The 115,343-nt window shown below is 40.5% G+C and carries 102 protein-coding genes (2 of these 102 cut by a window edge); 50 read left to right on the plus strand and 52 right to left on the minus strand.

Annotated elements, in window-relative coordinates; translation table 11 throughout:
* The 4 genes from B9N78_RS14455 to B9N78_RS14470 form a co-directional block, all read left to right on the plus strand.
* Positions 1 to 1,273, plus strand: the 3' portion of a protein-coding gene (locus tag B9N78_RS14455; RefSeq protein ID WP_085103544.1) for an STT3 domain-containing protein. Its footprint begins 839 nt before the window's first position; 1,273 of the gene's 2,112 nt are visible here — the last part of the coding sequence; its start codon lies beyond the left edge, outside the window; the stop codon is at positions 1,271 to 1,273.
* Positions 1,274 to 1,411: 138 nt separating this feature from the next.
* Positions 1,412 to 1,687 (plus strand): hypothetical protein, encoded by a 276-nt coding sequence (locus B9N78_RS14460; protein WP_085103546.1) that lies wholly within the window; start codon positions 1,412 to 1,414, stop codon positions 1,685 to 1,687.
* Between the two features lie 107 nt (positions 1,688 to 1,794).
* Positions 1,795 to 3,519, plus strand: coding sequence for an autotransporter outer membrane beta-barrel domain-containing protein (locus B9N78_RS14465; RefSeq protein WP_085103548.1), 1,725 nt, complete (start codon positions 1,795 to 1,797; stop codon positions 3,517 to 3,519).
* A 192-nt stretch (positions 3,520 to 3,711) separates the two neighbouring features.
* Complete coding sequence (locus tag B9N78_RS14470) at positions 3,712 to 4,401, plus strand: hypothetical protein (protein WP_085103550.1); 690 nt, start codon at positions 3,712 to 3,714, stop codon at positions 4,399 to 4,401.
* A 116-nt stretch (positions 4,402 to 4,517) separates the two neighbouring features.
* Here B9N78_RS14470 and B9N78_RS14475 read toward each other — a convergent pair whose 3' ends face one another.
* From B9N78_RS14475 to B9N78_RS14565, 19 genes are all read right to left on the minus strand, one after another.
* Complete coding sequence (locus tag B9N78_RS14475) at positions 4,518 to 5,516, minus strand: Gfo/Idh/MocA family protein (protein ID WP_085103552.1); 999 nt, start codon at positions 5,514 to 5,516, stop codon at positions 4,518 to 4,520.
* A gap of 24 nt (positions 5,517 to 5,540) precedes the next feature.
* Complete coding sequence (locus B9N78_RS14480; protein WP_085103554.1) at positions 5,541 to 6,137, minus strand: acyltransferase; 597 nt, start codon at positions 6,135 to 6,137, stop codon at positions 5,541 to 5,543.
* Between the two features lie 22 nt (positions 6,138 to 6,159).
* Positions 6,160 to 7,317 carry a glycosyltransferase gene (locus B9N78_RS14485; protein ID WP_085103555.1) on the minus strand — a complete coding sequence of 386 codons (1,158 nt, stop codon included), beginning with the start codon at positions 7,315 to 7,317 and terminating at the stop codon, positions 6,160 to 6,162.
* Between the two features lie 135 nt (positions 7,318 to 7,452).
* A complete protein-coding gene (locus B9N78_RS14490) occupies positions 7,453 to 8,493 on the minus strand; it encodes a lipid II:glycine glycyltransferase FemX (protein WP_170921441.1) in 1,041 nt (346 codons plus the stop codon).
* 183 nt (positions 8,494 to 8,676) lie between these two features.
* Entirely contained in the window at positions 8,677 to 9,090 is a 414-nt protein-coding gene (locus B9N78_RS14495) for a class I SAM-dependent methyltransferase (protein ID WP_085103559.1), read from the minus strand.
* A 153-nt stretch (positions 9,091 to 9,243) separates the two neighbouring features.
* The gene (locus B9N78_RS14500) at positions 9,244 to 10,107 is read right to left on the minus strand and encodes a polysaccharide deacetylase family protein (RefSeq protein WP_085103561.1); all 864 of its coding nucleotides are present in this window, start codon (positions 10,105 to 10,107) and stop codon (positions 9,244 to 9,246) included.
* Complete coding sequence (locus B9N78_RS14505; RefSeq protein ID WP_085103563.1) at positions 10,104 to 11,489, minus strand: capsular polysaccharide export protein, LipB/KpsS family; 1,386 nt, start codon at positions 11,487 to 11,489, stop codon at positions 10,104 to 10,106. Before B9N78_RS14505 ends, B9N78_RS14500 begins: the two co-directional genes overlap by 4 nt.
* Positions 11,482 to 12,573, minus strand: a complete 1,092-nt coding sequence (locus tag B9N78_RS14510; protein ID WP_085103565.1) for a nucleotidyltransferase family protein — start codon at positions 12,571 to 12,573, stop codon at positions 11,482 to 11,484. Before B9N78_RS14510 ends, B9N78_RS14505 begins: the two co-directional genes overlap by 8 nt.
* Before the next feature lie 26 nt (positions 12,574 to 12,599).
* Complete coding sequence (locus tag B9N78_RS14515) at positions 12,600 to 13,652, minus strand: N-acetylneuraminate synthase family protein (RefSeq protein ID WP_085103567.1); 1,053 nt, start codon at positions 13,650 to 13,652, stop codon at positions 12,600 to 12,602.
* A complete protein-coding gene (locus B9N78_RS14520; RefSeq protein WP_085103569.1) occupies positions 13,640 to 14,536 on the minus strand; it encodes a glycosyltransferase family protein in 897 nt (298 codons plus the stop codon). Before B9N78_RS14520 ends, B9N78_RS14515 begins: the two co-directional genes overlap by 13 nt.
* A complete protein-coding gene (pseF, locus tag B9N78_RS14525) occupies positions 14,533 to 15,246 on the minus strand; it encodes a pseudaminic acid cytidylyltransferase (protein WP_085103571.1) in 714 nt (237 codons plus the stop codon). Before pseF ends, B9N78_RS14520 begins: the two co-directional genes overlap by 4 nt.
* 4 nt (positions 15,247 to 15,250) lie before the next feature.
* Positions 15,251 to 16,417, minus strand: coding sequence for a LegC family aminotransferase (locus B9N78_RS14530; RefSeq protein ID WP_085103573.1), 1,167 nt, complete (start codon positions 16,415 to 16,417; stop codon positions 15,251 to 15,253).
* 10 nt (positions 16,418 to 16,427) lie between these two features.
* Positions 16,428 to 17,426 carry an NAD-dependent 4,6-dehydratase LegB gene (locus B9N78_RS14535; RefSeq protein WP_085103576.1) on the minus strand — a complete coding sequence of 333 codons (999 nt, stop codon included), beginning with the start codon at positions 17,424 to 17,426 and terminating at the stop codon, positions 16,428 to 16,430.
* Between the two features lie 91 nt (positions 17,427 to 17,517).
* The gene (locus B9N78_RS14540) at positions 17,518 to 19,218 is read right to left on the minus strand and encodes an ABC transporter ATP-binding protein/permease (RefSeq protein WP_085103578.1); all 1,701 of its coding nucleotides are present in this window, start codon (positions 19,216 to 19,218) and stop codon (positions 17,518 to 17,520) included.
* Positions 19,219 to 19,221: 3 nt separating this feature from the next.
* Positions 19,222 to 20,181, minus strand: a complete 960-nt coding sequence (locus tag B9N78_RS14545; protein ID WP_085103580.1) for an NAD-dependent epimerase/dehydratase family protein — start codon at positions 20,179 to 20,181, stop codon at positions 19,222 to 19,224.
* On the minus strand, positions 20,174 to 21,352 hold the full coding sequence (locus tag B9N78_RS14550; RefSeq protein ID WP_085103582.1) for a glycosyltransferase: 1,179 nt from the start codon (positions 21,350 to 21,352) through the stop codon (positions 20,174 to 20,176). The genes B9N78_RS14545 and B9N78_RS14550 overlap by 8 nt, the downstream gene beginning before the upstream one ends.
* Entirely contained in the window at positions 21,349 to 22,623 is a 1,275-nt protein-coding gene (locus B9N78_RS14555) for a glycosyltransferase (RefSeq protein ID WP_085103584.1), read from the minus strand. Before B9N78_RS14555 ends, B9N78_RS14550 begins: the two co-directional genes overlap by 4 nt.
* Positions 22,624 to 22,704: 81 nt before the next feature.
* Complete coding sequence (locus B9N78_RS14560; RefSeq protein WP_085103586.1) at positions 22,705 to 23,862, minus strand: DegT/DnrJ/EryC1/StrS family aminotransferase; 1,158 nt, start codon at positions 23,860 to 23,862, stop codon at positions 22,705 to 22,707.
* A gap of 41 nt (positions 23,863 to 23,903) precedes the next feature.
* Positions 23,904 to 24,431: a winged helix-turn-helix domain-containing protein gene (locus tag B9N78_RS14565; RefSeq protein ID WP_085103588.1), complete on the minus strand. Its 528-nt coding sequence runs from the start codon at positions 24,429 to 24,431 to the stop codon at positions 23,904 to 23,906.
* Between the two features lie 829 nt (positions 24,432 to 25,260).
* Between B9N78_RS14565 and B9N78_RS14570 the strand changes: the two genes are divergently transcribed.
* The 3 genes from B9N78_RS14570 to B9N78_RS14585 all read left to right on the plus strand — a co-directional run bounded on the left by B9N78_RS14570 (position 25,261) and on the right by B9N78_RS14585 (position 27,808).
* Entirely contained in the window at positions 25,261 to 26,208 is a 948-nt protein-coding gene (locus tag B9N78_RS14570) for a glycosyltransferase family 2 protein (protein ID WP_085103590.1), read from the plus strand.
* 497 nt (positions 26,209 to 26,705) lie between these two features.
* Positions 26,706 to 27,422, plus strand: coding sequence for a methyltransferase domain-containing protein (locus B9N78_RS14580; RefSeq protein WP_085103594.1), 717 nt, complete (start codon positions 26,706 to 26,708; stop codon positions 27,420 to 27,422).
* Positions 27,419 to 27,808, plus strand: coding sequence for a GtrA family protein (locus B9N78_RS14585; protein ID WP_170921442.1), 390 nt, complete (start codon positions 27,419 to 27,421; stop codon positions 27,806 to 27,808). The genes B9N78_RS14580 and B9N78_RS14585 overlap by 4 nt, the downstream gene beginning before the upstream one ends.
* Positions 27,809 to 27,835: 27 nt before the next feature.
* Here B9N78_RS14585 and B9N78_RS14590 read toward each other — a convergent pair whose 3' ends face one another.
* The 14 genes from B9N78_RS14590 to B9N78_RS14660 all read right to left on the minus strand — a co-directional run bounded on the left by B9N78_RS14590 (position 27,836) and on the right by B9N78_RS14660 (position 46,327).
* Complete coding sequence (locus B9N78_RS14590; RefSeq protein WP_170921443.1) at positions 27,836 to 29,641, minus strand: glucosyltransferase domain-containing protein; 1,806 nt, start codon at positions 29,639 to 29,641, stop codon at positions 27,836 to 27,838.
* 665 nt (positions 29,642 to 30,306) lie between these two features.
* Positions 30,307 to 32,208, minus strand: a complete 1,902-nt coding sequence (locus B9N78_RS14600; protein ID WP_085103602.1) for an ankyrin repeat domain-containing protein — start codon at positions 32,206 to 32,208, stop codon at positions 30,307 to 30,309.
* 1 nt (position 32,209) lies between these two features.
* Positions 32,210 to 33,595 carry an MBOAT family O-acyltransferase gene (locus B9N78_RS14605; protein ID WP_085103604.1) on the minus strand — a complete coding sequence of 462 codons (1,386 nt, stop codon included), beginning with the start codon at positions 33,593 to 33,595 and terminating at the stop codon, positions 32,210 to 32,212.
* Between the two features lie 7 nt (positions 33,596 to 33,602).
* Positions 33,603 to 35,474, minus strand: coding sequence for a polysaccharide biosynthesis protein (locus B9N78_RS14610; RefSeq protein WP_085103606.1), 1,872 nt, complete (start codon positions 35,472 to 35,474; stop codon positions 33,603 to 33,605).
* A 3-nt stretch (positions 35,475 to 35,477) separates the two neighbouring features.
* Entirely contained in the window at positions 35,478 to 36,617 is a 1,140-nt protein-coding gene (locus B9N78_RS14615) for a DegT/DnrJ/EryC1/StrS family aminotransferase (protein WP_281248190.1), read from the minus strand.
* Positions 36,618 to 36,740: 123 nt separating this feature from the next.
* Positions 36,741 to 37,373: an acetyltransferase gene (locus tag B9N78_RS14620; RefSeq protein WP_085103607.1), complete on the minus strand. Its 633-nt coding sequence runs from the start codon at positions 37,371 to 37,373 to the stop codon at positions 36,741 to 36,743.
* A gap of 23 nt (positions 37,374 to 37,396) precedes the next feature.
* Positions 37,397 to 37,996 carry a sugar transferase gene (locus tag B9N78_RS14625; RefSeq protein ID WP_085103609.1) on the minus strand — a complete coding sequence of 200 codons (600 nt, stop codon included), beginning with the start codon at positions 37,994 to 37,996 and terminating at the stop codon, positions 37,397 to 37,399.
* 3 nt (positions 37,997 to 37,999) lie between these two features.
* A complete protein-coding gene (locus tag B9N78_RS14630) occupies positions 38,000 to 39,109 on the minus strand; it encodes a glycosyltransferase family 4 protein (RefSeq protein WP_085104102.1) in 1,110 nt (369 codons plus the stop codon).
* Positions 39,106 to 41,067, minus strand: a complete 1,962-nt coding sequence (gene asnB, locus B9N78_RS14635) for an asparagine synthase (glutamine-hydrolyzing) (protein WP_085103611.1) — start codon at positions 41,065 to 41,067, stop codon at positions 39,106 to 39,108. Before asnB ends, B9N78_RS14630 begins: the two co-directional genes overlap by 4 nt.
* A 6-nt stretch (positions 41,068 to 41,073) precedes the next feature.
* Positions 41,074 to 42,075, minus strand: coding sequence for a KpsF/GutQ family sugar-phosphate isomerase (locus B9N78_RS14640; protein ID WP_085103612.1), 1,002 nt, complete (start codon positions 42,073 to 42,075; stop codon positions 41,074 to 41,076).
* A 12-nt stretch (positions 42,076 to 42,087) separates the two neighbouring features.
* The gene (locus B9N78_RS14645) at positions 42,088 to 43,299 is read right to left on the minus strand and encodes a type II secretion system F family protein (RefSeq protein ID WP_085103614.1); all 1,212 of its coding nucleotides are present in this window, start codon (positions 43,297 to 43,299) and stop codon (positions 42,088 to 42,090) included.
* A gap of 13 nt (positions 43,300 to 43,312) precedes the next feature.
* A complete protein-coding gene (locus B9N78_RS14650) occupies positions 43,313 to 44,089 on the minus strand; it encodes a PDZ domain-containing protein (RefSeq protein ID WP_085103616.1) in 777 nt (258 codons plus the stop codon).
* 58 nt (positions 44,090 to 44,147) lie between these two features.
* Positions 44,148 to 45,053 carry a response regulator gene (locus B9N78_RS14655; RefSeq protein ID WP_085103618.1) on the minus strand — a complete coding sequence of 302 codons (906 nt, stop codon included), beginning with the start codon at positions 45,051 to 45,053 and terminating at the stop codon, positions 44,148 to 44,150.
* Positions 45,050 to 46,327, minus strand: a complete 1,278-nt coding sequence (locus B9N78_RS14660) for an ATP-binding protein (protein ID WP_137982556.1) — start codon at positions 46,325 to 46,327, stop codon at positions 45,050 to 45,052. Before B9N78_RS14660 ends, B9N78_RS14655 begins: the two co-directional genes overlap by 4 nt.
* A gap of 173 nt (positions 46,328 to 46,500) precedes the next feature.
* Here B9N78_RS14660 and B9N78_RS14665 point away from each other — a divergent pair, with 173 nt between their 5' ends.
* The 10 genes from B9N78_RS14665 to mnmM all read left to right on the plus strand — a co-directional run bounded on the left by B9N78_RS14665 (position 46,501) and on the right by mnmM (position 53,816).
* Positions 46,501 to 47,877: a WD40 repeat domain-containing protein gene (locus tag B9N78_RS14665; protein ID WP_085103620.1), complete on the plus strand. Its 1,377-nt coding sequence runs from the start codon at positions 46,501 to 46,503 to the stop codon at positions 47,875 to 47,877.
* Positions 47,878 to 47,912: 35 nt separating this feature from the next.
* The gene (gene gspG / locus B9N78_RS14670; protein ID WP_085103622.1) at positions 47,913 to 48,374 is read left to right on the plus strand and encodes a type II secretion system major pseudopilin GspG; all 462 of its coding nucleotides are present in this window, start codon (positions 47,913 to 47,915) and stop codon (positions 48,372 to 48,374) included.
* A gap of 20 nt (positions 48,375 to 48,394) precedes the next feature.
* Positions 48,395 to 48,823 carry a pilus assembly FimT family protein gene (locus tag B9N78_RS14675; RefSeq protein WP_085103624.1) on the plus strand — a complete coding sequence of 143 codons (429 nt, stop codon included), beginning with the start codon at positions 48,395 to 48,397 and terminating at the stop codon, positions 48,821 to 48,823.
* A gap of 1 nt (position 48,824) precedes the next feature.
* Complete coding sequence (locus B9N78_RS14680) at positions 48,825 to 49,190, plus strand: type IV pilus modification PilV family protein (protein WP_085103626.1); 366 nt, start codon at positions 48,825 to 48,827, stop codon at positions 49,188 to 49,190.
* Positions 49,187 to 49,771, plus strand: coding sequence for a prepilin-type N-terminal cleavage/methylation domain-containing protein (locus B9N78_RS14685; RefSeq protein ID WP_085103628.1), 585 nt, complete (start codon positions 49,187 to 49,189; stop codon positions 49,769 to 49,771). The genes B9N78_RS14680 and B9N78_RS14685 overlap by 4 nt, the downstream gene beginning before the upstream one ends.
* Positions 49,758 to 50,708 carry a type II secretion system minor pseudopilin gene (locus B9N78_RS14690; RefSeq protein WP_085103630.1) on the plus strand — a complete coding sequence of 317 codons (951 nt, stop codon included), beginning with the start codon at positions 49,758 to 49,760 and terminating at the stop codon, positions 50,706 to 50,708. The genes B9N78_RS14685 and B9N78_RS14690 overlap by 14 nt, the downstream gene beginning before the upstream one ends.
* Before the next feature lie 77 nt (positions 50,709 to 50,785).
* Positions 50,786 to 51,901 (plus strand): hypothetical protein, encoded by a 1,116-nt coding sequence (locus B9N78_RS14695; protein WP_085103632.1) that lies wholly within the window; start codon positions 50,786 to 50,788, stop codon positions 51,899 to 51,901.
* 60 nt (positions 51,902 to 51,961) lie between these two features.
* Complete coding sequence (locus tag B9N78_RS14700; protein ID WP_085103635.1) at positions 51,962 to 52,459, plus strand: type II secretion system protein M; 498 nt, start codon at positions 51,962 to 51,964, stop codon at positions 52,457 to 52,459.
* A gap of 9 nt (positions 52,460 to 52,468) precedes the next feature.
* Complete coding sequence (locus B9N78_RS14705) at positions 52,469 to 53,203, plus strand: hypothetical protein (protein WP_085103637.1); 735 nt, start codon at positions 52,469 to 52,471, stop codon at positions 53,201 to 53,203.
* A gap of 37 nt (positions 53,204 to 53,240) precedes the next feature.
* Positions 53,241 to 53,816, plus strand: a complete 576-nt coding sequence (mnmM, locus tag B9N78_RS14710) for a tRNA 5-(aminomethyl)-2-thiouridylate-methyltransferase MnmM (RefSeq protein ID WP_085103639.1) — start codon at positions 53,241 to 53,243, stop codon at positions 53,814 to 53,816.
* Between the two features lie 94 nt (positions 53,817 to 53,910).
* On the opposite strand, the gene B9N78_RS14715 is transcribed toward mnmM, so the two are convergent.
* The 6 genes from B9N78_RS14715 to B9N78_RS14740 form a co-directional block, all read right to left on the minus strand.
* Positions 53,911 to 55,008: a DegT/DnrJ/EryC1/StrS family aminotransferase gene (locus B9N78_RS14715; RefSeq protein ID WP_137982557.1), complete on the minus strand. Its 1,098-nt coding sequence runs from the start codon at positions 55,006 to 55,008 to the stop codon at positions 53,911 to 53,913.
* Complete coding sequence (locus B9N78_RS14720; protein ID WP_085103643.1) at positions 54,986 to 55,417, minus strand: sugar 3,4-ketoisomerase; 432 nt, start codon at positions 55,415 to 55,417, stop codon at positions 54,986 to 54,988. Before B9N78_RS14720 ends, B9N78_RS14715 begins: the two co-directional genes overlap by 23 nt.
* A complete protein-coding gene (locus B9N78_RS14725; protein WP_085103645.1) occupies positions 55,414 to 56,169 on the minus strand; it encodes a glycosyltransferase family 2 protein in 756 nt (251 codons plus the stop codon). The genes B9N78_RS14720 and B9N78_RS14725 overlap by 4 nt, the downstream gene beginning before the upstream one ends.
* Before the next feature lie 124 nt (positions 56,170 to 56,293).
* On the minus strand, positions 56,294 to 57,274 hold the full coding sequence (fliM, locus tag B9N78_RS14730; protein ID WP_085103647.1) for a flagellar motor switch protein FliM: 981 nt from the start codon (positions 57,272 to 57,274) through the stop codon (positions 56,294 to 56,296).
* A 202-nt stretch (positions 57,275 to 57,476) separates the two neighbouring features.
* Positions 57,477 to 58,322 carry a M15 family metallopeptidase gene (locus B9N78_RS14735; protein WP_085103649.1) on the minus strand — a complete coding sequence of 282 codons (846 nt, stop codon included), beginning with the start codon at positions 58,320 to 58,322 and terminating at the stop codon, positions 57,477 to 57,479.
* 367 nt (positions 58,323 to 58,689) lie between these two features.
* On the minus strand, positions 58,690 to 59,076 hold the full coding sequence (locus B9N78_RS14740) for a Ros/MucR family transcriptional regulator (RefSeq protein ID WP_085103651.1): 387 nt from the start codon (positions 59,074 to 59,076) through the stop codon (positions 58,690 to 58,692).
* A 631-nt stretch (positions 59,077 to 59,707) separates the two neighbouring features.
* Here B9N78_RS14740 and B9N78_RS14745 point away from each other — a divergent pair.
* The 4 genes from B9N78_RS14745 to B9N78_RS14760 all read left to right on the plus strand — a co-directional run bounded on the left by B9N78_RS14745 (position 59,708) and on the right by B9N78_RS14760 (position 63,021).
* The gene (locus B9N78_RS14745; protein WP_085103652.1) at positions 59,708 to 61,138 is read left to right on the plus strand and encodes a mannose-1-phosphate guanylyltransferase/mannose-6-phosphate isomerase; all 1,431 of its coding nucleotides are present in this window, start codon (positions 59,708 to 59,710) and stop codon (positions 61,136 to 61,138) included.
* The gene (locus B9N78_RS14750) at positions 61,135 to 61,431 is read left to right on the plus strand and encodes a hypothetical protein (protein WP_085103654.1); all 297 of its coding nucleotides are present in this window, start codon (positions 61,135 to 61,137) and stop codon (positions 61,429 to 61,431) included. Before B9N78_RS14745 ends, B9N78_RS14750 begins: the two co-directional genes overlap by 4 nt.
* 93 nt (positions 61,432 to 61,524) lie before the next feature.
* Positions 61,525 to 62,778, plus strand: coding sequence for a response regulator (locus B9N78_RS14755; protein ID WP_085103656.1), 1,254 nt, complete (start codon positions 61,525 to 61,527; stop codon positions 62,776 to 62,778).
* A 9-nt stretch (positions 62,779 to 62,787) separates the two neighbouring features.
* A complete protein-coding gene (locus B9N78_RS14760; protein WP_085103658.1) occupies positions 62,788 to 63,021 on the plus strand; it encodes a hypothetical protein in 234 nt (77 codons plus the stop codon).
* On the opposite strand, the gene B9N78_RS14765 is transcribed toward B9N78_RS14760, so the two are convergent.
* Positions 63,018 to 63,488, minus strand: coding sequence for an HAD family hydrolase (locus tag B9N78_RS14765; RefSeq protein WP_085103660.1), 471 nt, complete (start codon positions 63,486 to 63,488; stop codon positions 63,018 to 63,020). The two genes, B9N78_RS14760 and B9N78_RS14765, sit on opposite strands and share 4 nt — an antisense overlap.
* A 42-nt stretch (positions 63,489 to 63,530) precedes the next feature.
* Positions 63,531 to 65,306, minus strand: coding sequence for an N-acetylmuramoyl-L-alanine amidase (locus B9N78_RS14770; protein ID WP_245805567.1), 1,776 nt, complete (start codon positions 65,304 to 65,306; stop codon positions 63,531 to 63,533).
* Between the two features lie 282 nt (positions 65,307 to 65,588).
* On the opposite strand from B9N78_RS14770, the gene glpX reads away from it, so the two are divergent.
* Positions 65,589 to 66,572 (plus strand): class II fructose-bisphosphatase, encoded by a 984-nt coding sequence (gene glpX, locus B9N78_RS14775; RefSeq protein WP_085103661.1) that lies wholly within the window; start codon positions 65,589 to 65,591, stop codon positions 66,570 to 66,572.
* 78 nt (positions 66,573 to 66,650) lie between these two features.
* Here glpX and B9N78_RS14780 read toward each other — a convergent pair whose 3' ends face one another.
* Complete coding sequence (locus B9N78_RS14780; protein ID WP_085103663.1) at positions 66,651 to 66,890, minus strand: hypothetical protein; 240 nt, start codon at positions 66,888 to 66,890, stop codon at positions 66,651 to 66,653.
* Between the two features lie 179 nt (positions 66,891 to 67,069).
* Between B9N78_RS14780 and B9N78_RS14785 the strand changes: the two genes are divergently transcribed.
* From B9N78_RS14785 to B9N78_RS14800, 4 genes are all read left to right on the plus strand, one after another.
* The gene (locus B9N78_RS14785; RefSeq protein WP_085103665.1) at positions 67,070 to 67,468 is read left to right on the plus strand and encodes a YidH family protein; all 399 of its coding nucleotides are present in this window, start codon (positions 67,070 to 67,072) and stop codon (positions 67,466 to 67,468) included.
* Between the two features lie 31 nt (positions 67,469 to 67,499).
* Entirely contained in the window at positions 67,500 to 68,555 is a 1,056-nt protein-coding gene (gene waaF, locus B9N78_RS14790) for a lipopolysaccharide heptosyltransferase II (RefSeq protein ID WP_085103667.1), read from the plus strand.
* Positions 68,552 to 70,408 (plus strand): C25 family cysteine peptidase, encoded by a 1,857-nt coding sequence (locus tag B9N78_RS14795; protein ID WP_245805568.1) that lies wholly within the window; start codon positions 68,552 to 68,554, stop codon positions 70,406 to 70,408. Before waaF ends, B9N78_RS14795 begins: the two co-directional genes overlap by 4 nt.
* 103 nt (positions 70,409 to 70,511) lie before the next feature.
* Positions 70,512 to 71,006 (plus strand): hypothetical protein, encoded by a 495-nt coding sequence (locus B9N78_RS14800; protein ID WP_085103669.1) that lies wholly within the window; start codon positions 70,512 to 70,514, stop codon positions 71,004 to 71,006.
* 111 nt (positions 71,007 to 71,117) lie between these two features.
* On the opposite strand, the gene B9N78_RS14805 is transcribed toward B9N78_RS14800, so the two are convergent.
* From B9N78_RS14805 to rimO, 6 genes are all read right to left on the minus strand, one after another.
* Positions 71,118 to 73,367 carry a methyl-accepting chemotaxis protein gene (locus tag B9N78_RS14805; protein WP_245805569.1) on the minus strand — a complete coding sequence of 750 codons (2,250 nt, stop codon included), beginning with the start codon at positions 73,365 to 73,367 and terminating at the stop codon, positions 71,118 to 71,120.
* Between the two features lie 667 nt (positions 73,368 to 74,034).
* Positions 74,035 to 75,408 (minus strand): alanine/glycine:cation symporter family protein, encoded by a 1,374-nt coding sequence (locus B9N78_RS14810; RefSeq protein WP_085103673.1) that lies wholly within the window; start codon positions 75,406 to 75,408, stop codon positions 74,035 to 74,037.
* Positions 75,409 to 75,491: 83 nt separating this feature from the next.
* Positions 75,492 to 76,607: an alanine dehydrogenase gene (gene ald / locus B9N78_RS14815; RefSeq protein WP_085103675.1), complete on the minus strand. Its 1,116-nt coding sequence runs from the start codon at positions 76,605 to 76,607 to the stop codon at positions 75,492 to 75,494.
* Between the two features lie 318 nt (positions 76,608 to 76,925).
* Entirely contained in the window at positions 76,926 to 78,605 is a 1,680-nt protein-coding gene (locus tag B9N78_RS14820) for a sigma 54-interacting transcriptional regulator (RefSeq protein ID WP_085103677.1), read from the minus strand.
* 135 nt (positions 78,606 to 78,740) lie between these two features.
* Positions 78,741 to 79,055 carry a pyrimidine/purine nucleoside phosphorylase gene (ppnP, locus tag B9N78_RS14825; RefSeq protein WP_085103679.1) on the minus strand — a complete coding sequence of 105 codons (315 nt, stop codon included), beginning with the start codon at positions 79,053 to 79,055 and terminating at the stop codon, positions 78,741 to 78,743.
* 32 nt (positions 79,056 to 79,087) lie between these two features.
* On the minus strand, positions 79,088 to 80,404 hold the full coding sequence (rimO, locus tag B9N78_RS14830; protein ID WP_085103681.1) for a 30S ribosomal protein S12 methylthiotransferase RimO: 1,317 nt from the start codon (positions 80,402 to 80,404) through the stop codon (positions 79,088 to 79,090).
* Between the two features lie 198 nt (positions 80,405 to 80,602).
* Here rimO and B9N78_RS14835 point away from each other — a divergent pair, with 198 nt between their 5' ends.
* The 8 genes from B9N78_RS14835 to B9N78_RS14870 all read left to right on the plus strand — a co-directional run bounded on the left by B9N78_RS14835 (position 80,603) and on the right by B9N78_RS14870 (position 92,483).
* Positions 80,603 to 82,057 (plus strand): two-component system sensor histidine kinase NtrB, encoded by a 1,455-nt coding sequence (locus tag B9N78_RS14835; RefSeq protein ID WP_085103683.1) that lies wholly within the window; start codon positions 80,603 to 80,605, stop codon positions 82,055 to 82,057.
* A 101-nt stretch (positions 82,058 to 82,158) separates the two neighbouring features.
* Positions 82,159 to 82,767, plus strand: a complete 609-nt coding sequence (locus B9N78_RS14840) for an XTP/dITP diphosphatase (protein WP_085103685.1) — start codon at positions 82,159 to 82,161, stop codon at positions 82,765 to 82,767.
* A gap of 47 nt (positions 82,768 to 82,814) precedes the next feature.
* Positions 82,815 to 84,638, plus strand: coding sequence for a glutamine--fructose-6-phosphate transaminase (isomerizing) (glmS, locus tag B9N78_RS14845; protein WP_085103687.1), 1,824 nt, complete (start codon positions 82,815 to 82,817; stop codon positions 84,636 to 84,638).
* Positions 84,639 to 84,779: 141 nt separating this feature from the next.
* Positions 84,780 to 85,598, plus strand: coding sequence for a TnsA endonuclease C-terminal domain-containing protein (locus B9N78_RS14850; protein ID WP_085103689.1), 819 nt, complete (start codon positions 84,780 to 84,782; stop codon positions 85,596 to 85,598).
* The gene (locus tag B9N78_RS14855; RefSeq protein WP_085103691.1) at positions 85,591 to 87,681 is read left to right on the plus strand and encodes a Mu transposase C-terminal domain-containing protein; all 2,091 of its coding nucleotides are present in this window, start codon (positions 85,591 to 85,593) and stop codon (positions 87,679 to 87,681) included. The genes B9N78_RS14850 and B9N78_RS14855 overlap by 8 nt, the downstream gene beginning before the upstream one ends.
* Positions 87,682 to 89,352 (plus strand): AAA family ATPase, encoded by a 1,671-nt coding sequence (locus tag B9N78_RS14860; protein WP_085103693.1) that lies wholly within the window; start codon positions 87,682 to 87,684, stop codon positions 89,350 to 89,352. It begins immediately after the preceding gene.
* Positions 89,331 to 90,863: a TnsD family Tn7-like transposition protein gene (locus B9N78_RS14865; RefSeq protein ID WP_137982558.1), complete on the plus strand. Its 1,533-nt coding sequence runs from the start codon at positions 89,331 to 89,333 to the stop codon at positions 90,861 to 90,863. The genes B9N78_RS14860 and B9N78_RS14865 overlap by 22 nt, the downstream gene beginning before the upstream one ends.
* A 3-nt stretch (positions 90,864 to 90,866) precedes the next feature.
* On the plus strand, positions 90,867 to 92,483 hold the full coding sequence (locus B9N78_RS14870) for a Tn7-like element transposition protein TnsE (protein WP_085103696.1): 1,617 nt from the start codon (positions 90,867 to 90,869) through the stop codon (positions 92,481 to 92,483).
* 264 nt (positions 92,484 to 92,747) lie between these two features.
* On the opposite strand, the gene B9N78_RS14875 is transcribed toward B9N78_RS14870, so the two are convergent.
* The gene (locus B9N78_RS14875) at positions 92,748 to 93,434 is read right to left on the minus strand and encodes a metallophosphoesterase family protein (protein WP_085103698.1); all 687 of its coding nucleotides are present in this window, start codon (positions 93,432 to 93,434) and stop codon (positions 92,748 to 92,750) included.
* Positions 93,435 to 94,814: 1,380 nt separating this feature from the next.
* On the opposite strand from B9N78_RS14875, the gene B9N78_RS14880 reads away from it, so the two are divergent.
* The 8 genes from B9N78_RS14880 to B9N78_RS14915 all read left to right on the plus strand — a co-directional run bounded on the left by B9N78_RS14880 (position 94,815) and on the right by B9N78_RS14915 (position 102,817).
* The gene (locus tag B9N78_RS14880) at positions 94,815 to 95,906 is read left to right on the plus strand and encodes a polysialyltransferase family glycosyltransferase (protein ID WP_137982559.1); all 1,092 of its coding nucleotides are present in this window, start codon (positions 94,815 to 94,817) and stop codon (positions 95,904 to 95,906) included.
* A 1-nt stretch (position 95,907) separates the two neighbouring features.
* Positions 95,908 to 97,389 carry a glycosyltransferase family 4 protein gene (locus tag B9N78_RS14885; protein ID WP_085103702.1) on the plus strand — a complete coding sequence of 494 codons (1,482 nt, stop codon included), beginning with the start codon at positions 95,908 to 95,910 and terminating at the stop codon, positions 97,387 to 97,389.
* A 20-nt stretch (positions 97,390 to 97,409) separates the two neighbouring features.
* Positions 97,410 to 98,174 carry a methyltransferase domain-containing protein gene (locus tag B9N78_RS14890; RefSeq protein WP_085103704.1) on the plus strand — a complete coding sequence of 255 codons (765 nt, stop codon included), beginning with the start codon at positions 97,410 to 97,412 and terminating at the stop codon, positions 98,172 to 98,174.
* 6 nt (positions 98,175 to 98,180) lie between these two features.
* Positions 98,181 to 98,840 carry a class I SAM-dependent methyltransferase gene (locus tag B9N78_RS14895; RefSeq protein WP_137982560.1) on the plus strand — a complete coding sequence of 220 codons (660 nt, stop codon included), beginning with the start codon at positions 98,181 to 98,183 and terminating at the stop codon, positions 98,838 to 98,840.
* Positions 98,841 to 98,842: 2 nt separating this feature from the next.
* Positions 98,843 to 99,607, plus strand: coding sequence for an ABC transporter permease (locus tag B9N78_RS14900; RefSeq protein ID WP_085103708.1), 765 nt, complete (start codon positions 98,843 to 98,845; stop codon positions 99,605 to 99,607).
* The gene (locus B9N78_RS14905; protein ID WP_085103710.1) at positions 99,604 to 100,305 is read left to right on the plus strand and encodes an ABC transporter ATP-binding protein; all 702 of its coding nucleotides are present in this window, start codon (positions 99,604 to 99,606) and stop codon (positions 100,303 to 100,305) included. The genes B9N78_RS14900 and B9N78_RS14905 overlap by 4 nt, the downstream gene beginning before the upstream one ends.
* 18 nt (positions 100,306 to 100,323) lie before the next feature.
* Positions 100,324 to 101,496 carry a capsular polysaccharide export protein, LipB/KpsS family gene (locus B9N78_RS14910; RefSeq protein ID WP_137982561.1) on the plus strand — a complete coding sequence of 391 codons (1,173 nt, stop codon included), beginning with the start codon at positions 100,324 to 100,326 and terminating at the stop codon, positions 101,494 to 101,496.
* 292 nt (positions 101,497 to 101,788) lie between these two features.
* Positions 101,789 to 102,817 (plus strand): glycosyltransferase family 8 protein, encoded by a 1,029-nt coding sequence (locus tag B9N78_RS14915; protein WP_085103714.1) that lies wholly within the window; start codon positions 101,789 to 101,791, stop codon positions 102,815 to 102,817.
* 3 nt (positions 102,818 to 102,820) lie between these two features.
* Here the strand turns inward: B9N78_RS14915 and B9N78_RS14920 are convergent, their stop codons facing one another.
* Positions 102,821 to 103,906 (minus strand): glycosyltransferase, encoded by a 1,086-nt coding sequence (locus B9N78_RS14920; protein ID WP_085103716.1) that lies wholly within the window; start codon positions 103,904 to 103,906, stop codon positions 102,821 to 102,823.
* Positions 103,907 to 104,328: 422 nt separating this feature from the next.
* Positions 104,329 to 105,450 carry a glycosyltransferase gene (locus B9N78_RS14925; protein ID WP_085103718.1) on the minus strand — a complete coding sequence of 374 codons (1,122 nt, stop codon included), beginning with the start codon at positions 105,448 to 105,450 and terminating at the stop codon, positions 104,329 to 104,331.
* Between the two features lie 250 nt (positions 105,451 to 105,700).
* Here B9N78_RS14925 and B9N78_RS14930 point away from each other — a divergent pair, with 250 nt between their 5' ends.
* The 8 genes from B9N78_RS14930 to larB all read left to right on the plus strand — a co-directional run bounded on the left by B9N78_RS14930 (position 105,701) and on the right by larB (position 113,509).
* Complete coding sequence (locus B9N78_RS14930) at positions 105,701 to 106,726, plus strand: autotransporter outer membrane beta-barrel domain-containing protein (RefSeq protein WP_085103720.1); 1,026 nt, start codon at positions 105,701 to 105,703, stop codon at positions 106,724 to 106,726.
* Between the two features lie 89 nt (positions 106,727 to 106,815).
* Positions 106,816 to 107,541 carry a glycosyltransferase family 2 protein gene (locus tag B9N78_RS14935; RefSeq protein WP_085103722.1) on the plus strand — a complete coding sequence of 242 codons (726 nt, stop codon included), beginning with the start codon at positions 106,816 to 106,818 and terminating at the stop codon, positions 107,539 to 107,541.
* Complete coding sequence (locus B9N78_RS14940) at positions 107,522 to 107,914, plus strand: DUF2304 domain-containing protein (RefSeq protein WP_085103724.1); 393 nt, start codon at positions 107,522 to 107,524, stop codon at positions 107,912 to 107,914. The genes B9N78_RS14935 and B9N78_RS14940 overlap by 20 nt, the downstream gene beginning before the upstream one ends.
* A 52-nt stretch (positions 107,915 to 107,966) precedes the next feature.
* On the plus strand, positions 107,967 to 108,773 hold the full coding sequence (locus B9N78_RS14945; protein WP_085103725.1) for an alpha/beta hydrolase: 807 nt from the start codon (positions 107,967 to 107,969) through the stop codon (positions 108,771 to 108,773).
* A gap of 6 nt (positions 108,774 to 108,779) precedes the next feature.
* On the plus strand, positions 108,780 to 110,729 hold the full coding sequence (locus tag B9N78_RS14950; protein ID WP_085103727.1) for a hypothetical protein: 1,950 nt from the start codon (positions 108,780 to 108,782) through the stop codon (positions 110,727 to 110,729).
* Positions 110,730 to 111,083: 354 nt separating this feature from the next.
* The gene (locus B9N78_RS18205; protein ID WP_170921446.1) at positions 111,084 to 111,242 is read left to right on the plus strand and encodes a hypothetical protein; all 159 of its coding nucleotides are present in this window, start codon (positions 111,084 to 111,086) and stop codon (positions 111,240 to 111,242) included.
* Positions 111,243 to 111,466: 224 nt separating this feature from the next.
* Positions 111,467 to 112,615 (plus strand): aldo/keto reductase, encoded by a 1,149-nt coding sequence (locus tag B9N78_RS14960; RefSeq protein ID WP_085104110.1) that lies wholly within the window; start codon positions 111,467 to 111,469, stop codon positions 112,613 to 112,615.
* Positions 112,616 to 112,765: 150 nt separating this feature from the next.
* The gene (gene larB, locus B9N78_RS14965) at positions 112,766 to 113,509 is read left to right on the plus strand and encodes a nickel pincer cofactor biosynthesis protein LarB (RefSeq protein WP_085103731.1); all 744 of its coding nucleotides are present in this window, start codon (positions 112,766 to 112,768) and stop codon (positions 113,507 to 113,509) included.
* A 45-nt stretch (positions 113,510 to 113,554) separates the two neighbouring features.
* Here the strand turns inward: larB and B9N78_RS14970 are convergent, their stop codons facing one another.
* Positions 113,555 to 115,343: the final stretch of an efflux RND transporter permease subunit gene (locus B9N78_RS14970; protein WP_085103733.1), read on the minus strand. The gene runs 2,111 nt beyond the window's last position; 1,789 of the gene's 3,900 nt are visible here — the last part of the coding sequence; its start codon lies off the right edge, out of view; the stop codon is at positions 113,555 to 113,557.

Consider the following 115,343-nt stretch of genomic DNA (forward strand, 5'->3'; position numbering starts at 1 on the left):
TTTGTATTTGTTAATTCTACTGGCCATTTTTGTCTTAAGTGGATTGGGGCAAGATCTTATTGCTGTGATTTCCGACAAAATTAGTGCTTATATTAAGCCAGTCGCAGATATTTCATCAGATATTTCTGGCCCACAATACCCGGGGATAGCTCAAAGTGTCATTGAAGCTCAAAATATAAGTTTTGATGCGTTGTTTGCAAATTTGACGGGAAGTACTCTTTTAGGATGGTTAGGATTTTTATCATTCGTTTTTGTAGTATTAGTTAGGCCAAATAGTATCTTTTTGGCTCCTTTTGCCGCAATAACTTTTGCAGCCGTTTATATGGGCGGGCGTTTTGCTATGTTCGGCGGCATTGCTTTGGGGCTTGGGCTAAGTTTTGCATTAGCTTGTTTTATTGAGCGTTATGCTAATTTTACAACAAATAAATTAGTATTAGGTGTTGTTCAGTCTTTAGTCATGGTGGGCCTTCTTTTTTCAAATATAATGCCAATGTACGAAGGTGCTCCTGCAACTCCTATAATGGGGCAAAGTCACGCAAAAGCTTTGATTGAAGCTGGCAAGAAAATGCCCAATAATAGTACTGTTTGGACGTGGTGGGATTGGGGATATGCCACTATGTATTATTCTGGGGTTAATTCCTTTGCTAATGGGGGAAATCATGCAGGGCGGACACTTTATCCATTAGCTTTTGTTTATACAACACCTAGTTGCGCACAAGCGAATCAAATGATTAAATTTTCAGCTGTTAACAAAAATAATCCTGCAAATGTTTGGGATAAAATGTCAGGTAAAGATGTGGAAAAGATGATCAGTTCTTTTGCTGACGTTAATTACAATTTTAAGCCTAAGGGAAAACAGTATATAGTTGTAACTTGGGAAAATTTACGTTTAGCTTATTGGATATTGTATTATGGTTCATGGGATACTTCCATAGGCGGAGGGGCGCACCCTGTTCAAAGTTTGATAACGACACCATTTACGCTTCAAGGTGAAACTGGTGTTATTGATATTGAAAATGAAGGCAAGGTAGATCTTTCAGGCTATATTATTCTAGATAAATCCGGTACTAAAAGTAAATTTTTCCCCGCAAATAATGGTCCAACGCTTGTCTATAATAGCGTCGTAAGGCAAGGCTTTATGGTTGATAAGATGGAAACTAGAAGTATGTTATTAAAGCTTCTTATCGGCAATCCACAAGACAAGAGTATTTCTTCGTTTTTTAAAGTCGTGTATGAAGATTTTCCAAGTGTAAGAGTTTTAGAAGTTTTATAAAAAAGATTGGTGTTTTATAAAAAAAATCTTGTACTTCGCTTTTTTCAGTGGTAGTTATTATCTCGTTAATGAAGAGGGAGTCTCGGATTGGCTGGGATATCATATCTTTATTTAAATTTTAACTAGGAGAGTTTTTTAATGAAAAAACTTATTGCTCTTATTACAGTACTGCTTATGCTGGTGGCTTCCAGTGTATTCGCAGCTACTCAGAACCCTAATTCCCTTTCAGAGTATGTGCCTTCTGCGCTTTCAGGTACTACTGCCGCTGGTACAGCGACCGGTAAAATTGCATATGACGATGCTTATATGTATTTTACAGGATTTTCTACTAATGCAACTACTACAGTTCAAAATGCTGCTACAAATAACAAAAAAGGCGCTAACGCAACTTTTGCTTATTACAATAGTCAATAACAGGTATTCTTGTTAACGGTACTGGCCTTGGTCGCGGAGTCAATGCTACGATTTCATCTTTCAACGGAACAATTAACCCTGGTACAGAAGGTGACGTTTGGACAAAGTTGCAGCTTACAAACGCTACTAAAGCTAATGCAGTGCTTGTGACTGCTCCTTGGACCTTTGATGCGTCTCTTCGTTCTGTTCCAGGTTTGATCTCTCTTGGAAGTAACAACGCAACTAACTCCACTTACTACTTTGTATCAGCAAATGATGCAAATATTCTGGTTGGTATTACCAACGGTACAGTAAACGGTACTGCTCCAGTAACTACCCAGAGAGGACAGAGCGGTAATGGTACATCCATAGCTGTAATGTACACTCCTGGCGATTTTGATGCAGCATCTGCTACTAAGACTACTCCTGACATTTATAATACCACATGGGATTATTATGCATATGGCGTAGACTCTGCAACTTCAAAACCAGCAATTGCAATTGCTCAGGTTAAGTTTGGTGCTTCTACTGCAACAACTGCTCAGGTTAAATACTACGACGAAATTGATTCTACTACTGGAACTCAGCCTGCAGCAACATGGACAGATTTTACTGTTACAAATACCGGTAACTATTTGAACCTGAGAAACGGTAACGTTTTCTTACTTCAGAATGCTACTGTAAATAATGACAATAACCTGATCACTGGTACTATTTTTGACTATGTTGATGGTGATAAATTATTTGTTGTTATGATTAAATCAGGAACAACTCTTGCTACTACAGATTTAACTAATCGTGGTTTCAAATTTGTTTACACTGGTTCTCTTGGATCTACTGGTAATGTAGGTAGTGCAACTGCTGGTTTGATGAACTTCTCCATTGATAATAATCTTGATATTGATGGTAACATGGCTCGTTTCAATGGAACAACCTTCACTAAAGTAGGTACTTCATCTGCTAACTTTGAAGACTTGTCTTTGTCTGGTTACAGAGTAGCACTTGCTAATACTAACCAGTTCGGCATTACTCAGTCTAACATGACTATGTATGACATAGACAATAACGTTTCTGGTAGCTTCATTGGTAAGCAGGCTGCTGACAAATCATTGTCTGTAGGTATTTATATGCCTGTCGTTTCATCCGTAGATCAGGGTGCATCACTTGCATTCCTTATTCCGAACCCAGCTGTAGCAGGTGATATTCTTAGAGCTAACTTAAGCTTTCAGGCTAATGCTTCTTTAGATCAAAATATTACTGCTAGAGTTGTTGACTTATCAGCTACTAACAATACCTCTTACACTAAGACTGAACTCAGTGCTAGATGGAGCGGTGTTCCAGCTGAGTTTACTCCTTTAACTGATGTTAAGGGTGTAAGAGCTAAACTTCCTACCATTGTTGCAAAGAATTCTTTGTACACATTCCAGTTCCCAGTCAAAGGTATTTGCGACAGAATTAGCAATTTGAGACTGTTAGAAGTTCCTACAACTGCATCTTCTTCTGCAAGAGCATTCTCCTATGCTGGATCTGCTCCAACTCCTTCTGTTGAAGGTTCATGGTGGATTTCTGAAGAAAGAGGGGATAGCTATAAAGGTCTAGATTCTGTTTTGTCTCCTGCAACTGCTCAAACTTACTATGTTAACTATGTTGTAAGAGATAACGGTGTCTTTGACTCTAATGCTACTGGTGATCGTTATATCAGTGATCCAGTTGTTTTCGGTAGTGTACCTACTTCCAGCTCTTCTAGCTCATCAGGTTGTGTATTCAACCCTGCTGCTAGCTTCGGTCTGGAATGGTTGTTACTGATGCTCGCTCCTATGGTTGCTATCGCTCGTAGCCGCTTCAAGAAATAATTTGAAGCAGTTATAGCTAGCAGTTCCATTGGATCTATAGCTTATATTGAGGAGCTAACCTTACGGTTAGCTCCTCTTTTATTATCTTCACACTGAGTTTTAGTTGTTGATAAATAGTGCTTAAATTTATTAAGAAAGTAATTTTAGCAAAATATTCAAATTATCTTTTTTGAGTTTTAAGGGATGTACATAATGAAAGAATTGATAAAGAAGATACCAGTTATCAACTCCGTGGCTCGTTTTGTTTATTATTTTTTTACAGTTAAACTTAAAAGTTTTTCAGGATCTCAGTCATATTGGGAAAAAAGATATAGCTGTGGCGGAACTTCCGGGGCAGGATCATATGACAAACTTGCTAGGTTTAAAGCAGAATTTTTAAATGATTTTGTTAGGGAAAATAATATAGAAACTGTAATTGAATATGGTTGTGGAGATGGTAATCAGCTTAAATTAGGCCAATATCCTCTATATACTGGTTTTGATGTTAGCCAAAAAGCTATCTCTTTATGTCAATTTTTTTTTCCGAATGATGAAACGAAAGTATTCAAATTGGTGAGCGAATACTCTGGAGAGAAGGCTGAACTAACTATGTCTTTAGATGTCATCTATCATCTAATAGAAGATAGTGTTTATGCTGATTATATGAACAGACTTTTTGAATCTTCATCAAAATATGTTACGATTTATTCATCTAACAGAAATGAGCAAGATCAGTACCAAGCTCCTCACGTAAAGCATCGTATGTTTTCGAAATGGGTAGAGCAGAATAAACCTGAATGGAAGCTGAAACTACATATACCTAATAAATATCCATTAGATAGCAAGAATGAAACAGGATCTTGTGCAGATTTTTATGTATATGAGAAGTCGTCTATTTGTTGAAATATGTACTAAGTATATTTAAATAAAGAAATAATCTTTATAAAAGCTTATGCTGATTTTGTTTAAATTAAAACAAATCAGCATAAGCTTTTATATTAATTATCAATAATATATTATTATCTCTTACATTTTGAAGAGCTACAGCCACAATCAACAATTTGAAGAGCTAAGCTTAAAGATTCTAAACCATCTTCGCCTGTCACAAGTGGTGTACCATTGTCGTTGCAGCACTTTAGAAATGCTTCAATCTCAACACGTAATGGTTCTTTTTTCTCAACTCTGAAGCTAGTAAAATCGCCTTCTGCAACACCAAATTTTGTAGTAAACCATTCACTCTTAGTTTCATTTTGCTCAGCGGCATAGTTGGAATGGAGAGATATATTTTGGTTCAGGTAGTCAACAGTGAACATTCCATTTTCACCAGTAATTGCAATTTCACGAATTTTAGTTGGGGTGACCCAGTTAACATCTAAGATTCCTAATATTCCGTTTTGAAAGCGTAACAGGCCGAATACAATATCTTCGTTCTGAGTGTTCATAACTTTCGAAACTTCAGCCGTCATAGTAGAAACCTCAGATCCAGAAATATAACGCATCATATCCAATTCATGGGTAGCTAGATCGCTTGCAACACCAACATCTGTTATTCTACCAGGATAGGATGATTGCCTACGAGAATGAATAGTAAATATTTTTCCAAGCTGATTGTCTGCTAGTCTTTGTTTAAGTTGCTGAATTGCTGGATTAAATCTCTCTATATGGCCTACTTGTAGAACTTTTCCTACTTGTTTAGCTTTTGCTATCATTTCTTTTGCTTCAGCAACAGTTTTAGCAATAGGTTTTTCAACTAAAACGTGGATTCCTGCTTCAAGGCAATCCATTGTTGCTTGCTTATGTAGGGCGGTAGGAAGCGCTATAGTCACTGCATCAGGTTTTTCTTTTTCAATAAGTTCGCGGTAATCTGAATATGCACGCCCACCATAAAGAGAGCAGAGTCGCTTTGTTTGTTCACTATTAGCATCTGCGATACCAACGAGAACGCAATCTTTTATGTCAGAGTATAAGCGAACATGATTTTGTCCCATTGACCCAGTTCCAATTACTGCAACTTTCATAATATAATTTCCTAGTTTACTTTGTTAAATTAGTTCTGGACAAGCCGGTAAGCTTATCTTTGTTTTGCAAGCAGAGCACGTAACTTCTTCTACTTCGCCAATTTTTAAACGTTTATCAAGTTTATGACCACAAGGACATACAAAACCTTTTACTCGGGCAGGATTACCATATACTAGAGCATAATCTGGTACATCACGCGTAACTACGCTTCCAGCACCAACTATGGCCCATTTCCCTATAGTTGTATTACATACGATGATTGAACCAGCGCCGATCCCTGCGCCAGTTTTAACCCTCGTTTTGAAGCATTTCCAGTCATTACAATCTTGAAGGGTTCCGTCTAAATTAATAGCTCTTGGAAACATATCATTAGTAAAGCACACTGAAGGTCCTACCATTACACCATCTTCAATGGTAACACCTCTAAATATATTGACATAATTCTGTATCTTAACACGATTGCCAACTACAGATTCTATGTCAAGAAAAGAACCTTTTCCAACAATACATTCAGATCCAATTTTTGCTTGAGATCTAATGTGAACGTTCTGCCAGATGTAAGTGTTTTCACCAATAGAACTATCCTGATCAATAACTGCTGTTGGGTGAATAAATCCCATTTTATATATCCTTACAAAAATATTATTTGTTATAAGCGTTCTTGTTCCAGCCGTAATCTTTGAATTTCTGTCCTGTTATAAGCGAAATGTAAAATAAAATTTTATCACAAACAATATTACAATTGTGCTGTCTATTTACCCACGTATATGAATCTTCGGCTTTAACTGAGATCATATCAAGGTCAGCACATGCTAATATTTGATTATAAATTTCATCTTCAGACCAACAGTTCATAACTGGAGGTGTATCGCCTCCATATATTAGGCGTGAACAGTTTTTTTCAATGTAGGTGATAACCGGCCGCCCAGAAGCCATTGCTTCCGCAGCGATGCCTCCAAGACCTCCTACATCAAATTGGTCTACAACTACATGGCAATTAAGAAATTCTTGAAAAAGTTCATCTCTACTTAAATCTTTTTTCCAAATAAAAGATTCCTTGACTCCTGATTGGTCTATTATGGAATGAGCTTCAGAACTATCAGAACCTCTATCTAAAATTACGCACTGTGCGTTCATTCCATTCTTAATAGCTCTAATAAAGGCTCTAATAAATCTGTCATTACCTTTGGAAGAATATCTAACCTTATGTGAGTCAGAGACTTGCCAATCTAAGTGAGATGGATGAAAGAAAATAATTTTTATTTTACTATCAGGAAATGGTAATTTTTTATCCGGAAGTCTGAATGCAGGGAATGGCATAAAGTAAACTTTGGGAATTTTATAATGTAAAATATTTTTTAGAGCATGTGGGTATTCGACCATACAGTTCATGGACGACATTCTTAAATGAAGTCTAAATAAAAAAGATTTTAGATTTTTTTCACCCATAAATTCTGTTATGTCTGAACCTGTAGCAAAATTAATTATTGGTGGAAATATTGGAAGGAATCGTAACGGGTAAATTTTTTTCATAGGCCCGAGTACAGCCCCCGTGAAGCTTAATAATATTTTGCATGAACAAGCTTGCAAATAAAAATCTAATGAACTTCTGTAATTATGTATGTCATATTTTGCTGTTGAGTTGTTATGATAATTATCAATAGTTTTACCTTTTGAGGAGCTATTGGCTTTACTGAAAACTAAAACTTTAACACCTAGCTCAGCCAGAGAGTTCGCGATATTTAGGTCTACAGTACAAAGGTTTCCAATAATACCAACATCATATTTTTTAAAAAACATTGAATTAAACCCCGCAATTTTTGAGATAAAAACCAGTTATGCATTTTAGTTACAAATGATACAAAAATATAATTACTAATATTGTGACTACGATCAGTAGTAGAATGCGATTACAATATTTCCATTAAACGTTTCTCATGACATAAGAGCTATAAGACGCTTTGTATGCTTAGCTAAAAAATCTTTCGCTGGAATAAAATTTTTGGTAGCAATATTGTATGTAATATATTGGCCTCCCCATTTCTTTTTAAAAGATTGAATACCATGCTCTTTTGGAGTCTCTGGATAAGGATTTACTCCTGCTAAATCTAAGCTCTTCGCGCCTAATTTTTTAGCTTCAGTTATAATATGCCAATGTAGTAGGTCTTGAGCAGGGTATTTTCTTTCTAAGGCTTCAGGGGAAATTGCTGAACCAATTTCAGTTGCAGTTCCGTTAAATACGAGCAGGCCAATACATCCAAGAATTTGTTCATCTTTATACGCTAAGTAGTAGTGATAGCCATTGGACGTGTTTTCAGTCCATTGGGATCTACTGGCGGGATCACCGTATAAACCTGCAAGGGTTTTAATTTTATTGAGTTCTGGGCAGTAAACAGTTTCAAATTCGCTATAAGATTCTACTTTTTTTATACTAATTCCCGACCGTAAAGCTTTATTGAGTTTATTCCTAACTTTAGGAGAAAACTTGGCTCGTATAGAGTCATAATCTATTGTCAAATCTATGAGATATGTAGCCCAAGGCTTAACTTTAAAACCAAACTGCTCAAGACTTGTTTTATTAATTTCAGTGCATTCTTGTTGGAAATTGGGAATTAGTAAAAAATGTGTAGATAAATTTTTTTGAGCAAGATCAGATAAAGATTTGAGTGTGTATTTAATATTAAGATCTGATGCATTTTGAATAAAAATAGGACCATGTAAGCATTCAAAATAAGGAAGAAAAAATTTCTTAGTATTAGTGAATCGGTCATAATAAAACCGTTTCATAAGTAAACTTTGCGAAATTAATGATCCATTGCTGTATATACGCACATATAGAGGCTCAGATTTTTCAATCTCTGTTAAGATATTAGCCCACTGGGAAGACTGAATAAATGGTGCGGTACTACAATGAGCAGTATTCCAAGAATCCCAATCTATTGGGGGTGTGGATGTAACTTTAAATAAATTTTTCATGTACCTACTTATTAATCTGCTTAAAAAATGTTTATTGATAAATCTAGACGGTTTTATAAAGTTAGTAAGCTTTTCGTAAGACTGAAGATTCTCCATTGAGAATGGATATTTTTAACAGCTCTCGGTGTTATATTCACAGCACTTTCTTTATGAAATTTTTAGGAGAGTTGTTGTTAATTGTTTTTATAGAAATACCTCTAAACCATGTGCTGTTAAGGAGCCCTCTATGTTCACGCGAACTTTTTGCATGTCTTGCAAACTGGCTAGTTTTTTGAGAATTTTTTGCTTGTACGTATCTATTACAAAAGTTCCATCGTCTTTAAGATTGCGGTAAGCTTCTGAAAATACCTTGTATTGGTCTTCCATAAAGTAGCCTGCTGCAATCATAAAAATAAAATCAAAAGAACTATTTTTAAATAGGCTGTTATGCGCATCATAAATAATGTCAAGACCTTCAAGTTTGGAAATATTACTAGTTACTTTAAATGATGTATTTTTTAATAGATAGCCATTTGGCTCGCCTGCAATTTCTAAGACTGTATCATGGTTGTTTACCAAGCTTACTAGGTAATCGTTAAGTTGCTTGTATATAATCATTTTCAACCTTAAATCATTATTAGAGTGAGATATTCTTTGAGAAGTAAGTAGTCCTTATCATTATATAGATAAAAGCTTTAAATACAAACACACATCTAGTTCGTTAAGAAAAACTGAACGTAATGTCAACGGTAATAGCTCAAATATATTATATTATGAGAATAAATCTCGGTATAAAACTGTTTTAATTAAAGATAGTTTTGAAAGCATCCTGTCAATTTTATTGTTTTTAATTATATCATACGGATCAAAATAATGTGTTAAAAATAACTTGTTCTTAGAGATCACATTAATTGTTTCTACAAATTCTTTTACGAATAAATCATCATCACCCAGAAAAGGATTGTTTTTACGAAGCATGTTCCACGAATCAAATATTGCTAAAGGGAAGTGGAGGCTGCATCCTGTAGGAATCTCAATAATTCCATGTGAGTGGACCGATGGAGCCCCGAATCCTTTGTATCCGCACGCAGCGGTAGAGCTGCTGTATTTATAACCAAGCTCTGCCAGTATGGGATAGACGCTTTCTGTGTGAAGATTGCCGTAGTGCGGAGTTCTGAAACCGATACTCTCAACTCCAAGAATTCTGTGATAGACTTCATGAGCCTTTTCAATTTCTTCCTTTTGTTCAGCATGCGAAAGTTTATTGAAATACCTGTTCGGTGCCCAATGAGGGTTATCTGGATGGGTATATGAATGGTTAATTATCTCATGTCCCTCATTCACAGCACGTTTATGAATGTCTGGGTATTTTTCAACAAATTTACCGATTACAGCCAGTCCTGCTTTGATGTTGTGCTCCTTTAGCAGGTCAAGAAGTACAGGGAAGGCTTCAATATCTTTTTCAAAATCAAAATCAAATGTTAATGCGTATGCAGCGCTATCTAATGGATTTATTTGTTGAAGCATAAACTTCAAGAAGAAATCATCGGGCGAGAATCTGTGGATAATCTCTCTAGTTAAGCGCGCAACATATTTGTTAGAAACAGGTTTGACTAAGAATTGAGGGTATTTCATATGTCGACCCTGCTGAAGTATATTTCCTTGTTCTCGAGAACATGGTTAGCAAGATTTTGTCCTGAATTTCTTTTTTCAGTAGCATATTTTGTAGAGTGATCCACAAAAAAATCAAATGAAGCTCGATAGCTTGAAGCAAGTACCTGTAATTTTTCAATTTCGCTAAGTCGTGTTGGAGCATCAAGAAGAGATAATAGATCTCGCGGTGAATTTATATTTTGGATATATTTGGGGTGGCTGTACCATGCATCGCCTAGTGTATAAGCTGGTGTATTATAAAGAAGGGCTTCTAACCCTATTGATCCATTAATTGTGATTACCGCATGAGCTTTTTGGATAAGTTCTTTACCTGGGTAAGAAATTGGGGCCATCATTACATTCTCTAACCTCAGAAGTTTTTCATAATATTTTTTGCCCTGCCATCCATAGCTAAAAGGGTGCGCCTTAATTATTATATTTATATCAGAAGGGCCGTGGATAGCGAGCTCTTCAACAATTTTCCACTGATCTACATATTGAGAAGCGGCTGAGGTTGTGGTCGCTTCTGGTTGATGGTGCAGAAAAAAAAGAATGTATTTCCCCGCCGCTTCTAGCGAGAAATTCGCCGTCTGCTTTTTGAGATATAAACGATTACAAAGTCGCTTAAAGCCATAAGGAAGATTTTTTAATCTAATAGGAATTTTTTTTATTTCATTTAACGTTATTAATTTTTGCGAATAATTTTTAAGGTATGAAAGAGTGGGTTTGGTTTCATTAAATTGCGAAATTATTTCATTAATTATCCTTGTTTCTTCAGGTGTAGGAGTAATACCATTTTCCAAGTATTTTGTGAAAAGGGCACTTTTTCTTGCGATCCCATAGCTAAGTAAAGCCCTGTTATTGAAAATGCCTGGCTTAATAAGTGTATGATAAAACCCAAAGTTTTTGTTTTTTGAAAAGGCTTCAACCATTTGAAGCAAAATTAGGTCAATTGTATCATGGAAGGCAAATTGAATGTCGTAATTATCTGTCATATCTTTCATAAAATCGTAGGCTTGCATGTAATCCAAGCCTAGCTGATCTTTTGATAGCCAGTATGAAGAATGATCGATGTTTGCCTCTTGTGCTAACCTGCCGTAATAAAGATAATTAGAATACGATTCAAAAAGGTTAAGGCCCATTTCTTTTTCGACAGAGCGAACTTTTCCCCAAAAGTTAGGATCGTTGGAGTTTCTAGTTGTAGGAAGATGTACTCGTGTATGTTTGTTAGAGTAGGTTATCTCTTTTTTATACTCTAAAACTAGAACTTCGTATTCGTTTTGGAATATATCAATCATCCCTTGTATGTAGTGACGAAAAGTGTCGCCTCTTCCGATTAAAAGGATAGCTTTTTTTTTATTCATGTTGTTTTTTCTTATCTTTAAAGGTGGTTACATCTGTTTGAGCTTGGTTGTAATCAGCCATCTGTCCGATATCAAGCCAGTATTCCATGACGGGGAAGCTGGTGACAGTTCTTCCTTGTTCAAGCAAAATATCAATGAGGTCTGTCATATTGGTGAATTCATTATTAGGGATCATTTGTTGTACTTCTGGTTCCAACAAATAAATTCCTGCATTTACGAGAAAGGTTTTAGTTGGCTTTTCTTGAAGCTTGCAGACTTTTGGGCCTATGCACTCAACAACTCCGTAAGGAATTTGGAATTCATATTGTCGAACGCCAACAGTCAGTTTGGATTTTTGTTCTTTATGAAAGGCCAGCATGGCTCCGAAATCAACTTGAGTTAAAATATCTCCATTAATTACGAGAATAGGGCTTTCCGGTTTATCTATCAGAGATAAGGCGCCAGCTGTTCCAAGTGGTTTCTCTTCAGAAACGTAATTAATATCAACACCGAAGTTCGAGCCGTTTCCAAAATAATCAATTATTTTTTCAGGCATAAAATGGGTGGTGATTTCGATGTGCTTGATTCCCGCATTTTTAAGCTGGTCGATAATTCTCTCTAAAAGCGGACGGTCACCAACTTTGAGCATTGGTTTGGGCATTGATTCCGTCAGCGGGCGAAGTCTTGTACCAAAACCTCCGGCCATAACAACGGCCTTAAATTCTGGATTTTCTCCGCTGCAACCGGTAATGTCGCGGCGTAAAATGAGGCCTTTTAGTATTCCTTTTTGATCAACTACAGGAAGATGGTGTACTGTAAACTTTTTGCCATGATCCATTAACTTGAGGGCTTCATCAACGCTAGTTGTTGCTGTAGCTGTTAGCGGATCTGTACACGTGATTTCAATGCAGTGTCTTTCAAGAGACAAATTATCAAGAAAAGCTCTGCGGATATCGCCATCGGTGATGACTCCAATAAGGTTGCTATTTCCAGAACAAACCAAAAGAATTCCAAGGCTTGCCTCGTTTAATTTCTTGAGGCAGTCTTTTATGGGTGTTTCCGGGGAAACAGTAAGGCTATTCAGGTCATATTTATTTATTATCATTGCAGAATTTCGTTATTTTTTCGGAGTTATGCAAAATCATCCCATTTCACTTCAGCTCCATCTGTCAGATCCTGTGCTGCTTTTCTGCCGATAGCATACTTAAGCTCTTCAGGTCCGACGCCTGTTCCGGGGCGTAGGAAATCAAAATCTTCAGCTTTGAGAATTTCACCTTTTTTAATAGCTCTAGTTGTAACCATACTACGTCGGAATTTAGTTCTTTTTTCCATTTCCGCTTCACTTACAGTGCGAGTTGTAGAACCGAGAGCTTTCCAGACGTTCATACCGTCTTTGCATATAACAGTCATTTCTGCTGGATTTGCAGAAATCCAGTGATCCCATCCATCCATATCTTTATCTGTTGTGAAATGCTTTTCAATTATACATGCTCCGAGTGCAACAGCGGCCAACGGAATAGCAGAGCCTATAGTGTGGTCACTGAATCCGACAGGCACATCAAATGCCTGCTCAAGTGTTTTCATGTTATTCAGATGTATGTCTTTATATTCAGGAGGGTAAATGGAAATGCAGTGAAATAACGCGATTGGACCTGAACCTGCTTCCCGCAATGTGTTAACTGCAGTTTCGATTTCTCCCATGCTTGCCATTCCTGTAGAGAGCATCACCTGACACCCTTTACTACCGACGTACTTCAGTAAAGGTATATGGTTTACGTCCATTGATGCAAGCTTAATGCATGGTACATTCATTTCCAGAAGCATATCAACTTCTTCAGGTGAAAAAGCAGATGACATAAACTCCACGCCTTTAGTTTTGCAGTAGGCTAGGATTTCAAGGTGCTGTTCGTGGGTAAACTGGTATTTATCAACCATTTCTTTGAGCGATCCGAAATGGCGGTTTGTATCAGTGTATGTTGTATTGCGTTCATATTCTGCTTTTGAAATTAGAGTCTTACTGCTCCATGACTGGAATTTGACTGCATCTGCTCCGCATTCAATTGCAGAATTGATCATCTTTTTGCACAGACCCATGTCTCCGTTATGGTTGGCCCCTATTTCCGCAATAAAGTAAGGAGGCTCGCCAGGTCCGACAAGACGTCCGTTGAAATTTAATTTTTCCATATTTCCTCCAATTCGGGGTGTGCTATCCACGACCACCAAATGTGTTTTTCGCTAAGTTTATTTAGATTTCTGACATACCTGTCAAGATTATCAGGAGAGGACATTGAGTCCACAAAAATATTTAAGTTATCACTTGCCGTTTTGAATGATTCTGCTTTTTCTGAAAAGCTCTGCAATACATGCGTTTGTAAAAGAGAGTAATGCAGTTTTAACAGATTAGCAGCTTTGAGTACTTGCACTTTAGTAAAAGGAGGGAGAACTCTGGCTGTATTTTTAGGATGCTGCCTATACTGCATCAGCTGTTTAGAGGTTGTTTTAATTTTTGCTCCTAAAAGCCATGCTTTGGTTACCATAAACCAGTCCAGCATTACGCACTCCGGAGGAAACGGCATTAGTTTTTTTAGAAGCTCGCAGCGATAGGCTGTGTTGGATAATCCAAAGATATTCGCACGTGGCAGTAATGATATTAAATCTTCATTCTCAGAAACAGGGAATATTCTATTCAGATCAGAACCGTCTGCGTCAATTATATGAAGGGCGCAGGCGCAGAGATCACATTCTTTGAGAAGATTTTTTGATTCGCTAACTCTCTGCGGTAGCAAGATGTCATCACTATCAGTGAATACAACCTGCTCATATTCTTCAACTATAATTTTAAAGGCTTTAGCTCTGACTAGAGCAGGAGTTGCTCCTGCATCCGCCGTTATGAATTTTGCATCAAAAACTTTCCCGGCACTTTTAAAAACCTGCTCAGGCGTGAAGGAATCCAATCCGATAATTATGTCAAAGTTTTTGTCTGTTTGAGATTCAACAGAGTCAAACCACGGTTTTATATATGGCTCTTCACCGGGATAAATGGTGGTGTAAAGTGCTGTTGAACTCAACGAGCTTCTCCGTCCAATTTACGAGCCATCAAGAATTCAGCCATGTCCCAGTCATCATGGTCATCAATATCTACAGCTTTCTTCCAGCTAAGTTCAAACCCTCTTCTGTCTTGAGTGTGAAAAGTTTTTTCTTCACGCAGGACTTCACAGGTTGCCCACCATATTGCTCCGGTAGGGCAAAAAAGCGATGGAAGATCCTGACTTCTTTCTTTGAGCTTTTCAGCAAACAAGGGAGTTAAAGGCTTGCCTGCTTCCATTTCCATTGCCCACCACGGATTCAGCCAACCATATCTGGTTACACTGATTTGAGTCCGTGCATTCGCTGCTGTAAAGTGCTTGAAACTGGCAATAATATCGGAGGCATCCCGCATGGGGCAATTTGCCATAAGCTGACAAATATATTCATATTCGTTGCTCTCAGGATCTAATCTATTGAGAGCATCCAACGTTGCCGCGGATACGGGTGTTATATCATCTGCAATATTTTGATCCCGCATAAAAGGAACTTCTGCACCCAAAGATTTTGAGATGTCTGATATTTCCGGGCAGTCTGTTGATACGACTACCCGGTCAAAAAGGCCGCTCTCAAGAGCTGCTTCGATCGTATATCCGATCATAGGTTTGCCAAGCATTTTCAAAATATTTTTCTTAGGAAGACGCTTAGATCCTCCTCGTGCAGGAATGACAGCTATGGCCTTTTTTGAATTCATATCTCTAAACTCCGAGTATTCCAGCACCGCTCGGAATATTGATGACCCTTTTTTCAAGGGATTCAGCAACACTCATATCTGTGCGCGGGCAGTTTTCGTACATGGTTAATCTGTGCATGGCAGCCCATAAAGGACGGGTCATGTAAGATGCCCCGTTTGTAGCTTCAAGGACAGAGTCTCGTTCTTCTTCCATTCCTTTTTCAAGGATGATGGTGTTGAACCAGTAGTTGCTTTTGCAGCCTTCAGGTTCAGTCAGAAAATGGACTCCTTTAACTGTAGAAAAAGCGGTAGCATATGCTTCAGCCAACTTTCGCTTGCTTGCAAGAATGTCATCCAGCTTTTCCATTTGAGCGCAACCAAGTGCAGCATTAATGTTCGGCATGCGGTAGTTGTATCCCACCATGTCATGGAAATATTCCCACTTATGTGGAATCTTGGCCGTAGTCGTCATATGTTTGCAGAGATCAGCAAGTTTATCATCATCGGTAAGGACAGCTCCGCCGCCGCCTGTGGTGATAGTCTTATTGCCGTTAAAGCTTAATGAGGAGATTTTGCCGAATCTTCCACAATGTTTCCCCTTGTAAAAAGAGCCGATAGCTTCAGCAGCATCTTCTACCATCGGGATGGAAAACTTCTCGCAAAGAGCAAGTAGCCCGTCTAAATCAAGTGGAATACCGAAGACATGCATGGGCACTAAGGCCGCAATTCTGCGTCCGGTTTGCTTGTTGAAGCATTCTCCGCTACGGACTTCCGCTATTTCGGAAAGATGTCTGTCCAGTTTGGACGCATCGATTCCAAGAGTTGTTTCCTCAGAGTCTACAATATGCGGAACCGCTCCGATATAGGCTACAGCGTTGGCTGTGGCTATAAAGGTCAGGCCTGGGATGATAACTTCATCATCGTTTTTTACACCGGCAAGCATGAGAGCCATGTGTAAGGCCGCAGTTCCGTTGGTAACAGCTACTGCCCGTTTTGAGCCTGTGTATTCGGCCAGCATTTTTTCGAATTGATCAACAAATTTACCGACAGAAGAGACAAAAGTAGAGTCGATACATTCTTTGGTGTAAGCCAGTTCATTGCCGGAAAAAACAGGTGCATGTAAAGGTACAAGGCCGTCTTTAAAGGTTAAAACTGAGCTTAATGCTTGAACTACTTCTTTTGAGATGCTCATGATAATAACCTTACAGGTTGTATATATGGGATTTATACATTGCTAAATTTTGTGAAGAACTTAACCAGTCTATGGTATTTCTTAGTCCTTTTTCAAAACCATCCAAGTTCCCGAATTGAGGAACCCAGCCAGTTAACCGCTCAGCTTTACTTCTGTCTGCGAGTAATCTGTCCACTTCACTTTTTTTAGGTCTGAGACGCTGCTCATCGGATTCTATTTCAATATCTAGATTCATACATTTGGCGATAAGTTTAGCCGTATCCCCAATTGAAATTTCGAACCCACTTCCAACATTAATAACTTCACCAACAGATGAGTCCGATTTCAATATTTTAATGAATCCGTTAACAGTGTCAGATACATAGTTGAAATCCCTAGTGGGAGTTAGTGCTCCAAGTTTTATTTTGGTTTTACCATTCAGTAATTGAGTAATAATAGTTGGGATTACCGCTCTAGCTGATTGTCTTGGGCCGTAAGTATTGAATGGTCTAATTACAGCAACTGGGGTTTCGAAAGATCTATAAAAAGAAAGAGCTATCTGGTCAGCTCCAATTTTGCTGGCTGAGTATGGGGATTGCCCTTGTAAAGGGTGTTCTTCTGTAATGGGGACAAAAAGAGCACTTCCGTAGACTTCACTTGTGGATGTATGAACTACTTTGTCTATGCCGAGATCTTTGGCCGCTTGAACTATATTCAATGTCCCTGTGATATTTGTATCAACATATGTAGCAGGGGAATGGTACGAAAAAGGGATTGCAATAAGTGCTGCAAGGTGAAGAACTGCATCGCACCCTGTCATTGCTGTTTTTACTCCATTATAATCGCGAATATCACCTGGGAAAATTTCAATTTCCTTTAAGATTTTTTTATCTGTACGATCCAGCCAACCCCAGGAGTTAAAAGAGTTGTAGAAAGTAAATGCCTTAACATCATATCCTGCAAGGACTAATGCTTCTGTTAAGTGGGAACCTATGAAGCCATCTGCGCCTGTTACTAAAATTTTTTTCATGTAAAAACTCCGTAATAAATTGAGTGTCTTAGGAATATTTTAAGTGAAGAGAGCGTAGTTCCCACGTTCACATGTAACTATCTATAATATATTAGTTCTTGCCATTTACAAGAACAGGTTGTTTGTTCTCAATTCTATAAACTTTGTCACAACGTTCAATTGTGCTTAATCTATGCGCTATAATCAGTAATGTTCTATCTCCGCTAAGATCATAAATTTTATCCATAATGCGGCCTTCTGTTTCATTGTCCAAAGCGGAAGTCGCTTCGTCCAGAACTAAAAGCTTAGGATTGCCATACAGTGCTCGTGCAATGGCAATACGTTGTTTCTGCCCGCCAGAAAGCAGTATTCCACCATCTCCGACAATCGTCTCAAGACCTTCTTTTGTATTTAGAAAATCTAGAATATCCGCTTGAGCTAAAGCTTCTTTGACTTTGTCAGTATTCATGGGACGTCCGAAGGCTACGTTTTCAGCGACAGTTGCATCAAAAAGGTAAATATTTTGCGGGATATATCCTATGTATGAACGCCATGATTTTAAATTTTCTGAGCTTAAGCGTATATCATCAATTAAAATATTTCCGGAATATTCAGAATACATTCCGATGATGACATCAGCTAAAGTCGATTTACCAGAACCGCTGTCTCCGATAAGCGCAACCTTATCACCGGGGGTGATAGTGATGTTTACTTTTTCAAGGACAGAAGTTGCATCATCGTAGCCGAAACTGACATTCTCAAGTTTTACAGATTTGTTGAAAGTTAGAGGAAGTTCTCCTAACGGATGTGTTTGAATTGTAAAGTCTTCATGAACAATATCAAGGGTCTTTTTATAGTACATGATGTTGTTGTAGCTTGAAACTATACGATTTACAGAAGGAAGAAGTCTGTAAAGTGCAAGCGCGTACATTGTTACAATCGGCAAAACGGTTGTTACATTATTTGAGGTATAGACAACATAAACAACAATACTTATCAGTGTGGAAAAACCGATAGTCTCAAGTGAGTACTTTGGGACATTAGAGAGTGCTGCAGTTACAATATTAGCCCAGACAAAACCTTTGCTGGACTTCAAAAAATTATTAAGGGTCATTTGTTCGCTGGACATGAGTTTGATGATTTTCATATTCCCGAAAGATTCTCCCGCAATCCTGAAATATTTTTCTTGAAAATCAACTCTCTTACGTCCTTGTCTGGTGATTGTTTTAGTTATAGTTTTGATTAAAATTAAAACCATAACCCCTAAAAAGGCAGTAAGAGCAATGGTTATTTTGATATCAACAGCAAGAAGTATCCCGTATAGAAAGATAAGAACAAAAAATTCTGAGCAGAGTAATAGTATTGCCATGAACATATTGCCCATATTCTGTGTTTCAGAAACTAAGGCTTTTGAGAGATTTGCAGAGTTCATTCCGACAAAACGTTGATAACTCATAAACAGGTAGTTACTGAATAGCCTTTTAGCTATTGCATGAGCTCTACCTTGTGAAAATCTATTCATTAAATACATTGAGAGAATGTTAACAAAGCTTTTGAATATGAAAAAAGCAATGAACGATAGCCCAAATGTAACCACAAAATCCTTAGCCGACTGAAATCCTAGGAATGTATAGATATAATGATAGTATTTATTGGTCGCGATCAAGGTTGGGTCACTGGCTACGGCAATAAAAGGCATGACCGCAGAAATACCGATAGTTTCAATACATGAAACAAAAACAGTAAACAGCATCAGCAAAATAAAACTTTTGCGATCTTTGGGTGAAAGAATTTTTAACAGTTTTTTGATCATTTTCTAATCTTCAAATTCATAGTCATTCATATACCAATCAACAGTAGTTTTAAGGCCAATTTCCAATGGAACTTCAGGGATATACTTAAGTACCTTGGTAGACTTTGAAATATCTGAAAGGCGGTCTTTTACAGCGTCCCAGTTGCGTCTTTCTATGAAAACGATTTCTGAGGAAGAGTTTGTATATTCAATGATCAACTTAGCGAGATCTATGATTTTAGTAGGCTTTCCGGTCCCGCCGTTGAAAATATCTCCGTCTGTAACTTCAGATGTTGCTGCTAAAGTAAGAAGCTGAGCGGTGTTTCCGACAAAGGTGAAGTCTCTGGTTTCAGCTCCGTCACCGGTGATGTTAAGAGGTTCACCTTTCATTGCGCGGATAATAAAATTAGGGATGACGTTACGGTATGCACCATGCGGCTCATATGGTCCGTATGTATTGAAAACTCTGATAGATACGCTGGGAATAGCGTACATTGAAGCGTAATATTTAACATACAGCTCAGCCGTATATTTGTTGATGGCATAAGGAGTTTCATGCGGGTAAATGTAATCTTCCTCGCGCATAATCGCGGCGTTGCCGTATACGCATGATGAAGAAGTATATACGAACTTTTTCAGTCCTTTGTTATCTTTGCAGATTTCAAGGAGATTCATAGTCCCGATGATATTGGCCTGAACATCTTTGAATGGATGATCCACCGAGTTTTGATTAGCAAAATGTGCTGCCAGATGAAAAACGTAATCCGGTTTGAACTCGTGCATAATTGAGCGATAGGATTCAATTTCACCAATGTCGCAATTATGAAAAATAATGCGCTTATCATTTGGAAGATAATTCTTATATCCTGAGGAAAGGTTATCGAGAACAAGAACCTGTCCCACTCCGCCGTCAAGCAGTCGTTCGATCAAATTCAGGCCGATTGCTCCGGCTCCGCCGGTTACAAGAATTTTGGCATTATTCATCTATTAAAGCCTCTCGAATGTTTTCGTAGTTATTATTCATGTTGTAGAAATCTTTGCTACCCTTTTTGAGGGTTGAGCTGTCTGTGCTTTCAAAACGCTTCAGCAGGGCGACTATTGCCTGAACATCAGAACTGTCTGCAACGAGCAAATCGTTTTGAATTTTTCTGATTATATCAGTTGTTGTGGATGAAAGCGGCGTAAGCGCCGCAACAGGCTTTCCTGCTCCGATATAGTCCGCAAGTTTCGATGGGAAAAATGGTGAATTATGCAGTGGTGCATCGATTACCAGCAGAATATCTGCATCAGAAAGCACCTGAATTGATTTCAAATAAGGAATCGGGTCAAAAATTTTGATCATATCTGGACATTTTTCTTGTGCCATTTTGCGTTCGTCATCTTTCATGCGCCCGTAGAAATGGAATTCCAGATTTTCAGGCTTAACCTGATCAATTGCTTCTATAAGCGGAATGACTGAGCGTAGCCCGTAAATATTGCCGGTATGAGCAACTATTTTCTTATCACCGTCAGATTCTTTCGGTCTGTAAAGCTCTGGATCAAATACATGGGGCAAAACTCTGATTTTTGTATTGTCAGCCTTAAGCCCGTTAACAAACAAATCCCGCGTTTTTTCAGAAGTGACGGTGATAATATCACATTTTGAAATAATTCCAGACTCAAGACCTTTATTAATATTCTTCTGGAATCCTGTTCTGTAAGAGATGTAAGGATTGAGTGTCCATGGATCGGAAAAATGAGCTGTCCAGTGGATAGCTGGAATAGCTTTTTTAACTTCGAACCCGGCCAGATGGTTAACCAGAGGAGTTGAGTGGGTGTAAATATTCTTAATCTTAAATTCTGAAATAAGATTAAGCGCAGCTTTTACTGTAGGGAATTTCCACCAGAGTTTACGGTCGGTAATTTCAAGTCCGCCGCAAATGTAGTGCAATGCCTTTTCAAAAGGGAGTTTTTTAACCCTGTGAATGCTCAGATTTTCATGGTCACGGATGAGTGCTGGATCAAGAAATTCAAAGTCTGGCTTATCACAGGATGTCAGTACATGAACCTTGTGACCTTCTTGCGCTAAGGCTATAGCTCTGCGTTGAACCTGAATTGACTCAGGAGACAGAATGGGAGGAAAGTCATATGCTATGAAAAGTATGGGCTTTTTCATGAATTTATTAACGTCCTGTGGATTTCTGCAAAAACTGATTCCGCATGACTTGGTTCCCAGTGAGAATCTGCATATTGCGCGGCCATCTCACCAAATTTTCCCCGATTATTTTCATCTGAGAAGAAGTCAATCCCTTTGCTGTATCCTTCAGGTGAATCGTCAACCAGCATTGCCCATCCGTCTTTATATTCTGGAACAGCTTTTCCTTTTCGTTTGTTGACCAGAACAGGTAGTCCACAGAGTGAAGCCTCAAGTACAGTTTTCGGGAGCTCACTGTACTGTGAATGCCCAGCGAAAAGGTCATATGTATGCAGTGTGCGGCAAAGCTCATCATTTGTAAGAGCTGGAATAAACCTAACTTTATCAGAAAGTCCGAGAGCTGAAGATAATGCTTTCATTTCTTCTGCTTTTACTCCATCGCCGATAACGGTCAACTCGGCATTTTTCCCATGCATCCCTTTAAGGAGATTTTCTGGATTTTTGGCGGGAATAAGTCTGCCGATATATAAAATTTGCAGAGGTCCGGTTGATTCATAACTTTGCTTGCGTGAAAGAGCCGCATTGTTAATTACATTGTACGCTGTAATAGGGGCGGTAACTCCGCGTTTACGTGCGTAATCAACAATGGAGCCGTAGACACAACTTACTCTGTCCGCAGATTTTAGAGTGTAGCTTTCAAGGGCTTTTGAAAGTTGATAGAAAACTTGGGTTTTAAATCCGACTTCTTTTCTCGCTCTCGTTGCATCCGGTTGCGTGTGCAGTGATACAAATAGAGGAATATTTAGTTCTTCGTGAATTCTGGCCCCGAGATAGCCGTTAAGAAAGTTGCCGTAACAGCGGATAAGCTGAGGATTAATATCCCGTGCTAGAGCAATCCCTTGCTTAGACCAGTGTTTGAGTAGGCAGGGTCTCCAAAGCGTTTTCGCCAGAAGTGACATTCCGGAAGGAATATTATGCAATGTTAATTTTGCATCTCCGACAGTTCTTTGCAGTGGGCTAATTTCAGGTTTGTCGTCATTGGTCATCAGAATATGCACATGCTTGAAGATGCCGCCTGGATTATAGTAGCGGTCAATTAATTCGCCCTTTTTAATGAGATGTGAGAGGCGATCAGTTATTATGACAAGCAGTGTTTCTTGCATAAGAGATTGGTGGATTATATTCCAATATTCTTTTTGGTTTTTCCACTCATAATGTATTCCTGTTTTGAGAAACTCAATACCGCCTGCTTCAAGAGCCGCGGCTTCATGGGAGAAAATTTGTAGTATCAAACCAGATAAATAAAATTAATAAACCACAAATGAGACTCCCAATATGGTAAAACCCATAATGGGAGTCTTTTTTCAGTATATTTAAGCGTTTCTAATAATGTCAGCGATGAATTCCTGCTGTTCTCTTTCGAGATATGGATGCATTGGAATAGCAAAGATGCGGCTTGCAGCATCTTCACTGATAGGACAATCACCTGCTTGGTAACCGAGGTCTTTAAACGCTGTCTGCAAGTGGAGCGGGATTGGGTAATATACAGGAGAAGCAATACCCTTATCTTTCAGTGCTGTCTGAATTCTTTCGCGGTGTGCGCCGTCTTTTGCAAGAGAACAGTACTGTGCCCATACAGAGCGATCGCCTTCAGGCGTGCTCGGCGGAGTGAGTCCGTCTATATCTGTTAAAAGTTCTGCATAAGTGGCTGCAACTTTATCGCGTAGTTCCACTTCTTCAGGGAAAATATCAAACTTCGCCTGTAGTATAGCGGCTTGAAGACTATCCAGTCTGCCGTTAATGCCGAGGCGGACGTTATCATATCTGTCCGGTCCCTGACCGTGTACACGGTGAGAGCGTAGACGCTCGATCAGCTCATCATCATCAGTGAAGCACATGCCACCATCTCCGTAACAACCGAGAGGTTTGGCCGGGAAGAAGGATGTGCAGGTAATGTCACCGAATGAACAGGATTTTCTGCCTTTATTCTCTCCGCCGAAGCTTTGAGCAGCATCTTCAACTAAGAACAGGCCATGTTTATCCGCAATGGATTTGATTGCGTCGTAGTCGGCAGGCAATCCGAAGAGACCTACGGTGATAATACCTTTAGCAGTTAGTCTATCAACTTTAGGAAGAGGGTAACCGTTGTCACTGCCTTTGAGTGCTTCGATTGTTTTTTCGAGTTTTTCAGGGTCAATGTTAAAAGTTACGGGATCAATATCCACATATACAGGAGTTGCGCCCATAAGTGCGATTGCTTCAGCTGTTGCAAAAAAAGTGAAAGGAGTGGTGAAAACAGCATCCCCAGGTTTAACATCAAGTGCCATCAGCGCAAGCACCAAAGCATCTGTGCCGGAGGCGCAACCTAGAGCGTGTTTTGTTCCGCAGTATTCAGCAAGCCTTTTTTCAAGAGCAGGTATTTCAGGGCCCATGACATAGGCTCCGTGAGCCAAAACTGCGTCCATATTGTTGCGGACCTGTTCTTCAATGCGTGTGAACTGATTTTTAAGATCAATAAAAGGGATATTCATGAGATTATTTCTCCGTTTTTAAATCGATTCTTTAATAAATATTAGACGATCTTCCAATTTGGTCGTTTCAAATAAATATTACTTGTTTTTGAGAATTCTTCTGTTCCGAGGATCATAAATCTGATTTTGCGCTGAATAGCTTCTTCCGCTTTGGCGCAAAGGTCTACGATCCTGTCTGAATCAATGTCGTCTCCGATTATGAGGACATCAATCAGGCCGGAATCAATTCCTTTGGCGTAGTCGTCAAGGACATACACAGAATCAACATCCCCGATAGTGGAGAGAATATATTCGAGGATTTGGTCGATTCCGATATATTTACGGACGATTGAACTGATTTCTGGAAAGAAGGGGTGAGAGGAGTTGGCGTTGTAGAATATGTAACGCCCTTCTTTTTTCTTGTTCAGGTATCCGGCGTCACTTAAGCCGTCCAGTTCTTCCTTCATTGCGTTGGGAGAAACATCAAACTCTGCTGCCAGTTCTCTTAAATAGGAGGATACTCCAGGATTAAGGAAAAGCTTAAGCAGAAGTTTGATTCTGGTTTTTGATGTAAATAGTTCCTTTAACATGATGCTAGTTTGTTAGGTTATTCTGAACGAACTGTCAACTGAGGCAATGGCTTAAAATTAATGCGACAATTTAATTGTGTTCTTCATCATTAATATTGGGATCCTCGAATTAAGTCACAAACAATTTTTCTGACAGTATATTTCAAATTCAGTAATGACATACAGCCATTGCTGGAATGACGTCTTCTGCGATTGTAGTAGGCCTCAATAATTTGGAAAAAGGATTCGGCAACTGCAGTTACTCCTCCAAGTCATACTTTTTGATGCAGCCATATTTTTTCATAGATCTCGTGTACGGCGAACTTTGCTGAATCGGTCTTCAGCTTGCAACTTTGCCGTAATAATAGGGCTGCCCCACAATCTCGTAATAATTCACGGCGCCATCAATAAAAGAGCTTACGAGAAATAACGAGGCTCTCAGCAACTCCGGAATGTATGCGATCCGGCTCTTCACTCCAAAAAACTGCATTACGTTTGAATTCTATGTCAGAAGTTCAACGAATACATAACTCAAGATTTTTCTTCAACTCTCTAAATAATATAATTGTGTCAACCCAAAAGAAATTGCTCATGCTTTTCTTGGATTCTTTAATTGAACTTTTGCAATCGTATTAACAACACTATTAAGTTTTGATTTTGAAATGTCGACAACTTCGAACATTGTAGCAGGATCAAACAGCCCTATAGAGAACGAAGGTGTGATCACGTTCCTGACGACCAAATAAGCTTAAGCATCAACGGACACACTTGCTTAAGTAAATCTTACTTGTTAAGTAATCTGTGAGTGTTATCATATAAATTTTTTTAGAAATATTATGAGGGTTTTAGTTTGAAAAAAAAACCGATTTTAGCCATTATTATTCCTTGTTATAACGAAGAGGAAACACTCTTTTTTACTTCTGAAAAACTTTTGGAAATATTGCAAAAGTTAATTATACAACAACAAATATCCTCACAAAGTTTCCTTTTTTTTATAGATGATGGCAGCAAAGACAAAACTTGGGAAATTATAAGCTCTCAAAGCCAAAAAAATCCACTAGTAAAAGGGCTAAAGCTCTCAGCTAATGCAGGTCACCAAAATGCTCTCCTCGCGGGCATGTTTTCTACTTATGCCGAGGTTGATTGCATTATCTCTATTGACGCGGACCTGCAGGATGACATTGATATTATCCCAGAAATGATCAATGAATTCCAAAAAGGGAATGAGATCGTGTATGGCGTGCGATCGGACAGGAAAAGCGACTCACTGTTTAAACGCAAAACGGCAGAATGGTTTTATTCATTTGTTCAAAAATTAGGTTTAGAAATTAAACCTAATCATGCTGATTTTCGGCTTATGAGCACAAAAGCTGTTAAGGCATTAAATGAATTTGAAGAATCTAATATATTTTTGCGAGGAATTTGCCCAAAGCTTGGTTTTCAAACCTCAGATGTTTTTTATCTCCGTCAAAAAAGGGTTTATGGAGAGACGAAATATCCTTTGGCTAAAATGTTGAGTTTTGCTTGGAACGGAATATCATCATTTAGTATAGCTCCCTTGAGACTTTCAGGTCTTATGGGAGGGCTGTCACTTATGGTTACGTTAGTGCTTTCCATTTCAACATTTTGGGAATATTTGGCAGGCAGGACCGTTCCAGGTTGGGCCTCTATCATGATTGCAATCTTGTTTTTAGGATCTGTTCAACTTTTAAGCATAGCCATTCTTGGTGAATATATTGGGAAGATTTTTACAGAAGTAAAAAAACGGCCTCGATATATTATTGAAAAAAAAATATAGGTGTAGGATGCATATTTATAGAGAAAAATTTTTTGATTATATCGAATCCGGTTCGCTAGCTTCTGCAGAAGCAATTGTTCCAATTTTAGTAAAAACATTAAAGCCGAAGTCTATTCTTGATGTAGGATGTGGGCGGGGTGCCTGGTGTTCAAAGTTGGTCAAGACTATAGTGAATAAAACATTTGACCGCGGCTTATGTTAATACGAAAAGTCGATTATTCTCACGAAAAATTTAAATTTAAGACCTAGCAAAACCATTTTATTAAAATCATAAATTTGATCTTATAATTCCACTTGAAGCTACAGAATATATTAAGTTGTTATAACCAAAATATTTAAAAAAACATCTGACAGACGTAATCAAAAACTATTGCTGCAAGTGTAAACCTCACTGATGCAAATCCTTTCTGTTGGAAATTTTGATTGTTAGTGACTTGAGGTTGCTGTAATAAATTATTCTGTTTTAAGCATGTTTATAAGATATGGAGAAATATAAAGTGAGCTCTTTTTCCTCAAAGCAATTTAATATGTCATACCCAAATAACATTGACTGTCATTACTGGACTGTAGCCCGCAATAAGATCTTATGTAATGAACTTAAAAAAATAAACTTTTCAGGGTTAGCACTTGATGTTGGGTGTGGCAGAGGGGTCGATGTTCAAAAGTTTCGCGCTGCTGGATTCGATTTTTATGGAGCTGAAGTAGGAAATCCAGAGCCTTATTTTCCAAACTATGAAGAAATTCTTTATTATGGACAAGATTCTTTTGACTTAAACGAAGACTTTAGAAAAGAAGTAGAAGTCCTTTCTTTTCTGGATGTATTAGAACACATCAAAGATCCAAAAACATTTCTACAAAAACATTTTGAATATTTTCCTAATGCAAAATGGATAATTGCAACGGTTCCTGCACGGCAAGAGTTATTTTCTAACTATGATACTTGTTTTGGGCACTACAAAAGATATAACCTTGCATGTTGTGCCTCACTTTTTTCAAAAAATAAAATATTAAGCATCCAATATTTTTTCCATTTACTTTATTTCCCAGCTTTATTTTTTAAAATATTTGGAATAAAAAGAAATACTACGATTTCTCCTCCTTCTAAACACATACAAAAAATACATAATTTTATTTCAAAATATTTTATATATGAAGCAAAATTCTTTCCTAAAAAATTTGTAGGTTCTTCAATTTTATGTGTTGTAAAGATTTGATTAAAACAATAGGTGTTACTTTTTTAAAGTTTTCTTTTGTTGGTGTGCTTAATGCAATTGTCGGAGCAATTGTTTACTACACTGTTTTATTTTCTCTGAAAACATCTCCTACTACAGCGTATGTACTCTGCTATATTACAGGAATTTTTTTTAGCTACTTTGCTAACAAAGCTAAAACATTCAAAGACAACACACCTTTCTGCGTTAAACAGCTAACATCATTTATAATTATAAATATTTTTGCTTGTTTATTATCGCTTGCAATGCTTTCACTTGCAATAAATTGTTTTCATGTATCCTCAGAAATTGCCTATTTTTTTGCCATACCAGCTTCACTTGTGGTAAACTTCATAGGAAACTTTTTCTGGACATTTAAGAAAAGCTAACCATTTGTTTTTCTTAAATGTCTACGACTAGTTAACAATAAACCAGTACGGGGTCGACTCAATAACCTCATTGGTTCCTTTTTCTACATATACTCCAATAACATAACAAGTATTCCCAGCAGTATCAAATTGAATGTCCAACTTAGGATTAGAGGTGGAGAGATTCTTGCCTTTTTGAGCTGTCACATCAACTACAGTCCAAAAATAGTCTAAATTTTTACTCTCAGAAAAAGGAGTATACTCGAAATGATATTTTCTATCACCAACAAGTGTCGGTTTAATAGTAAGATGTGGCTCGTTTAGCTTTATAACAACGAGATCTCCATCAATAGCAATTGCCCCTTTTTGAGGGTATATAGGCATGTGTAAAGCCATTTTACAAGCTCTTAGGAAGTCTTTATCATCCTCAATATGCTTTACATCATATCCTAAAAAAGACATTATTGTTGAAAATTTATGACTTTGATTTGGTCTGCTGAGTCCCACAAAATTACCGGAATAACCAGAGCTAATTTCATTATAAGGCTGAGATTGTTCTGATTTTAAAATATCATTAGGTAAATTACCTACAATTGCTATTTTCGAATCCGCAGAGAAACCTTTCATTTCTTCAACACGCGAAAAAATGCGATTTACAGTCAAAAGAGTTGCTCTAGTTATTAGTGAAGCTTTATAGTATTGAGCATTATTTCTATTTGAAAACATCATGATCATTAGTAAAGCCAAAACAAAAACAACATTTTTAGTCCAATTTGAAAATTCTGCAACAATTGAGACTGAAAGTGCAATTATGATCATTATTCCATATGTCTGCAAAATATTTATTTCTGCAAAAGGAGCAACAAAAGTCACCGCAAAACCCATAATAAGTATAATAAATAAAATAAATCCACTCAATGCAATGTTAACTATTTTAGTTTGTAAGGATTTTTGAGAAATTGATCTGCAAAGAATCACTATTATTGTTAATATCGAAAGAATTGAAAGCAATGTATAAAAAAAACTTGGCATGTTAAAAAAGTGATTATTCAAAAAACTGGTATATGCCGTGTAAATTTTTTGTAGTGCGGAAAATGATACATCAATACTTCCAATTCTGTCTGCTCCTTGATTCTTCCCTAATTCAGCATGATGATAAAGTGTAGATAGTTTAACCGCACCAATGTAAAAAACTCCAGAAACGACAGCATAAAGGAAAAAGAGACCCGTTTTTTTAAGCAATAAAAGCAGATTATTTTTTTGTGCCATATCATGTTCCAACACAAAAAGAAGCAAGACAGAGGTGCAAAGAGTAGCTGTTACGGATAAATACGCTTGGTATGTTCCAAGAGAAAGAGTAAGAAAAACAGAACCAATAAAAAAGTTACCCCAGCCATCTTTGTTTACAAAATAAACAGATAGTATAGAAAAATAAATAGCTACAGCGTAAACAAGAGTCACCATTGTGTATGTCATCCCGACGGAAAAAGCCGGGTAGGAAATAATTAATCCAGCTATAACTGATTTTGTTGTTGTTGATTTGGCAGACAACAGCTTAGCAACTAAAACCCCAGATGCTGCAACGAGTAATATAAAAATAAATGTTTGAAAAAATTGAAATGGCTGACATTCAATGCTGCCATAAACAATATCTGAAAAAAACCTTCCAGAAGTAAAATAACCGACAAATTGCCCTAAGTTGTCATCTTCATTAATAAAGAAGCCTAGCAGAGCTGCTCCATGAGCACATAATCCGATAAAAATAGAAAATAAAAATGCAATTTTATCACTTCGACTTATTTTTTCATACTGGGTTGCAATATAGCTGTTTATATCGAATTTAGATATTTCCATTGACCTCATCTCCTGAACTACTGTTTTCGAAAACTAATTTAAACATCTATATAAACACAATAATTAGCGGGAATTTCTATCTTAACGCCGCTACGGGCTAGGTTCGTTCTACGGCCGGACGAAATACTCATTTCATCATGATAATTTAGCGTCCTATTAAAGCAAAACATATTTATAATCAAGTCTGTTCATAATCAACAATTATCGCATCTGTCTTTGAAAATCAGATATTAGCGTGAAACATATACACCATTGAAATCAGCAACAAACCAAGTCTGCGGAAAGATTTAATTTGAGCGTCCGCTACGACTTGCTGAACCAACTTCTTTTTGCGAATATTAATGAGGCTCAGGATTATGTTACGGATTGTCTTTTTTGACTTATAATATAAACGCCCTCCTATGAGTATAGGAGGCATTATACCTATGTAAAACTGAGAATGGCTGCATAGCTCTACTTGAAAGAACTATTAAAAATGGGATGATTACCGAAGACTGTCTAACGGCTGGGATAATGCGAATGCCGATTCTTTTTCCACACTTTAAAAACTCAAATGGGGCTATCACAGAATCTTTTCAGATAAACATGAAGCAGAAATTGCTATTTTTTAATATATTGAGGCCTATTACAATCGAAAAAGATGTCATTTCAGCAATAGATTAAAATTAATGCAGCAATTTAATGGCGTCATGCTGTCCCAATAATGGAATTAAATAATTTAGTTCTTTGATGATTTCATTAAATACTCTAGTCTCATTAGCTTTGCCTGAAGGTGATAAATTAGTTAAGTTGGTAAAAGTTTTAGTTATAATAGATTCAATCCGTTGACCTGTCTTAATATTTTTGAAGATATACGCTTCAGTTGGAGTCAGCGGATACTTGTCTGCGCCTAAGCATAAAATCGGTTTACTGTTTTTAATTTTAAGATAATTTTCATCATTTTTAAGCTTAATAACTATGCCTGTTTTGCTATCATCTGATTTATAGTATTTTCGGTGAATGGCTAAACACTTTTTGTATAATTCAATATTGTTTGGATCATTTTGTAATTTTTTAAGTAATACCGCATGTTGTGCTAAAGGGCTTTGAGGATAGTTAGAAATAAGATAGTTAAAAACGTCTTTATTTTTACATTTTAATGCAAGGGTAAATGCGGATTCGTTGAAGTATTTAATTGTTGTCGTCGCTGTATCAATATAATTGGGTAAAGCTCCGCTACCAAGAAGATATTTAATTATTTTAATATCAGGAGAAAATATTATTGAAAGTAGTAAAGGGGTCATCCCGTCTTGTTCTTCATGATTTACGTCAGCACCTAGAAGTATAGCATTTTTAACCATGCCAGAGTTCCCGGACATGATGGCTTTAAACAATGATGAGTTTAGATATTGGTTAAAGTCCCTTCCGTTTTCTAGAAGGGTTTTTAGTTGTTCATTTTGAACAAGGAGAAATGCATCGTCTATGATACTTTGCTTGCTGGATTTAAGTGATACAGCATTGTCATAAATATTAAGTAATAAATCTTTTCGTCCAGATGTCAGTAATGTTTGTAAAAAAATTGAATAACTTGTATTAGATTTATTTTTGTATAGTCTTTTTTTTAGGGAGTTATAAGTAATTTTTTTGTAGTCCACGTTGGCTGGCAATTCCCAAAAGAAGTCAGGAATTGCTGGGGAGGTGGATGAATGCAAAATCTTAATAAAATCAACAAGGCCTTTTTTATTAAGGTGGGACGGATCAGAAAATAAATCAGCATTACCTGTTAAATCCGTATTTAACTGGAAACAGTATAAACTTCCGGATGCCGTAGTTACTTTGGTAAAGATGGAATTGATTTTATTTTGTTGTTCTTGAACGAAAGATTGGAACCATGGTGTAGTAAAATATAATGTTTTAATTTTGTTTTTTTTACAGAATATGGAAATACTTCTTAGAGATTTAAGGTAATACCGTGTGACAAAATTGCTTGAAAAGAAAAGATCCTTTTCATTGTAAGGTTTATCTACTTTATGAAGAGTTCCGTAGCTATCGATATTGTTAGGAAAATTCTCATTTCCGTATTGTTTACTGTTTGCAACTAAGCAATTCCATGCATCTTCTATCTTTTTAGGTCCTATATTTCTAAGTGTTTCCAAAAATAGTCTGTTTTTGTTGGCCATCTCAGGGGCTGTAGCCGTGTAATGGAAGCCGTTAATATCAACTAAAAAATATATATTAGTAATATTGGCGAGCTGTTTTTTACTCAGCATCTTTAGAAGAGCAAGAATATCACCAGGATTGTTGTATATGGATGTACTGAAATTTAAGATTGGTTCGCCCATAATTTCAGATGATAGAAGCATTGTTCTACTGCTTCCAAATACAAGTGCATATTTCCCATCATTAAGTTTTGAAGCAACTTGCAAAGCTGTGGTCTTTTCAGCTTTAAGTTTTAGCTTGTTGTAATTGCCTTCAATCAGCCTGAATTCACCATAAGGATCAATAATAAGATTAACAGTGACGATTAGGCTTATTATGAGCGCAGCAAGCATTGAGATGGTGTATATGGTCCATTTGCGTTTAGTCATATTAAAAATCAAAGTAGAGGAAAGTTTGATGCGAATAGAGCTTTATAAAAGCAACTAAAAAGAAAACTATTGCCAGTGTAGATTCTTTAAAAGAAAATTTCATTGAATGAGCTGTTTCTACAGAGTTTTTGAAAAGAACAGTAAAAGCTACAAGTCCTATGCATATCCCCAGCTGTATAAAGTCATCAGTAAGGGTGAGTGCTGTTGAAAGTCCTATGTTGATCATTCCCAGCATTCCTTTGTAAATTTTAACAGCATCATATGTTGTTGTGGCTCTAAACAGTACCCAACACGCGTTTACGTATAGAAAAGTTAGTAGCCACCCTGCGTAGGCAGGGAGCTTGCCTCCAAGGTTCTGCCATATTCTATGAACTACCATGGCAATACCGTGTAGTCCGCCCCATAAAACAAAGTTCCAGCCTGCGCCGTGCCATAGCCCGATTAAAAGGAACGATGAGAAAAGATTTGTCAGTGTTATATAGCTTCCTTTGCGACTTCCCCCCAAGGGTATATAAATATAGTCGCGTACAAATCGGCCTAAAGTTATATGCCATCTTCTCCAGAATTCCTGAATATTAGGTGATTTGTATGGGGAGTTGAAATTGTTGGGAAGGGTTATGTTAAAGAGCAGTCCCAATCCTAATGCCATATCAGTATAACCACTAAAATCGAAGTAAAGCTGGCAGGTGTAAGCAAGACTTGTTGCCCAAGAATCCCAAAAAGGGAGAGCTAAAGCTTTATCAAATCCGGTTTGGACATACGGCGCGAGTGAGTCCGCAATAACGACTTTTTTGAATAGTCCCATGCTAAAGAGAAAGAAACCTTGTCCAATATTCTGATAATTTAATTTACCCGCTTCAGGAGAATTAAAAAGAGGTGTGATTTCGTGCTGATAGCTTATTGGTCCGGCAACGAGCTGCGGAAAGAAAGAAACAAAGAGGGTGTAGTCTAATAGATTACTTCTTATAGCTTTGCCGCGATATGTATCAACCAAAAAGGATATTTGCTGAAAAGTATAAAAACTTACACCTAGCGGGATAATAACTTTTTCACTTATTGAGGGGACTCCAATCAGCCCGGAAATATTATCGAAAAAAAAGTTTTTGTATTTGAAGTAGCCAAGTACAGAAATGTTTCCGCATACGGCTAATGCCAATAAGGCCTTACGGCGCCAGCGGTACATGGCTTCAGCCATCATAAAGTTCCAAATGATAGTTCCGCTGAGTAAAAAAAGGTATTCAGTTTTCCACCACGCATAAAAAACAAATGATGCAAGGACTAAAAATAGTTTACCTGCAAAGTGCAGTTTAAATCCTCGCAACAGAAAGTAGAATGCAAATACAATCGGTAGAAAAAACAGGATAAAGATATGTGAGTTAAATAACATTTAATTCTTAACCCTCTTCATCAAATTCAGCAACAGTCTCATGCAGTACCGCGCGGACTTTATCTCCGTCAAATTCATGAGCCGCTTCTGCCAATTTTTGAAGTAAGGCGCTTAGTTCTGCGGTGTAAGCTTCAATATCGTTTTCAGTAGCTTTCAGGACCATGATTTTTTCATGCTCCGTGCGGACAATATCTTCACCTTCGGTAATTAATTCTTCGTAAAGTTTTTCTCCTTCGCGAAGCCCGGTGAAGACAATCTCAATATCTTTGCCCGGTTCTTTACCGGAAAGTTTTATTAGGTCGCGGGCCATGTCTGCGATTTTAACAGGCATTCCCATTTCAAGAATAAAAATTTCTCCGCCTTCGGCCATTACCCCGGCCTGTAATATAAGCTGAGCTGCTTCCGATATGGACATGAAGTAACGGGTTACGTCCGGATGTGTAACAGTGACAGGACCGCCATGCTCAATCTGTCTGCGGAAAAGAGGTACAACCGAACCGGACGAACCTACAACATTGCCGAACCTGACAGCCATGAAGGTGGTTTCAGAATGATGGAAAAGACGCATGAGCAGTTCAGTTACTCTTTTGGATGCGCCCATAATATTTGTAGGTCTGACCGCTTTATCCGTTGAGACAATAACGAACCTGTCAACGCCATGTTTGTCTGCCATGGTCATAACATTCTTGGTTCCGCAGATGTTGTTAGTAACTGCCTGCCAGGGATTACGTTCGACCATGGGAACGTGTTTATATGCCGCCGCGTGAAAAACCGTATGCGGTTTATGTTCCTCGAAAGTACGATCAAGCAATTTTAAGTTTTGAACAGAGCCGAGAACTGTCACATATTCATGAAATTTAAGTTCGTGGTGCAGTTCCATCTGTATTGCATAAAGATTGGGCTCACTTGCATCAATCAGAATCAGTTTAGCCGGATTAAAGCGTATTACCTGTCTGACAAGCTCAGATCCTATAGAGCCTCCGCAACCTGTTACTAAAACAGTTTTGCCGGAAATATACTTGCTGATACGGGTTGTATCCAGCTGAATCTGTGACCTGCCCAGAAGATCCTGATAGCTGACATCACGTAGCGATTTGATGCCGACTTTTCCATTAATAATCTCATCCATCCCGGGAAGTATTTTGTACGGAAGTTTTGTAGCCTTACATGCATCAATTATTTCACGCATTTGAGGCCCGGAAGCTTCGGCAACAGCAATGAGAATATTACTGACGCATCTTCTTTCGATAACCTCAGAAAGAATCTCCAGCCCTCCAAGTACGGGTATTCCATGGATAGTTCTGCCGCGCTTGCTGCGATCGCTATCGATAAAACCTATTGGAGTGAATTTCAGCTGACCGCTGCTCATTATTTCGCGGGCAACTTTTTCGCCGGCCCTTCCGGCTCCGATAATTAGGGCATTACGTCCGTCACTAGGGCATGAATCCTCAGTGAATTGTAATGAATTGCCCTCATGGTAGGAATAAAAAGCTCTGATGAGAACTCTTACTCCTCCGATCATGAATATGGTAAGCATCCAGTCTATTATGAATACTCCGCGTGAAAATCCACCGAATCCGAATTTGTAAAGGACCAGAGTCACCAGGATAATAGATTGCAGGAAAGTTGCTTCAATAATGCGCCAGAGATCGCGAAGGCCAGTGTAACGCCACATTCCTTTATATAATCCAAGGCCCATAAAAACAGAAAATTTAATTATTATGTCGTATTTTAGAATCGCTAAAAATTGGAACTGCGAATATTGCGGAAGCGTAAAATCAAAGCGAAAAAGATACGCACCATAAAAAGAAATGCCGAAAATAAAAAGGTCCAAAAGGACCATAAGATAAAAATTGATATTACGCAGGTTATTGATCATTCGTTATTTTCCGCATTTTTTTATGCATTCAATTGTCCTGTCCAGATCAGATTTGCTCATGGCTGTACCGCAAGGCAAACATAAACCTTTTGCGAACAGGTCTTCGCTGACTTTTCCTCCGAATGATCTGCAGTCAGCAAATACAGGTTGCATATGCATCGGTTTCCATACAGGGCGTGATTCAATATTCTCTTTTTCAAGAGCTATGCGAATCTGGTCAGGATTAGCTCCGAATTTATTGTCATCTACTAAAATGACAGTCAGCCAGCGATTGCATTTGCCATATTCTGCTTCGGGCATAAATGAAATTCCTGTCAGGTTGTCCAGCGCATTTTTATAGTAATCGAAAATTTCGCGTTTACGGGTAACTCTGTCTGCAAGCACTTCAAGCTGACCGCGTCCAATCGCCGCGACAACGTTACTCATACGGTAATTGTACCCGATTTCATTGTGTTCATAGTAAGGCAGAGGCTCTTTTGCCTGTTGGGACAGCCAGCGGGCGCGATCAATGTATTCTTTATTGTCAGAGCCGAGTAAACCTCCACCGGAAGTGGTGATAATCTTATTGCCGTTAAATGAGTACGCCGCCATGAGTGCACGTTTTCCTGCATGCTCGCCTTTGTACATGGCGCCGACAGATTCTGCCGCGTCGACGATCAGCGGAATATCGTGCGGCTTTAAAATTTCCAGAATACGGTCATAGTCAGAGCATTGCCCGTAAAGGTCAGTCGGGACTACCGCTTTAGGTTTTTTGCCGATAGAAATATAATAATCAACGGCTTGCGCTAAAAGGTCAGGGTCCATGTTCCATGATTTGTAATCTGAATCAATAAAGCATGGCTCAGCTCCGAGAAATTTCACAGGAGTAACGCTTCCGATAAATGTCAGTGATGAAGCTATAACCACGTCCCCTTTTCCAACTCCGAGAATCCTTAGTGCAAGGTGCAGGGCCGCGGTCCCGCTGGAAAGAGCTGCGCAGTGCGCAAGCCCGGATATTTTAGAAAAATCTTGTTCAAATCCGTTAACTTGAGGCCCGAGCGGGGCAATGAAGTTGCTGTCAAAAGCCTGCTGGACGAAATCTTTTTCAGTTCCGCCCATATGTGGGGGGGAGAGGTATATACGGTCTTTATTACTTGCGGACACTTTACGCGCTTCCTTTGAGTATATTATTCTTAGATAACAAGGGGTCTGATATTACAATTTTGAGCTTTAGTACAGTATATGATTTAATGAATGAAAGTGTTTGTAATGATTATATAAATATATTTATTTAGCCTTAAATTTCAATCTCTTGGCAGGGATTCCCGCGGCTGTAATATCCTCGGCGATATTGCCGGTGGCTGTAGATCCGGCTCCGAGCATAGCCCTGTTTCCAATAGTTACCCGTGGTAGAACTGTTGCACCTATTCCGACCATAGATTCTTCACCGACAATCACTTCTCCGCCCAGAGTTGCGCCGGGTGCGATGTGTGCGTGAGGGCCGATAACATTGTGATGCTCAATGGTGCTGTTGGTGTTTATGATTGTGTTATCTTTTATTTCAGCCCCGGTATTGATCACAGCTCCGGCAAGAATCATACATCCGGTTCCGATTTTTACGCTTGGAGAAATAATTGCTGAAGGATGTATAACTGTAAACAAGGTTTCGCCTGCCGCAGTAAGTTCTTCAAAAATACGTTTACGAAGTTGGTTGTTACCAAGTGCGATAACGACTCCATCATGCTCAATTTTTGAAAGATGCTCATTGCCGCCTGGAACTGGTATTCCAAGTACACTTTTTCCGATCACTGCTGGGTTTTCGTCCAAAAAAGCAACAGGTTCTGCTCCTTTCATCAGCATCAAGGCATCTGCTACAACTTGACCGTGTCCGCCTGCGCCCATAATAATAATTTTTTTCATATATAATTCCTGCGAAGTGATAGCTAATCTTTATTTCCCATAAATTCTTCAGCTGTGGCGTGTCCGGCTTGGCTGATCCCTTCTCTTTTGAATACGCGCCCAACCGTCATGAAAAGTATTTTTATGTCCAGTAAAACAGTGTGATTGTCTACGTACCAGACATCAAGCTTAAATTTATCGTCCCATGAAATTGCGTTGCGTCCGTTAACCTGCGCCCATCCTGTAATACCGGGAAGAACTTCGTGCCTTCTGGCCTGTTCGGGAGTGTAACGCTTTAGGTATTGCATCAGCAAAGGTCTTGGCCCCACAAGTGACATATCACCGAGGATAACATTAACAAGTTCCGGTAACTCATCAAGTGATGATGAACGGAGAAAACGGCCGAATTTTGTAAGCCGCACCGAGTCCGGCAGCAGGTTGCCGTCTTTGTCCTTTGCATCGGACATAGTTTTGAATTTTAGTATATTAAAAGGTTTGCCATGCAGTCCTGGTCTTCTTTGCAAGAAAAATATTCCGCCGCCCATTTTGCGGTAAATAGCAACAGCAAGGATTACCAGAACGGGTAAAAATATTATAAAGGCCGGAATCGCCACGGCAAGGTCAAATGCCCTTTTAAGTGTCATAATTTAGAGTCCCATCGCTTTCATTATGGTCGAATTGACCTTGTTAACATCATATTTTTCTGTTGCAAGGTCACAGCTTTTACCGCCCATGGTGCGGACAAGTTCTGGCGTAATAATAAATTTTTCCATAGCAGCTTCAAGAGCCGGAACATTTTTTACAGGAACCAGAAAGCCGTTATCGCCGTCAACGACGGTTTCGCGACATCCCGGGGTCTCTGTGGTGACAATCGGTCTGCCTGTAGACATGGCTTCAAGCACCGAGCGGGGAGTTCCTTCTCTGTAAGAAGGGAGCACATATACTGAGCAATTTCCCAGCTCATCCCTAACGTCATCTACAGGGCCGATGCATTCAACTCCGCCGGATTTCCATTTTTCAATTGTCTGTTTACTTATTGAATCAGGGCCGGGGTCATGTGGCCCGACAAGCCGAAACTGCGCCTGAGGGTATTTTTTCTTCAGGTGCATTGAAGCATGAGCAAATTCACGCACGCCTTTTTCTTTCAGCAGTCTTGATATGCACAGAAAAACAGGCGCGTCATGTTTTACCGGCAGGGTGCAGAAATGATCAAGATCCACTCCTGAACCGTTTGTAATAAAAGTCGGTTTGTTTTTACCGATTATTCCAAGCTCAATAAAAAGATTCCGGTCATCGGGATTTTGAAACATGACACCGTTATTCATGGCGAGCCCGCAGCGGTACATATTTTTGACCAGCTTGAAGAGCGACGCGCGCTTACCTTCGGTATCTCCGAAGGCGTACCCGAGTCCGGTTATCATAGAAAAAATAGAAGGAATCCCGGCTAGCTTGGCCGCCAGTGAACCGTAAATGACAGGCTTAATAGTATACGAAAGCACAACGTCAGGTTTAACGGTACGTAGAATTTTAAATAAAGAGTATACGGTGAAAGCATCCCTTACGGGATTCATTCCGGTGCGTCTTATGGGGGCTGGAATAAATTTAACTCCCATTGCAGCGAGTTTTTCCGGAACATCAGGGCTGTCTATGGGCGCGATTCCATAAACTTCATGGCCAGCACTTTTCATGGCGCGAAGCATGGATCCTCTAAAATTTATAAGCGAAGGCCCGTATCCTCCGATAACAGCTACTTTCATGAAACATCCCATTCATCCATCCATGACTGGAATACTAAAATATTCCATATCCTGTAATGGTTGTCTTTTTCGCCGCTCAGATGTTCCTGCCATGCTTTTCGCACAGTCCGGCCATTAAAGTAACCATCATCAGCCAACCGTTCAGGTGACAGAAGATTCTCGGCCCACCCGCGTAAAGGCCCGCGCAGCCAGTTGTCGATGGGAATACCGAATCCCATTTTGGGGCGTTCAATCAGGTTCTTAGGTACATATTTGTATAAAATTTTGCGCAGCGCGTATTTGCTCTGACCGTTCTGCATCCTGAGATGCATGGGTAACCGCTGAGAAAATTCAACTATTTCGTGATCAAGGAATGGAGCTCTTGTTTCAAGGCTTACAGCCATTGCAGCTCGGTCAACTTTGGTCAGGATATCATCCGGCAGATAGGTTGCCGCATCCATGAACTGCATCCACGCAGTAAGGTTTTTTGTGCTTGGCTGCATGGAACGGTTTTGGAACGGGCTTACTATTTCACGACCGCTCATTACTGTTGTTTCAGGGTTTAACCAGTTTGAGGTAAGCGCTGTGTAATAATCTGAGGCTGATTCCGCGTCCATGACATTGGCAAGTTTATGCAGCTTTTGGCCGGGCAGTCTCATACGCAGTTTTTCCGGTATGATAGGCTCGAGCATGGCGAACAGCTCGTTCAAACTTTCCGGTGAAACTTGTAAGATTGCTTCAGCCATGATTGAACGCAAGGAGACTGGAATATGTTCTAGTTTTTTCCATAAAGAACAACCACGAAAATGGCGATTGTATCCAGCAAAAAGCTCGTCTCCACCGTCACCTGAAAGGGCAACGGTAACATGCTCACGAGTCATGCGCGAAACCAGAAGGGTCGGAATCTGCGAAGCATCCGAAAATGGCTGATCCCATATCCGCGCAATGGTCGGGATAATATCAAGCGCATCTTTTGGTGAAACATATAGCTCGGTATGTTCGGTTCCAATGTGCTGCGCTACCAATTTTGCTTCTTTTGCTTCATTATATGCTTTGTCGTCAAAACCGATGGTGAATGTTTTGACGGGTGAAAGAGCGCATTGCTGCATCAGTGATACTATGAGTGAAGAGTCAATTCCGCCTGATAGAAACGCACCCAGCGGCACATCCGCAATCATTTCACGTTCAATTACATTCAGGAGTAAGTCTTCTAAAGTGTCGATTATGTCTGTATCAGGTGCTGTGAATATTTTATTTTCAGCTTCCCGTGCGCAATCGAGCAGCGACCAGTATTCTTTGGGTTTGGAAATAGTTCCGTCATGGGAAACGGACGCCCATGTGCCAGGCATAAGGACGTGAACATTTTCAAAAATAGTATGAGGCGCCGGAACATAGTGGTAGCGCAGGTATGATGAGAGAGAATTACGATTTACTTTTTTCTTAAAGCCGTCGTAAGCCATGAGAGCTTTAAGCTCAGAGCCGAAAAGAAAAGTATTTCCTTGTTTGGAATAATAAAGCGGTTTTTCACCCATGCGATCTCTGGCAAGGAAAAGCTTGCGTTTTTCACGATCCCAGAGGGCTATGGCAAACATTCCGCTGAAAGATTTTAACCCTTTTTCAAGTCCCCATTGCTCGATTGCTTCGAGCATGACTTCAGTGTCGGAATGTCCCCTCCAACCTTGAAATGAGTCTGCTTTTTCAAGTTGTTCACGTAGAACACGGTAATTATAAATTTCACCGTTAAAGACTATGACAAAGCGCCCGGAGCTGCTGATCATGGGCTGAATGCCCTCTTCAGTCAGGTCTATAATTGCAAGGCGGCGGTGGTCGAGTCCTATGCCTGATTCCGGATCAGCCCATTGTCCTGCTCCGTCCGGTCCTCGTGAACGCTGGGCATAGCCCATGCTGTTCGCTATTTGGCATAGCTGTTCAGAACTCGTGCTCTTGGAAAAATCAATAAGTCCGGCGATACCGCACATATAGGGTTAGCCTCTCGTGTTTTCCGCGAATTTGAGTCTGCCTTTGCCAAGCAGATCATGGAGATGGATCATGCCTGAAATTTTTCCTTCTTCATCCACAACGGGAAGAACTGTAATCTCTTTAGCTTCCATTAAATCAAGTGCTTGAGCAGCGGACATGTCCGGCGTTACCCGCAGTGGATTTTTAGCCATAACTTCAAAGGCCGGACCAGCAGGATTAAGTTTGCCGGAACATACCAGCCTGCGGACATCGCCGTCGGTGATGACCCCGGACAGTTTGTTTTCTTTTGAGGTAAGGGCGACAAGTCCGAGTTTTCCTTTATCAAGGATACTTAGAGCCTCCGACAAGGGACTGCTGTCCGGGGTGGACGGAACATTATCGGTGTGCATCAGTTCGCTTATGCAAAGGGTCAGCCTGCGTCCGAGTGTTCCGCCGGGGTGGAATTTCTTAAAATCTATGCTGTTAAAATCTTTGTGGTCCATAAGACAGACAGCTAAAGCATCGCCCAGAGCCAAGGCTGCGGTTGTGCTGGATGTCGGAGCTAAACCATGCGAGCAAGCCTCACAAGGAACTTTCGATTCAATTACGATATCGGAAAGATAGCCCATTGTGGATTTACTATTGGAAGTGATGGAAATTATTTTAGTTTCAAAGGAGCGGATTGCCGGAAGCAGAGAGTTTAACTCGTCCGTTTCCCCGCTGTTGGATATGGCGATAACCACGTCATCCGGCCTCACCATTCCCAGATCTCCGTGCGCTCCTTCAACAGGATGTAGGAAAAATGAAGGCGTTCCGGTGCTGGACATGGTCGCGGCGATTTTACGTCCGACAAGTCCGGATTTACCGAGTCCTGTTATTATTACGCGACCTTTGCACCCTGCCAGCATTTCAACAGCTTTGGCAAAATTTAAATCCAGATCTTTGCGTATGGCTGCCAGCCCTTGTTCTTCAATAGCTAAAACCTCGCGGCCGCGTTTAATGAAGTCCGACAATTGTTTATCCGTCATTATTTGAAATTCCTATTTTACGAGAGTCGTCAGGTCGAAAATCGGTCCCATAATTGCGACAACGATAAAGGCTATGAGCATACCGATGAACAGCAGGAGCATCGGCTCAGCAAGGGCCACGACCCGTTTCATAAAGTTATCTACATCGCGTTCGAAAATTGTTCCCATGCGTTGTAGGAACTTGCCGAGCTGGCCTGATTTTTGTCCGGCGGTGAGGGTTAGTATGTAGATGTCAGGGTAGATTTTTTGTTCTGCAAAAACGGAGCTTAAAGTTCGCCCTGTGGCTACTTCCTCTTTTGCTTCTGCAATTTTTTTCTTGAAAAATGATGATTTTACAGCTTTAGCGGAACTTTCCATCCCTTGAACCAGCGGTATTCCTGAATCAAGCTGAAATCCTAAAATTCCTGAGAAACGGGCAAGGGTGCTTTTTTGAACCAGAGGAAGTTTCCAGAGCAAAGCGTCAATTTTTTCTCTGAAAGCCGGAATTGATTTGTATGCACTTATTAACCCGAAAATAATTACAGCTGGAATAATAAGGGCCATGATTCCGAGGTCACCGAGAGTATTGCCGAGGGCCACTACGATCTTGGTGGATGTGGGAAGTTCACTCTTTGAAGCCTGAAAAATTCCGGTGATTTTAGGAAGAACTTCAGAAAGTAGAAAATATACCGCGCCAAGTCCGATCATCAAGATAACGCATGGATAAACCATGGCAGTCATGAGTCTGCCGCTGACCTCAGCGCGTTCTTCTTCATACTTGGCAATGTTTTCCAGAACATCACCGAGTTTACCGACTGACTCAGCAACTTGAACCATCCCGACATATACAGGGGGGAAAAGTTTCGGATATTTATCCAGACAGGATGAAAAACTTTCACCTGATTGAACCGCGTCTCTGATTTCCATCCAGATACGGCTTGCAAATCCGGATGTCATACGGGACATCATATCCAGTGATTGAGCAAGCGCAGTTCCGCTTTGCAGTAATATTCCCAAGTAATAAAATGATTCCCCAAGTCTTATCTTACCACCGATTGTCAGTGATGAGGTGAATGATTTGGAGGATGAAGTTTCACCTTGATTGGATTTAACCTGCTCCAATCTTAAGGGCATGAGTCCTTTGCTCTGCAACGTTGCAAAAGCTTTTGACTGAGAGGAGGCTTCAACAAATCCTTTCGTTTTCTTACCTGAATTTGTTACGGCTCTATATTGATAAGTCGGCATTTATGCAAAATTCCTACTTGAGTTCCACAACGAGTGATAAGATTTGGCCATTGCGTTCCACATCAATATAGATTGCAGAAGCTCCAGCCATGGACCCGTATACCTGAAGAAGTTTGGTGGGGCCGGTGATCATTTCACCGTTGATACGCATCAGAACATCACCATCTTCAAGTCCGAGTTTGCGGAGCATTGAATTCCGCTTGATGTTAGTAATACGGAATCCTTGAGTTTTACCGTTTTGAGTGTTCGGTTTAAAAAGAGCCTGACTGAGAAAAGCGTTAGGATCTTCGAGCACCGCAGAAGCTTCGACCTTATCAATGACCAGTTTGTTAGTTTTGCCGCGGACCAGTTTTAAGCTTTGAACCTGATCCCACATGGCAATTTTCTTTTCTTCGCGTCCAAATTTCCAGATAACATACTGAGGCTTAATTTCTGCAAGAGTCCACCCTTCGTACTCTTCCCCTTCGCGCATGATAACGGTTTCATTTTTTATTCTGAATACGGCCATGTCCACTTCGCCGGTCAGTATGCCGACAAGTGTCCATGTGCTTGGTGTGACGGTTGCTTTTTTCTGAATTTCCGAAGGGTTATCAAGTCCTAAAATGTTGTGTTCAAGGATCACAGATGATTCTTTAGTTATTTTATCGACTGCAGATGTTGTGAAAGACTCTCCCAGAATCGGAGCAGTAGGCACCGGCAATGGAATATACGACGAAGCCAAATATGCAACCGCAAGTCCGAAAACAAGCGGCCATATCCATGCCGGGAATTTAGTATTTTTAAGCTCCATGTTCAGTCAATATCCTGCAGTTATTTATCTGTTTTGAAAACTGTTTCATTTATGATTTCTATTCTTCAATTTCAGCGTAAGAATGGTAGTTGTTTTTAATCCACTTGTCCATCCCCTTGGTATCATGATAAATATCCAGTCTTATTAATCTTTTCCTGAGAGTTTTGGCTGAACTATAATAGAAAAGACGGACTTTTCGCGATAACCTTGCGCTGAAGACATTTTGCGTGCCTTGAACCTTATGGATATTCATACCCGGAGTCCCGGCGTCCTGCACATCAAACCTTATAAGAGTTTCGATAACTTTTTTAAACAGTTTGAACTGTGTTGAGTAAAGTTTTTCGAGGTCTTCAATAAAGCTGGGCAGGGGCTCACTTTTGGTAAGAAGGGATTCAAGAATCTCTGAAATTTTTTCAAATCCTTTAGTGTCTGATTTGCCTTCTTTAGAAATCGATTCAAGCCTGCGCTGCTCGGTCTGAAGTTCTTCGACTTCTTGTTCCAGAAGATGATGATATCCTTTGATCTCCTCCATCTCATTCATGAGACTGTTGATTCTTTCCGCACTTTTTTTGCTCTTGCCGAGGTAAAAGTGAAGCATTCTCAGGAGGTGATCTTCAGTAACCGGTTTTGGTATGAAAAAAGTGAAAACATCAGACTGCGCTTCGTCTGTGGCTTCAGCGTCCATTCCTGTAAGTAAAATAACAGGGATGTAAGGATATTCCTCACGGATAAAGGGAAGTATTTCAACTCCGCTCAGTCCCGAACCTTCAAAGTGAACATCAAGCAGAATTACATCCGGTTCTTCTTCTGACTCTTTTAAAAAGGCCAGAAAAGAAATCGGATCATAAAAGGATTCATGTTTTTCAAGTAATCCTGCCTCACGAAGAATTGAAACGGTATATTCATGCAACCGGGGATCATCGTCCGCCAATACAAAAAAGAGTTGTTCCTGAACCGGACTCATGCTGTTTCTCCTGCGGGAAAAGCCCCCGCTGGGCCGAATGTACCGAGAGGTACAAGTATACATACTTCTAAACCTTTTGACCCAAGGGTCTCAGTATTTGAAACCGAGATCTCAAATCCCATGTTGTCTCCGAAAAATTTTACAAAAAGAGTTCCCTGTCCCATAGCCTTTCCCTGTCGTTTTGATGAAGGAACGGCTCTTTTAAAAAGATCTTGCAGACTGTCATCAGCAACGCCGCCACCTGTATCTATAATTCTTATTCGCGCATTTTTTCCAACAGTATCTGCGATTACAGCAAGTTTGGGAATATATGTTTTAAACTCATCATTTCTTTGTCGCAGCAATTCTATCTGTCTCAGTTCCATTGCCGTCTGGCTGTTTCGCAAAAGATTAAGCAGAATCTCCCATGTCTTATACCTATCAATGAATATTTCTTCTACTCGTCCTTTCCAGCCGGTGAAATCGAAGGAAGCTTCAAGCCTTTTCTGGAATTTTTTCCGGTCGTTATCTAGGTTCTCTTTAAGTTGCTCAGCCAGTTCGTCAAGGGGTATTAGCTGCGGCTTAAAGGATAATCTGTTTTCAAGCCCCCGTAAATGTTCGATTATGCTTTCTTCAAAAGGAGTTACGATCTGGTTATACAGTTCTCTTTCTTTCACTTTCGGAAGATCGTTGATTATCGTATGAATTTGTGATTTCCAAGAATTTTGAAGAACCATCAATTCATCTTTAACCATATTTGCCTGTACTATCATATCTCCGGTTAGTTTCTCCGTGGAGATCATGAGTTCCAGCTGTCTTCGTTTTTGCTGTTCTTCTTTAATTGATTTTTCTCTGGCAATTTTTTCTGCGTCCGCGGGTGATTTCCTTTTTGTCATTATAAACATGAAAATGACTGTTAGGACATACAAGACCATAAAAGATCGGCTTAAAAATAATTTTGAAGAGAATTTTCCCGTCATATAAAGCAGGCGTGAAAAAATGAAAGCAAAGAAAATATTAAAAAAACCTACGTAAGTCATGGTTTCTCTGCCACCGATGCGCCATGAAAAATACAGACTGGAAACGACTAAAACTATGCAGAAAATATAATGCCTGATAGGATCGTCTACGTTTAAATCGAAAAGGATATACGCAAATATATAGAAGGCGGCTAAAAGCGGTAGTCGCCATCCTCCATTTTTAGTAGGGCTGAATATTTTTTCGCAAAAATTGCGAAAAGTTTCCCTAAAGTTTGTCTTTTCGCCGGAATCTGATTTGTGATTATTTCTTCTCATGCGGTCTGCCTGAGGTTATCCTTTTTTAAAATAAATGTGATGAGTTGTTTTGCCGTAATACCGCCTTATGAGCAAGGGGGAGTTTTAGATCGGACTTGACTTTTACATGTACTCCCTTAGAACCGTTATCAAGTTTATGGTGGTTTATCGAATTAAAGGACTGGCTGATTAAAATGAAAAAGAATTTTGCATTATTATTTATAATATCCTTAATGATTGTTTTTTCAGGATGTTTCGGTTCCGGGAGATCTGCTCAGGCCCCGGATGAGCCAACTGTTGTTTCCGATGACAGCCTTGATGTTGCACACCTTGTCGGAAATAAACCCGTAACTATCGCCGAATTGGTACAGTTTTCAGCTTCCCAGCAATATTCATCGCTAGACAGTATTTATAATCGTCCTCCTGAAGGGATGACCGGAAACTATTATGTCCAGCTTAGCGACGGAAATGAAATTGTTAATCTCGCTGAAAATGTAACAGTCCTTGTTCAAAAGGAAAATATACTTGCGGAAGGCTTTAAAAACGGACTTATCCGAATCTACGGAGGGCCGGGTTGTTCTGCTGTCCAAACATCTTCCGAACCTGTAAACGATATTTCATGGTTTCCTGATTCTTACGTTTTAGCCGCAACATCAGGGAATAATCCTTTTGTGGAAGTTTTTAACGTTAAAACCTGTTCACGTGTTTTGACGGCTGATGTCAACAGTACCATCGATAAGTTTGCCGTTTCTCCTAAAGGGTCGTGGCTTGCTGTAATTGATAAAGCCCGCAGGCTTTGGGTTGGTCCTCCTGTCGGTCCTTTTACTCAAATTCACAGGTTCCTTCGCGAGCCGCTTTCGCTGTCTTTTTCCGATGAAGAAGGGATTTTGATGGCAGTTGATGCCATTGGCGAGTTTGCTATGTGGAGCCCGCTCAAGGGAGTTCAAATTTTCAGGAGCAAAATTGAAGGCGGGCCTTTTTCCTCCGTCAAGTCTGACGGTCCGTATCTGGATATGACAACGGAAGCCGGGGATCGTTTTCGCTGGGATGTCGCGCAGCGAGTCCGGTCAGCATATAGTGAAAGCGAAAAAAGCTTTAAATTAAAAAACGGAGTTGTGTCATATATCTCTCCGAGAAAGAGGCTTTCGCGAAAAGTCTTTTTCAAACCTGTAGTAATAGAAGTCTCAAAGTCTCCATCTGCAAAAGCTTTTCGGGTTAATGACATTGATGGAGAGATGCGGTACTACTCTTCTGTTACCGGGGCCCCTCTTGAAGACCTTCAGGATCTTGCAGATTGGCAAAAGGTCAGTGTCGGTAACGATTATTCTTTTTCTGAACGAGGACGCTCTTTTATTTTGGCTGAACCTATTGCACAGCGTGAATTTCAACGGTTGTATTGCAGGTTTATTCCAAGTAAGGGGTATTTCCTTTGGTGGGATAAAGTCGCAAGGCCGGATGATTATTTCCGGTCGCGTGGTATGGTGCCGAGCCGCTTAGGTATTTCAAAGGATTCTCCTTTGAAATGGAAACCTCTTGAGGCCGGGAAAATAGATATTCGGGATAATAATTGATAGGTTAATTTTACATTCTTAAAGTCGAGGCTAAAATGGAAGAAAGAAAAAAACGTATTTTAGAAATTAATAAGAATCAGCGCGGGTTCAGTCTTATCGAATTGATGATTGTTATCGTTATCTTAGGACTTTTGGCGTCTATGCTTGTTCCTAAAATTATGGATAGACCTAACGAAGCAAGAGTCACCAAAGCTAAAATGGATATGAAAGCACTTGATTCAGCCTTGAAACTTTATAAGCTTGATACAGGCAGATATCCTACCACTGAGCAGGGGCTTATGGCTTTGATTAAAAAGCCTGATACCCGTCCGGTTCCTCGTAACTACCGTAAGGGGGGATATCTTGATTCCACCACTGCTCCTGTTGATCCTTGGGGATATGATTATATCTACAGAAGTCCTGGTGAAGAAGACCGCGACTACGAAATTATATCCCTTGGAGCTGATGGAATGGATGGCGGAGAAGATTTTGACGCAGACATCAAAAGCTGGGAATAGATTTCTTCGTAAGGATCTGTATGCTTAAGCATTCAAAGCGAACCCTATCGGGTGGATTTACATTTATTGAATTATTGATAGTTCTTATAATAGTGGGCATAGGCTGGTTCACGCTTATGCCCAATCTTAATCTTGCGGGTAGCAAAGAAAAAGATTCTTTGAATCTTGTAAACGCTTTTATTTATAAGGCTCGTTCTGAAGCTGTTGAAACGGATTCCAAGCAGACTCTTTATATTGATTTTGAAAAAGGTCTTGTGAAATGGAAAGACGGAGAAATAGCTCTCCCCGGAAGAATAGTCAGCGGGCATCTCAATGAAGAGCCGCTCGGCGGAGACGGTGTAGATTTTTCCATTTATCCTGAAGGTTTCAGCGATGAGGTCAGGCTTGTTTTTGCTGATGGAGTGACGTTGTCTCTTGACCCCTTGTCTGTAAGGTTTGTGGAGATGTAGTTTGCCGGATAAAAACGGTTTTTCACTCATAGAGATTATCGTTGCTTTAACAATTGCGGCAACTCTTTCCATTACATTTTTAGGAGTGCAGCGGCAAAGTGTTTTGATGGCTCAAATTTCTAAAGATTCGTGGGATGTTTTGAACCTTTCACAAGATATTCTTGCCCACAAGTATCCTGAAGGTCTGGCAATGGTTTCTTCCGGTTGGATTCCATGGCCCGGACCGCCAGAAGGATCATTCAGGGTCGGCCTTGAAACCATTTCTTCCATAGGTGTCGGGTATTATTTAATAGAGACAAAGAGCGGCGGTTACACCTTAGGGTGGAAAGTTTACCGCGTTTCTCGCAGAACTCGGAATCAGCGATGAGTATTCATTTTGCTGAAATTAAGTGTTCCAGTTGCCGTCAGAGTGGTTTCTCGCTTGTTGAGGTGTTGATAGGGCTAGTTCTCTCGGGATTGTTGATGAGCATGGTTGCGATGGTTTTGGGACAATCTATAACCAATAATGAAGTTGTGCGCTCTAATGTCAGCCTTTCTTCCCGCATGTTCACGCTTCGGCGCATTCTGCATCGTGATTTACAGAACAGGAAGATTGGAGGATTTATCGGGATTGAAGGTAACGGCTTTACGATCGTTTCTACAAATAATCTTCTTGAGGATGGAGCTGTCGCTGTAAATGTGGATTGGGATTTTTCTGGAAATATGATCCGCAGAAGTGAACACTCCGAGCATATTAAATATGAAAGCTCATTTCAACTTTTGCGCGGCGTGACCACATGGTCTTTAGAATTTTTAGATGGTAAAGATAATTCATGGATTTCTGCTACGCAGTACAAAGCAAGACCGTTGAATCTAAAGTCTGCAGTAAAAGCCATGCGGTTGAATCTGTCATTTGAAGACGGGCAGCATATTTTGATTGTTGAAAGGATCCCTTATGTCTATGAATAAGAATCATGAACAATCAAAAGGTGTTGTATTAGTTCTTGTTTTGGTTATTTTTATGGCCCTTTCAAGTCTTACTTTGATGACGATTGAGGTCAGCTCTCGCGGAGCCGCGGAAGCTTCCAGGATGCGCGGAGAATATGAAGCTCATTTTGCTGCAGAAGAGGTTTTATCTCTTGTTTATAGACAGCTTCGTGAAGATGATACTCCGTTTTCAGATTCATCTAAAGATAAATGGGCTAAAGAATGGAGCTCTGACGGGGTTTCTTATACAATAAGGCCTTGTAATGAAAAAATAAATTTAAATAAGCTGTCTGAAAATCAAGATCAAAAGAAAATTGTTTCTATCATGAAGAGCATTCTTCCAGGCGGGCTTGATGTTTCCAGATTGCTTGGAAGTTTGGGGAATTGGGTTGGTAAAAAGACTAATTCTGTTTTAGAAAAAATGGATAGACTCTATTATGCTACGCAGTCTCCATCATATGAGCCTGCGAATGGTAATTTAAAAACCCCCGAAGAAATTTTGCTTGTAAGCGGCTGGCGTGATTTTAATAGAAAATGGGTCGTGGATACCTTTACGGTGTGGGATGAAGGAAAACTTAATATAAATTTTGTTTCCCGTGATACTTTGCTGGCATTTTTCCCGGAATTAGGACCGAAAATAGACAATATTCTTCACTGGAGAGATTCAAGGGGATTTACGGATTTAAGTCAGATTATTACCGTCGCAGGGATTATGGCTGATTCAGATCTTTATCGGGATATGTTGAATTTTCTTACAGTTAAATCAAATTTTTTTGAGGTTCTTGTCACTTCTGAAGCGAGCGGTTGTAAGGTTGTTAAGCGTTATATTATTTCACGCCCTGAAAATTTTCAGAACCAGCTTCCGAAGCTCATATATCAAAGTGATGTGTCGGTTACATTCCCTGAGATTAATAGTTAGTGGTAAGTAGCCAATTCTTCGGCTACTTCTGATAAATAGACAAACAGCTTTCTTACGGGTATAGGACAGAGCCATAGATGGCCGCATTAAAACATATATATATACTTTCTTTTACAGGACAAGAACATCAATGGATGTTGTTTGACGGTGCAACTCTTTCCGAATCGGAAGGGCCTGGACCTAAAAATAAATATCCGGCTGTTGCGTTGTTGCCTGATCCCCTTTTTTTCTTTTTCAGACCTAAAGGTGTTACCAAATCCAGACATGCTAAATCTGCAACTTTAATGCAGATGAATTATTCCTTTCCGGATCATGGAACCGGTTTTAAGGTTTTGCGTCCTTCCGGAGGAGCTGTTCTGGGATACACTTCTCATGATCTCCTTAGCAGATTTCTTGATCAGCACAGGGAAGTTCTTTCTAAAGTTACTGTTCTTACTTCTGAGTTTGTAGTCTGCTGGCGTGCTGCGGTGGCAGAAGGACTGTCTGTTTGGAGCTGGAAAGGTCAGGGAGGGGTGCGCATTCTGGCTGCAGCCGAGGAACTTACTTATTTTCGCGGTGGTGATGAAGAATTTGATAATCGGTTCAAACGGCTGAATCTTGATGGTGAACCGGAAATAATTGAGCTTGAAAAAGCCTGTAAAATTTTTGAAGAGAAAAAGATTCGCTGGGCCAGATTAAATCTGCATTCAGGTGGAAGGTCTAAAGAGGATAAGAGTGCTGTTCTTGACTTTAAGCCGTTTATTATTGCAGCGATTCTTACAAGTTTAATTGGAATTTTCTTTATTGCAGGACAGTACCACCGTTGGCAGCTGAGTAAAGATGTCGCGAAAGAGTGGCGCGTTAAATTGCAGGAAGTTTATGTTTCGGCATTAGGCCCTGCGCCGGGTTCAGATCCATATGGAAAGATCCTTTTCAAGCTTGACCAGCTAAAAAGCGGTGGAAGCAACAAGGGGGTCGACGTTGTAGGGTTGCTTGCTGTGCTAAGTGAAAGTTCCCCTGCCGGTATTTCAATCGAAAGTATTAACCTTGGGGCAGATTCAGGGAATATTCGCGGTAAAGTCAGCACTTATGAAGATCTTGACGGCATGATGGAAAAATTGTCCGGTGCTGGCCAGTTCCATTTTGTTCTTGAGCAGGCCACCAACGTTCAAGGTGGTATCGATTTCAGCCTCAGAGCTGAGTATAATCGGTAATAATTAAGAATCGTGCGATTTTAGAATAATATTTGAGTATAGTTTTAAAGGTATTTTTTTATGGAACTGGAAAGATTTTTTATCTGGCAGGATTGGCCTGCTGAAAAGCAAAAGCTGTTCTTTGCCGCTCTTGTTGCTGCGTGGGGGCTTGTGCTTTTTATGATCTGGTCCGGTTTTCATGAAAGTCAGGTAAGCGAAGCCCGCTCTGTCCTTCAAAACAAGTTGCAATACAGTAAAACAGTACCGCTTGTTGAGCAGCTTAAAGTCGGAGAAGCTTCGCAAGGAGCTCTTATCGACCGTGAACCTATGACGGCAGCTCAGCAGGTTACCCGCGATTTAGGCCTTGATAACAGGCTTACCTCGCTTAGGCCTCTTCAGTCGGGCAGCAGCTCGGGGGAAGGCGTGCAGGTTATTCTTGAATCTTTGAACCTGCCTGAAATGGTCGCACTCATGCGGGATTTTAATGTCCGCGGGGGGCTGAAAGTTACCTCCTTTTCAATTAATCACAGGCTGGACACGCCGGATTTGGCAGATGTACAGATTATTCTTGTCAGGTAGGCTGTTCATATGAAGTTTAAACCGAATTTTTCCATTAAAACGGGACTTGGCAGATTTTTTTTATTTCTTGCCGGGATTATTCTCGGTATTTTCCTGTTTATGCCTTGGGAGGTTATCTGGTCTCAGGTCTTTAAACAGATTGACGCAAAAGTTTCCAAAGCAACTATCCAGTGGGGAGATTTTGTAAGTGCCGGACCTTTATCCTTTGAAGTGACCAATTTATACGTTACTACTGACAAAGGTCTTATTATCACTATTCCGCAATTCGGAATGTCCTTCGGTCTTTCTCCTCTTGTTGAAGTCAGGGTCAAAACAGGGCCGGAGCTAATCGCAAAGGTGTTTAAATCGAAATCGCTTACGCTGAGCGGCGGTGTGGATTTGAGTAAAGTTGTTAAATTAGATGGTCTGGGCGGCATTGTTAAGATAACTTCTGATGTAGGTTTTCATGAATGGGGCGGACCTCCTAAAACAGGAAGCCTCGTAGTAAGTTCAAAGCAGGTAGAGATTCCCGGCGGTCTTGTTGCTGAAGACGTAAACGTTAATGCCGTGCTTGCCGGAAATCAGTTTCAGCTTAATTCTTTCAGCAGCGGAATGCCCGTACCTACTGACGCTAAAGGTTCTGCTACTCTTAACTGGGAGAATCTTCAGGCGTCTACGTATAATATTTCAGGCAGTGTCACTTTCGGGAATACTAAACGGCAGTTCGCTAAGACCGGAAATATTTCCAAGTATTTAAATTTCTAGCATAAGTAATGCTTATCCCTCTTCCCAAAGAGATCAAATGATACTTAACAATATTCTATCATACGCAAAGTGCGTTCTTCTTGAAGTGCTCGAGCATGGCTCCATCGCAATTGATGCAACTGTCGGAAATGGCTATGACACTGTTTTTCTTGCTCAGCAGGTTGGGCGCGACGGGCGTGTTTTCGGCTTTGACGTGCAAAAGGATGCTATTGAACAGACACGCGAAAAGCTTAATGAAGAATGTGTGCCTAACAACTGGAAGTTGTTTCATCAAGGGCATGAGGATATGCTTGATGTTATTCCTGAAAAATATCACGGCAAAATCAGCGTTGTGGTCTTTAATTTAGGCTTTCTGCCGGGTAGTGATAAGAGTGTTGTGACTAAAGCGGAAACAACTTTGAAGGCTCTTGAATCTTCGCTTAAGATGCTTGCAGTCGGGGGGATTATCTGCATCGCCATTTACGCCGGGCATCCTGGCGGGGAAGAAGAGGATGTCGCGGTCCGCGAATTTTGCAGCACCCTGGATTATCATTCCGTAAGGGTTATTCAGAGCGAAATGACCAATAAACCCGGATTTCCTATCAGGCTCTTATTTTTGGCAAAGCTTAAGTAATTAGCACCTCTGAGAAAATAGAAAGACCGGCAGAAATTATTTCTGCCGGTCTTTTTTTTGTTTTTTAAGTTAGTCTCTGATCGGGTGCAGATTATCAGTGATAAAATTCATTAATAGTCTTTACGACGTATTCCGCCTGCTCCGCAGTCATATGCGGACCTATGGGCAATGATACAACTTCGCGGTGGATCGCTTCACTTATCGGCAGGGACAAGTGTCCCATGTGCTTGTATGCACCTTGTTTGTGCGGTGGAGTCGGGTAATGAATTGCTGTGTGAATCCCGTTTTCTTTAAGATGAGTAATGAGTCCTTTTCTGCCTTCACAGCGCACGACAAAAAGATGCCATATCGGCTGAGCCCACTGTGGTACAACGGGTAGAATCAGCGGGGTGTCTTTAAGTCCTTTAAGATAGATATCCGCAATATTTCTTCTGCGCCAGTTCCAGTCATCCAGAACATCAAGTTTAACGCGTAGAAAGGCTGCCTGCAGCTCATCTAAGCGGCTGTTGAATCCAAGAGTTTCGTGTACATATTTCTCTGATGAACCGTAATTACCTATTGAACGAATCCTTTTTGCGAGATCTGCATCCGTGGTCGTAATAGCTCCACCATCACCGAACGCACCAAGGTTTTTACCGGGATAAAAACTGAACGCTGCGGCATGCCCTAGAGTTCCGATCATTTTTCCCTTGTAAACAGCTCCGTGTGCCTGAGCTGCGTCTGTCACAACAAAAAGAGAGTGCTCTTCAGCAAAGGCCATGATCTTGTCCATATCTGCGGGTTGACCGTAAAGGTGAACAGGGATGATCGCTTTTGTGTCAGGAGTCAGAGCCTGTTCAAGCTTTTCAGGATCGATATTATAGGTGGCCTCAATCGGCTCTACAGGAATAATATTAGCTCCTGTGCGGGTAACCGCAAGCCATGTGGCAATAAAAGTGTTTGACGGTACGATTACATCGTCTCCGGCTCCCACTCCTGCGGCTCTTAGTGCCAGTTCCAGAGAATCAAGTCCGTTTCCGGTTCCTATGCAGTGATTTGCTCCGGTATAAAGCGCAAATTCTTTTTCAAAAGCTTTTACTTCATTACCTAATACATACCACCCTGATTCGAGAACTCTTTTTGCCGCTGCATCCATTTTAGCTGCAAGAGTTTTGTAGGTCCAGCCTACATCAAGAAATTGAATTTGAGTCACGCTCATTCACCGCCTTTAAAAAATCTTCATAAGTATAGTAATAATCACTCGGGTCATAATATTCTGAAGCAAGAACAAGACAAACTGAGCCGGATGAAAAATTCTCTAATTCGCGCCATGTCATTTTCGGAATATAAAGACCGTAGTAGGAACGATTGAGTGAAAATGTCGTTTTGTTTTTTCCATCGTCCAGTATAACATCGAAACTGCCAGAAGCAGCTATAATGTATTGTCTTAATTCCTTGTGGGCATGGCCTCCGCGAGATTCACCGCCGGGCACGTCATATAAATAGTACACTCTTTTGATATCAAAGGGAATATGGCGACTGTTTTCAATGAAAGTCAGGTTGCCACGGTTATCTTCTATTTTGGGCAGATCGATAAGCTGTGGTTTGTCTTCATTAATCATTTTTTATCCTTCAGCTCCAGTTCAGTTAGCCGGATATATTTTTGAAAGGTGTAAAAGAATCCGTGAATTGCAATAATAAGTCCCGCACGGCCATCCAGAAATCCTAATTTAAGCAGGTATTGTTTAAAAAATTTACCGATTCCATGCCCTATTGCCGCTCCGAGTGAAGCGCGTTTACCGCGGGAATACAGATCTTCGGCTGCGTCTTGAGTATAGCTGTTAATTTTTTCAAGGTGCTGGTTAAAATTCTCATAAGGGTAATGGATTATATCGCCGGAAAGTTCTCCAGCCTTATTTTTAGGGCGAAGCTCTTCATGCGGCCGGATTCCACCGATAGTTATTCCTTCCGGTCTAAATATACGGAAAAGCTTGTCGGGATACCATCCGCTATGACGGATGAATCTGTTAAAATACCATGATTTTCTGGCGCAGTAAAAGCCGTCCACGTTTGAAGGATTCTCAAGTTCATTGATGATGCTTTCAGCCAGCTGAGGAGAAATAATTTCATCCTGATCAATTGTTACAACCCATGGGGTTGTGATTTTAGTAAGAGCAAATTTGTGCTGCTCAATTGCGCCGTTCCAATCGTTGTGAACAACTCGTGCATTATGTTTTTTTGCAATTTCAAGAGTTGAATCTGATGAGCCGGAATCAATAACCAGCAGGTCGGAACAAAATGAAAGGCTGGTCAAAGCTTCATCCAGCAGCCGTTCTCCATTATAAGTCAGGACTAATCCTGTAATGTGGTTCATTTGAGCCTTTTCGTTGAGGTTCATCACGAAATAAATATTTAAAAATAGAATTAATAGTCGAAAATGAATTTATAGTAGATAGGCGCGAAGCGAGAGTCAAGAGGGTGTCGAAGAAGTGCCGCGGTTAAGTCATTTTAGGCTCAATGGCCTTTGTTATCTGTAGGGCGCGGTTAGCCTTAACTCTTCCGGGAATTCCATAGTATTTCAGAACGCCTTCAACTTCACACTCAACCAGATCTTCTTCATCTGTGTTAAGCAGCAGGAGGTCTCCTTCCTCAAGATTTACAAGCTGACGTCCTGTAATCTTTGTTCTGCCGAGGCGGACAACTAATTCAACCGGAGTTTCAAGAAGTCTTTCTTTAAATCTGCTTACCCAGACGTGGTCGATTTCAAGTCTTTCAGACTGAAATGATGCGTGGAGTTTTGAGCGGATAGGCTCAAGGGTCGAGTATGGCAGGCATACAATAAGTGAGCCGATTGCGTTTTCAAGTTCAACTTCAAAAGTAATGACTATGACAACATCAGACGGCGGAACAATTGCCGCAAACTGCGGGTTGACCTCAGAGCGGATAAGCTCAAGGTGCACTTCATGAACAGGCCGCCATGAATCTTCAAGGTTTGAAAGGGCGATTTTGACAACACGGTCGACTATAGCCTGTTCAATGGGGGTGAAATCTCGTCCTTCAACTTTCGGCTGTGAACCGGAACCTCCGAAAAAACTTTCCACAAGAGCAAAAACAAGGCGTGAGTCAACAACCAGAATAGCGTTACCGCGGAGCGGGTCCATTTTAAAAATCGAAAGGGAGGTCGGTACAGGCAGAGAGCGCATGAAGTCCCCGAATTTGGACATATCAATAGATATCGGGTTGATATCAACTCTTTTGCGCATGGTATTGGCAAGGTTGTTCGTTGCCAGACGAGCGAAACGGTCGTTAACAATTTCGAGCACGGGCATACGACCGCGAATAATGCGGTCCTGATTCGCAAGGTCAAATGTAACTACACCGGAATCATCATCCGGTATATCCTGCTCAGCTTCAACTTCTCCACCGGAGAGGCCTCTAAGCAGGGCATCGACTTCATCCTGTTGAAGGATTTTGCTCATTCTTCTGCGATCCGTGTTTTAATGTTTTTTATGGTATTCCGGCAAAGCCGTTTAATTGCCATTTCTTATTAATTAACTGCTTTATACAACAAAGTAAATGAAAGCTACAGTCTGCAATTTGTGAAGACTGCTCTCATATGACTGCTTTGTATATATCATATCGTGTTTCTTGCGAGAATCTTTAGATGTCTGATTGTACTTGTTATGGCCGGAAATTTTTAACCTTTATGTGCCAAGGTTCAAACCTTACTCCCAGCATATTGTCTTTGGGGTAGCGAAGTTTAAGATATCCCTGATTGCGAAGCCTCGTACATGTTTCAGTTCCGGCAAATTTGATGCTGAAATTTGCCGCGCCGAGTCCTCTTTCGCCGACATCAAAATCTCCTACACCGTGGAAGGAGTATCCCGGAGGAGCAAGGGATCGTGATGCAAGAGAGAGATTCCCATTATTTTCAGAGGCTTTTGCAAGAAAAAGGATGAATTGTTTCATGATACCTCGCACTCCGGAGGTGAGGTAAACCTTGTTTCCCAGCAGCTTCTTTATCGATTTGTAGGTTTCATAAGGTTGGCCGCGGTATAAAAAATTACCTGTTCTGGAAATTTTAACCAGATCCTTTTGGGAAATCTGTGATGTAATCTCATCGATTGGTCTTTTACCGTAAAATCCGTAGTTTGTTGCATCAAAATTAAAAGTATAATCTAGAAAATTAAGTTCTTTCTTGGTGAAACTGCCGATGGATGGATTGCTATCTGCATAACGCAGAGCCTCGTCGAAACCTAGTATACTGAAATTCCCGAAGCCTACAGTTTTCTGAATTCTTTTAAGTTTTTTGAATGTGGAATTAAGAATGGCTAATTGATTATTTTTTACGATAATATCACCTGTGTGCGGCAGGTCGAAATTAGCCATGTTGTGGAGGTAGTCTTTTAGATCCTGATCTTCTAAAGAGCGGGACGTTCCTGATGCATGGGCAAGTGTCTGTACTCCGCACAAGGAGGTTGCGGCTGTAACGGTGCAAAGCGTTTTTAGAAACGTTCGTCTGTTCATTTTGTTAATTGTTTCAGTCCAGTTTTAAGTTCAAGCTTAAATATGAAAACTCCGTTTTTCATATTGTTATAACATATAAGCCCAAGTGGGAAGCTTTTGAAAAGCTCCGCAGTTACGGGGATAGAAGTTTTTCACGTTTGTACTGGTTTTTAGTGATAGTGAAAGACCGGCTTAACCCAGCTGAATAAGAGATTTAGCGGCAGCAGATTTTGTGGATGCGGATTAAGAAATATGCGGTTTTAAAGGGGGGAAAGTTGTTTGATAGAGTGATAGCATTTCCGGTCTAAGCGTATTTGGAAAGCCTCTTTAGAACCTGATGCAGCTCTTAAAAAGGCACACCAAAATACGCTCAGGCCGGATTAATGATTTATTGTCCGCGTTTGGTCCAAAGTTGCATTTCTTTCATCTTTTTGCGGCGCTCACGCTGCAGTGATTTGCAAACAAGAGGAGTTTTCTTTTTAAGATCGTGTCTTTCTCTATACTCATCAGGAGTCAGATTATGTGAAGCAAGGTGCTTTTTAGTGATAATCTTGAAAGATTTACCGCATTCGCAACATACGATAGTTTTTTCTTTAATAGATTTTTTAGGGTCACATGCTGGTGCTTCTTCTTTTGCCGGCAGTGTATTTTCCGCAATCGCCTGAATACCGGCAGACAGTTTACGAACCATTGAAGTCATTTCTTCTTCGTTCATAGTTCTTACGCTGGCTTGTGCTTTGACTATTTCCAAAGCTTCTTTAAGATAATCTTCCACTTGATATCTCCTTTGGGATTATATTTATACTAACTGTTGTATTGGGAAAACAATGGATAAGGTAGATTATATTCGCTGTCAAATGTATTAAGCTGTCGCTGAATGTTTGTTTTGTTGTTTTTATGTAGAATTGTAAAGGGAAGAGCTGTTTTGACTGTCTCATAACGCGGAAATTGTTTTAATGCACTTATTAGCAGTGATTTTACTCGTTCTGTATAGAATATGATATGGGTTGGATAAACTTGACTGGAGCAAATACGCAAATCATGAGTATTTGTGTCCAAGTTCGGATTTGTTATAACCGTTTATTTATGCATGTGAATCTTGTCACTTAAATTTATTGTAGTTTTAAAGAAGAAAGTGTGAGTGCTTCCATATCTTTTTTGTTCTGTGTAAGTTCTGATAAGTAATTTGTACTCTTTTAAACGGTATGGAATCAATTCCATATGCGTATTTTTGAAAATATAATTTAGATTTATGATGCAGGATGTTTATTTGTTTTTTAAGCAAGTCGGATGTAGGTATATAAAATCAGGTTTGTGTTTTTCAGAAGATTTGTAAAATACTGATATAGACAGTGCAGGCGGTCTTTTTTAAGAAAAAATTTCCAAGTTTTATTCAGGGAGCGAGGATGATTATACCGGTAATTCTTTCAGGCGGAAGCGGAACCAGATTATGGCCGCTTTCCCGTAAATTGTACCCAAAGCAACTTCTTGATTTAACGGGAAACGGATCCTTGCTTCAGGCTACAGTCCATCGCGGATGCGGTTTGAAAGGGGCTGCAAATCCTATTATTGTGTGTAATGAATCTCACCGTTTTATGGTGGCCGAGCAGCTTAGGCAGATCAATATTCATCCCGATACAATATTTCTTGAGCCGGAAGGGAGAAATTCCGCTCCGGCAATCGCCGTTTCGGCTTTTCGTGTGCAGGCAGAAAACCCGGAAGCACTTTTATTGGTAATGCCGTCTGATCATGTTTTCAAAGATTCGGCAGCGTTCTATGCGGCAGTCGAAGATGGTGTAAAAAATGCAGAAAATGGTGATTTTGTCCTTTTCGGCATTGTTCCGACCTCTCCTGAAACAGGTTACGGATATGTTAGGCATGGGGATGCCGCTGAAGTAAGTAACGTTTCACCTGTCAAAGAATTTGTTGAAAAACCGGATTATCAAACCGCTCAGGCTTATCTTGAATCCGGAGAATATTTTTGGAATAGCGGCGTATTTCTTTTTAAACCGCAAGTTTTCCTTGATAAGCTAAAAGAACTTGAGCCGGAGCTCTATGAAGCATGTCGTCTTTCCGTTGAAAAAGCCCGTGTTGATCTTGATTTTGTAAGACTCCATGAAGCAAGTTTTATTTCATGTCCTGCAAAATCTGTTGATTATGCCGTAATGGAAAGAGTTACGAATAGAGTTGTTGTTCCTCTTGATAGTGGCTGGTCAGATATCGGATCATGGGATTCCTTGATGCGGGAGTTTACTGATGATGAAAATGGCAATGTCTTTGTAGGAGATGTGGTTACTGAAGGCGTGACAAACAGTTTCCTCCATTCATCCGGAAGAATTATCGGTGTTGTCGGTATGGACAATGTTGTGGTCGTCGAAACTGATGACGCCGTATTAGTGGCTGACCGCAAAACTGCTCAGGATGTTAAAAAGCTGGTTGAAACTCTCAGCAAAGCCGGACGGGAAGAAGTTTCTGTTCATCGCAAAGTGTACCGACCGTGGGGTTCCTATGAGCGGATTGATTCCGGGGGCAGATTTCAGGTTAAACGTATTGTTGTGAAACCGGGCGGGATACTTTCCTTGCAGATGCATCATCACAGGGCGGAACACTGGGTTGTTGTCACGGGAACCGCAAGTGTCCTTATAGGTGAAAAAGAGATGATGCTTAACGAAGATCAGTCCACATATATTCCTATCGGAGTCAAACACAGACTCACTAATCCCGGCAAAATAGATCTGGAACTTATTGAAGTGCAGACCGGAAGTTATCTTGGAGAAGATGATATTTCACGTTTTGAAGATGTCTACGGACGCTCAAAGGAAATTACCAAGTCGTGAAACATGCCTTGATTACAGCTTTATGCATTGTTTTATTCTCCTCTTTTGCCAGCGGCTGCCTGTGGATCATGGCCGGAGCTGTGGGGGTTGCTGTAGTTACTGCAAATATTGATGAATATCAAAATTCTGATTCCAACAGCACCGGTACAGAAGCTCTTGATGAATATCTTGCGGATGAAAAAGCTGTTGATGACGCTTTGGCCGGAGCTGAATCTGAAAAGATTGAAGTTAAAGAAAATGTGACAATTGATGATGTTATAAACAATAATGACGGCAAGATAATAACTAACTGATTTATGCCAGTTTTGGCTTGCATTGGGCTTTTTATAAAGTATATTAATAAGAATTGAAAAAAGTTATTTAAAATTATGAACCGGAGAAACACTATGCCCGAGAATGCAAAAAAGACAGTACTTGTTGTTGAAAGCAGTCAGACACAGGTCCGTATTATAACTGATCATATCGAAAGTCTGACTTATTTTGATACAGTAACAGCTTCTTCGCTTGATCAGGTTGAAGAAATTCTTGAAACCAGTGGTGAGGATGTCTTTATTGCCGTTCTTAATTTGAATATCAAAGGAGCTCCGGACGGTGAGGCTGTAGATTATGTTCTTTCACGTAAGATCCCGTGTATTATTTTAACTTCAACTTACGATGAAAAAATCCGCAACCGGTTTATTGAAAAGAATGTGCTTGATTATTTCAACAAGGGAAATCGTAACGGCCTTGACGATATGGTTGATATGATCCGCAGAGTTCATTCAAACAGCGATGTTAAAGTTGTTGTTGCTGAAGATAACGGAACAGCCAGAAAAATTATGTGTAAACTGTTGGAACGGCTCAATTTCAACGTTTTTGCCGCTGAGGACGGAGCCAAAGCTCTAGAGTATATCCGCGCTAATCCTGATGTGAAACTTCTGCTGACTGATTATGAAATGCCTGAGCTTGATGGGTTTGAACTTGTTGCGGAGGTTCGTAAAACTCATTTCAGAGATCAGTTGGCTATTCTCGGCGTTTCTGCTCATGACTCCGGTGCGATTACTGCTAAGTTTCTTAAGCTCGGAGCTAATGACTTTCTTAAAAAACCTTTTGAGGTGGAAGAGTTTTCATGGCGCGTCACTAATAACCTCAATGAACTCGATCGTATCTCTTCAATCAAAGATGCCTACAGCCGTGACCCGCTGACCGGTTTCGGCAATATGAAGACTTTTCTTGAGCAGGGACGTGAACTCTTTGACAGCCTTAGTAAGCAGGAACGTACTCCCGTTTTAGCCGCATTTAATGTGGACAACCTGCTGGAAATAAACTCCCGGTTCGGATGGGATGCAGGTTCTGCCGCTCTAAAAAAAGCTGCTGCGAATCTTGAGCAGCAGTCTCTCGGCTGGTTGCTTTCTGCCCGCTGGGATGGTGGATTTATTGTTTTGGCCGAAGATCCGGAAGTTTTGAAGAATGACCTCGTCGCAGCGCAGACAGGGTTTGCAAAGAGCGCAGTCGGTGTTGCGGGAGAAAGATTTAAAGCAACAGCGTCATTTGCCATTTGCAAAACAGGTGAAAACAATCTTGATGCGACTATGTCAAAAGTTGTTACCGTTCTTGTTAAAATGCAGTCCATCGGAGTGGATTCTTTCCGCTTTGTGTAAACATAAATTATGCTGATTCTAAAATGCGCCGCATGCCGGCGGAAGCTTTTAAAGTATTACAAGATAGGGCAGGGTGAAGTTCACCGCTGTCATAAAGAGCGGATTAAAAAAGTCTGGAATCTGGAGGAAAAGGGCGGGAAGATATTCTGCCCATGCGGTAATTCATACGGGATAGATCGCGGCTCATATTACACTATGGATAAGAAGTCTTTCACTTATTCAGGGACAAAAGAGAACAATTAATATCTTAACGTGGTCATGAGCCTTATAGGATGTGTAAAAAGTCCTAAGGCGTGAGCTATGTCAGAAGCCGCGATATCTGCAGAGCGTGCGGCAACCATAGACGTACATTCCGGCCCTGAGACCACAATTCCAAGGGCTGCTTCTTTCAGCATGAGTGCATCGTTGCGACCGTTTCCGATGCATGCACACTTCTCAGCTCCGACTGAATTTATATAATCCAGTTTGGCTTTGTCTTCTGACGTTCCGCTTATGATGTGTATTGAAACTGGAAGGTCGATCAAATTCTCTTCGCACTGCCCGAAAGTATCAGCTGTCAGCACATGAATTTCAATATCGACGGATAGTTCTTTGATTATCTTACCTATTCCGGGCATGAGATTACCATCAAGAGCTATCGTGCCATTGTAATCCATAACAAGATGTTCAATGTTAAGTGGTCCAAAGCCCGGGATATTGAGACTGATCATGATCTGGTCCTTCCTATGCTCGAATTTCTTGGCTCTTAATACCTAGATACTGGCATATCTTTCAATCTGTTTTTTGTATTCCAGAATGCCTTTTACTATCCCGTCGGCAATGTAACCAAGATATTTCTCTGACTTAAGCCTTGAAGACTCTGTTTTATTGGTAACATATCCAAGTTCCACTAAAACAGAAGGCATTTTTGCTCCCATTAAAACATAGAAAGGGGCTTCACGCACTCCCTGGTCTTTTATAGGAAATTTCAGGCGGACATTGGCTAAGGCTTTTTTATGAATGTTTTTGGCCAAGTCTTTGCTTTCTTTCATTTTTGAATTCAGCATAAGGTCTGTCAGGATAACCTGCAGATCACTGATCCGTTTTGCGGAAATAGCATTTTCACGTGCTGCAACACGGACGGCATTGCGGTTGCGTGCAAGGTTGAGAGTATATGTTTCAAGACCGTTAATGTCTGAATTGCGATGCGCGTTGCAATGGATGGATATAAACATATCCGCCTTTTTGATATTGGCCATAGCCGTGCGTTCTTCCAGAGGAATAAATACGTCTGTTGATCTGGTATAGAGGATATTAAATCCTGCTTTCTTCAACTTAGCAGCCAGAATTTTTGTAAAACGCAGATTGATATCTTTTTCTCTCAGTCCGTGCCCGCTTGCTCCAGGATCTTTTCCGCCGTGCCCAGGGTCGATCATGATTGTTTTAAAAGTCAGTCCCAGCTGTTCAAGCAGATCTCCTGCCATAGCTTTGCTGTTGGCCGGAGGAGTGTATTTTGTTGAAGTCTTAGCAGTTCTTTTTTGTTTTGCCGCGGGTGTGCTTGTTTTAGGCTGTTCGGCAGCTCCTTCTTCGGGAGCTTGTACGTCAACAACCAGTCTGAAAGGGTTCTCAAGCGGGAAAATTTTATAATCCTGCATGGAGTTGAAATCCAGCACAACTCGAGTTGTACGCGGATCCCGCTGCGCGGAACGGATGTCTTTTAAAATTCCGTCAGCAACGTCGGTTGCTTTATTTACATCGTTACCAAGTATCGTGTTTTCCAGATCAATATAGAGTCTATGAGGACGGTTGACACTCTGATTCGGGTTTAAAAGCTGATAACGGAAGCGTACTTCGCCATCGAGGTCCAGAACAACCCGTGTGTACGAATCACTGCTGGTATATCTTACAGCCATGAGTTTAGCGCGTTTGCTTGATGACTCTTCTACTGCCGGAGCTGAAGCCGGAACGATGGTTCCTGATGGTTTCGCCTGTTCAGCGTTATCCTGCTGTTTTTTCGAAAGGCCATTGCGATCCATGGAATCAAGTCTGGATCTTGCTCTGGAATACATGTCGGATTTGGAATATCGGTGGACGATTGTCAGGTAATCTGAATAAGCCAGATCTTTTTCATTCAGTTTTCTCAGTCTAATTTCAGCCCTTCTGAAAAGGCTGTCATCAGTCCAAGCGTGGGAGGGGAAATTCGCGACCATCCGGCCATAATAATCAACTGCTTTTCTTAAATCACTTTCCAGTCCACTGTGGTAACCCAACTCTTCATATGATCTGCCGAGATAATATAGAGATTTAGGCGCGTATTCTCCGCGTGGGGATCTTTTAAACACATTTCTAAACTTTTTAGCGACGTTGTCCCATTCCGAGCGATATTTGGATTTTTCGCTGTTTTTTGTCAGCGCATGGAATTGTTTCCATGCAATGGTAAATTCGTCTTTAATGCTCGCTCCGAATGCACGAGCAGGAGTTACCGAAACAAGAAGTCCGGCAAGAAGGAGGCCCATCACTAAGTTTTGAAAAAATATTTTGCGCATCATTTTATATAAGTATTGGTTTTTTATTAGTTATCATATGTTTTTATTTAAGTTAGATTTATATGTGTTTGGTCTAAAAAAAGTTTAGATGTTCTCTTAATAAGCTTGCATCGGCTAAAAATCAACCATGGATATATTGAGATGATAAAATGTGTTAGCAGAAGGTGATTTCTATACTTTTATGAGTAATTATGGAAAACTGGACTGGCCTCATTTTTTATGTAATTGGCATGACTGTTGTCGGTAAAATCGAAACAATCAAACATTCATTTTGGAGATAGGCGAATGGAAGCTCCTCAGAGAAATTTAGCTCTTGATCTTGTCCGTGTAACCGAAGCGGCTGCACTGGCCTCCGCCAGATGGCTCGGACGCGGCGATAAGAATGCCGGTGATCAGGCTGCCGTTGATGCAATGCGTCTCAGCTTTAACAGTCTTGCAATCTGCGGTACTGTTGTCATCGGTGAGGGTGAGAAAGATCATGCCCCCATGCTATATAATGGTGAAAAACTGGGTGCAGGCGAAGGGCCGGGGATGGACGTTGCTGTTGATCCGGTAGAAGGAACCAACCTTCTTGCTTACGGCCGTCCAAATGCTATTTCTGTCGTGGGTGTTGCTCCTACAGGCATGATGCTTGATCCGGGGCCTAGTTTTTATATGCAGAAGCTAGTTGTTCCAACTGCTGCAAGAAATATGGTTGATATCAATGCACCGGTTAAGGATAACCTTCATAAGATCGCAAAAGCTCTTAATAAAGATGTTGATGATCTAGTTGTTTTTGTTCTTGAAAAACCTCGTCATCATGGCCTTATTCAAGAAATTCGTGATGCCGGAGCTAGAATTCAGTTGCACACTGACGGTGACGTTGCCGGAGCACTTATGGTCGTTGACCCCCGTTGCCAGGTTGATGTTATGATGGGAACCGGCGGAACTCCTGAAGGTGTTCTTGCTGCTTGCGCCATCAGAATCATGGGCGGAGAAATGTTCGCCAGATTCGATCCTCAGTCCGAAAATGAAAAGAGAGCTATGGAAGAGCAGGGCTATGATCTGCGTGACATTATGACCGTTAATGATCTTGTCAAAAGTGATGATATTTTCTTTTCCGCAACAGGTATTTCAGGCGGCACATTTTTGCGCGGAGTACGTTACCTCGGTTACGGAGCGGAAACAACTTCGCTTGTAATGCGCGGTAAAACAGGAACTGTTCGCCAGATTGAAGCTGTTCATACATGGGATAAGCTGATGAAAATCAGCGCAGTGAAATACGACTAGCAGTTTTTGTACAAAAGATTGAAGTTTTATAGCAAACGGCCCTGATATTGTATTCAGGGCCGTTTTTATTTTAAGCGGTTAAGATTCAACTCCATCTAATTTCTCACAGATTATTCCTGAATCTTCAGGGCTGGATGCGGAGTTCAGTTCCTTGCTTTCCCCGTGACAGGAAACTCCGTCAGGTCTGATTTGTACGTATCCTGCGGAAAGAACTTTTGTGTATGGAATTTGTTCTCTGAATTCAAGAAAACCGATACGGTTAGGGAACAAAATAGGAAGAGCTTCACCCGAAAAGTCCTCGAACATAATGTATTTCATGATATTTCCTTTTTGCTGTGCTTCGCCGCAATGTATTATTCTTTGAGTGTATTCCGTAATTATTATAAACTTGATCCGTGAGGTTGCAGGCTGCGACAGTTGCCCATAATCTTCTAACATACTATAGCCATATATCTGTCAGATCAAGAGCTGCTTATCAACAGTTTCGGAGGATTTAAATGAAAGACGAAGTAAAAGAACCGGTTCCGCTTGATACCAACAGTCTTGCTGTCATGAGAACGGTGCTTGCAAATGAACGAACCTTTCTTGCCTGGTGCCGTACAGCTCTCGGGCTTCTGGGATTCGGCTTTGTTCTTGAAAAAGCAGGTCTTTATTTGCGACACTTAATTCCTGATATTGATCCGCATTTATCAAAGGATTTAGGAGTGCTCAGCCTTTTTGCCCTTCTTTCAGGGCTGCTGGTACTTATAGGAGCGGCGTGGAGATTTTTCAGTATCGAAAAACAGATCGGGTCAAATCTTGGCAGAATGACTCCGGTTCCTGAAGTGCTGGTTTTGCTTGCAGTTGCACTTGTACTGATTGTAAGTGTCTTCTCCGGCAACATGCTTTTTAATTAGAAATAAAAAAGTTTTACAATATAGATTGTTAATGAAAGATAATTATAGAAAAATTGCTCTATGGCAGACTGCATTCCTTGGAGACGCGGTACTTACATTGCCTTTTATCAAAGCTCTTTCACTGCGTTTTCCAGAAGCTGAAATTCATCTTTTTGTGCGCAAAGGGGTTGAGCCGCTTTTTGAATCGCAAAAGGAACTCACCGCTGTTCACGGGTTTGCCAAGCGTGGCAATCAAAAAGGTATGGGAGCCGCTTTTCGATTTGGAAGGGAGCTAGGAACGCAGGGATTTGACCTTTGGATATCAGCTCATACAAGCATGCGTTCCGCTGTTATCAGCATGGCTACAGGAATTCCTGATCGTATCGGATATGATAAGCCTTGGTTCAATCGGTTTGCTTACACACAAGTGGTCAAGCGAAGGTTTGATCAGTTTGAGGAAGTTGAGAGATTGCTGGCTCTCGGGTTGCCTTTAGGGATCAGCGGAATTGCTCCGGCTTTTGAACTTAATCTGCCGGAAGTCGCAATCGAAGAAGCTTCGACTTTTTTTGAAAAAATTTCTGATGCGCCTGTAATAGGTTTTCACCCCGGTTCAACTTGGGAAACGAAGAAATGGCCTGAGTATAATTTTGCGGCAATTATTGCAAAATCTCTGGAGGCCGGTTTTCGGGTTGTTTTATTCGGCGGTCCCGGAGAAGAGATGATCTGTTCTAGAATTGCAGAAAAATCCGGCAGAGAAGATGAAATAATCAATCTTGCCGGAAAATTAAATCTTCCTAAGCTTGCAGCCTACATTAAGAATCTGGACGTATATATCAGTAACGATTCAGGGCCGATGCATATTGCATGGGTTCAGGATGTACCTTTGATCGCTCTTTTCGGGCCAACTGTCCGTCAATTCGGTTTTTTCCCACGAGGTGATAACTCGACTGTGCTGGAATCGCCTGAAATTTTGGATTGCAAACCTTGCGGTCTTCATGGCGGGCGGAAATGTCCTGAAATCCACCATAAATGTATGACAAATATAACAGTTGAAATGGTCTGGTCGGAAATTTTAAAAAAAGTGGAAATTCGGGGGAACAACCGTTGATAAGGAAATTGAAATGGATTTCTTTGCCGCTTCTTTTTATTCTTGCTTCCTTTTTGCTCGGCGGTTGCAAGCTGCGAACTTTTCAGCAAAATGTTCAGGTTGCTCCTGCTGTTCAAGTTCTGCCTGTAAAAATTTCAACGGCGCAGATGACTGAGCAAAAGAAAAGCATAATTGTTTTTACTGACGAATTTAAGCAGGCTGCTCATTTTTTTTCATATCTCCATAGGGAATACGAGGGAGTTGATTCTGTTCTTATAAAAATAGGAACGATGAACGGAACAGAAGAATCCCGAAGTGCTGTATCTCGGGATATTCAAAGCAAAATTTCTGAATTGAATAAGGGCGATGGTATAATGGCAGTCCTTATTCTGGGTAATAAATCTATTATTCCTGCTTTAAAATTTAAAGCAGGTGATGGCGGCACAATTTATTCTTCTGATTATGGATATGGCGGTATTGCAGATTCTCCTGAAAATGTTTTGCCTGTGGGTAGAATTCCTGCCGGAAATAATTCCGAGGCGATGATTGTTGCTCAGAAATATGAGCGGTGGTATCAAGATCGTGCTTTTCGCCCGGCTTGGCCTGTTTCGTTTATAGGCGGTGAAGGGTTTTCTAAAAATGATCTTTCTGATCCTGAACTCTTGTTTTTCAGCTTGCAGGAAGAAGGCATGGCCGGACCGGAGGCTATCCGCTATCTCGGCGGAGCCGGAGGCTGCCTGCCCGAGAGGCTTCGCCAAAGTTTTGCCGATGACGATGTCTCCGTTCAGTGGTTGGCTTTAAAGTCTGTATCTGACGGTTTTAGAGTAGGGAACGGCACTTTGCTTACTTCGGATATTTTAAATCTGGATTACAAACCCGGATTGCCTATCGTTCTTAATCCTTCGTGTGAGGTTGCGCTTGGTAATTCCACCGTGACACCGGCTGAAGCCATGATACTCTCAAAGGGTGCTGGGCTGGCCGTTATGGGCGGATGCGGTGACGGCGGAAAAGTCACAGCTGAACTTGATGACGGATGTATTTCACGTGTTTATCTGGATGGCACTTCACGTCTTCTTGTTGAATTTCATAAAGCGTATTTCAGCGGGAAATACAGGATTGCAGAGGCCCTTGCGGAAGCTCGCGCCCAGTTTGTTCAGAATAGTCGCCGCGGTGATGATTTGGGGCCGATATATGATATGATTTTTTATGGTGATCCTGTAATGAGTCTTCCGCTTCCTGTGCGCACAGAATCTCCTGCTTATACTGGGTTGAAACCTATCACCAAGCCTGAATTTCCAAAAGGTGTAGCTGTTTTTTACGCCAACGCCACGATTTCTTTTGCTATGGAAGAGGGCGGTATTTATCCAGGAGTTCAGGTGAATGTTGTGGACCGGAAAACCGGTAAAACAGTTTCTTCTATGAAAGTGCTTGAAGACGACGTTTTTAATTTTTCATCTGACAGCGAAGGCAGCTATTTAATTTATTCCAGACCTCTTGACGGACCGATAGCATGGCAGTTTTTTGATATTTATAAAAACAAAAACAGTCCGGTAGACCTCGTCCATTCAGATACCCGGAAGACATCAATTAAAGTGGACCCTGTCGTTAAATCCGGTATTGAACCGATCCTCTATTCTGTGCAGGTCAGTTCGAACAGACGTGAATCTTCTGCCTTAAAGGTCAGAAAGAGTTTGACCAAGAAAGGATACTCCTCTGCATATGTGGTGACTGTTCCGTCTTCCCACAACAGACCTTGGTATTGTGTCCGTTTCGGAGAGTTCAATTCATGGGCTGATGCAGTTGAGGCTTCAGCTAAGTATGAAAAAAATGAACAGGCGGATGTAAAGATCGTCAGATGCCGCAAGGGTAGCTGATTTTAATAATATACTAAGCTCCTGCAAAATTATAAATTCTATACACGCAACTTTGTTGTGCGCGAAGTTATTTTTTTGAAATTTATATTTGAAGCAGGTCATTTTGGATAAAAATAAATCTAACAATATTCTATACTTTACTATAGCAGTGATCGTCTTTGCTTTGATAGGAACAGGTTTGCTTTTGGTCAGCAAACGGTCTGTTTCTGTTCCTGATCCTGTTCTTTCAGGTAAATATAAATTTTCAGGGGCTATTTCTGTCAGCAGTCTTGATTTTAATAATTCAGAAATAAATAAATTGAATCGGTGTGTTTTCGAAAATAGGAATACCGTAGATACTGTTTCTGTGATTATTAATCCGGACGGGGATTTAAAAAATAATTCAGCAAATGCAATCAAGCAAGAAACAAAACTTAGATACATGGTTATACTTGAAAGCAAAGATGGAATGAAGTTTTCACAGGAAGCAAAAAAATGCTCACGCAAAAAGCTGGTCGGTGAAATTTTATTTAGTTTCAACGATGGAGCTGGGGCCCTGAAAACGTATTTAGATGACCCGGATTTAAAAGATAAAATTATCCATATTATAGATATATAAAAAGCTTAAGAGATTCAATCTGATATATTTCAATATAATACCCCCTGATGGAAACTCCATCAGGGGGTATTTGTATAAACGGCAATAGAGTCTATATGCTCATCTACAGTGTTATTCTTTCATATGGTTAATCAGCTTTTTCAGAATCTCGGCTTGTTCCGCCATGGCTTCAACAGCTTCTGCAGATTCGTTCATGACCTTTGTGGTTTCAGTAGAAATCCTTGAAACCTCTGACAGAGATTGATTAATCTGTTCACTTGCAGCGGATTGTTCTTCCGCAGCAGCTGCAATGTTTTGAGCCTGGTCGGAAGAGCTCTGGACAAATGAAACTATTGAGTTAAGAGCTTCTCCGGACTGGCTTGACAGCTTTGTTGTCTCGTCAATTTTCAAAACAGCTTTTTCTACGTTCGTGATATTGTCTTTTGTGCCTTGCTGAATTTGAGAAATAGCCTTGCCGACTTTTTGAGTTGCATCCATGGTTTTTTCTGCAAGCTTACGGACTTCGTCGGCAACTACGGCAAAACCTCTGCCAGCTTCTCCTGCTCTGGCTGCCTCGATAGCAGCATTAAGTGCAAGCAGGTTTGTCTGGTCGGCTATGTCGGAAATTACTTCCATAACCGCTCCGATGCTTTCTGCGTCAGATCCAAGAGCTATAACATCCTTTTTAAGCTGGAGAGCCACTTTTTGCAGTTCTTCCATACTGGTCAAGACTTCAGTAACGACCTTTGATCCGCGTAGAGCTTCATCTTTGGCTTTGCCTGCTGTTTCTGCTGAATTTGAAGCAGTATGAGCAACTTCAAGAACAGTGGCATTCATTTCGATCATTGCTGTTGAAGTCTCAGTTATCTGAACAGATTGTTCTTCAATACCATTTCGTGAATGTTCAATTTGATCGCTAAGTTCTTTGGATGCAGATGAAACAATATTAACTACTTCTTCCAGCTCATATGCTGCTTGAAGTTTTCCTTCTCTTTGAGCCTTGTCAGCCTGCAGTTTAGCTTCCGTTGCTTCGTCTACTGCAATATTGGCTCTTTCTGTTTCCTGTTCCGCCTGCCTGCTCTTTTCTTCTGCTGTAGAAATCATATTTTTCAGGTTTTCAACCATTGTCTTCAGTGCCCTGGCGAGAATTCCGACTTCATCTGCCTGATTGACATCAAGGTTTTGATCAAAGTCTCCGGTCGCTACACTCTCTGCATAAGCAACGGTTTTTCTGATGGGGCCGACAATTCCATTTGCCAGGAACCATATAACGAGGCAGCCCACTATGGCGGCAGCTCCTCCGGCCATGATTCCTGTTACAGTACTGCTGGAATTTTTTTCAGCTATAACTTCATCTAAATGTATTTGTTTTGCAAAGACGATGTCTCGTTTAACCTCGATTAAAGTGGCCCAAGGGGTTCCGGTTTTTCCAAGGGTTACTGGAGCTAATACTTGCACCAAACCGGATTCTTTACCTAGGCTGACAAATTCTTCACCATTTTTAACAAAGTCAATAATCTTGTCTGAGTTTTCGAGTTTCAGCTTGCTCAAAGGTTGGCCCACAGTACTTGGGTCTCCGCTATTAGCTACAACAATACCGCGGTTACTGATAACTTTTACAGTTGCCTGACCGTCATAAAGTGTTTTTGCAACTTCTTCACTCAGCTTCTGTACGAACCCAAGCCTTAAATCTGTTCCGGCGATACCTAAAAATTTTCCATTAATTTTAATCGGGACAGACATTGTTGTCAGCCAATCAGTTGTTCCCTGAACGATATAAGGGAACGGGTCTAGAATATTTTCTTTGCCGGTTTCTCTAGGGTATAAGTACCAGCCTCCCTTGCGGATGCCGTTTGGATGTGCACTGGAATCCTCGTAACCAACCAGCGCCTGACGGGCAATGTTGCCCTTAGTATCTCTATTCCAGTAGGGAACAAATCTGCCGGATGCATCATATCCTTCAGCCTTATTGTTCGCATAAAGGCTGTCATTGTCATCTATTCCATTAGGTTCCCACGCGCTATAGGTTCCCAGAAATTCATCATTATCTTTTAAGTTTGTCAGAAGGATATCATTAAAAGCATTTCTTAAATTTATTGCGGAACTTACTTTTTCATCTTGGCGCAGGGCTTTAAATGAATTTGCGATTGTACGCGCTGTAATTATGTTAATTTCAAGTTTTGATTGAATAAATCTAGCTTCAGCTTTTGCAGTACCTGTCAAATTGTCTCTAGTAGCTTCTTCAATAAGTGTACTTATTTCGCCTGTAATAAATTTTTGGGTGGCGTTTTGTTGAGAAATTTGCAGGAAAACCAAAATGAGAATCGTTGCTACAAGGCAGCACCCGGACATAATTACAATTTTTGTTTTAATCGATTTCATTTCCATTTTTACTCCTAGTCCAAGATGTTGCTTTATATAAAGAAAATTTGATTCTTATTACTTCATAAGAATTTACAGTTATACAAACGATAAACTATTTAACGATATTGTAAAGTATATATGTACTTTTCAGCGAAGCTTTTTTATTTGGTAGAAATGTTTATTTTTCAATAGCTACTTTGAGATGCGGGTAAATTTTTTCATTGTTCAGAATAGATAAATTATCAGCTATTATAAATTAAAATATTTAGCTTTCTGGCTGCAAACAAAAAAGCCAGTCTCCACTTAAGGAAACTGGCTTTACTTAAAGCACGCCATTGTCATTGCCTCGAACTACGTAGTTCGGGAAAGAATCTTCTCTCTCTGTTTTTAAATCCTTTTGCCTAAGGTCTCGCCTGCAGTCAGAGTCTATCAAAGTCTATCTGATACTCGCAGGTGATCTCTTTAGATCAGTTAGTTATATATCAATAAAAGACCTCCTTGTTCATTTGACAGGTGCTTAAAGATTGCCCGGCAACGCTCGCAGAAGGTGGTGGTGAGGTCCGCCATGCAGCCCATTCCGTGAGGGCACGGTTTGCTATTGCTCTGAGTTCGCAATTTTTATCTCCACTCGTTCAACTTTACCGAATGTCATACTCCATAACCTTATTGAGGTGATGAACACTGTCTAAAGAGAAGTATCCGCTTCATCTTTTATTTTTTTAGCTTTAAAATACTTGTTCGTTTCTGCGACTACAACCGGAGTTAGTAATAACAACCCGATAAGGTTAGGAATAGCCATTAAGCCGTTCAGAGTGTCTGATATATTCCAGACCAGACTGAGTTTGGCTACAGCTCCGATCCCTACAAAGCATACGAAAGCCAGACGGTATGGCAATACAGCCTTGATGCCGAGCAGATATTCAATAGATTTTTCACCATAGTAACTCCAACCGAGAATGGTTGAGTATGCAAACAGAATTAAGCCGATGGTTACAACGTGTGCACCGCCGGGCATACCTGCAGCAAAAGCTATAGTTGTTAATTCAGCACCGGTTGCTCCGCCTGACCATGTTCCGGTAAGGATCAAAACAAGACCGGTCATTGTACAGACAATAATGGTATCGATGAATGTCTGAGTCATAGAAACCAAAGCCTGAGTGATCGGGCTTTTTGTTTGCGCTGCAGCTGCTGCGATAGGAGCACTGCCGAGACCAGATTCATTTGAGAATACACCTCTGGCAACACCCATGCGGATACACATCATAATCGATGCTCCGGCAAATCCGCCGACCGCAGCCGTAGGAGTAAATGCCTGTTCAACGATAAGAAGCAAAGCTGCAGGAACTTCTGCGATATTGGCAATGATGATATAGGATGCCCCGGCCATGTAGAATACAATCATGATCGGAACGAGGAAGCCTGTTACGCGGCCGATGTTCTTGATTCCGCCAAGGATAACCGCGGCAGTACAGACCATGAGGACGATTCCGGTTACCATCGGTGATATCTGGTAAGTACTTTCAACAGCATCTGCCACTGAATTGGACTGCACCATATTACCTATGCCGAATGCAGCTATGGAAGCACAGATGGCGAATATAGTTCCAAGCCAAGGCATTTTCAGCCCCGTGGAAATATAATACATCGGTCCACCACTCATTTCTCCGTGTTCGTCAATAATTCTGTATTTTACAGCCAGAACTGCTTCTGAATACTTGGTGGCCATTCCCACAAGACCTGTTATCCACATCCAGAATAAAGCTCCGGGGCCTCCAACTGCAATCGCTGTGGCGACACCTGCAATGTTACCGGTTCCGACTGTTGCCGAAAGGGCCGTCATCAAGGCTTGAAAGTGGGTGATATCCCCTGGTTGATCTGAAGGTTCATGGCGTTTGATAAGAGCTAGGTACAGTGCGTACCATAATTTTCTAAACTGAAGACCGCGCAGAGAAAATGTGAGCCAAAATCCAGTTCCAACAAGCAAAATCAACATCGGTGGTCCCCACGCGAACGCACCAATTTTACCAACTATTCCATCCAGTGTAGTCAAAAAGTCCATAAGTAAGTAGTCTCCTTGGGCTTTTATATATAAAATATAAAAGCCCTTATTGAGATTAATCGGAGGCGCTTACACGCTAAAATCTATTGCAGTACTTTTTCAACGGGAACGTATTCAAGGTCGAAGGCGTCGGCAACACCTTTGAAGGTTACAGCGCCCTTAACCATGTTGATACCTGTTTTAACGCCGTGGTTGTCAAGAGCAGCCTGTTTCCAGCCTTTGTTTGCTATCTGTACAGCATAAGGAAGAGTTGCATTGGTTAGAGCCATGGTAGAAGTCATTGGAACTGCTCCCGGCATATTTGCAACGCAGTAATGAATTACGCCGTCGATTTCGTATACCGGATCTTTATGAGTAGTGGCTTTAGAAGTTTCGAAGCAACCACCCTGATCGATAGCAACGTCAACAATGACAGCACCGTCTTTCATGGATTTAAGCATTTCACGAGTTACGAGTTTGGGTGCTTTAGCTCCGGCAACAAGAACGGCTCCGATTACGACATCAGCGTCCAATACCAGTTCACGAAGAAGAGTTGGAGTGCTCATCATCGGGAAGCAGTTTTTAGGCATAACTTCTGACAGGTGACGGAGTCTGTCGAGGTTCATATCAAGAAGAGATACTTTTGCTCCGAGTCCGCAAGCCATCAGAGCTGCATTTGTTCCGACAACACCGCCGCCGATAACAACAACGTTAGCCGGAGCAACACCGGTTACGCCGCCCATGATAAGTCCTCTTCCTCCGTAGAAACGTTCGAGATATTTTGCTGCTTCCTGTATGGACATGCGTCCAGCAACTTCACTCATAGGAGTCAGCAGCGGAAGATCACCTGCGGCCCCTTCAACTGTTTCGTATGCAATGGCGATTGATTTATTTTTGATAAAGGCTTTTGTGAGCGGCTCATCAGGAGCAAAGTGGAAATATGTGAAAACAATCTGTCCTTCGCGAACCATGTCATATTCAGAAGGCTGCGGTTCTTTAACATGCATTACCATTTCGCAGTTCTTGTATATTTCAGCAGGTTTATCAATAATTTTTGCCCCTGCTGCAACATAGGCTTCATCAGGAAAGTTGCTGCCGACGCCTGCAGATTTCTCGACCATAACTTCGTGGCCGTTTGCACGCATTACTTCCACTCCGGAAGGTGTCATTGCAACTCTGTTTTCTTCAGACTTAATTTCTTTTAGGATTCCTACTTTCATTTTCTAATCTCCTGATAAGTAACTGTTTAACTAGTTATTTTGAGCGGTTGAAGTGAATACCTATATAATCAACACTTTGTCTACTTCTATAAGGCAATCCTCGTGCCATATTAGAAAATTGCAGATGTTTTCCTTAAAAAGAATTGTAGAAAGGGTGCGGAACAGGCATGAGAGAAGGGTTTACCTAAATTGTTGTGACGGGATTTTTTGGTCAGAGCTGTCGTTGGAATGGGTTTAAATATGGTAACAAAAAGTAGGAAATGGTATGTATTAGTACCAGGTAAAGATGATAATTACTTTAACACACTGTAATAATAGCTATTGTGCTAACGGTTCTATTTTGTTCCGGTGGTATGACTTGTTACCACATTGGATTTGGTATTTCTCAATCTTTTTGAGTAGAGCAGTGTGAGATATATTTAATTTCTTAGCGGCCTTGCGGATACTGGAGGTAGAATTGAGTGCTTCAATGAGTATGGCGGACTCGTAGTTAGCAATCAGATCCTTTAATGGTCTCCCTTCTATTTCAGCAGGGGCCGAGCATCCTCGTTTGCATTTTTTCTGAGGTTCAGAGCTTAGACATATTGCGCTTGCGCTGATTTCACTTGAATCGCTGAGAAGAGCGGCCCGTTCTATCACATTCTGCAATTCTCTGACATTTCCCGACCAATTGTGAGTATATAGTTTTTGTAAAGCGTCAGGGCTGATGGTCTGAGCTGCTTTATCTAATTTAAGGTTAAACTGCTGAAGGAATTTATCTACCAGAAGGGGAATATCTGTGAACCGTTCTCTTAAAGGAGGGATTTGAATGGTCAGTACGTTAATCCGGTAAAAAAGGTCTTCACGGAATTCTCCGCGGTCAACCATTTCTTTAAGGTCCTTGTTGGTTGCTGTGATTACGCGGGCGTTGACGGGAATTTCTTCAAATCCGCCGATTCTACGCATAAGACCTTCCTGTAATACTCGAAGGATTTTGGCTTGCGGTCCTGGTGGCATATCTCCTATTTCATCAAGAAATATTGTGCCGTTTTGGGCAGCCTCAAACAGTCCCGGTTTCCCTTTCTTTTTGGCTCCGGTAAATGCTCCGTCCACATAACCGAACAGTTCACTTTCAATAAGCGGTTCCGGCAGGGCTGCACAGTTTATAGGGATGAAAGGTCCGGTTCTGCCACTTTCAAAGTGAAGGGCTTTGGCGAAAAGCTCCTTACCCGTGCCGCTCTCTCCGGTTATTGAAACGGTGGTGCTGGTTTCTGCAATTTTTCTGGCAAAAGCAATGAGGTTTTTGATGGATGGGCGTTGGCCGATAAAGTCGTCAAAAGTAAATTCCAGAGGAGTAGAAACCGCGTCGACCATAGCTTTTACTTCTCTGAGGTCTTTCATCAAAAGTACTGCGCCGACAAAATTGCCCTGAGAATCATTTATAGGTTTTGCTGAACCATAGAATTCAACTCTGCCGGTACTTGTTACAACGGATTTTCTTCTGCTGACCGATACCCTTTTTTCAAGGCATTCCATGAGAATATTGTTACTTTTAGGGCTTGTTTCTTTAACGTGGGTTCCGATGATGTTTTCATGGACCATGCCGAGAAGCCTGCATGCGACTTTATTGGCTGTATTTATTATACCGGTTGAATCAACAGAAAGAACTCCTTCACTCATACCGTCAAAAAGAGTCCGAAACCATTTGTCTCGCTTTTCTTGCGGTAATCTTCTCAGCTCACTCTGACTTTCAAGCTTCGGCAGGGTAGAAAAGAGGGAGAACAAAGCGTTCTTGTCGAAATTGCGATTCGTTTTTTCTATTTCAACAGAAATTTTTGCATAGCCGTTTTTCTGTTCTACTTCCATGCTGACAATATTAAGTCCCTGCTCGGTCATCAACCTTGCTATATCAAAGACAATTCCTATCCTATCCTCAAAAAGAAGCTTGAATTTAAGGTTGCCTGTTTCTTCATCTGAACGGCTTGTAAGATTTTCTCTGATACTTATCGGGGCCTTCATAGTGAACGTTTTCCTTGATTGCAGGTTGCCGACTTAAATATGAAATTCAGGAAGGCAACCTTTTGTTTAAACGTGAACTAAATCAGCTTAATTGTGCAGTGTTAAAAGCAGAAAATTAAAATTGTATTGATTAATTTAATTAATATATGAACAACAGTAATCCACAAGTTCTTCAACTACCAGTTTGAATTTTGAGTTTTCCGGAACATTGAAACTTTCACCTGCTGTAACAGTTTGCCAGTCTTGTGCTTCGGGTAAGAGAACTTTCATCGTTCCCTGCATTATTTCCATCAGTTCTGCCTGGTTTGTTCCGAACTCATATTCGCCGGGAAGCATGATACCGAGTGTCTTGAATGAGCCGTCTGCAAAGAGGACCTTACGGCTGGTGACTTTTCCGTCAAAATATACATTGGCCTTTTTTACAACTGTTACATTTGAAAATTCAGACATTATTTCCTCGCAGTACAAAGTTTTATTATTTTCTAAGACATGACCAAAGTGACAAGATCATAATCAGTTACACTTTCAACTTCAGCCTCGACCATCATTCCGGGAGCCAGTTTCAGTCCGCCTTCAGGTGCACTTATGTAGGTTATTCCGTCTACTTCCGGTGCTTGGAACCAGACTCTTCCGGTAAACAGACCATCCCACTCATCGCTTGGCTCTTCAACTAGAACTTGGATTGTTTCGCCAACTTTTTCATCCAGAATTTCACGGCTGACGGACGCTTGCAGTTCCATCAAAATATTACGTCGCTCTTCGCGCAGTTCTTCAGGAAGTTGTTCCATATCTCCCGCTGGAGTTCCTTCTTCTGCTTGATAAGCAAAAACGCCTAGATTTTGAAATCTGGTTTCTTTCACAAATTTTAGCAGTTCCTTAAAATGCTCATCCGTTTCACCCGGGTAACCAACGATAATGCTGGTGCGTAGTACAGCATTCGGAATATGTTTGCGTACCTTATCGATAACTTTTCTAGGATCGCGGGCAAAAGGACGGCCCATGGAGGAAAGTACATCCGGGTGGGCATGCTGAATAGGAATATCAAAATATGGTAAAAGAGGTTTTCCCGCTCCAGCCAGAAACTCCAACATGGAATCGGTCATTCCGGCAGGATACAAATACATAAGCCTGAGCCATTCAAGCCCCTTAAGCGGCAGAAGCTGCTCGATCAAAGTTTTTAAATTTGCATCAGGATTGTTTAGGTCTGCCCCGTAAGCTGTGGTATCCTGTCCGACAACGACAAGTTCAGGAATACCTTGCGCCAGAATTTCTTTTGCTTCGGTAATAAGGCCGGAAGGTTCTCTGCTTATCTGTGGTCCGCGGATAGACGGGATTGTGCAGAATCTGCATGAATGGGAGCAGCCTTCACTTATTTTAAGGTACGCAAAGGCGGGACCGGTGCTGATCGCCCTTTGATAAGTTTCCGGGAGCTGCCGTTTAAGAGCTTTGGCGGCCATTGCAGGCCATGCATCCAGATCAAAGGTTGAAAGCCATAGATCAACTTCAGGCAAATCTTCTTCCTGCTTGCCGTATCTGCTGACAAGGCATCCGGCTACAGCAAGAACTGGTTTCGGGGTGATGTCTGCGATGGCATCGGCTACTTCTAAGATGGACTGTACTGATTCTTCAACTGCCGGTCTGATGAAACCGCATGTATTTATAAGGACAAGATCAGATTTTTCAGGAGTTTCAGCTGCGATCATATTGTTGCCCAAGGCTCCAAGCATTCTTTCTGTATCAACTCTGTTTTTCGGGCAACCGAGGCTTATGGTAAAAACTTTTAATTTTTTAGTAGGCATGAAATTTATTCCATTTGAGAAAATTATTTTAGATTTGTAATGATTCAGCGGTGAATTGTCTGTGAATCCGTGTTCCGCACTGTTTACCCCATTCTTTTATATCTGCAAAGCTGGAAATACGGAGATTAGAGATTGTTAATTTTTCTTAAAATAGTTTATTCTCAGCCATGACCATCGATATAGCCAGAGGGAGAGATTATGCTTGATAGCCTATTGCGTGAAAAACATTGTGATTTCATCGGAATTCTAGGCAATCCTATGGTGATATCTTCACTCCTCAATCTTCTGCGGGACCGCGAAAACGAAGTGGATGATATTAAATTGGTTGCAGGAGTACTTGTCGACTGTAAAACAAACGATTCAAATGCTGAATTTGATATTCCCATATATGAACAGGTTGAGGAAATGCTTAAGTCTCATCCTGAAATAACTATGCTTTTTGAACTTTCAGGTGACCTTTCACGTGTAAAACTTCTTCGTGAAATTTTGCCTGCACATATATCTCTTGTTGAACTTCCGGCCGCGCGTTTTTTCTTAAAACTGCAAGCCACTGATCGTCTATGGATAGCCTGTAAAGTCGACTTAATGCAGACTCAGGCCTTGTTTAAAAACGTGGTTGATCAGCTTCCTGAAGATATTTTGATTGTAGGTTCTAATGGAATGATCGTGGACTGTAATAAACATTTTTCAAATTTAATCGGGGAAGACACTAGAAACATACGGGGTAACAATCCTTTAAAATATTATAAGTTTCTTGCAAATGTCTGCCCTATAAAAGATGGGATTATTGATGTTAAGTCCATGGCAAAAGGAAAACTCGAAGAATTGATGTTCTCGGAAGAAGATTCTGAAGGTAAACTTAATTTTTATAGAATTTATATTTATCCTATCTCCGATGAGCAACGAGGAGAGGTTGTTCAGCTTGTTGTGATGCGCAGAAATATTACTGAAAGAACTCTTATGGAGCAAAGAGTACGGCAGTCTGAAAGGATGGCTACTGTCGGTGAACTTGCTGCATACGTTGCCCATGAGATTCGTAACCCTCTTGTGGCTATGGGGGGATTCGCAAAAGTTTTGATGAATAATACGTCTATTGATCAGGACGGTCATAAAAAAATAGGTATAATTTTTGAAGAGTCTAAGCGTCTGGAGACTCTCTTAAAAGAAGTTTTGAGTTTCGTACGGTCACATGAAGGTGAAATAACAGCTTTTAATCTTAATGATGAAGCTGAAAGCGCAGTAAATTTGATGGCACTTGAATGTAAAGAAAAAGGGATTGAGCTTGAACTGGATCTTGACTCGCAAAATCCGGCAGGACAAGGCGGGGCTGAACAAGTAAAGCAATGCTTAATTAATTTGATAATGAATGCCATGGAAGCTATGGATGAAGGTGGGGTGATCCGTGTTGCAACCGGAGTGACCAAAGATAAAGTATGGCTGAAAGTCAGTGACAACGGCCCCGGAATTCCGGCCGCAAAGCGCGATTTGGTCTTTGATCCTTTCTATTCTACTAAAATTAATGGAAATGGTTTAGGGTTGCCGATGGTTAAAAAAATAATGGAAGAGTTCGGAGGCGAAATTGAAATGGTAAGCCGTGAGGGAGAAGGAACAACCGTATCATTGATTTTGCCGCCGCCTCTGACGGTTGCGTAAAAATCGGCTAACGAGTAATAGTCTCACATCATATTAATGATAAAATGATGGATGCAGATGTTTGCATCTTTAGATTTTAATATATTGCATGGGAGACGGGTTTGAAAACAGTAGTTCTTGCTACCAGTAATAAAGGAAAGATCGCTGAATTTAAAGAGCTTCTTAAAGACTTCGATCTCACAGTGAAAGGTCTTGATGATTATCCCGAGATCGGTGAAATCCCTGAACCCGGTGAGACTTTTCTGGAAAATTCCATAATCAAGGCTCAGACTGTCGCTAATATAACAGGTCTTATTGCCGTTGCTGACGATTCCGGTCTGGAAGTTGATGCACTTGACGGAAGGCCGGGTGTATATTCCGCAAGATACAGCGGAGAAGGTGCAACTCCCGCAAAGAATAATTGTAAACTTCTTGAAGAACTTAAAGGTGTGGAGGAAGCAAAACGCACGGCCCGTTTCGTGTGTGTGATGGTTGCCGCCACTCCTGACAATATCCGTATACAAAGCCGCGGAGAATGGAACGGGCGTATCGCTTTTGAGCTTTCAGGAGCTGAAGGGTTCGGCTACGATCCGTTATTTTTTGACCCTGAACTCGGCTGCGTTGCTGCTGAAATGACGCGCGAAACTAAAAATTCACGTTCACACAGAGGCAAGGCTTTAAGATCGCTTATGGCTCAATGGGCTGATTTTCAAAAGAAGGTCAACGGTTGATAATTTTTTGACCTGCTTACCATAATAATAATCAGGAGAATTTATATATGTGCGGAATTATAGGATATGCCGGACACCGTCCTGCGGTGCCTTTGATAGTTGAAGGGTTAAGAAGGCTTGAGTATCGCGGATATGATTCTGCGGGTGTTGCAACTGTACAGAATAAAGAAATTGATCTTGTCCGTGCATCAGGCAAGCTTGCCGCGCTTGACGAGAAACTGGCTCATATCAATGTAACCAATTCCACTTTCGGAGTCGGGCATACACGCTGGGCCACTCACGGTATTCCTGTTGAAAAAAATGCTCACCCTCATCTTGATCATGATAAAAAAATAGCCATGATCCATAACGGGATTATTGAGAATTATCAGGAAATTAAAGCAGACCTCCTTACTAAAGGGTATGAATTCCGCTCTGATACTGATTCAGAAGTTTTGGTGAACCTTATTGCCGAGGGCCGTAAACATACTGAAACCATGCTTAAAGCGATTTCGTGGGCTCTTAATCAGGTTGAAGGCGCGTATGCAATTGCGCTTGTCTGTGTTGATGAGCCCGGAATAGTCTATGCCGCCCGTGTTTCCAGCCCGCTGGTCATGGGTGTCGGAGTCGGTGAAAATTTCGTGGCTTCCGATATTCCTGCATTCCTTCCTTACACTCGCGAAGTTGTTTTCATCGAGGACGGAGAACTGGTCAAGATTACTTCCGCATCATGGGAGGTCTTCAGGGCTGACACTCTTGAGCCTGTTGAAAAAGAAGTCCGTACTATAAACTGGGATGTTCAGGCCGCGCAAAAGGGCGGGCATAAACATTTCATGATTAAAGAAATTTTTGAACAGCCTAAAGTCATTTCAGACTGTCTGGCCGGTCGTATCGATACTAATAAGTGTGAAGTTGTCCTGCCTGAAATTGCAGAGATGGAGCCGCCGGAAAGGTTGCACATCATTGCTTGCGGAACTTCATACCATGCCGGACTCTGGGGTAAAAATCTCATTGAACAGTGGGCAAAAATCCCGGTAGATGTCGAAATTGCTTCGGAATTCCGCTATCGCGATCCTATTTTGAGCAAAGGAAGTCTTGCACTTGCGATCAGTCAGTCCGGCGAAACTGCCGACACCTTGGCAGGTATCAAACTTGCTAAACAAAAAGGTCTGCAGATTCTAGGTCTTTGTAATGTTGTCGGTTCCAGTGTTGCCCGTGAATCTGATTATATTATGTATACACAGGCCGGTCCTGAGATAAGTGTTGCATCCACCAAGGCCATGTGCAGCCAGCTAACAGCATTGCTTTTGCTGGCTCTTTACTGGGGAAGACGCAAAGGAACGATTGATGATGAAACCTACAATCGCGCGGTTAAAGATTTACGCAATATTCCTTCAATACTTGACGCAGAACTTCCTGCAATGCGCAGTAGGGCAAAAGAACTATGCCGTGAATATTCCGAGGCAAGCAGCTTTTTCTATTTAGGACGCGGGCTATGTTTCCCGCTTGCTCTTGAAGGAGCTTTGAAGCTTAAGGAAATTTCATATATTCACGCAGAAGGATACGCCGCCGGCGAAATGAAGCACGGTCCAATCGCGTTGATTGATCCTAATTTCCCGACATTTGCTTTGGCCTTAAAGGATGATCTGTTTCCTAAAGTGAAATCCAATCTCGTAGAAGTTCAGGCCAGAGGCGGAGAAATTATAGCCCTCACCAATCCCGGAGTGGAACTTGATGTTGAACACCGCTGGATCCTGCCGGAAGTTTGGGGACCGCTCAATGCGTTCATGGCACTTCCGGCATTACAGCTGTTTGCATACGAAACAGCTGACTACTTAGGAAAAGATGTTGACCAGCCTCGAAACCTCGCAAAATCCGTAACTGTTGAATAACATTGATTAAATTTGTGTATGGGTGTGGGTGAGTAATAAAGATGGAAACTGAGTATTAAAGTTGGAAACCAAGTAATAAAGTTGGAAACTAAAGCCGTTCGTGATACGCTCTATAAAAGAGTAATCAGGAGCGGCTTTTTTATGGCAAAAATTAAGAGTGAAAAAATTGAATTGAAGTTTCAAAGATGGATCAAAGAGGGACGTGGTACCGGACATGGCCATGAATATATTCCGTGGATCAAGGTTAGGGATATTTCATCGCGAGGAAGGTCTCATAGAATTTATGGATTTAAATCTCAACGAACGCACCATCTTCTTTCAGATCTGGAATTAGCCATTTTCTTGTCTCTTGAATGGGGGGAGCACACGGTTGATATCAGGGAGCAGTTTCCATTAAGAAGGGAGGAAACTCTTGAGCTTGCTGCCGAAGCACGAATAGACCACCCCTCCTTTTGTGGAACCCCTCATTACATGACTTCTGATTTTCTTGTGAATACAAAAAGGGATTCGCTACCGAAGTTTGTCATACAGGCAAAATATACCAAGGATTTTTCTGATCCAAGAACAGTTGAAAAACTTGAATTAGAAAGACGGTATTGGGTTACAAAGCAAATCCCTTGGTTTCTTATTACTGAGTTGGAGATCTCTCAGGCTGTTTTTAGCAATATTGAATGGTTGTATCCATCGCAAGGTGACGAAATATCTGCTAAAACGTTGGTCAAACAGGCTGAAAATTACGCTTATTGTTTTGAACAGGAACCAGATTCAAAGATTATTGACATAACAAAGTCGTTGGATGTCGCATACCAATTACCGAAAGGAGAGTCTTTATTGGAATTGCGACAACTGTTAGCAAAAAGATTTTTTGTTTTTGATATATCGAAGTCATACCTGAAGCTAAGAGCAAATGAGTTAGAAATGGCAGATTTCGATATGTTGCTGGAGGCTGTAAATGTTTAGAGTCAATGAGGTCCTCAATTATGGAGGCTTGAAATATAGGGTCTTAGCTCTTGCTGGCGATCAAGTTGTCTGGATTTGTATTGATAAAACTTCTGGCATGCCCTCCGCTGTGTACTTGAATGATTTATCAAACTCAATCGAGCAAGGCATGTTGTCCCGCTCTGAAGATCCTTATGAAGAGTTGGCGTATATTGTTCCAGAGCTAGAGAGTTCCTCATACAATAAGCGTGATAAAAATTATGAACTAATAAAGCCTATTGTTGTTCATCCTCAGTTTTTTGAGCCTAAGATAAGAGCCGCTTTGATAAAAGGGGTTGTTGCTGAAAATGGAACTATAAAAAAGACCTTGTACAATTTGTTGCGTCGTTATTGGCAGCGTGGACAAACTCCCAATGCCCTCCTTCCAGATTATAAAAAATCAGGGGCCAAGGGCAAAAAGCGTAAGGCTGTAGGCAAAAAACTAGGTAGACCACGGAAGTATACTCCGGGTGTTGGTGTCGGAGTGGATAAACAGGTTGAGCGACTCTTCAGGATAGCTATTGATAGATATCTTTTGAAAGATAATGGTCTTAGTTTTCCCTATGCGCATAGAAGATTCATGGAGCTTTATAAAAATTATTTCCCTGACACTCCTGAGTCTGAAATTCCGACAAAGTGGCAGATGCTCCATTTTTATAAACGTGAGTATGGGCAGGTTGAGAAGCTGAAGAAAAGAACCTGTCTCATCGAGTACAATAAGGATAAACGTCCACTAATAGGAACGGCTAATAGCAACGTGCTCGGTCCGGGGTCTCGTTTTGAAATTGATGCTACAATTGCAGATATATATCTCGTCTCTGACAGCGATAGAGGAAATATTGTCGGACGCCCAGTGATCTATATGGTGATTGACGTTTTCAGCAGGATGGTTGCAGGGTTTTATGTTGGGTTTGAATCCCCTTCTTATGCGGCTGCGATGCAAGCTCTTGCTTCTGCCATGACTGATAAAGTTGAATGGTGCAAGCTGTATGGATTAGATATTACCTATGATGATTGGCCTATTGTGGGATTACCTAACGCAATTCTTGCTGATCGCGGCGAGTTGCTTGGACATCAGATCGAAGCCTTGGAGAGTAGCTTTGGGGTACGGATTGAGAATGCTCCTCCTTATCGAGGCGATGCAAAAGGGATTGTTGAACGTAGTTTCCGAACCATACAGTCCGATTTTAAACCTTTTGCTCCTGGTGTTGTAGGGAAGACATTGATCAAGAAACGCGGAGGAAAGGACTACCGCCTTGAAGCATCTCTTTCTGTCAGTGAATTTAAAAAAATCATCCTTAATTCGGTCTGGTATCACAATAATTTTCATGTTCTTGAAAAGTATGATCGTAATATTGATATGCCCGTGGATTTAGATATGACCCCATTGTCACTTTGGAACTGGGGAATCCAGCATAGAACCGGACGATTGCGAGCTGCTTCTGAGGATGCTCTTAGGATAAGTTTGTTGCCCAGAACTAAAGCTACTATTTCTGATTTAGGAATTTCTGTTTTTGGTGTATATTATACATCTCCAGAAATAGTTGAAAGTGGGTGGATGCACCGCTCAAAGGACATCCGTAGACCTGTAGGATTGTATGCTGCATATGATCCTGCTTCAGCGGACTGCATCTATCTTTTTCCTTTCAAAGGGAAGAATGATTACTGGGTCTGTAAGCTGACTACTCGCTCAAGAGAATTTCAAGAGTGTTCTTTTTGGGATGTATGGCAGGTCAAAAATGAGCAAAAGCAAGCTGTAGCAGAGAGTAAACTGAAGGCATCGGCGCAAAAAAGGCAGCTTGAAAGTTTAGTAGCTCAAACAATTAAAGAAGCAGGGCGTAACGCGCCAGATAAAAGTCATATGAGTAATGCCGCACGCTTACGTGGAATCCAAAGCAATAAGGCTCAAGAAAAAGATAAAGAAAGGGGTATTCAGTTTTATAAACCTAAAACGGAGTCGAAAGATATTCCTGCAAAAGTAATTTTATTAGAGGGGAATCGGCAGGAAGAAGATTACAGTTATCCTGATTATATCGATGAACTTTTTGATACTGAGGATAGTTAAATGGCACTCCCGGAAAATATGATTAAAGCAGTTTATATCGAGTCAGTTATTCCTAGCTATGTGGGTAATCCTTATATTGAAGCGTTGCCTCCTGAAATGACCTTTGAACAGGTTAAGGCAGGACTGATTGGCAAAGTTAAGTTTGATGCTCAAGATATTTTTGTTGATGGTCGTCTACGCGCCCATATGATCCCTGCGCTACTCGATGATTTTTTCCAACCTTTATCCGCACATATCAGTCTTGAGCAAAAGCTATCCATAATGATTAGACGTGGGTACGTTGGTAGGAATCTTAGTGACGGCTCCCGCAACAAGCACATGCAAAATGGTTATGAGAGGATTCTGAGTGGTGATATGGAATCTTTTAGATTCAATCATGCCATTTCAACTGCCTCCAGCCTTTTGCTATTAGGGTGTTCTGGAAGTGGAAAAACCACAACTCTCCAGCGCATTCTATCCACATATCCAACAGTAATTTTTCATGAAAAATATAATTTAACTCAAGTAGTATACTTGAAAATAGACTGTCCACATGATGGTAGTCTTAAAAGTTTGTGCATTCATTTCTTTCGAGCTTTAGATAAGGTATTACATACAGATTATGAGACAAAATATGTAAAGAAAAGACATAGTATTGAGACATTGCTCAGCCTTATGTCACATGTGGCCAACCAGTTTTCGTTGGGTGTTCTGGTAATTGATGAAATTCAGCATCTTAGCATAGGGAGGTCTGGCGGTGTAGACATGATGCTTAATTTCTTCGTTACATTGGTCAATACAATTGGTCTGCCTGTAATTTTAGTTGGAACTCCCAAGGCTAGACCCATTTTTGAGAATGATTTGCGCTCGGCTCGGAGGAGCTCAGGTTTTGGGGCCTTACTTTGGGAGCCTATGGAAAATCCAACGCCTACGATTGATCCTCAGACAGGAGTGCCTTCCAAGACTGCATGGAGAGCATTTACTGATGTTCTATGGAAGTACCAGTGGTTGCAGAAACGAGATGAGGTGCTAAGTGATGAGGTGCGAGAGTGCTGGTATGACTTGTCTCAGGGCGTTCTCGATATTGTAGTTAAGCTGTTTGTTCTGGCGCAACTCAGGGCAATTTCCACGAGAACAGAACGGATAACACCTAAACTCTTAGAAAAGGTTTACGAAGAGGAATTCAAGCCTGTTCACCCTATGCTGGCGGCTCTTCGGTCTAAAGATCCAGAAAGAATTGCACAATACTCGGACCTGACGTTACCCGGAATAGATAAAAAAATGCTTGAGCTCTCTTCAGCAATAGCTGACGTGGCAAATAGAGATGATTCCCCCCATGTCATTTATGAAGGGAATGAACAGGCAGAAAGGTTGCATACTCTACTTATCGGCATGGGGTGTGAGGCTTCACGGGTAATTCCCCTTGTGAAAAAGGTCTTTGTTCAGTCGCCAGAGCTCTCTGTGCGTGAGTTAGTGCCAACTGTTTTGGATTGGTACGAATCGGGTAATTATGAACCTGAAAAGGCAAAGCATAAAAGAGCAACGTCTGTTCCTAAGAAAGATTGGAATACATTGGATTCAAGTGACTTACGTTTTACTTTTTCACAAGTCGACGGAGATGGCATGTATACGCAGTTGAAAAATGAGTCCCTTATTTTTGATGTGGATTCTTGGCTGCAAGAGGTGATTTAATCATGCTCAATTTCCCCGTGCCATACCCTGATGAGCTAATATACAGCACTGTGGCGCGGGCAGGTGTGCATATGGGGTTAACCAGTCCCAAACAGTTGCTTGATGAAGTCTTTGCCAACCGCAAGGTTATTGCTACACCGGATCTGCCGTGTCACCTTGGAAGGATTTCAGGCTTGTATCCTGAATCGCTGAAGCTTGATGTTAAAAATATCATATACAAGCACACCCTTTTCCCTCTCTACGCTCCTTTTGTTCCTGAAGAAAGGAGAATTCAGTGTTTAAAATGGATGGCTGGACAGTCTAAAGGAGCGGTTCACCTAGCGCTTGGAGTGGCCGCCTCTCGTATAAAGCAAATACGTTTTTTGAGATATTGTCCTAAATGTCTTGAGACGCAACTGGACCATTATGGCGAATATTACTGGAAACGTGGTTGGCAGGTAACTGGCGCAGATGTGTGCCAGCACCATGCCAGATTGAAAAAGTCTCATGTTGAATTGCACAGCCGACATCGCCACCAATTTTTTGATCTCGCTCCCCATAAACATGATGACCTTTTTTTTATACCCAGTAGTACAGAAGAATTCCGTGTAGCGATACGTATTGATGAGCTTTTGAATCTCCCCCCAATCAAATCACCATCTTTTGAGCAATGGGGAGCCTACTACAAATCCTTGGCTGAAGATGCGGGCTGCACAAAAGGAAAGAATGTCTTGCATGATATTATTTTTGAGAAAGTTATATCAAATTGGTCTGCAGGATGGCTTAAAAAACACGGCCTATTCCCAATAGATTCTAATTCGTGTTGGTTGAAATCAATTTTTAGAAAACATCGAAAATCTTTTAGCTACTTGGAACATATAGTTACCTTAGGGACTCTCCTAGGTGACAGATGGAATTTTAGATCTGTTTTCAAGGAAGCCTTGAGTTTAACTCCAAAGAATATTGTCACGTGCCCTGTGGATTTTTCAGCTCATACTCCTTGTCAAGAGACACTCGACATACGCAAATCATGGGAAGTTTTTCTTAAAGAGTTTGGGGTGAAGAAGGCCCGTTCTTCAGGTGGAGCAGCTATATATGCTTGGTTGTACCGGAATGATCGGGCTTGGTTGATGAAAATAAACGGTCAGCATCGTAGGTCTTCGCGATCGAAAAACAAACGTGTTGATTGGACAAAGCGGGATCAGAATGTTTTGAAGAAGCTGGAAGATATTCATCAAAGTTCTTTGGAGGACTTCGAAGGGCCAAGGCGTTCTAGAAATTGGTATTTGAATCAACTTGGAGCTAAGGCTACTATTGAAACGAATCTCAGTAAGCTTCCATTGGCAGTAAACTTTTTTGAAAAAAATTGTGAAGACATTCCTAGTTACCAAATTCGAAGATTAGCTCTTACTATTCGAAAGTTAAACTCTGCGAAGGAATCGTTGCAGAGATGGAAAATATTAAGGTTGGCTGGCCTGAGTGATGAGCGGATTTGTGCTGAAGCAGAATTGTATTTGAAGCATATGAGATAGATTGTGAGCAATTATATATTTGATAAGTTTAAGCCTGATGCCATCATTAACTATCTAGGATCTTTATGCAGAAGAATTAAAGGTTCTCGGTGGTGGATTAGTATCAGTTTTTCAGGTCAGAAAGGTAGCGATTCGGTAACTCTATCCAATGCATCCGCAATAGCTCGCAAAAGGGTTGTGAATCCAACATGTATAGCGAAGGCTGCGGGGAGCCATATTAACTTAAGTATTATTTCAACTAAGGGCTGGTGCGTTAAGAAAATTAAAGATTGCCCGATTGAAGGATTTTCTTCGCGAAAAGATTGTGAACAATTTTGTTTTGTCCTTAAAACGAAAAATGGTTTGACTATCTACTTGCCGCAGCTTGAATTGGCTCGAGCTTTGTTTTTTCGTGATTCATATCTTGCAAGAGCTGCAATGGAACCAGATACCTTAGATTTTGATTTTCAAATTGTTCGTGAGGGAAACTGCGAAGTTATACGTATTAATATTATGCCAACTTCTTGTTATCCCCTTGAACTTTTTCGTGAATTAAGTAGTCGCAATTACTTAAGTTGGATATTGTTGGATGATCAAGCTCGTAAGTCTTATGAAAGTATTGGACGTAACCAAAAAACGTCGGGTTATCAGGTTGGAGATTATTGGAAATGGGACTTTCATTTTGATCCTCCAGAACTTCCAGATGCAAATTTAGGTCTGCGAGGATATCATGACAAAAAAACTAAATGCTTTTTTGTCTATGAAATTGAGAGCATAAAGAATATCAGCGCAAATATACCTGAGAAAATTGAGATGTATCACCCTAATTTTAATACTCCAAGTGCCGAATCTACGCATGGTGGCACTTCGGTCGCTCCAAGTACTATTGATCAATATAATGTGCATGATGACGAAGTTGCAAATGCTGATGCGGCCCGGCGTCTGATAGACGGAGATAAAGTTGTTTTTGAATTTTCTAAACCCTTTGTAACTCTCAGAGTTTCGGAAAAAAAGAAGCCTATTACTTCACAAAAGCCACAGGAGGAAGGAGGCGATTCCCATCATCTTGACGTGAGCGCTGAAGAGTCTGTTGCCGGACAAGGTTTTCCGGGGGGAGAATGGGACACGACTAATGATCAAACGGAGAATGATCATTTGTTTGAAAGCAAATTCAGTTGCTTTTTAAATATGGTTGAAAATTTAGTAGATACTCACGATTGTAAGATGCTCTCTAAGAATACTAGAAAATTACCCGCAGTTTCGCGTTGTAAAAAGCACCTGCTTTCAACAGACGGAAATCCTAGATGTATGGCTGTGGTAGTGATTGAGGTTAAAGGAAAAGTTTTTCATCTGTTGGAGGTTGATACATCCGATGCGGATAAGCCTCTGTCGACAAGAATTTTGATGGTAAGAAGCTATGCTACGTGGGAAAAGGATCTTGAACATCTTGAATATGAACTTGTGCGGACCTCTCTTACTTGGCCGGTACAGTTACTAACTCAATTTTGTGGTAAAAAAGGCCACTTGAGAATTTCACATCCTAAAACACCTTCAAATAACAAAGGGCTAATTCTCCCTGATTCTATAGAGGGATGGGCTAATAGAACTTATGATAGAATGGACGATATGTCTCAGATTTAAGTAGGTTATTAAGTAGCTTGAGTTTTGTAAGGGTTTATTCGGAATTGAATTACCTGCAGTTATTAATGTACTGTGGAAAGGGAGAAATAATATGGAAATCAATTCGATAGTACTTTGTAGTATACTGGTTTTTGTGGTTGGTGTCTGTTCATGGGCTTTGTGGGATGATAAGCGTGAAAAGGCCCATAAAAGGAAGGAGAATAGGCGACAAAGAACACCACAAAAACCGTTTGGAATTTAATAGTTAGGATTTTATAAAGTTTTTTACAACTCAGCCCACCAAGTTTCTTCATCATCTAAAGGGACCGCAAGGGCCATCCAGTCTGTGTTTTGAAACTTGCCAACTTGGTGAATGTGAAAGTGACCGAAAAACCATTGTGCGGGCTCATATTTTTGTAAAATAAGGTCAAGAATATCTCGTGTTGGATCATCGGCTTTAGCAAGCCATGGAACTTTGCTGTATCCTAGTGGTGGTGTGCGTCTGAGTACAAATGAACTCGGGCAAGTGTGGCTCACAACAATATCTATGTGTTGGTTCGGATCAAGTTTTTCAAAGTCATTTGCAGCCGGGATTTCATTTGAAAACCAACTCTTCCCTTCAATTTTAGACTCTTTGTCCGTAGAGTCTGCTCCTCCGAAGAAAAGCACATTCCGACCATCAGGCAGAGCTAATATTGAGCCTCGCGGTTGATAGAAACAGTTTGGTGCAACTTCAAGTTGTCCGGATTCAGTTATGTTTGCCAGCTCCTCATGATCTTCATGATTACCTTCACACCAGTATAGTTTTGTGTTGCCGAGCTTTAAAGGTGGATCTGCCGGCGGCCAACCATTTTGATGTGGCCAGTAGCCAAAATCTCCGCATTGGATAATTATGTCTGGCTGCTCAGTTGTAACCAGGTGGTTGATGACTTGAAAGTCTCCGTGGATGTCGCCTAGAATAATGGTTTTCATGGATGATAATTTAATTTATTTTTAATTTGCCGTCATCTATATTGAAGCGAACTATAAATAAAACAGAATTGTGAGTATATAGAATGGTTAACTTCTATTTGTAAGCTTGTAGGTGGCATCGGTTTTCAGGAGTTTTAGCCGTGACGTTGCTTCATGTATTGAAAAGTACGCTTGAGCCGGATAAACCGAAAAAAGAGAGAGAGCGAGGGCACGGCTAAAACTCATCCGCGTCGTCATTAACCATCTATTGACATGCAGCGACAGTGCATGGCTACAGAAAAAACTCCGTAAAATTAGCTCTAGCTCGGTGGTAATATTGCCCTTCACTATTGCACCGTCACCTTGTCTAGAGTGACCCGATAATCTCCGCCTGCAGTTGCTCACGCGATTAAGTATTATGTATGTCACATTTCAGCAGCCACCTACTCCTCAAAAAGGCGAGCAGCAAATGCTCAGCCACTTGCGGGTGAGTTCCTCTAAATGCACGTGTATCGCGCTGAGAAGAGTTGGCTTGTAAGGCTTTAGATATGGAGACGGTCTGCGGGAAGTGTTTTTTTACACTGAACAAGGGAGTTCGTACACCATTATTCTTTTTACCAGCTCTTCGTAGATACGGCTGTATAAGAATTATGAATCGTAGAGGAAATTGTTAGGATAATGCTGGTGCAGAGAATTTTTTCAGTAAGCTGAAAAGAGAACGTGTTTACCGTACGACGTACAAAGCTCGAGAACAAGCAAGGCAGGATGTTTTTATCTACCTTGGGATCGTTTTACAGCAGAAAACGGAGACATGTCGGTCTTGGTTCTGTTTCCCAGAACGATTTGAGCAGGAATATTACCGTAAACAAAAACTAGTTGCTTAACCTAAAGCGGACTGTCCGTTACTTATGTAGCATTTCAGAGTAGGTTAACACAGAAAGACTCTTTTATGAAATATAAAGAAATTAAATTTGGAAAACTATTTTAGAGTTACTACATAACGGGCTTAAAATAGGGGCGTTGACGAAGTGGAAAGTAGTAAAATGATATATACGCAAGTTCAAGATTTATATGGTATCCAATGTCGAAGTATGTTTTTAACATAGTTCAGGATATGTGGAACATTAAGTTGGAGTGGTCTGTTGTTAAGTTCGAATGCATTTTTTAGGTTGCAGTTGTCGCGATATCTTCAGGGTATGTAGGAGCTGTATTCCGCTTGAATTGATAGAAATTCATACTGATGCATGTTTAGGAGAAAATTAAATTGTGCGGTATGAGGATGTGTACGGTCGAATGAATTAAGTCGCAATGTGCACGTGTCATTTTATTTGAATGTGATAAGTTTGTATTTTTTGTTTTGTATAAATTGATTAAAAAAACAGGGTATTTAGCGAGGTGGGCATGTCTTATATTGCAGAACGCGAAGTTTATAGGTGCTGTAAAAAAATTGTTTTTACAATGGATGTGTTCCGGATTGATCCAAATTCTAGCAATTTATCTCTGACTCCTAATAAGAACAATGTTAAGTGGTTAAATAGATTATTGGGAGACATATACTCTTCCTTGCTTGGGGGGGGGCATATAATGCTTTTTGGTGATGAGCATGGGACTTCTAGCTTGAGGTGGCGAGTTTATTCAAATGCAGATTTGCCCTATTCTGTCGAAGCTTGGGCTCGTCTATATTCAGTTGGACAGTATCAGTCAATTATTGAAGAGGAAGTGCTATCTTCCATTGAAAATTCTTTGGTGGTCACTTTTGAAGCGAGTGAATCTTTAATTGAAGTCTTTTTGGCCAACGGCATCCCATATATAGATTTAGCTATACACCCTGTCAGGTTTCTTGATGACTATATGTTTGCAGTCCGTACAAATGTCAGTGAGTGGAGCCAGCGTCTTTTTGAATTACAAACACCTGAACATATATTTTACGATTTTGCTAAAGTTATATCTGCCAAAGCTGTACGATTGTCTTGTTTCGAAGCTATTCCTGAAGGATCAGTCCTTTTTCTAGCACAGACGGCTGTGGATTCATCGTTAATTAGCGATGGTGTTATGGTGGACGATGACATGATTATTGAAAAATTGATTAAGATGGGTCAAGTATATCCGACTGTATATTACAAACATCACCCTTATTATACAAACAGTAAGGCGGCTCGGCTGGTTGAAAGAAGTAAAAATATGGCAATTGCTGATTACAATATTTATATGGCTTTGGGGTCTCAGGCTTTTCCAAAGGTGTGTAGTTTTTCTTCGGGGACATTGCATGAAGCAAAGTATTTTGGTCTAGAAAGTGAAAAAATTCTTTCATCTCCTAATCGGTTTGCGAATGAACTTTCACCATATTCTTATGTTCCAATTTATAGGGATGCCTTAAAATATGAATTTTGGAGCTATGTTATGGGAGATATTAAGATTTTTAAAGAAAAGAGTCTTCCGGATCCTTTTTTCGGAGCTGTGAAGGATTCTAGTGGTATGAAGTGGGGTAAGTAACATGAGTAAAAAAGTTATTTATTATGATTTGAGCCGCTTACTCAACCGATCTGTGGCCTCTCATGCTACAGGGATTGATCGGGTTGATATAAGGTATGCTATGTATTTTTTGGAGGATAAAGAAAGTGAATTTAACGGTTTGATTCAGATTGCTGGATTTTATTTTGTAGTGGAAATTGGCATTGTGGCTCTTTTTTTAAATGCTCTTTTTGATAAATGGATGGGGAATGGGTGCATAGATTTTAATTTCGAAAAATTCAAGCGAGCGCAATATGATTATGGTAAAAAGGGGGCTCAGGGAAGTTACGAATCAATTAATGTTGAATTATTAAATATTTTTGAAAGGAATCGTACTTGTAATTGTTTATATTTTAATTGCTCCCATTATGGCATAGCTGATAATATTAAGGTTATTCAGACTATGAAAGTGCTAGGGCGTATTAAATTTTGCTATTATTTGCATGATATAATTCCAATTGAGTTTCCTGAATATGTTCGCGATGGGGATGATCTAATACATTTTGATCGTGTAAAAGTGATGTTAACTTATGGTGACATCATTTATGTCAATTCAAATTACACCAGAAAACAACTTCAAAATTTTTGTAATCGTTACAGTTTTGAGCCCCCTTTCGTTGTTGTTACTAGAATAGGAGTAGAAGATTGTTTTTTACAAAAAGAGATTTGTAAGCCGCGTTTTTTAGATAAGAAGATTTTGAGCAAGTATTTTGTTTATGTAAGTACAATTGAGCCAAGGAAAAATCACCTGCTTTTACTGAATGTCTGGCGTCAGATCGTAGAAGATGTTGTGGACCCTCCTTATCTGGTTTTAGTGGGGCATCGTGGATGGAATAACCAAATTGTGTTTGATATGTTGGACCGTGCACTTGCTTTAAAAGAATATGTCATTGAGTTAAATGATATTGCGGATGCTGATCTTGTTAGCTTAATTAAAAATGCTAAAGCAATGCTTTTCCCCTCTTTTTCAGAGGGATGGGGCATGCCTCTTGTCGAGTCTGCAGCTCTCCAAGTGCCCGTGATCTGTTCTGATATCGATGTTTTTCATGAAGCAGGTCAAAATATGATGAAATATATTAATAGTATTGACGGGGGACAATGGAAAAAAACTTTAATACAATTTGGTGATTGTACGGAAGAGCGGGAATTAATTGTTAGATCCTTGGTTACTTTTGACGTGCCTACGTGGCAAGATCATTTTGAGCAAGTTGAAAAAGGGATTAGCTGTCTAGAATATCACTATTCTGAGGCTAAAGTTACAAATTTAAGTGTGTTGGACGATTTTAAGAATCATTTAAGGCAAATGCCTAAAGCTAGTGGCAATGCCAAAGTTAATGTCTTACGGAGCTTAGAACTTTATGAAATCAAGATTGCAAAATTCCTGCAACACGTTGAGTTTAAGCAGCCAAAGTGTAAAATTATTTTCGACCTTTTGCGAAAGGTCTATTGGTCATTTAAGAATTAAAATAGTATCGTGGGGCTTTGATGGAAAAAATTACACTGACAGCAGATAAGCTCGTAGAAAATTTAGTGGGCCAATATGGGGATGCCGCCACGGCTCGCTTTTTGTTAAATTGTTTGCAACAAATTAAAGTGCTACCAGAAGAGGCTTCTAATGGTTTATTAGATAATAGTGGTGTAAAAACAGCTGATCCTCGTTTATATGGTAATTTTCGCACTGATGTGCGAAATACGCTTGAGGTATACTGGGATTCCGTTGCTTGCGGTGAAATGCATGGTGAGCTTCCTATTATGCTTGATATCGGTGGGGGTAAGGGGGAAGGCGATGGATTTAGAAAGGGGACAAAGTACATTGTTCTAGATTTTGATCCAGACGATCCTTCAGCTATAAATCTACAGCATGATTTGAATAAACCATTACCCTTTGAAGATAAAGAAATCTCATTTATATATTCAAATCAAGTTCTTGAACATATAGAAAAACCATGGTTACTGGCTCAAGAAATTGGCCGTGTTTTGAAGCCCGGTGGGGTGGCTTTTATTTCGACTGTTTTTGCTTACCGTTACCATCCCTATCCTCGTGATTATTGGCGTTTTACTCATGAAGGGTTAGCTAAGTTATTAACAGAGTATGCTTGTCTTAAAACAGCTTATTGTAAGTATGAATTGACTCACCGAAGAGATGATAGACGAGGTGCTCTTTCTTCTCCAGATGAAGTTCATATTGATTGGCTTGGCGGATTTAGAGAGAATTGGTTCGTTTATTTTATTGGTTTTAAAGAGGCTTAACGGGGTTTGACAAACCTTCTCAAAGTAATTTTATCCGGAGCAAATATGTTGAGACAAAGTGGTGATTTGACTATTACAATGCTTGATAATGTTCCGGTTTTTGCTGATAGGTTGGAACAGTTAAGGTTTTCTTGCGGGCTTGCATCGCATGCCGGAGCTTTTATGGAATTTGGAGTTTTTGAGGGGGGGGCAATAAACCATCTTGCGAATAATTTTCCAAGTAGAAGTTTTACTGGTTTTGATTCTTTTACTGGTCTCCCTAAAGACTGGGTTCGTTCCAATGAAAGTATTTACCCCAAGGGGTATTTTTCGCTAGAAAAGCTTCCTTCTGTTGCTAAAAATGTAACTTTGGTTTCTGTTTTTTTTAGGCAAAGTTTGCAGCCATGGTTAGAGCATAATCAAGTTGAAGTTTCTTTTGTGCATATTGACTGTGACTTATATTCTTCGGCTGCGGATGTACTGTTGTATATCACTCCATATTTACGTGATGCCGCAATAATTGTTTTTGATGAGCTTTGTGACTGGAGCGATTCAGGGGTTTATCCTAATTGGCCAGAGGGAGAATGGCGGGCCTTGTGTGAATGGTCAAATGCAGAGTCTTTGATCATTGAACCGATAAGTAGAGACCGTTTGTTTAGTGCTACGATTAGAGTTTGTAAAGTTTGACTATGAGAGCTATTTGTGAACTTCTCGCTGTTAAAGCCTACGCAAACCTTCGTACTGAAGTTTCGTGCTATTATCTTAACTATTTATGGTGGGTGATTGAGCCCGTTCTTACTATGTCTACATTTTACCTCGTTTTTGGGGTTTTTTTGAACAAGGGGACAGAGCATTTTGTGGCATTTTTGTTGACAGGACTTGTGCCGTGGCAATGGTTTGCAAATGCAATAAATCAGGCTTCAGGAAGCATTCTTAATGGAAGAGAACTAATGCTACAAGTTTATATTCCCAAGTTTTTTTTCCCTTTTGAGGTAATATTGCGTGGAACATTTAAACATCTATTTGTTTTGATTTTACTGTTGTTTTTTTTAGTTTTTTATCCAACACCAGTTGCTGTTACTTGGGTTGCTCTCCCTGTTTTGATGCTGATACAATTTTTATTTATTGTGTCAATAGGTACTCTTTGTGCTGCTTTTGTTCCATTTGTTCCTGACCTCAAATTTATTGTTTCAACAATCTTGCAGCTAGCAATGTATGCTAGTGGTATTTTTTACAATATTGACTCTGTAATACTTCCTAAGCACCGCACTATTATTTACATGAATCCTATGGCTGGTTTGATTAAGAACTACAGGGAAGTTCTCATGTATGCACATTGGCCTGATTGGCAATATCTTGGATATTTGACTTTGGCCGGATTAGTGTTGCTTATGATTTCCGTTACAGTGTTATTCAAGCTTGACCATGTTTACCCAAGGTTGGGTCAGAAATGACTCATGATACAATTTTAACTCTTCAAAATGTTGGATGCCAATATTCCGTTCGAAAAGGTTTTTTAAAAGTCGGTTTATATACAGCCTTGAAGGATGTTTCTTTTGAAATTAGAAGAGGTGAAACGATAGGTGTTATCGGAAGAAACGGTGCAGGAAAATCAACTCTTTTACGGCTAGTCGCAGGGGTTATACTACCTGATTCCGGGGTGATCGTCAGGCATGAGCCTGTTTCTATTTCTCTGCTGACTTTGCAGCTGGGATTTTCAGCTGAGCTTAGTGGAAGAGACAATGCAGTGTTAAGCGCTATGCTTTTGGGGCACAGATATAAAGAGGCCAAGGCAAGTCTTGATGAAATCAATGAATTTGCTGAACTTGGCGGTTGGTTTGATGAACCTTTAAAGACTTATTCTTCCGGTATGCGGGCTAGGCTGGGTTTTGCTGTTGCTATGATGATGTCGCCCGATGTTCTGCTTATCGATGAAGTTTTAGGGGTTGGAGACGAGTCTTTCAGGATAAAGTCAACTAAGGTCATGAAAGAGAAAATGCTTTCTGGGCAGACTGTGCTCTTTGTGTCTCATAATGCCGCGACCATTCGCGAGCTTTGCTCCTCGGTTGTCTGGATTGAAAACGGTGTGACCCAAATGGTGGGAGAGACTGAGGAGGTCTTGTCTACTTATTTTGAGTCTTTGAAAAAATAGGGAGCTGAAAGCCAAATCGTGCGAATCCTCCTTTATGAATCTATTCCTGATATTACAAGATCAGCTTTTCTCGTCAGATTACGAAAGTATTTGAGGGGAAAGGGGGGTAATGTCTTCTGTCTACTTGATGATCGGGTTTATTCTCGTTTGCAGGGTGGGCAGGGGGATTATGGGATAGTAAATTGTTCTGGACCGATGACCCATAATCTGGTTTTGGGGAACCGTGATACCTCTTATGTCTATTGCCCTAGGGACGAAGATCTTAAGGTTATTACATCCGGGAAAAGAAGAGCCTTTTATAAAAAGTCACTAAGAAAGATCAAACCTGACAGAATTATAGTCTGGAATGGGCTTTCTAGTCATCATGAAGACTTTATGACAGTGCTGAATGAAGTAGGTTTTGCGGATAAAGTTTTTTTTATGGAGATGGGTTGGCTACCCCAAAAGGATTATTTCTGCTGTGATAATTTAGGAGTTAATGCTAGAAGCTCCATCTCTCAAAATGATTATTCAAAATCTCTTTCACTTGAGCGGCAAGTTCTTTTAAAACAAGCTATTTCTAATTATTGTAAAATTATTCCTGCAAAAAAAAAGAAGTTAATTCTGGTTCCTCTTCAAATTGAATCTGACTCCAATATTATCCATTTCTCTCCTTATAAAACGAATCAAGAATTCATTACTATGCTCGAAAAATGGATTCCTGATGGCTACGAAGTCATCATAAGACCCCACCCTTTGTCTGTTTCAAAAATTCCGAAGTGGAGTCGGGCAGATTTTGTTCTGGATTGTAGCCATGATTTATATCAAACTCTTGCTGTCGCCCAGCTGGTTATCGGTATTAACAGTACTGTTTTGATTGAGGCCATGGCCTATGGGGCAAAGGTAATGGCTTTTGGTAAAGTTTTTTTTTCTTCATTGGGCGGTGTTTCTGTTTCCGAGGATGACAGGTTTGAAAAAGTCGTAGGGAGTGATTTGAATGTTGACAGTTTACTTTATGATCTGATTTTTAATAGACAGATATCAATTCACTCCATGGAAGGCGTTGAAAGACATCTTAATTGGGAACATAAATGTATGCCTTACCATGCATCTGAACCATTTCTTAATAAATATCCTCTTTTAAAGGTATTCAACGGTGAAATCAGGTTTTTAGCCGCTACTGTTGCAAAAAAACTGGGATTTTTAAAATGAACTTTGGCAGGAAGCTGTATGATATTTGACAAGTTTAAAAATGCGTCATTACCCGCTGAGCAGATCTGAAAATCTTGTTTGGATAAATTGAAACTTTTGGAGAAGGATCAGTTATTATTCAGCCTATCCTGTTGTTTTGTCTTTGTTGGGCAAGTTGTTTTCAGAGTGATTTTTTCAAACGAACATATATTACTAATCTAGGATGATTGGGGTAAAAAAGTCATAGTCAAGATTTGATTTCATAGTCTGTGCATAAATTTTAACTTAAATTTTAATTTCTAGGGTTAGGTACATGATAATTCCTTATTTCAAGAACAGACACGTTCCAATCTGTTTTTCAGCTGATGAAAACTATGTTCCTTATCTGTGTGTCGCAATTCAATCAGTTATAGAGAATACTTTGGATGAGCTAAATTATGATATTGTGGTTCTTTACGAAGGCCTTTCTTTCTATCATGTTAAAAACATTGAGTCCTTATCCTCAGCAAAAAATATCTCTGTAAGGTGTTATGACGTAAAAGAGTATATGAAAGCGGGTTTGCGGGGGCTGTTCGAGACTAAGGCTTATTATACACTAGCAACATATTACCGATTTTTTATTCCTGATATATTTAAGAAATATAAAAAAGTATTATATCTGGATTGCGATATTATCGCACTACAAGATGTGTCTGTTTTGCTCGATATAGACTTGGGGGATAATTTTGTTGGTGCCGTCAGAGATTTGGGAGTTGTTCAGCAAATTAACACGATCGATGGCTGGGAAAAGTATTTCAGAGAAGATCTCAAGATTAATAATCTTGAAAACATCTTTCAAGCCGGGGTTTTGATCTTTAATGTTGTAAAGTTTAATGATTATAATCTGCTTGAGAAATGTGTTGAAAAAATCCATATACTACCAAATCCTCGTGTACTGGATCAGTGCATATTAAATTCTGTTTGCGAGTACCGGGTTCATTTTTTAGAGCCGGAATGGAATGTTATGTGGAACCTTCCGTTTTTGGCAAAAGATCTTAAGAGTGAACTTGGGGGTGATGTCTATGAAAAGTATATGGAAGCTAGAAGGAATCCATATATTTTACATTATGCTTCATTCATAAAACCATGGTTTGAGCCAGACAGAGAACTTGCGAGTTTTTTCTGGAATTATGCCCGCAGGACACCCTATTATGAATCGATTTTGTTTTTAAATCTTATTCATAGGAAGGTTCCCTTTCGTGAGCGTTTCTTCAATTTCAAATTTTTGCATCAGATATACAGAATTCTTCCAAATAGCCTCCAGGGAAAACTTAGCGAAGTTAAGATAGCTATATTGAAATAAGGACTAAATACATACTTTTCTAATTTTTGAGACAAAATCATCGGTTTTAAACTTCTGGGCTCTTTTTTCACAGTCTCTTTTCATGCTTAGTGCTTTTGATGAGTCCAATGATATTACCGCATTAATGATTTCCACTGACTTTGGCTTAATAAGTAATCCAGTTTTTTTATCTAGAATGGTTTCAAGTATCCCGCCTTCCTGAGCTCCAATAGTCGGTTTTCCTGCAGCCATAGACTCAACAGGACTAATTCCAAAATCTTCATCTTTAGGAAGATATATAGTCGCAATGGCTTTACCAATAAGATCTTTAAGTTTATCTTCATTGGTCCATCCGGTAAAGTTTATATTTGGGGCATTATTGGATAGCGTTTTTAAATTTTCTAATTCAGACCCACCAGATGTCACAACAAGCTTTTTGCTAGGCATTTTTTTGAATGCATCGATAATCAGATCTACTCGTTTGTATTTTTCGAGTCTTGCTGTTGAGAGATAGTAGTCTTCTTGACCAAGCCATTTAAATTTTTTCACATCAACTGGAGGATGGATAACGAGAGCATTAACTCCCAAATATCTTTGAATGCGGTTTCGAACATTTTGAGAATTGGCAATAATCAAATCCATTTTTTTGAATGCTGCTTCATAGTTTTTTCTGGTATGATAAACTAGAGCTTTAAAAGCTGGCCTGAAAGCAACGTTTAAGTTCTCAAGATAGTATTCGTAGAGATCATAAGCAAAACGGGGTAGAGTATGGCAGTATAAAATTCGATAACCCTTTTTTTGATTGTGAACAGCTAACAATGCATATGAGCCACTGTAAATTACCATGTCATAGTTTTTTAAGAATTTGGTTTTTGATTTGAAATTATAAAATCCTTTTATAGCATTAAAAGGCTGGCAGGTGGAAGGTTTGCCCAGCTCTATGATGCTTGAAGGTAGACTAATATCTGTAAAATTTTCCCGGTTGATAAAGTCAACGCATAACTCAGACTCTGGAAATGCTTCGTGTAAATTGAGGGATGTTTTTTCAGCCCCTCCCATGCAATAGAGGAAGTCATAAAGGATACATATTTTTTTATTTGAGTCAGGCATTTATATTTAAGGTTAAAGTTACCAGTTAAATCACTGGCGGAGAAAGGTACATATGCACATTTTGCTTTTATAGCGAGTATATGGCCGTTGTTCAATCATCTAATCTTAATCTCTTTCACGAGGTTACTAAAATAAAATTATATTTACTATGGTGACAATATAAAATGTGCGTTATTAATTTCAGATAAATCTGCATGACTAAAAAACGGGAGTTAGTATGAGATATCTATTTGTTCTTATTTTTATAATGAGTTTGTTCGTAGGCTGTTCATCCCATAATCAGACAGATTCAAATACTGACAACGCAATTCGAAAGCCTAAAACATCTACAATTGTTAATGACATTATCAGCCGAGGAGCCCGAGTTCCATAAGAGTTTGAATCTTTGGCTGCGTACTCTGAGTTTAAGGGATCATCCTTCTCTATTGCGATATGACATCCAAGTATATTTGCTCAATTGCTTGAGCAGAGCGTAGTATTGTAAATAGATTGTTAAATTTCAATTTTCCCGCTTGGCCATATTGAACTGCTTTTTGTGGTTGAGTTATAATCTCCTTTATAGCTTCAGCTAAAGCTTCTGAGGAAGCTACCGGTACAATTGTTCCGGTGATACCATTCTGATTCACCCAACTTGTACCTGATCCATTAATACTGGTGGTCACAAGTGGAACGCCATAGCGCATAGCTTCAAGAAGGACCATACCAAAAGCTTCACCACGATCAATGGAAGGTAGACAGAATACAGATGCCCGCTGTAGTAATACGAATAACTCTCTGTCAGAGATTTTCCCCGGTAGACTCACTCGATTTTCCAATCCTAATTTTTTAACTTCACGAGTAATTCTGGAATGTTCAGGGCCGTCTCCAGCTATAATGAACCTTGCTTCAGGCAGAAGGACTGCAGCGCGAACAAGATATTTAAACCCCTTGTAAAATGCGAATCGTCCTACACTAAGAACTAATGGTGTTTCGTCTGGGGGAATTTGTCTTGGAGGATATTTATTCTGGTCAAGTCCCAACGGAACAATTCTGCATTTGTCCAACCATGGTCTTAATGAATGGCTTGATTCCAAATAGAGGGGAGATGTCGCTATTATACACTTGGCTTTAGAAAGGATGCGTTGCTCAAACTGACGATAAAAAGGATACAGTATTTTAATCACCAGGTTTGGAGATCCTTTTACATCGGCGTGCCAGTGGACAATATAAGGGATTTCGGAAGGGAAAAAACAGTTAAACAGAATTGCCGGATTTGGCAGATGGATATGGATAATTTGCGGACGATGGAGTGAAACTATTTTCTGCAGAGACATTGGGAAAAAGGGAGAAATAGGAGCGAACGCAGTGTTGCAAATAGTACTGGATCGAGTAATTTTGACACCGTCAATTTGACGGGCATCCGTTTTTCTAAAAGGCAATGTGTGATGGCATAACACACTTACGGAGTGTCCCATCTTTACTTGTTCAGCCGTTAGATCCCGAACAAATGTTTCTATGCCACCTCTTTCAGGGTAGGAATACTTACTTATGTGAAGAATGCGCATTGTTCAAAAGCTATGACAGGCAAGGGATTAAATCAAGCCAATGTTTAAGTATGAATTAATACAAGATGGCATTACTAATCCTGAATTATAAATAGAGATATTAAATTTCTAATTTTCGAGATAGTTCTTAGGAGAGAAAAAATAACATTTAATTATTTATATATGTTGACATGCTGAATTGTTTTATGTTTAAAAATATTAATTATTTTGAAATTCATATAAATAATATAATTAACAGGTAGTAGCCAGTATGAAGTATTTATTTTCATTAATTGTCTTGTTGGTAACACTCGCTGCAGTATCAGCCTTTGCCGAAACTAATGGACAGCAACAGGCGACTAGTGATGTTGCCCGCTCCAGTAGTCAGGCATTAAGTACAATGGTTCAAGGGCGAGTTGCTACAATTGCTGCTCCTAAACCTGCTGGGTTAAAAAGAGTTTCTCATAATAGTATTGATAATAATGGTAATATAGATATTTCCCTGAATGCGGAAGATTTGGGACTTGCCTCAGGTGAAGCTGCCAATGACTTTGGTGTTTGGGCTATGGGATCTTACACACAGTTTTCTAACACTGCGACAGGATCCAAATATGACGCTGAAACCTATAATTTCCTTGCTGGGGCGGATTGGCGTGCAACTCCGGATTTATTAATAGGATTAGCCGGTGGTTACGGTGTGCTTGATCTTGATAAAAAAGACTGGTCAGGCGGAGCTGATACTGGAACACTCAAAACTGACTCAGAGTGGACAGTGATGCCTTATTTGGCCTACAATTTTACTGACTACACCATCTTAGATACAGCTTTTGCTTATACAAATTCCCGCTATAAAGACAACGATGGTACAAGTACTGGTAAATACGATTCCAATCGTTATTTGACGAACATAGGTGTTTCTCAATATTTTATGCTTGATGAATGGACTCTCAGTGGTCGTCTTGGATATATGTATGTAAGTGGTGATTTAGGTTCTTATTCTCGTGGCGGAACTGACATTGCAAATCCAGATAGTTATTTGAGTCAGATGAACGTTGAAGCAAAAGCAGCGTATCTTTTTGACAGATGGATTGAACCATACACTGCGATCCGCTACTATTATGACCTTGGAGTTTCAACTAGACCTGTAGACTCTGATTATGATGAGTTTGAGGGCGTTCTTGGTTTGAATCTGTATGCTAGTGATGTGTGGACAGTTGGTTTAGAGGGTGGAGCAAGTGCAGGACGTGCTAAGTACGAATCCTACCGAGGTCAAGCAACTGTCCGTTTTGAATTTTAAAACTACTTTTATAGCCTGATATAAAAGAAGTGGCTCGCTTTGAGCCGCTTCTTTTTTTTTGTTTAATGATACTTTATTAAGGAGGAGGAGTGCAAAAATATAAAAATGTTGCTGTAATAATACCTGCTCTTAATGAAGCTTTGACTATCTCTAAAATTATCAGAAAAGTAGGCGGCTATGGGGTGGATACTTATGTTGTGGATGATAATAGCCAAGATGGAACTGTCGCTAAATCCCGCAATGCAGGGGCCGAAGTTTTAGTATTACCTTTTAGATCTGGATCTTGGGGTGCTACACAGGCCGGAATGCTACACTCCATAAAAAAAGATAAATATGATTTTTTTATAACGATGGATGCTGACGGGCAACATGAACCTGATTATATTCCATTGTTGATTGAGCGATATTTGTCGAGTAAAGTAAACGTTGTTATTGGGAGCTGTATACAACGTGGTAGCTTTGCAAGACGGATAACGTGGAGTGTTTTCTTTTTTCTAACCCGTTTAAAAATACATGATATGACTTCTGGTTTTAAACTGTATGATAAGAAAGCCGTTCAGGCTCTTTTATCTAAAGAAGCCGCAATGTTCGATTATCAAGATCTAGGTCCATTACTTTTGTTTAGAAGAAAGAATATTAAATGTATTGAAATTCCAATCTCCATGTGTGCTAGAAAAAATGGATGTTCTCGCATTTTTGATTCTTGGCTATCAGTGTCAATCTATTTAGTTAAAACTTGTATATGGGTGATCGTTGATTGGATTTCCAAATCAGACAATTCGTTAGGTAAACTGGATGATTATGACTCTATTTGATCTTGTTGCTCCCGCGATTTCTTTCTTAAGTGTTGTAATAATTCTCGTGCTTATTAGGCGGCAGCGCTTAGGAATATTTCATTCTCTTTGGTGGTTATTTGCTGTTTTTAGTATGCTTTTTATTGGTTTTTTCCCTACCGTGGTAGATAGAATCGGATGGTTTTTAGGAGTGCATTATCCTCCCGTATTACCAATTCTTTTGGCTCTTTGTTTTTTATTTGTTAAAGTACTGACTATGGATATCGAACGGACTCAGCAGGAAATTAAAATTCGGATTATTGCTCAAAAAATGGCAGCTTATGAAGCAGAGTTATACAGTTTAAAAGCTGAACAATCTGTTGAAAAGGCAGAAATAAAGATCCATGAAAACTGATATATTTATTTCATGGTGTTGCTTTAGTTAATACCTATTGTTTGGAGGAGGCATGATCTTTCGAATTGGGTTGATTTTTTTTCTTTTTGTCTTCTCGGGATGTACTTCCTTTTCTCCTCGTTTATTTGCAGAGCAACATGGCTTCCTTGAACATATTTTTGTTGCAGATACTTTTGACATCGCAGGCTACATGCGTGGTAAATCCTCAATTCTTCGTGTCTATTTTGAGGGTGATGGTAAAGCATGGTTGAATAGAAGACGCCCTTCTACTAATCCTACCCCCCAGAATCCTGTTTCTTTTTATTTAGCGGCAGTCGATACTAACCCGGCGGTGTTATACCTTGCGCGTCCTTGCCAGTTTGTTGAGGGGCCGCATTTAAGAAGTTGTTCTACACCTTTTTGGACATCAGCACGGTTTTCCGAACCTGTAATACACGATTTAAATCAAGCTTTGGATCAGGCTAAATCATTAGTTGGGGCAAAAATCCTTGAGCTGGTTGGGTATTCTGGAGGTGGAGCGGTTGCCTTGCTACTCGCCGCACGAAGGGATGATGTTGATTTGGTTGTGACAATTGCAGGCAACTTGGACCATGATTACTGGACTCGCTATCATCACGTCTCGCCATTACGCGATTCGTTGAATCCTGCTGATTATGCTGTTCAAAACCAAGTCATCAAGCAAGTACATATTGTAAGTACTGAGGACTTAATTATACCTCCTTCTGTCAGTCAGAGTTATCTAAGTAAAATGAACGAGACTAGTATGGTTCGAATTGTTACGGTGCACGGGGTAAAGCACATGGACGATTGGAGTCAAGTTGTCCCGAGTATTTTAAAAAAGGTTGATCAACACAAATAGCGAGTTATGAGAACTTTACGATTTACTACCACGACATGGGCAACTATCGCCGTCATAATAATTTCTGTAACTCTAAGCGGAATTCTAGCACTTCATCATTCGCAATTACTGGTAGAGCAGGGTATTCATATACAGGGGGTCCCGCTGATTGGAAATAATGATGGATATTATTATTTGGATCAGGCTTATAAGCTAGCTGAGCAGGGTGTTGGGGTTAATGATGTAATTAATGACAGTCATCAATCAATGCTTCTTTCTTATTTCCTTGCTGCAGTTGCTGGTCTTGATAAAATGCGATTACAAAGAGTTTCCGCATACCTTGGGCCTATTCTAAGCTTATCTATGTTATTAGCGGTGCTTCCATGGGGTATAAAAATTCGTTCTCCTTTTGTTATGGTTTCTTCAACTTTACTTGCTCTTTTCGCTCCATATTGGGTAACGCGTACCCATGTTGGTTTTCTTGATACTGATAGCTTAGTTCCAGGATTATGCTTCTTTGCCCTATTCTGTGTTTTCCAGTTTTCTACCAAAAAAGTTTCGCGATTGCCTTGGGTAGGTTTATATATATTGATACTTTTTTTTCTGTGGTTTTGGTGGCGACCAGGGGCGTTACTGTCTGCAGGATTTATTCTTTGCTATTTAGTTTATCCAACTCGGAATAGGCTTGATATTTCGCTAAAGGTTTTATTCCTGTGCGGGATTATTGCTGTTACAGGTTTGATGGTTGCTGGACTTGAACCCTTTTCACAATATGCGGCGTACATAAAAGATCATGCTTCTCTTGCCTTTGGCGGGACCACCAATTCTCTTTTAAGCTTATCGATTATTGAATTGAGAGGAGTATACCTGTGGCAGTTGGGGCAAAAATCTCTTGGAAGTGGTTGGCTGTTGATCCCTGCTATATATGGAACCATATGCTACTGCGTGCATTATCGTACGAAAGCTATTTTTCTGGCCGTTGCATGGGGGTTCGGGTTCGCATCGATTATATCGCAACGGTTTATTCCTTTATTTATACCAGCAGTCGCTTTTTTTGCCGCATATGGCTGCATAATTCTTTGTTCATGGGTAAGTCGCCAAATTACGTTGCGATTCATGCTGCAAACGAACAAGATTGAATATTTATTAAAAGTAGCATGCTTACCTCTTTTGTTTGGATGTGTAATTGTAAATACCGTCACATATCAACCTAAAACATATTTTAGCCGAAATGATTTCGTGCTCGCTAAAAAAATTCGAGCCACATTCCCATCAAATACACTTCTATGGACTTGGTGGGACTATGGGTATTTTTTTAAATACCTTACAGGAATGGATGTTTTCTTTGACGGCGGATCGCAGACAGAATTAACTTGTTTCACAGCAGCTTACCCGCTAGTTCAGAATGATATGGCTGTAGCAGCTAGTTGGATAAAATACTTTGCGTTTTCATCTCCAGATCAGCTCAATACAAATAAAAAAGAACAATGGCTTGCGTTTTTAACTGCATTTACTAAAAAAATTATGAGCACGGCTGAAACCTCTGAACGCTCAGTAGCATTATGTTTGCCTGCAAGGGTTTATACCACTAGCGGCTATTTATACTCATTTGCTCATGTTTTTGAGTATAAAATGCCACCAATTGTTAACCATTTGGATTTGTACTCAAAGAAAGGATTTAGATATGAACCTCGCTCCAGCTCCGTGGTTGTTCCTGAAGAAATGGTTAGCAATGGATACGATAGCTTTGGTGGGGTTCTGGATGCAACGAACAAGCTCCCTAAGCAGTTAGATTTAGACACAGTTCCTGATCCATATCTTGTGTTTTCAGATAACTCTAATTTTTTGGCGGTTACGGATCGTGCTTTGGTTGAGTCTGTACTGTTTCGTCTTCTAGGATTGTTTGATGGTGATATAAGATATTTTTCACCTATTTTCTTTGATTATCGATTTGGTGGAATTTGGAGTGTACATTAAGAAAGGTTGAATTTATCTTTATATAGTTCGTTTCAATCATAGTTTTAGTTTCCAACTTTATTACTCAGGATTTATTCTTCAAAAGTTAGAATTATAATTTAGTTTCCAACTTTATTTTTAAAAATAAAAAATCGGTTCATGTAAAATCAAGTAGTTATAAAAAAATTAGTTCCCAACTTTATTACTCACCCACAATGGGTTTTGTGGGTAAGTAATAAAGTTGTATACTAAAGCCGTTCCTTTTAGACTGTTAATATTGTCTAAAAGGAACGGCTTTTCTTATAGCAAAAAGAAATGGTGGATTATCAGAGGTAAAGATTTCGAATATGATAAAGGAAGGACGTGGGGGCGGGCATGGTCATGAATATATTCCGTGGATCAAAGTTAGGGATATTTCATCGCGAGGAAGGTCTCATAGAATTTATGGATTTAAATCTCAACGAACGCACCATCTTCTTTCAGATCTGGAATTTGAAATGCTACATAAATAACGGACAGCCCGTTTTAGGTTAGGCGGCTATTTTCAGTTTACTGAAAAAATTCTCTGCGACAGCATTATCCCAACAGTTTCCCCTACTTACTCATACTGCTTATACCGATCCCGTTGCGCTGGATAAAGCCTATTCGGTATCGGCAGCAAAAAGTACACAATGGCCTGCATTGATGCAGAACCTACAGTTACCGGAGCGATCAACAGATTGACCGTTAAGGTTGCTTATCAATCAAGGATAATTACATTGCTTTACAGAACTATGCCTAAGAATGGAGACAAACTTTCCGCACTTGGATTCGGGTGCATGCGTCTGCCTATGCTGGACGGAGAAATTGATGAGAAACGTGCTATCGCACAAATCCGTCAGGCTATTGATAACGGAGTCAATTATGTTGATACCGCATGGCCTTATCATGACGGAGAAAGCGAGCCGTTGCTGGGCAAGGCTTTGAAAGACGGGTATCGCGAGAAGGTTAAAATTGCAACCAAACTTCCGACTTGGCTGGTTGAAAATCGCGAAGATATGGATAAATTCCTGGATGCACAGCTGGAGAAACTCGGAACTGATCACATTGATTACTACCTTATTCACGCTCTCAGCGGTCCTTCATGGAAAAGCGTTGAAGATCTTGGAATAAAAGAATTTCTTGATCAGGCACAGAAAGACGGACGGATCGTTAATCCCGGTTTTTCATTCCATGGACTTGCAGAAGATTTTCAGCCCATTGTTGATGCATACTCATGGGTGTTCTGTCAGATTCAGTATAACTATCTGGATCAGGAATTTCAGGCAGGCACTAAAGGGCTCAAGTATGCCGCTTCTAAAGATATCGGCGTGATTATTATGGAGCCGTTGCGCGGCGGGAACCTTGCTCTTCCAGAAGCTCCTCCTGCTATTGCCGAACTATGGGCTCAGGCTGAGGTTAAACGTCCTCCTGTTGAGTGGGCTTTGCGCTGGGTTTGGAACCATCCTGAAGTTACAGTAGTTCTGTCAGGAATGAATAGCGAGGAACAGATATCGCAGAATATGGCTGTCGCAAGTGATGCATCCGCCAATTATCTTTCGCCGGCAGAGCTTGAATTAATTGAGCGTGTAAGTATTACCTATAGAAAACTCATGCAGGTTGGATGTACCGGTTGCGGTTATTGCCTGCCTTGTCCTGCCGGGGTGCAAATTCCGATATGCTTCGATTTTTTTAATAAGCTCCACATGTTCGGAAATCTTGATGAAGCTAAACATCTTTACAAAGTATTCGGTAGCGGAGATGTTTTGCAGCGTGAACCTGGATTTGCTTCACAGTGTGTGGAATGCGGTATGTGTCTCGAAAAATGTCCACAGCAGATCAATATCCCTGAAGTCCTCAAACGTGTTGTCGCTGAGCTTGAAGATTAATTCAGCTGTAACAGTATGAAATTCATACTTAAGTTGCGGGTGGCGCTGACCATAATGAGCCTTCCGCAATATTGAAGGTTTTTTTAGCCATTTCTCACATGGGTAGCCTCAACGAACCTGCAAAATAATTCTTATGAAAGGGAACCAGATATGACTGATCTGTTAACTAAACTTTTGTCCGATATCAGGGATGGTAATGTTGATGTTGAAGAAGGGCTTCAATGTTTGCGGGATCTTCCGTTTATGGATTTGGGGCACACCAAATTCGACCTGCACCGTTCGCTGAGAACCGGTTTTCCCGAGGTCGTTTACGGTGAAGGGAAAACCCCTGAACAGATTGGTGAGATCTTTGATAAAATGGGTAAGCATACAAATATTCTGGCAACCCGTGTTTCTCCTGAAAAGGCTGAATATGTACAGTCTGTTTGCGCCGAAGCAAAGTATAATACCCTAGGAAGAACTCTCTCGCTTGTTAAGAAACCTATCTCCTACAATAAAGGAGAGGTTGCCATTATTACTGCCGGAACATCCGACATTTCTGTTGCGGAGGAAGCTCTGGAAACTTGTGAGATGTTTGGGAGTCATGCAAAAATTATTTCTGATGTTGGAGTTGCCGGTATTCATCGTTTACTTGATCGTCTGTCTGCGATCCGTCAGGCGCGCATTCTTATTGTAATTGCAGGTATGGAAGGAGCTTTGGCCAGCGTTATTGGCGGACTTGTTTCGCAACCGATTATTGCGGTACCTACTTCTGTCGGTTACGGAGCATCTTTTTCAGGATTATCTGCCTTGCTCGGCATGCTGACATCCTGCGCCAGTGGCGTCACTGTGGTGAATATTGATAACGGTTTCGGAGCAGCTTGCGCAGCGTGTAAGATCAATAATATCCTCTAAGTATGTAGATGTTAACGAGTAATCAGGGGCGATTTTTTGTCAATTTTATTTTCGTCTGAACTTAATCTCTTCAGCTCCGCAGTACAGCACCGGAACTACAAACACGGTAAGTATCGCTATGGTCATGCCCCCGAATGAAGGGATTGCCATAGGTACCATGATGTCTGATCCGCGCCCTGTTGAGGTCAGGATAGGGAGTAGTGCAAGGATGGTTGTTGCCGAGGTCATCAGAGCCGGGCGGATTCTCCTTTGTGCCCCTTTAATGATGGCCTGTCTGATTTCGGGAATGCTGGTAGCTTTGCGATCGTTTTTGGTCTCATCCAGATAAGTTGCCATGATAACGCCGTCGTCCGAGGCTATACCGAACAGAGCCAGAAAGCCGACCCATATGGCAACGCTTAAGTTGATTGGTGCTACTTGAAACAATTCGCGCATCGGCGTGCCAAACATGGTAAAGTTCATAAACCACGGCTGGCCGTACATCCACACCATAAGAAATCCGCCGGACCACGCAACGAAAATACCTGAAAAGACCATTAATGTTGTCGCCATGGATTTGAACTGCAAATATAGAATTAACACTATGAACATCAGGGCCAGCGGCAGGATTACTGCGAGTTTCTTCTGTGCTCTGATCTGATTTTCATAACTGCCTGCAAACTCGTATGAAACTCCGGCAGGAATAACCAGCTCGCCTGATTTAATTTTCGAATTAAGAAAGTTTTGAGCCTGTTCAACTACATCCACTTCGGCAAATCCGGGTTTCTTGTCAAAGAGAACGTAACCGACAAGAAATGTATCCTCACTTTTGATGACCTGCGGCCCGCGGATATATTTTATCTCTGCCAGCTGGCTGAGGGGGATTTGTTCTCCGGACGGAGTGCTTACAAGAATATTTCCAAGGTCGTCTATGTTATCACGCAGCTCTCTCATGTAGCGAACCCTGACAGGATAGCGTTCACGACCTTCGACTGTAGTTGTCACCACTTTGCCGCCGACTGCCACTTCAATAACATCCTGTACCTGTGAAAGCATAATTCCGTATCTTGCAATGGCTTCACGATCTATGACAATCTCAAGATATGGTTTACCCACTATGCGGTCGGCAATAACAGCTTCCGGCTGTATTGATCCCACCTGTTTGAGCAGTCTTTCCAGATCAAGAGCTACTTTTTCCAGTGTTTCCAGATTTGGGCCTTTAACTTTGATGCCCATGGGAGCGCGCATACCGGATTGCAGCATTACAATTCTTGCGGCAATGGGTTGCAGTTTCGGCGCGGAAGTTACTCCGGGTATTTTAGCTGCTTTGACTATTTCATCCCATATATCATCCGGCGAAGTTACCCCTTTCCAGCTCTTGCGGTTTGGATTCAGCTCCTGATTAAGTGCAGATCTCCATATTCTGAAAGGTTTACCGTTTTCATCAGGAATCAGTTTTCCATTGTAGTCTCTTGCATAGTATCCCTGCACTAAATAAGGGTATCCGTCTTTTGCCGGAACAAGGTCACCGTTGACATTGCGAAAGTAGTCTTTTTGATCGGGATCAAATTTAAAACGGAGTCTCTCTCCTGATTTATTAACAACGTACTCAGATTTATAATTAATGACAGTTTCGATCATGGAAATAGGCGCTGGATCAAGAGGAGTTTCTGCTCTGCCAAGCTTACCAACTGCGGACTCCACTTCCGGAATAGATTGGATCATCATATCCTGCTTGCGCAGCACATCATGAGCTTCGCCTATGGATGCATGGGGCATAGTGGTCGGCATGAATAAAAATGCGCCTTCATCAAGGTCCGGCATGAATTCTTTACCTAAGCCGGGAAAGGTATGA

The organism is Desulfovibrio gilichinskyi (genome assembly GCF_900177375.1).
Taxonomy (GTDB): Bacteria; Desulfobacterota; Desulfovibrionia; order Desulfovibrionales; family Desulfovibrionaceae; genus Maridesulfovibrio; species Maridesulfovibrio gilichinskyi.

Excerpts from the sequence above, each read along its gene's own strand:
- B9N78_RS14460 (WP_085103546.1), top strand. The coding sequence starts at position 1,412 with ATGAAAAAACTTATTGCTCTTATTACAGTACTGCTTATGCTGGTGGCT.
- B9N78_RS14470 (WP_085103550.1), top strand. The coding sequence starts at position 3,712 with ATGAAAGAATTGATAAAGAAGATACCAGTTATCAACTCCGTGGCTCGT.
- B9N78_RS14475 (WP_085103552.1), bottom strand. The coding sequence starts at position 5,516 with ATGAAAGTTGCAGTAATTGGAACTGGGTCAATGGGACAAAATCATGTT.
- B9N78_RS14480 (WP_085103554.1), bottom strand. The coding sequence starts at position 6,137 with ATGGGATTTATTCACCCAACAGCAGTTATTGATCAGGATAGTTCTATT.
- B9N78_RS14485 (WP_085103555.1), bottom strand. The coding sequence starts at position 7,317 with ATGTTTTTTAAAAAATATGATGTTGGTATTATTGGAAACCTTTGTACT.
- B9N78_RS14490 (WP_170921441.1), bottom strand. The coding sequence starts at position 8,493 with ATGAAAAATTTATTTAAAGTTACATCCACACCCCCAATAGATTGGGAT.
- B9N78_RS14495 (WP_085103559.1), bottom strand. The coding sequence starts at position 9,090 with ATGATTATATACAAGCAACTTAACGATTACCTAGTAAGCTTGGTAAAC.
- B9N78_RS14500 (WP_085103561.1), bottom strand. The coding sequence starts at position 10,107 with ATGAAATACCCTCAATTCTTAGTCAAACCTGTTTCTAACAAATATGTT.
- B9N78_RS14505 (WP_085103563.1), bottom strand. The coding sequence starts at position 11,489 with ATGAATAAAAAAAAAGCTATCCTTTTAATCGGAAGAGGCGACACTTTT.
- B9N78_RS14510 (WP_085103565.1), bottom strand. The coding sequence starts at position 12,573 with ATGATAATAAATAAATATGACCTGAATAGCCTTACTGTTTCCCCGGAA.
- B9N78_RS14515 (WP_085103567.1), bottom strand. The coding sequence starts at position 13,652 with ATGGAAAAATTAAATTTCAACGGACGTCTTGTCGGACCTGGCGAGCCT.
- pseF (WP_085103571.1), bottom strand. The coding sequence starts at position 15,246 with ATGAATTCAAAAAAGGCCATAGCTGTCATTCCTGCACGAGGAGGATCT.
- B9N78_RS14530 (WP_085103573.1), bottom strand. The coding sequence starts at position 16,417 with ATGAGCATCTCAAAAGAAGTAGTTCAAGCATTAAGCTCAGTTTTAACC.
- B9N78_RS14535 (WP_085103576.1), bottom strand. The coding sequence starts at position 17,426 with ATGAAAAAAATTTTAGTAACAGGCGCAGATGGCTTCATAGGTTCCCAC.
- B9N78_RS14540 (WP_085103578.1), bottom strand. The coding sequence starts at position 19,218 with ATGATCAAAAAACTGTTAAAAATTCTTTCACCCAAAGATCGCAAAAGT.
- B9N78_RS14545 (WP_085103580.1), bottom strand. The coding sequence starts at position 20,181 with ATGAATAATGCCAAAATTCTTGTAACCGGCGGAGCCGGAGCAATCGGC.
- B9N78_RS14550 (WP_085103582.1), bottom strand. The coding sequence starts at position 21,352 with ATGAAAAAGCCCATACTTTTCATAGCATATGACTTTCCTCCCATTCTG.
- B9N78_RS14560 (WP_085103586.1), bottom strand. The coding sequence starts at position 23,862 with ATGAATATCCCTTTTATTGATCTTAAAAATCAGTTCACACGCATTGAA.
- B9N78_RS14565 (WP_085103588.1), bottom strand. The coding sequence starts at position 24,431 with ATGTTAAAGGAACTATTTACATCAAAAACCAGAATCAAACTTCTGCTT.
- B9N78_RS14590 (WP_170921443.1), bottom strand. The coding sequence starts at position 29,641 with ATGGAAATATCTAAATTCGATATAAACAGCTATATTGCAACCCAGTAT.
- B9N78_RS14600 (WP_085103602.1), bottom strand. The coding sequence starts at position 32,208 with ATGACTAAACGCAAATGGACCATATACACCATCTCAATGCTTGCTGCG.
- B9N78_RS14605 (WP_085103604.1), bottom strand. The coding sequence starts at position 33,595 with ATGTTATTTAACTCACATATCTTTATCCTGTTTTTTCTACCGATTGTA.
- B9N78_RS14610 (WP_085103606.1), bottom strand. The coding sequence starts at position 35,474 with ATGATCAATAACCTGCGTAATATCAATTTTTATCTTATGGTCCTTTTG.
- B9N78_RS14620 (WP_085103607.1), bottom strand. The coding sequence starts at position 37,373 with ATGAAAAAAATTATTATTATGGGCGCAGGCGGACACGGTCAAGTTGTA.
- B9N78_RS14625 (WP_085103609.1), bottom strand. The coding sequence starts at position 37,996 with ATGACACTTAAAAGGGCATTTGACCTTGCCGTGGCGATTCCGGCCTTT.
- B9N78_RS14630 (WP_085104102.1), bottom strand. The coding sequence starts at position 39,109 with ATGAAAGTAGCTGTTATCGGAGGATACGGGCCTTCGCTTATAAATTTT.
- asnB (WP_085103611.1), bottom strand. The coding sequence starts at position 41,067 with ATGTGCGGTATCGCCGGACTTATTGATTTTTCCAAGAGCACGAGTTCT.
- B9N78_RS14640 (WP_085103612.1), bottom strand. The coding sequence starts at position 42,075 with ATGACGGATAAACAATTGTCGGACTTCATTAAACGCGGCCGCGAGGTT.
- B9N78_RS14645 (WP_085103614.1), bottom strand. The coding sequence starts at position 43,299 with ATGCCGACTTATCAATATAGAGCCGTAACAAATTCAGGTAAGAAAACG.
- B9N78_RS14650 (WP_085103616.1), bottom strand. The coding sequence starts at position 44,089 with ATGGAGCTTAAAAATACTAAATTCCCGGCATGGATATGGCCGCTTGTT.
- B9N78_RS14655 (WP_085103618.1), bottom strand. The coding sequence starts at position 45,053 with ATGAGTCCGGTTCAGGAACAACTCTTTTTTGTATTGGCGGACGATGAT.
- B9N78_RS14660 (WP_137982556.1), bottom strand. The coding sequence starts at position 46,327 with ATGAGAAGAAATAATCACAAATCAGATTCCGGCGAAAAGACAAACTTT.
- B9N78_RS14665 (WP_085103620.1), top strand. The coding sequence starts at position 46,501 with ATGAAAAAGAATTTTGCATTATTATTTATAATATCCTTAATGATTGTT.
- gspG (WP_085103622.1), top strand. The coding sequence starts at position 47,913 with ATGGAAGAAAGAAAAAAACGTATTTTAGAAATTAATAAGAATCAGCGC.
- B9N78_RS14675 (WP_085103624.1), top strand. The coding sequence starts at position 48,395 with ATGCTTAAGCATTCAAAGCGAACCCTATCGGGTGGATTTACATTTATT.
- B9N78_RS14685 (WP_085103628.1), top strand. The coding sequence starts at position 49,187 with ATGAGTATTCATTTTGCTGAAATTAAGTGTTCCAGTTGCCGTCAGAGT.
- B9N78_RS14690 (WP_085103630.1), top strand. The coding sequence starts at position 49,758 with ATGTCTATGAATAAGAATCATGAACAATCAAAAGGTGTTGTATTAGTT.
- B9N78_RS14695 (WP_085103632.1), top strand. The coding sequence starts at position 50,786 with ATGGCCGCATTAAAACATATATATATACTTTCTTTTACAGGACAAGAA.
- B9N78_RS14700 (WP_085103635.1), top strand. The coding sequence starts at position 51,962 with ATGGAACTGGAAAGATTTTTTATCTGGCAGGATTGGCCTGCTGAAAAG.
- B9N78_RS14705 (WP_085103637.1), top strand. The coding sequence starts at position 52,469 with ATGAAGTTTAAACCGAATTTTTCCATTAAAACGGGACTTGGCAGATTT.
- mnmM (WP_085103639.1), top strand. The coding sequence starts at position 53,241 with ATGATACTTAACAATATTCTATCATACGCAAAGTGCGTTCTTCTTGAA.
- B9N78_RS14720 (WP_085103643.1), bottom strand. The coding sequence starts at position 55,417 with ATGATTAATGAAGACAAACCACAGCTTATCGATCTGCCCAAAATAGAA.
- B9N78_RS14725 (WP_085103645.1), bottom strand. The coding sequence starts at position 56,169 with ATGAACCACATTACAGGATTAGTCCTGACTTATAATGGAGAACGGCTG.
- fliM (WP_085103647.1), bottom strand. The coding sequence starts at position 57,274 with ATGAGCAAAATCCTTCAACAGGATGAAGTCGATGCCCTGCTTAGAGGC.
- B9N78_RS14735 (WP_085103649.1), bottom strand. The coding sequence starts at position 58,322 with ATGAACAGACGAACGTTTCTAAAAACGCTTTGCACCGTTACAGCCGCA.
- B9N78_RS14745 (WP_085103652.1), top strand. The coding sequence starts at position 59,708 with ATGATTATACCGGTAATTCTTTCAGGCGGAAGCGGAACCAGATTATGG.
- B9N78_RS14755 (WP_085103656.1), top strand. The coding sequence starts at position 61,525 with ATGCCCGAGAATGCAAAAAAGACAGTACTTGTTGTTGAAAGCAGTCAG.
- B9N78_RS14760 (WP_085103658.1), top strand. The coding sequence starts at position 62,788 with ATGCTGATTCTAAAATGCGCCGCATGCCGGCGGAAGCTTTTAAAGTAT.
- B9N78_RS14765 (WP_085103660.1), bottom strand. The coding sequence starts at position 63,488 with ATGATCAGTCTCAATATCCCGGGCTTTGGACCACTTAACATTGAACAT.
- B9N78_RS14770 (WP_245805567.1), bottom strand. The coding sequence starts at position 65,306 with ATGATGCGCAAAATATTTTTTCAAAACTTAGTGATGGGCCTCCTTCTT.
- glpX (WP_085103661.1), top strand. The coding sequence starts at position 65,589 with ATGGAAGCTCCTCAGAGAAATTTAGCTCTTGATCTTGTCCGTGTAACC.
- B9N78_RS14780 (WP_085103663.1), bottom strand. The coding sequence starts at position 66,890 with ATGAAATACATTATGTTCGAGGACTTTTCGGGTGAAGCTCTTCCTATT.
- B9N78_RS14785 (WP_085103665.1), top strand. The coding sequence starts at position 67,070 with ATGAAAGACGAAGTAAAAGAACCGGTTCCGCTTGATACCAACAGTCTT.
- waaF (WP_085103667.1), top strand. The coding sequence starts at position 67,500 with ATGAAAGATAATTATAGAAAAATTGCTCTATGGCAGACTGCATTCCTT.
- B9N78_RS14805 (WP_245805569.1), bottom strand. The coding sequence starts at position 73,367 with ATGAAATCGATTAAAACAAAAATTGTAATTATGTCCGGGTGCTGCCTT.
- B9N78_RS14810 (WP_085103673.1), bottom strand. The coding sequence starts at position 75,408 with ATGGACTTTTTGACTACACTGGATGGAATAGTTGGTAAAATTGGTGCG.
- ald (WP_085103675.1), bottom strand. The coding sequence starts at position 76,607 with ATGAAAGTAGGAATCCTAAAAGAAATTAAGTCTGAAGAAAACAGAGTT.
- B9N78_RS14820 (WP_085103677.1), bottom strand. The coding sequence starts at position 78,605 with ATGAAGGCCCCGATAAGTATCAGAGAAAATCTTACAAGCCGTTCAGAT.
- ppnP (WP_085103679.1), bottom strand. The coding sequence starts at position 79,055 with ATGTCTGAATTTTCAAATGTAACAGTTGTAAAAAAGGCCAATGTATAT.
- rimO (WP_085103681.1), bottom strand. The coding sequence starts at position 80,404 with ATGCCTACTAAAAAATTAAAAGTTTTTACCATAAGCCTCGGTTGCCCG.
- B9N78_RS14835 (WP_085103683.1), top strand. The coding sequence starts at position 80,603 with ATGCTTGATAGCCTATTGCGTGAAAAACATTGTGATTTCATCGGAATT.
- glmS (WP_085103687.1), top strand. The coding sequence starts at position 82,815 with ATGTGCGGAATTATAGGATATGCCGGACACCGTCCTGCGGTGCCTTTG.
- B9N78_RS14850 (WP_085103689.1), top strand. The coding sequence starts at position 84,780 with ATGGCAAAAATTAAGAGTGAAAAAATTGAATTGAAGTTTCAAAGATGG.
- B9N78_RS14855 (WP_085103691.1), top strand. The coding sequence starts at position 85,591 with ATGTTTAGAGTCAATGAGGTCCTCAATTATGGAGGCTTGAAATATAGG.
- B9N78_RS14860 (WP_085103693.1), top strand. The coding sequence starts at position 87,682 with ATGGCACTCCCGGAAAATATGATTAAAGCAGTTTATATCGAGTCAGTT.
- B9N78_RS14875 (WP_085103698.1), bottom strand. The coding sequence starts at position 93,434 with ATGAAAACCATTATTCTAGGCGACATCCACGGAGACTTTCAAGTCATC.
- B9N78_RS14880 (WP_137982559.1), top strand. The coding sequence starts at position 94,815 with ATGTCTTATATTGCAGAACGCGAAGTTTATAGGTGCTGTAAAAAAATT.
- B9N78_RS14885 (WP_085103702.1), top strand. The coding sequence starts at position 95,908 with ATGAGTAAAAAAGTTATTTATTATGATTTGAGCCGCTTACTCAACCGA.
- B9N78_RS14890 (WP_085103704.1), top strand. The coding sequence starts at position 97,410 with ATGGAAAAAATTACACTGACAGCAGATAAGCTCGTAGAAAATTTAGTG.
- B9N78_RS14900 (WP_085103708.1), top strand. The coding sequence starts at position 98,843 with ATGAGAGCTATTTGTGAACTTCTCGCTGTTAAAGCCTACGCAAACCTT.
- B9N78_RS14905 (WP_085103710.1), top strand. The coding sequence starts at position 99,604 with ATGACTCATGATACAATTTTAACTCTTCAAAATGTTGGATGCCAATAT.
- B9N78_RS14915 (WP_085103714.1), top strand. The coding sequence starts at position 101,789 with ATGATAATTCCTTATTTCAAGAACAGACACGTTCCAATCTGTTTTTCA.
- B9N78_RS14920 (WP_085103716.1), bottom strand. The coding sequence starts at position 103,906 with ATGCCTGACTCAAATAAAAAAATATGTATCCTTTATGACTTCCTCTAT.
- B9N78_RS14925 (WP_085103718.1), bottom strand. The coding sequence starts at position 105,450 with ATGCGCATTCTTCACATAAGTAAGTATTCCTACCCTGAAAGAGGTGGC.
- B9N78_RS14930 (WP_085103720.1), top strand. The coding sequence starts at position 105,701 with ATGAAGTATTTATTTTCATTAATTGTCTTGTTGGTAACACTCGCTGCA.
- B9N78_RS14940 (WP_085103724.1), top strand. The coding sequence starts at position 107,522 with ATGATTATGACTCTATTTGATCTTGTTGCTCCCGCGATTTCTTTCTTA.
- B9N78_RS14945 (WP_085103725.1), top strand. The coding sequence starts at position 107,967 with ATGATCTTTCGAATTGGGTTGATTTTTTTTCTTTTTGTCTTCTCGGGA.
- B9N78_RS14950 (WP_085103727.1), top strand. The coding sequence starts at position 108,780 with ATGAGAACTTTACGATTTACTACCACGACATGGGCAACTATCGCCGTC.
- B9N78_RS18205 (WP_170921446.1), top strand. The coding sequence starts at position 111,084 with ATGGTCATGAATATATTCCGTGGATCAAAGTTAGGGATATTTCATCGC.
- larB (WP_085103731.1), top strand. The coding sequence starts at position 112,766 with ATGACTGATCTGTTAACTAAACTTTTGTCCGATATCAGGGATGGTAAT.